Genomic DNA, 115,343 nt, shown 5'->3' with positions numbered 1-115,343 from the left:
AGGGCAGCCCGAAGGGGCAGCCCAAGATCGGCAAGATCGTCCAGCGCACCATCCCGGACGTGAACACCCAGATCGTCGAGCTGGCGTCGGGCAACCTCGACTGGATCTTCAAGGTTCCGGCCGACCAGGCCGAGAAGCTGGAGACCCTGCCGAACATCACCGTCAAGCCGGCCTCGACCATGCGGATCGGCTACCTGACCTTCGACGCCGCCGGCCGCTCGGGTGAGAACCCGTTCCAGAAGCTCGAGGTGCGGCAGGCGGTCGCCCACGCGATCGACCGCCAGGCGATCGCCGACAACATCGTGCGCGGCGGCTCGACGGTCGTGCATTCGGCCTGCTATCCGGAGCAGTTCGGCTGCACCCAGGACGTCGCCAAGTACGACTACGACCCGAAGAAAGCCAAGGAACTGCTGGCCAAGGCCGGCTATCCGGACGGGTTCAAGACCGACATCTACGCCTATCGCGATCGCAACTACCTGGAGCCGATGATCGGCTACCTGTCGGCGATCGGGATCCGCACCGACCTGCACTTCGGCAAGTACGCGGCCACCCGCGACGCGATCCGCAGCAGCAAGGTGCCGTTCGCCTTCATGACCTGGGGTTCCGGCTCGGTGCCCGACGTCGACGCCATCACCACCGTGTTCTTCGGCGGCGGCCCGGACGACACCTCGATGGACGCCGACGTGCAGAAGTGGCTGGCCGAAGGTGCGTCCACCATGGACGAGCAGGTCCGCAAGACCGCCTACGCCAAGGCCCTGAGCAAGATCGCTGACCAGGCCTACTGGCTGCCGCTGTTCACCTACCCGACCAACTACGCCATGACCAAGGACCTGGACTGGACGCCGACCGCGGACGAGATCCCGCGGTTCTTCACGGCCTCCTGGCAGTAAGCCAGCCCGACAGCAGCGGCCACCGTCCGACCGGGCGGTGGCCGCCCTACTTGCAAGGCGCCCCCGGATGCTCGTCTACACAGCCAAGCGGATCGTCCTCGCCATCCTGGTGGCGCTGACGATCTCGATGCTCGTCTTCAGCCTGCTGTACCTGAGCGGCGACCCGGCGACGGCGCTGGCCGGCGAGAGCGCCACCAGCGACGACATCGAGAAGATCCGCCAGGCCTACGGGTTCGATCGCCCGGTCTGGGTGCAGTACCTGTCCTGGCTCGGCAATGCCGCCCAGGGCGAGTTCGGCAACTCGCTGTACTTCCGCCTGCCGGTCTGGGAGCTGATCCTCGAGCGGCTGCCGACCACCATGACGCTCGGGGTCAGCGCGATGACCTTCGCCATCGTCCTGTCGATCCCGCTCGGCGTGCTGGCGGCGATGTTCCCGAACAGCCTGATCGACCGGACCGCCCTGTTCATGGCGGTGGTCGGCCAGGCCATGCCGAGCTTCTGGTTCGCCCTGATGCTGATCGTGCTGTTCGCCTTCACCTGGCCGGTTCTGCCGGCCTCGGGCTCGGACACCTGGCGGCACTTCGTGCTGCCCACCATCGTGCTCGGCTACTACGCCACGCCGGCCTTCATGCGGCTGACCCGCACCGGCATGCTCGACGTGCTGTCGTCGGACTACATCCGCACCGCCCGGGCCAAGGGGCTGAGACCCTGGACCGTGCTGTTCAAGCACGCGCTGCGCAACGCCATCATCCCGGTGGTCAGCCTGGCCGCCGTGCAGTTCGGCTTCATGCTCGGCGGCTCGGTGATCATCGAGACCGTGTTCGCCCTGCACGGCGCCGGCTTCCTGGCCTGGGAATCGATCTCGCGCTCGGACTTCCCGACGGTGCAGGCGATCCTGCTGCTGTTCTCGCTGCTGTACATCGTGCTGACCTTCCTCGCCGATCTGCTGAATGCGTGGCTCGACCCGCGCATCCGGGTGGGTTGAGATGAGCGTCGTCAGCAACGGCCTGCCGACGGCCCAGGAGATCGTCGGCCCGACCCCGGGGCAGCGGCTGCGGCGCCGGCTGTTCGGGCACCGCGGCATCGTGGTCGGCGGCTCGATCCTGGGCGTCATCATCCTGATGGCGGTCCTCGCCCCGCTGATCGCACCGCACGACCCGTACGAGCAGATCCTGAGCGCCCGCATCAAGCCGCCGGTCTGGTACGAGCGCGGGACCTGGGAGCACATCCTGGGCACCGACCAGGTCGGCCGCGACTACCTCAGCCGGCTGATCTACGGCTCGCAGATTTCGCTGATGATCGGGTTCTTCGCGGCGGCCCTGTCCGGGCTGATCGGCACCGCCATGGGCGTCGCCGCCGGGTATTTCGGCGGGCGCGTCGACCTGGTGGTCACCTTCCTGATCACCTGCCGGCTGTCGCTGCCGGTGATCCTGGTCAGCCTCGCCGTGGTCGCGGTGATCGGCGGCTCGCTGGAAGTGGTGATCCTGGTGCTCGGCCTGCTGCTGTGGGACCGCTACGCCGTGGTGATGCGGGCCGCGACCCTGCAGGTCCGGTCGCTCGACTTCGTGGCGGCGGCCCAGACCGTCGGCTGCTCGACCTGGCACATCCTGGTCAGCGAGATCCTGCCGAACGTGATGAACCAGCTGATCGTGGTGGCGACCCTGGAATTCGCGCACGCGGTGCTGCTGGAGGCGGCGCTCAGCTTCCTCGGCCTCGGCGTGCAGCCGCCGCTGCCGTCCTGGGGGCTGATGATCGCCGAGGGCCGCAACTACATCCTGTTCGACCCCTGGCTGATCGCGATTCCCGGCGTTGCGCTGTTCACCCTGCTGCTGGCGGTGAACCTCCTCGGTGACGGCGTCCGCGACGTCACCGCTCCCGAGAACCGTGGGTAGGACCGCATCATGACAGAACCCGCGGGGTTCTCGCTCGACGTCGAGAACCTGACCGTCTCGATCCCGCTCGCCGCCGGCACCCTGCGCGCGGTGCGCGGGATCTCGTTCCGGGTGAACCAGGGCGAGACCCTCTGCATCGTCGGCGAGTCCGGCTGCGGCAAGTCGCTGACCTCGCTGGCGCTCATGGGGCTGCTGCCGGCGAAGGCGGTGCGCGGCGCCGACCGCCTGACCCTGAACGGGGTCGACCTGACGGCGCTCAGCGAGCGGCAGATGTCGGACGTGCGCGGCGAGAGCATGGCGATGATCTTCCAGGAGCCGATGACCTCGCTGAACCCGGCCTACACCATCGGCAACCAGCTCGAGGAGGCGCTGCGCCGGCACCGCCCGGTCAGCCGGGCCGAGGCCCGGGAGCGCGCCATCCACCTGCTGGAGAAGGTCGGCATCACCGCCGCCGCCAGCCGCCTGCAGCAGTACCCGCACCAGCTTTCCGGCGGCCTGCGCCAGCGCGTGATGATCGCCATGGCGCTGATGTGCGGCCCGGACCTGCTGATCTGCGACGAACCGACCACCGCGCTCGACGTCACCATCCAGGCCCAGATCCTGCACCTGCTGCGCGACCTGCAGCGCGAGTTCCACATGGCCATCATCCTGATCACCCACGACCTCGGCGTGGTCGCCCGGATGGCCGACCGGGTGGCGGTGATGTATGCCGGCGAGATCGTCGAGACCGGGACCGCGGCCGAGGTGTTCGCCGCCCCGTCGCACCCCTACACCAAGGGACTGCTGCAGTGCATCCCGATCCCCGGGCGCACGAAGCGCGGCGAGCACCTGGGCTCGATCCCCGGCGTCGTGCCGTCGCTGATCGGCGAGATCGCCGGCTGCGCGTTCGCCAACCGCTGCCCGCACGCCGCCGACGCCTGCCGGTCCGAACCGCCGGCGCGCGACCTCGGCCCCGGCCGGATGGTCCGCTGTGTCCTCGAACCCGGCGCCGTGCCGCAGATGGAGCCGGCCTGATGCCCGCCACCACCCCCGCCCCCACCATCGCCACCGAGGACCTCGCCTGCACCTTCCAGGTCCGCCAGGGCATCTTCCAGCCGAAGCGTCCGCTGAAGGCGGTGAACGGCGTGTCGATCTCGGTCAACAAGGGGGAGGTGCTGGGGCTGGTCGGCGAGTCCGGCTGCGGCAAGTCGACCCTGGCGAAGATGCTGCTCGGCATCCAGAAGCCGACCGGCGGGCGCATCCTGATCGACGGCGAGCCGCTCGACGGGCTCGACCGCAAGGCGGTGGCGCGCCGCATCCAGCCGATCTTCCAGGACCCCTACTCGTCGCTCAACCCGCGCAAGTCGATCTCCTCGATCATCTCGCTGCCGCTGCGCGTGCACGGCGTCGGCGGCCCGGCCGACTGGGAGCGTCAGGTCAAGGAGATGATGGACCTGTGCGGCCTGCCGCAGCGCGCCTATGACGGCTACCCGAACCAGCTCTCGGGCGGCCAGCGCCAGCGCGTGGCGATCGCCCGCGCCCTGGTGATGCGCCCGGAGGTGGTGATCTGCGACGAGCCGACCTCGGCGCTCGACGTCTCGGTGCAGTCGCAGATACTCAACCTGCTGCTCGACCTGCAGAAGGAGCTCGGGCTGACCTACGTGCTGATCAGCCACAACCTGGCGGTGGTCCAGCACATCGCCACCCGGGTCGCGGTCATGTATCTTGGCCGGATCATCGAGCAGGCCGACAGCGAGACCCTGTTCGCCGCCCCGCGCCATCCCTACACGCGGGCGCTGCTGGACTCGGTGCTGACCCCGGAGCCCGGGCTCGGGGTGCCGGACGCCCAGCTCGGCGCCACCTTCCCGAACCCGATCGACCCGCCGTCCGGCTGCACCTTCCACCCGCGCTGCCCGCACGCCATGCCGGTCTGCCGGCAACTGGCGCCGCGGCCGCTGGCGGCCGGCGGCAGCATGGTCGAATGCCACCTGCACGACCCCGAGCAGGCCACGGCCGCATAGGCGCAAGCCGTCTCCTTGAAGGAAGTCCGATGACCGAACTGTGTGAACTGAGTGCGGTGACCCTGCGCCGGATGATCGGCGCGCGCGAGGTCTCGCCGGTCGAGCTGCTGGCATCCTGCCGGCAGCGGATCGAGCGGGTGAACCCGCGCCTGAACGCCTTCGTCACGTTCTGCTGGGAGCGCGCCGAGCAGGAGGCCCGGGAGGCCGAGCGCGCGGTGATGGCCGGCGAGCCGCTCGGCCCCCTGCACGGCCTGCCGATCGGCATCAAGGAGACCATGGTCTCGGGCGGCGTGCGCACTACGTTCGGCTCGCCGATCTACGCCGACAACGTGCCGGCCGAGGACGAGCGGATCGTCGCCGCCGTGCGCAGGGCCGGCGCCATCGCCGTCGGCAAGACCAACGTCCCGGAGTTCGGGGCCGGCGCCAACTCCAAGAACCCGGTGTTCGGCGCGACCGGCAACCCGTTCGACCCGGCGCGGATCTGCGGCGGCTCGTCCGGCGGCTCGGCGGTGGCGCTGGCGACCGACATGGTGCCGCTGGCGACCGGCTCCGACACCGGCGGCTCGCTGCGCACCCCGGCCGCGTACTGCGGCGTCGTCGGCATGCGCCCGAGCCCCGGCCTGGTGCCGATGTCGCGGCGCGGGGTCGGCTACACCTCGATCTCGGTGCAGGGGCCGATGGGCCGCAACGTCGCCGACACCGCGTTCATGCTCTCGACCATCGCCGGCCCCGACCCGGTCGACCCGCTGTCCCGGCCGGTCGACGCCGCGGCGTTCGCCAGCCTGCCGGAGGTCGACCTGAGCGGCCTGCGGGTCGCGGTGTCCGCCGACCTCGGCTTCGCGCCGGTCGACGACAGCATCCGCCGGACCTTCGCGGCGGCGATCGCCGAGATCGGCGGCTGCTTCGCCAGCGTCGAGGACAAGGCGCCGCCGCTGCAGGGCGCCGACGAGACCTTCGAGGTGCTGCGGGCGATGTCGTTCTTCATCGGCCACGAGGCGCACTACCGCGACCGGCGCGCCGACCTCGGCCCGAACCTGATCGCCAACATGGAGCAGGCGGCCGGCTACTCGTTCGCCGATGCGGCCCACGCCCAGGCGGCGCACACGAAGCTGTACCGGGCGTTCCTGGCGTACATGCAGGACTACGACATCCTGCTGGCGCCGACCGCGGCGGTCCCGCCGTTCCCGGTCGAGCAGCTCTACCCGACCCACATCAACGGCGAGGAGCTGCGCAGCTACTTCCACTGGCTCGGCCTGGCCTACGGCCTGACCCTGACCGACCACCCGGTGATCACCATCCCGTGCGGCCTCGACGAGACCGGCACGCCGTTCGGCCTGCAGGTCTGCGGCCGGCACTGGAGCGACCACCGGCTGCTGGCGGTCGCCGCCGCCCTGGAGCGCCACCTGCAGACCCTGCCGGCCCGCGCCCGCCCGTTGCCCGACATCGCGGCGCTGAGCGGGTAGCCGGCGACGCTCGACGGGCGACTTCCACCGGCGGGCGTCCCGGCCCTACACTCCTCCCAACCGACAATCGTCCGTGGGAGGACGCCGTGAAGCTGCCGTTCCAGCCCAAGGGGGTGATCCCCGCCTGCCTGCTGCCGTTCAACGCCGACATGTCGATCGACGAGCCCGGCTTCCGCGGCCATCTGCGCGACGTCGGCTCGGTCGAGGGCATCACCGCGGTCACCGTCAACGCCCATGCCAGCGAGGTCGCGACCTGCACCATCGCCGAGCAGGAACGGGTGATGGAGATCACCATGGACGAGGTCGGCGACCGCCTGCCGGTGGTGCACGGGGTGTATTCCGACGGCTCGCACCTGGCCGCCGACATCGCCCGCCGGGCCGAGCGTCAAGGTGCCGGCGCGCTGCTGGTGTTCCCGTCCGGCACCTTCGCCTCCGGCGGTGCGATGCGTCCGGAAATGGCGCTCGGCCATTTCCGCACGATCCGCGAGGCGACCGACCTGCCGATCATCGTGTTCCAGTATCCGCTGGCCTCCGGCCTCGGCTATCCGGTCGAGACCCTGCTGCGGATCTGCCAGGAGATCGACACCGTCGTCGCCATCAAGGACTGGTGCAACGACACCAAGCAGCACGAGCGCCAGGTCCGCGAGCTGCACGCCCTGCCGCGCCGGATCTCGGTGCTGTCGACCCACTCGTCCTGGCTGCTGTCGTCGCTGGTGCTCGGCTGCGACGGCCTGCTGTCGGGCGCCGGCAGCGTGATCGCCGCCCTGCAGGTCGCCCTGTTCCGGGCCGTGCAGGCCGGCGACCTGGAGGCCGCGCGCGCCGTCGCCGACCGCATCTACCCGACCACCGGGGCGTTCTACGACCCGCCGTTCCTCGACATGCACAACCGCATGAAGGAGGCGCTGGTGTATCTCGGGCGCATGAAGGCGGCCCATGTCCGGCCGCCGCTGATGAAGCTGTCGGAGGCCGAGATCGCCAAGATCGCCCGCGCCATGGACGCCGCCGGCCTCAGCCCGGAGACGGTGTACGCCAAGGTCGCCTAGCGACGCCAGCGGCGTAACCGCCCGTTAACCCGGGTCTGGCATGTTGCAACGCACAATCCGCTGCCACCTGCCGAGAGCCCGATGTCAGGCCCGCTTCGCCGGCCCCAGACCGCGTTCCGCCCCGAACGCCTCGTGGTCTTCGACCCCGCCGAGCCGCCTGCGGCGGTCACGGCGTGCCCGCGGGCCGGGCGACTGCTGGAACTGTGGCGCGGCTGGGCCGCCGGCCGGCCGGCGCCGGACTGGAGCGACGTCGAGCCGCTCGACATGCCGGACCTGCTGCCCAAGCTGGTCGTGCTGGACGTGCTCGGGGACGGCGTGCTCGCGGACGATTTCCGGTTCCGACTGGTCGGCGAGGGCGTGAACGAGTGCTACGGCCACGGCCTGAAAGGCCGCACGCTCCGCGAGCTGATGCGGGGACCGGCGCTCGACGAGACTCTGGACGAGCACCGGCGCTGTGCCGAAGGCCTCGCCGGCGTGTTCGTGCGCAACAGCCTCGAGGTCGCGACCCTGGACGACCGCAAGTTCTACGGCCGCCTGCTGCTGCCGGTCGGCGTCGAGCACGGCCGGGCGCAGAAGATCCTGGGCGTGATGGAGTTCTTCGGGCCGGACGCCGCGGAGGCAGCCTAAGCCCGGCCGGCCGAGACCCCGCCGTCGACCATGTAGACGCCGCCGGTACAGAACGAGGCGTCGTCGGACGCCAGGAACAGCATCAGCCGGGCCACCTCCTCGGGCTGGCCGTAGCGCCTGAGCGGCGTAGCCTCGGCCATCGGCTGGCGGTTGCCGCGGTTCGGGTTGTAGGCGTCCTCGAGCCGGTGGATCATGTCGGTCTCGATCGGCGACGGGTTCACGGAGTTGACCCGGACCTTGTCCTTCGCCCCCTCCATCGCCCCCGACCGCATCAGCCCGATTACCGCGTGCTTGCTGCAGATGTAGGGCGCGATGCCCGGCACCGCCCGGATGCCGGCGGTCGAGGCGGTGATCACGATCGAGCCGCCGCCGCGCTTCGCCATCGCCGGCAGGGTGTACTTCAGGCCGAGCCACACGCCGCGGACGTTGACCGCGATCACCTTGTCGAAGTCGTCGTCGCTCTGCTCGGTCAGGGGTGCCACCTTGCCCTCGATGCCGGCGTTCAGCAGCGACACGTCGACCCCGCCGAACCGCTCGACGGTCCGGGCGACGTAGGCCTTCACCTGCTCGGCGTCGGTCACGTCGGCGGCCGTCCAGTCGGCCCTGTCCTCGCCGACCGAGCGGGCCAGCGCGGCCAGCCGGTCGCCGTCCAGGTCGACCAGCATCAGCTTCGCGCCCTCGGCCGCGAACAGCCTCGCCGCCGCCATGCCGATCCCGCCGCCGGCCCCGGTGACGATCGCGACCTTGCCGTCGAGCTTGCCCATGTGCGTGTTCTCCCTGGTTCTTGATTGTGAGGCTGCGGGTGGGTCCCGGGTCGCCGCTGCGCGACGCCCGGGATGACGTCAGAAAGGAGAACGCTCTTCCCTACCTGACGTCATCCCGGACGGACACGCCGAAGGCGGGGCCGATCCGGGACCCACGGAGCGACGGGCGTCGCCCCGTCGAGCCTACGCCCCGTGGTGGCCGATGATCGAGATCGAGCAGACGTTCTGGTGCGGGAAGCCGCCGAGGTTGTGGGTCAGGCCGATGCGCGGCAGTTCCTTGCGCTGGCGCTCGCCGGCCTTGCCCTGCATCTGCAGGTACATCTCGTAGATCATGCGCAGGCCCGACGCCCCGATCGGGTGGCCGAAGCATTTCAGGCCGCCGTCGATCTGGCACGGCACGGTGCCGTCGGCGTCGAAGAAGCCGTCGAGCACGTCGTTGATCGCCCGGCCTTCCGGCGAGATGTGCAGGTCCTCCATGGTCACCAGCTCGGTCACCGAGAAGCAGTCGTGCACCTCCATCAGGTTCACCTGCTCGCGCGGCCTGTCGATGCCGGCCTCCTGGTAGGCCCGGGTCGAGGCGATCCGGGTGGTCGCGAAGTAGCTGCCGTCCCAGGCGTTGTGCTGGGCCTCCTGGCCGTTCGACACCGAGAGCTGCAGCGCCTTCACCGAGATCAGGTCGCGCTTGCCGAGGCCGCGGGCGATGTCCGGCGTGGTGACGATGGCGCAGGCCGCACCGTCGCTGACCCCGCAGCAGTCGTACAGGCCGAGCGGCTCGGCCACGGTCGGGGCGTTCAGCACGGTGTCGATGGTGATGCGGTTGCGCAGGTGCGCCTTCGGGTTGCGCGAGCCGTTGTCGTGGCTCTTCACCGAGATGTGCGCCATCGCCCGCTTCAAATCCTCCGGCGCCGAGCCGTGCTTGGCCCGGTAGGCGGCGGCGAGCTGGGCGAACGAGCCCGGGGCCGACAGGTTCGGCCAGGTCATGTTGTTGAGGGTGCCGCGGCCGCGCTGCGGCAGGCCGCCGTAGCCGGTGTCCTTGAGCTTCTCGACGCCGAGCGCCAGCGCGATGTCGGCGGCGCCCGAAGCGACCGCGTAGACCGCGCCGCGGAACGCCTCGGTGCCGCTGGCGCAGTAGTTCTCGACCCGGGTCACCGGGATGTACGGCAGGCGCAGCGCCACCGCCAGCGGCACGCCCGACTTGCCGACGTGCTGCTCCTCGATGGCGGTGCCGAGCCAGGCGGCGTCGATCTGCCTGGTCTCGATGCCGGCGTCGCCGAGCGCCTCGGTATAGGCCTCGACCATCAGGTCCTCGGCGTCCATGTCCCAGCGCTCGCCGAACTTGGAGCAGCCCATGCCGAGGATGGCGACCTTGTCGCGGATTCCCTGGGGCATATCCGATCCTCCCTCTGGCGCCTACGCGGCGCTTCCTGTTGCCGGGGCGGCCTTCCAGAAATACCGGCGGAAGCCGCGTTGGGCGTCGATGTCCTTGATCCGGAACATCATCCGCATCGGCTGGCCGACCGCCAGCTCGTCGGCGTCGATGTCGGTGAAGTCCATCATCCAGCGGCCGCCGTCGTCGAACTGGATCATGCCGTAGCAGGCCGGCGGGTCCGGCGAGTAGGTCAGCCGGTCTGCCGTGTACGAGTTGATCCTGGCCCGCTTCTCGGCGAACGGGTGCGGGTCCTGGCTGTCGACGGCGTTGCAGTTCGGGTTCACGCACACCCGGCTGCGCGGGAACTGCAGGGTGCCGCACTGCCGGCAGTGGCCGCCGACGAAGCCGGTCACCGCCTCGCGGTTGCGCCACATCGCCGACAGCGGGGTCAGCTTGTCGGCCTCGGCCCGCATGCCGCGCTCGATCTCGACGGTGTCGTTGAACGCCAGGAACTTGGCGTAGCCGGTCTCCTCGCGGCGGCGGGCCAGATGGCCCTTAACGCCGAGGTTGCCCGGGCGTTTCACGATTGCCGGCGTCACCTCGAACAGCAGCGCGTCGGCGCCCTGGCCGAAGCCGACCACCAGGATGCGGTCGCCCGGCGCGGCGTCCTCGAGCGCCGCCACCAGCATGACCAGCGGGTGCGCCGCCCCGGTGTCGCCGCACACCGCGGCGAGGTTGTCGCGCACCGCGCCCTCGGCGATGCCGGCCGCCTTGGCGACCATCCCGGCCACCCGCGGCAGGGTCGCCGGCATGCAGAAGTGGGTGACGTCGCCGGCGGCCACCCCGGCCTCGGCCAGGCAGCGGCCGATCAGCGGCGGCACCGTCGGCATGTAGCCGGCGTCGCGGATCCAGCGCTCCTCCCACTGGTAGTCGTAGACCGAATCGGCGGTCCGGTAGTGGTCGACGAAGTCGACGGTCCGGGTGGCGCTGCCCTTGAGCACCGCAAGCGGCTCACCATCACCGATCACCACCGCCGCGGCACCGTCGCCGGACGCCATCTCGAGCGGGCTGGCGGCCCGGGCCTCGCGCTTCTCGGCGGCCACCACCAGGGTCTCCGCCCCGCCCTTCAGGGCCGAGGCGAGCGCCGAGGTGGCGGCACGCTGGGTGGCGCCGACGTCGCTGGCGGCGATCTCCTCGGACAGCCGCAGCGCCTCGGCGACCACGCCGGCGTTCAGCCGGTCGAGGAACGGGAAGGTCGTCGAGGCGAAGCGCAGGTCGCGGACGCCGCCGCGGTCGCGGCCGACGAGGGCGTCGCGCGCCGCCTCGACCGCCATGGTGACCGGGTCCTCGTCCCAGTTGCAGATCGCCCGCTCGCCGCGCGCCAGCCCCTTCAGGGCCGGGTTCAGCCAGCCGTTGGCCTCGGCGATCGCCTTCCGCTGCAGCCTGAGACGCGGGATGTAGGCGCCGTAGGCGAGAATGCCGGTGGTCATGTCACACCCTCAGAAATCAAGTGCATGCCGAGTGAACGAGGTGCCCGTCGCTCCATGGGTTCCGGCTCCGTTTCGCCTCCGGCGGTCCGGTCCGGAATGACGAACAAGAGGGGGCTGGCAACACCTCGCTCCCCCTCCCTGACGTCATTCCGGACGGGTGCGCCGCCCTCGGCCCGGCCGAGCCGGAACCCACGGGGCGACGGGCGCAGGGCTGCCATCTCAGATCGGGTCCCAGGTGAAGATGTCGCCGGACCGGTCGAGCGGGTAGAACGACGACTTCAGCGCCGGGATCGCGTGCTCGCCGATGCTCTCGCAGGTCCAGCCGTCCGAGCGGTGCACCGAGCGGATCGGGCGCGACTGGCCCATCAGGTAGATCTCGTTCATCCGCACCGCGAAGATCTGGCCGGTCACGTCGCTGGCGGCGTCGCCCAGCAGGAACGCGCTGAGCGGGGCGATCTTCTCCGGCCCCATGGCCTGGATCCGGGCGACCCGCGCCTTCTCGGCCTCGGTCTGGGTCGGGATGGTGCCGATCAGCCGGCTCCAGGCGAACGGCGACACGCAGTTCGAGCGGACGTGGAAGCGCGCCATGTCGAGCGCGATCGACTTCGACAGCCCGACGATGCCCATCTTGGCGGCCGCGTAGTTGGCCTGCCCGAAATTGCCGACCAGTCCCGAGGTCGAGGTGAAGTGGACGAACGAGCCGCTCTCCTGCTCGCGGAAGATCCGGGCGGCAGCGTGGCTGACGTAGAAGCTGCCCATCAGGTGGACTTTGATGACGGTCTCGAAGTCGGCCACGCTCATCTTGTGGAAGATCGCGTCGCGCAGGATGCCGGCGTTGTTCACCACGCCGTCGAGCTGGCCGAAATTCGTCACCGCGGTCTCGACGATGTTGGCGGCGGCCAGCGGGTCGGCGACGCTGTCGAAGTTGGCGACGGCGGTGCCGCCGGCCTTGCGGATCTCCTCGACCACTTCCTCGGCCGGCGCGGCGCTGGAGCCGGAGCCGTCGGCGGCCCCGCCCAGGTCGTTCACCACCACCTTGGCGCCTTCGGCAGCCGCCAGCAGGGCGATCTCCCGGCCGATTCCGCGGCCGGCGCCTGTGACGATCACGACTTTTCCGTCGAGTGCCTTCATTGGTTTCTCTCCCGGATGCGTCTTGCTTGTCTTGCTTGCTTGTCAGGCGTGCTTCTGGCGGCAGCGCAGCTTTGCACCCGGGGCAGGCCCCGTCAATCAGCCGAAACGCCGTTTCATTCGACGAAATCGGACGGCAACTCAGTCGCCGGCGCGGTCTCCGGCCAGCGTCTGCGGGCGCAACACCACGAACGCCACCCGGCCGGCCAGCATGGCCACCGTCAGGTGCAGGAAGGCGAAGCCCCAGCCGAGCGTCGACATGCCGCCCGAGAGGTCGAGCACCACGCCCATCACCAGCGGCCCGACGAAGCCGCCGGCGTAGCCCAGCATCGAGTGCACCGCCAGGGTGGCGCCGCGCCGGCCGGGCTCGGCGCTGCCGGCGGCCCCGGCGGTCAGCGACGACGAGTCGAGCCAGATCACCACGCCGTAGAGCAGGATCAGCGCCACCGCCAGGGCATAGGAGAACGGCCCCAGGAAGCCGATCACCGCGGCCAGCAGCGCCGAGCCGAGCATCGCCAGGCGCACCAGGCGCTGGCGGCCGAGCCGGATCGACACCTCGTTGCCGGCGACGCTGGCCCAGGTCCCGGCGAGGCCGACCAGGGTAACGACCGCGGTCGCCGGCAGCCACGGCTCCTGGCCGGTGGAGGCGGCGACCCAGACCAGGAACGCCACGCCCCAGCCGCGCAGGGTGTTCATCTCCCAGGTGTGGACGCAGTAGGCCAGCGCGTAGGCCATGGCCGAGCGGTTGCGCAGCACCGGGCCGAAGTCGAACAGCCGGCCGCTCGCCGGCTCGCCGCGCGGCCCCTGCGCCGGGGCGGCGATCGCCACCGTCAGCCAGGCCGCCGTAGCGCACCCGGCCGCCACCCAGAACACGCTGCGCCAGCCCAGCAGGTCCTCGAAGATCCCGGCGACCGCGAACGAGGCCGCACCCGAGAGGCCGATGCTGAGCGCGTGCCCGGCGACCGCCCGCGACATCAGCCGGGCGTCGACCCGGTCGGCCAGCAGCTTCAGCCCGGTCATGTAGGTCCCGGCCCAGCCGATTCCGGCCAGCACCCGGGCGAAGGCGGCCGTCCAGAAGCCGTCGGCGACGGTCGCGAAGCAGACATGGCCGACGATCGTGACCGCCACGCCGAACAGGTAGATGCGCTTGGGGTCGATCCGGTCGGTCAGGGTCACCAGCACCGGCACCGCGACCGCATAGGCGAGGTAGAACAGTCCGGTGATCCAGCCGGCATCGGCGTTGTCGATGCCCCAGTCCGCGATCCGCCCCGGGACCAGCGCCGGCCAGGCGTAGGCGCCGATCTGCGCGAAGATCTGCGCCGCGCAGACGATGGCGACCAGCCTTGCGGGGGAGACAACTGCGGCGGCCATCGACGGGCGGGCTCCTGGAAACCGGGCCGGTCGGCTACGCGGCCTGTCTTGGCGCCAGCCCGAACTCCCGGGCCAGCAGGGTGTAGCTGGTGTGGCGGGCGCGCTCGTCGTGCGCCCAGGTCACGATCGCCACCTCGTCGATCGCCAGCCGGTCCGCCAGCTCGCGGATCCGGGCCGCCACGTCCGGCGCGGTGCCGACCAGGGCGGTGCGCCGCAGCTCCTCGATCCGGGCGGTCTCGGCCGGCCCGTACTCCTGGCCGAGCGCGTGCTCGGGCGGGTCGAGCGGCAGGTAGACGCCGCGGTCGCGATAAAGCTGCCAGTGGGCGCGCGAACTGAAGTGGTACTGCGCCTCCTCCTCGGTCTCGGCGGCCAGCGCCCATACGCAGATGCCGGCGTTCGGCTTGGGGTGCCGCGCGCTCGGCTTGTAGTGGGTGCGATAGAGGTCGAGCGCCTCCGGGCCGCCGCGGCCGTCGGTGAAGAACCAGGCGAAGCTGTAGGGCAGGCCGAAATGCGCCCCGACCTGGGCGCCGTAGCTCGAACTGCCGAGCATCCAGATCTCCGGCGCGGTGTCGCCCTTGGGCATCGCCTCGACGACGCGGAACGGATGACCCTCGGCCAGCGGCTCGCCGTGCACCCACGCCATCAGGTCGGCGACGTCGTTCGGGAACTGCGCCGGACGCTCGTTGGCCAGCGGGTTCAGGGCGAACGCCGTGCGGCCGTCCGAGCCGGGAGCGCGGCCGAGGCCGAGGTCGATCCGGCCCGGCGCCAGCGCGTCCAGCACCCGGAACTGCTCGGCCACCTTCAGCGGGGCGTAGTGCGGCAGCATGACCCCGGCGCTGCCGACCCGGATGCCGGTGGTGTGGGTGGCGATCGCGGCGATCAGGATCTCCGGCGCCGAGCCGACGATGGTCGGGTGGCTGTGGTGTTCGGACACCCAGAACCGGTGGTAGCCGAGCCGGTCGCACATCTGGGCCAGCGCCAGGGTGTCACGGATCGCCTGGCCCTGCGGCCGGCCGGCGGCGGCGACGGACTGGTCGAGGATCGAGATCTTCACGGGATCGGCTCCTGCAAGCGGGCGTGGTCGAACAGACCATATCGGGCACCGGGAGCCGCCGATAGAACGGCTGCGGCGAAAGAGTGTCGTGGCGATCCGAAAACACCAGCTGCGATTCGAAACGAGATTTCATTCGCCGAAACATCCCGCTAGGATTCCCGAAAGAAGGGCTGCCGACAGCCCCGCCCCACCTGGGAGGACCTGCGATGACCGAGCCGCTGTTCCGGGAGGAGCACGCGCTGTTCCGCGAGACCGCGCGGCGCTTCGTCGAGGCCGAGGTGGCGCCGCACCACGCCCGCTGGGAGCAGCAGGGGGTGGTCGACCGCGAGGTCTGGCACAAGGCCGGCGAGGCCGGGCTGCTGCTGACCAACATTCCCGAGGAGTACGGCGGCGGCGGCGCCGACTTCCTGACCTCGGTGGTGATGATCGAGGAGATGATGCGCCACGTGTACTCGGGGCCGGGCTTCCGCCTGCACTCCGACATCGTGGCGCCGTACATCCTGCACTACGGCTCCGAGGACCTGAAACGGGAGTGGCTGCCGCGCATGGCGTGCGGCGAGGTGGTGACCGCCATCGCCATGACCGAGCCCGGCACCGGCAGCGACCTGCAGGGCGTGCGCACCACCGCCGTGCGCGACGGCAACCACTACGTCATCAACGGCCAGAAGACCTTCATCACCAACGGCCAGCTCGCCGACCTGATCGTCGTGGTCTGCAAGACCGACCCGTCGGCCGGCGCCAAGGGCACCAGCCTGATCCTGGTCGAGGCCGACCGCGCCGGGTTCAGCCGCGGGCGCAACCTCGAGAAGATCGGCCTGAAGGCCCAGGACACCTCGGAGCTGTTCTTCGACGAGGTGCGGGTGCCGATCACCAACCTGCTGGGCGAAGAGAACCAGGGCTTCCGCTACCTGATGCAGGAACTGCCGCAGGAGCGGCTGCTGATCGCCATCAGCGCGGTCACGGTGATCGAGGCGGCGCTGCAGTGGACCCTCGACTACACCCGGCAGCGCCAGGCGTTCGGCCGGGCCATCGCCGACTTCCAGAACACCCGATTCAGGCTGGCCGAGGTCAAGACCGAGGCGACCGTCGCCCGGGTGTTCCTGAACGACTGCCTGGCCCGGCACCTGAAGGGCGAGCTCGACGTGCCGACGGCGGCGATGGCCAAGTGGTGGCTGAGCGAGCTGATGGGCAAGGTGGTCGACACCTGCCTGCAGCTGCACGGCGGTTACGGCTACATGACCGAGTTCCCGATCGCCCGCGCCTACGCCGACGCCCGGGTCCACCGGATCTACGGCGGCACCACCGAGATCATGAAGGAGATCATCGCGCGGAGCCTGTGAAGGACCTGACAACGCCCGTCGCTCCGTGGGTTCCGGCTCCGTTCGCCTTTCGGCGGCCCGGTCCGGAATGACGGCGAAGAGGGGGAGGGCCACCTTGTGGTTCCACTTCCCATGTCGTCATTCCGGACGGCTGCGCCGCCCTCGGCGCGGCCGAGCCGGAACCCACCCGCCGCTCCGACCCTCACAAGGGAGCCCACCGCATGCCGATCGACTACGACAAGCTCAGGAACTGGCCGTTCCCGGACCTCGAGCACAGCTACACCGAGCGCGACACCATGCTGTACGCCCTCGGGGTGGGCTGCGGCCACGACCCGCTGGACGAGCGCGACCTGCGCCACGTCTACGAGGACGGGCTGCAGGCCCTGCCGACCATGGCGGTGGTGCTCGGCCATCCCGGGTTCTGGCTGAAGGCCCCGGAGACCGGGGTCGACTGGCGCAAGGTGCTGCACGGCGAGCAGGGGCTGGTCCTGCACCGGCCGCTGCCGGCGGCCGGCACGGTGATCGGCCGCAGCCGGGTCACCGAGATCATCGACAAGGGCGCGGGCAAGGGCGCGCTGATGTACTCGGAGCGCGACGTCGTCGACAAGGCGAGCGGCGCGCTGCTGTGCACCGTCACCTCGACGACGTTCATGCGCGGCGAGGGCGGCTTCGGCGGGCCGACCGGCCCGGCCCCGGCGCCGCACGAGATGCCGAACGGCGACCCGGAGCTGGTGCTCGACCTGCCGACCCTGCCGCAGGCGGCGCTGATCTACCGGCTGTCCGGCGACTACAACCCGCTGCACGCCGACCCGAAGATCGCCCAGGCGGTCGGCTTCCCGCGGCCGATCCTGCACGGCCTCGCCACCTACGGGGTCGCCGGGCGGGCGATCCTGCGGGCCTGCTGCGGCGACGACCCGGCCCGGCTGAAGCGGCTCGACGTGCGGTTCTCGGCGCCGGTCTATCCGGGCGAGACCATCCGCACCGAGATGTGGCTCGACGGCGCGACGGTGTCGTTCCGCTGCCGCGTGCTCGAGCGCGACACCGTGGTGCTGAACAACGGGCTGGCGGTAATCGGGGAATGACCGGAGCGGCTAGGTCCCGGCTCGCCTCCGCCAACGCGGCGGCGTCCGGGATGAGGGTCCATGCGAAACTCCCCCACCCCCTCATCCCGGCCGTAGCGGCGCAGCCGCGGAGAGCCGGGACCTATCGGACACTGCGTGACGGGCGCGGCGGCCTAAGCCCTCCGGCGCTCCGTCCGCTCGGTCAGCTCGGCGGCGATGCGGTCGGCGGTGCGCTGCAGCGGCCCCAGGAACTGCCGCACCCCGTCGGCCTCGGAGACCGCGCTGTGCAGCAGCATGACGTTGATCGCCGCGAACACCCTGGCGCCGGTGCGCACCGGCACGCCGATCGCCCAGACCTTGTCGTCGAACATCTCGTGGCTGTAGCTCGGGTCGGTGATCGCGTAGCCGCGCTCGCGCACCTCGGCCAGCAGCCGCTCCAGCTTCGCCGGCTCGCGCGCCAGGTCGGTGGCCGGCCCCGGCATTTCGGCCAGTCGGGCGACGATCGCGGCGCGCTCCGCGTCGTCGCAGAACGCCAGGTAGGCGCGCCCGAGCGAGGTCGTCAGGACCGGGATCCGGAAGCCCGGGCGGCGGCGCACGAACAGCACCGAGCCGCGCTCCTGCGCGGTCTGCGAGATGATCATGGCGTCGCGGTCGAACAGCGCGATGTCGACCGGCCAGCCGACCTGGTCGCGGACCTCCTGCAGGATCGGGTCGGCCACGCTGCCGACCCAGAGATGCTGGTTGTAGCCCTGGCTGAGCAGCAGGGTCCGGCCGGTCGGCACGTAGGCGGTGCGCTCCGGGTCGCGCATGACGTAGCCCTCGTGCTCGAGGGTCTCGAGCATGCGCACGATGGTCGCCTTGTCGAGGCCGGTCGCCTTGTGGATGCTGCCGACCGTCGCCTGCCGCGCCTGGTTGACGACGCGCAGCACGTCGAGGCCACGGGACAGTGCGATGACCGGCTTGAATGACGGCATGGTTCCCTCCCGCCGAATCGAAGGGGGCACCATACCACACGCTGAAACGGCATTTCAACAGATGAAGCACTCGCCGCGGCGAGCGGAGTTTTCTTATAGCACCAAGCGGACCAGGATGTGAGGCGGGAATGGCGACGGCAGCCGCCGATGCGATCGACTTCAGCGGGCTGATCCGGCCCGGCGACACGGTGGTCGTCGGCCAGGGCTGCGGCGAGCCGACGGCGCTGGCCGAGGCGCTGGTCCGGCAGGCCACCACGGATCGGACTCCGGCGGTCGGCCCAATCACCGTGTTCCTGGGCGCGGTGTTCTCGCGCAGCTTCGAGCCCGAGGCGACCACCGGCATCGCGTTCGCCGGCTACGGTGCGCTCGGCGGCGCCGGCCGGCTGGCGCGGGCCGGGCGACTGGACGTGGTGCCGGCCCAGTACAGCCAGCTGCCGGGGCTGTTCGCCGACGGCACCCTGGCGGCCGACGTGGTGCTGCTGCAGCTCGCCCGCAACGGCGACCGCCTCGCGATCGCCGGCAACCGCGACTACTCGCTGGCCGCCGCCCGGCGGGCCCGGCTGGTGATCGGCGGGATCGACGACCGGGCGCCGTGGTGCCACGGCGGCGAGCTGCCGCCCGACCTGCGGATCGACCTGACGGTCGAGACCTCTCGTGCCCCGGCCGAGCTGCCGCCGGCCCGCATCGGCCCGGTCGAGGAACGGATCGGCCGGCTGGTGGCCGAGCGGATTCCCGACGGCGCGGTGATCCAGACCGGGATCGGCGCCATCCCGGACGCCATCCTGGGCGCCTTGTCCGGGCACCGCGGGCTCGGCGTGCATTCCGGGATGATCGGCGACCGCATGGCCGACCTGATCGAGGCCGGCGCCGTCACCAACGCCCGCAAGCCGTTCGACGCCGGCGTCTCGGTCGCCGGCTCGCTGTTCGGCACCGCGCGGCTACTCGCCTTCGCCGACCGCAACCCGGCGTTCCGGCTGGTGCCGACCGAGATCAGCCACGGGGTCGAGGTGATGGCCCGGCTGCCCGGCTTCACCGCCATCAACTCGGCGGTCGAGGTCGACCTGTCCGGCCAGGTCAACGCCGAGGTAGCCGGCTCGCACTATGTCGGGGCGGTCGGCGGCCAGGTCGACTTCGTGCGCGCCGGCAACCTCGCGCCCGGCGGCCGCTCGATCATCGCCCTGCCCGCGACCGCCCGCGACGGCACGGTCAGCCGGATCGTCGCCGGCCTGGACGGCCGGCCGGTCACCAGCCTGCGCAGCGACGCCGACCTGGTGGTGACCGAATGGGGTGTGGCCGAGTTGAAGGGCCAAACGCTCGCCGAGCGGGCGCGGCGGATGATCGCGATCGCCGACCCGGCATTCCGCGAGGAGCTGGAACGGGCGGCGCATCCGCTGCTGAAGTCCGACCGACGCTGAAAACCGACTGTCGAGGAGACGCACCATGGGACCGCTCGCCGGAATTCGCATCCTGGAGTTCGCCGGCATCGGCCCCGGGCCGATGGCTGCCATGCTGCTGGCCGACCTCGGCGCCACCGTGCTGCGGCTCGACCGGATCGAGGCGGCCGGCGACCTCGGGATCGGCATGCCCGACCGCTTCAAGGTGACCAACCGCGGGCGCCGCTCGGCGGCGGTCGACCTGAAGAACCCCGAGGGCATCGCCCTGGTGCTCGAGCTGGCGGGCCGGGCCGACGCGCTGATCGAGGGCTTCCGCCCCGGCACCATGGAGCGGCTCGGCCTCGGCCCCGAAATCTGCCTGGCGCGGAACCCGCGGCTGGTCTACGGGCGGATGACCGGCTGGGGCCAAGACGGGCCGCTCGCCAAGGCGGCCGGCCACGACCTCAACTACATCGCGCTGACCGGCGCCCTGCACGCGGTCGGCCGCGAGGGCGGGCCGCCGACCCCGCCGCTGAACCTGGTCGGCGACTACGGCGGCGGTGCCTTGTACCTAGCCTTCGGCGTGGTCTGCGCGCTGCTGGAGGCCAGGGGCTCCGGCCAGGGCCAGGTGGTGGACGCGGCGATGATCGACGGCGCCGCCTCGCTGATGGCGTCGTTCTACGGCATGGCGGCGGCCGGCATCTGGAGCGACCGGCGCGGCGCCAACATCCTGGATTCCGGGGCCGCCTACTACGAGGTCTACCGCTGCGCCGACGGCCGCTGGCTGTCGGTGGCGCCGATCGAAAAGCGGTTTCGGGCCGAGTTCTTCCGGCTGATCGGGCTCGGAGGTGACGCTCCCTCCGGCCCCCCACCATTCGGCGACGACCCGGCCGACTGGCCCGCCCTCAAGCAGCGCATCGCCGAGCGCATCGCCACCAAGGACTGCGACGCGTGGTGCGCGATCCTGGAGGGCACCGACGCCTGCGTCGCACCGGTGCTGACCATGGCCGAGGCCCCGGAGCATCCGCACAACCGGGCGCGCGGCACCTTCGTGGAGATCGACGGGGTCACCCAGCCGGCCCCGGCCCCGCGCTTCGGCCGCACCGTTCCCGACACGCCGACGCCGCCGGAACCGGCGGGTGCGGGCACGGATGCGGCGCTCGCCGACTGGGGCGTCGAGGCCAGTCGGGTCGCCGAGTTGAAGGCGGCCGGCGTCATCGGCGGACCGTAGCCCACGACAAACCGCTCGCGTTTGGGTAGGTAGTTCGGGCGAGCTGTTCGACCGAAGGACCCGCTGGTGAGCGACGAAGCGAAACGGCGTGCCGCGCTCCGGCTGGCGGCGCTGATCCGCGAGACGGTCGACGCGCATTTCTCGCTGCGGCTGTGGGACGGCACGCTGGAACCGCTCGGCACCGACCCGGTCGCCGGCCTGGCGCTGCGGATCGCGTCGCCCGGCGTCATCTCCTCGCTGCTGCACCGGCCAAGCCTCGACCGGCTGATCCGGCACTACGCCAAGGGCGACATCGCGGTCGAGGGCGGCTCGCTGATCGACTTCGCCGAGCCGCTGATGCTCGACCGCTCCTATCGCCGCAGGTTCCGCCGGATCGCCAAGGGCGCGCTGATCCGCGGGCTGCTGCCGTTCTTCTTCGGCCGCGGCGACGACCCCGACCGCACCCGCGACTTCGGCGCCGATTCCGAGGGCCGCGGCCGCAAGGGCGGCGACAACAGGCGGTTCATCCGGTTCCACTACGACGTCGGCAACGACTTCTACCGGCTCTTCCTGGATCCGGAAATGCAGTACTCCTGCGCCCACTTCCCGCACTGGGACGCGACGCTCGAGGAGGCGCAGCTCAACAAGCTCGACCTGATCTGCCGCAAGCTCCGGCTCAAGCCGGGCGAGACCCTGCTGGACATCGGCTGCGGCTGGGGCGGGCTGCTGTGCCACGCGGTCCGCAGTTACGGCGTGGTCGGCCACGGCGTCACCCTGTCCGCGGAGCAGCTGGCGTTCGCGCAGGCCAAGGTCGAGCGGCTCGGCATCGCCGACCGGGTGACCCTGCACCTCAAGGACTATCGGGAGCTGGCCAGTACCGCAGAGGGCGGGTTCGACAAGATCGCGTCGGTCGGCATGTACGAGCACATCGGCCTCGCCGCCATCCCCGAGTACTTCCGGACCGTGCAGCGCCTGCTGAAGCCGGGCGGGCTGTTCATGAACCACGCGATCTCGCGCGGCGCCAAGCGCCGGCGCCGGCGGTTCGCCGGCCGGCCCGAGCAGCGCGCGCTGCAGAAGTACATCTTCCCGGGCGGCGAGCTCGACGACATCGGCCACACGATCGCCGAGATGGAGATCGCCGGGTTCGAGGTGCAGGACGTCGAGGCGCTGCGCCAGCACTACCAGAAGACGACGCGCGAATGGCACCGCCGGCTGTACGAGAACCGGGAAGCGGCGGAAGCCCTGGTCGGCCCCGAGACCACCCGGATCTGGGCGGCCTACCTGGCCGGCTGCTCGTTCGCGTTCCAGCGCGGCTCGGCGCGGATCTACCAGACCCTGGCCAGCAAGTCGCCGAAGGGCTTCACCGCGGTGCCGCCGACCCGTCACGACATCTACCGCATCTGAACGGGCGTGCGGACGACGGAGCCGGTTCAACCGTCGCGCTTGTCGTTCACCCGCGCGAACATTGCCGCCCGGACTCTTTGAGTTTGCCGCCGGACCCGGCGCTGTCTAGGCTCGCAACCAATACCGGCATTCGGCCGGGACATCCCGGCCGATCAACCGCGGCGGCGCGACTCCACTACCGTCGCCGGCAAGAACGAAGCTGGGAGGAACCCGACAATGCGCACGATCGCACGAACCTGCCTGGCCGGTGCCGTCGGCACCGCCATGACCCTGGCCGCGATGACCCTGGCCACGATGACCATGGCCCCCGGGGCGGCCTTCGCCGCCTGCGACGCCGACGACTACAGCGGCTGCGAGGGCAAGCCGTGGGTGATCGGCAAGGCCGAGACCCCGATCGGCGAGAAGTGGTGGCCGAACAAGCTGTGGGGCGAAGGCGACGAGGCCGGCTCGACCAACTGGTACACCAAGCCGGACGTGGTGGCGCGCGCCGTCGCCGAGGCCGACAAGGGCAAGGTCTACTCGCTCGGCCGGCCGTACACCGCCGACATGCCGCTGTTCGGCACCCGCAAGTTCACGCTCCGCATCCCCGGCGCCCCGACCGGCGGGCCGTACGGCTCCAACCGGGTGATCTGGCACGACGAGTTCCTGGCGACCGAGGTCGGCCAGGTCGGCACCCAGTTCGACGGGCTCGGCCACATCGGGGTGGTGATCGGCGGCCCCGGCGACAAGGACAACATGCGCTACTACAACGGCTTCACCGAGTCCGAGGTGGCCTCGGCCAACGGCCTGATGAAGCTCGGCACCGAGAAGCTGCACCCGATCGTCGCCCGCGGCATCCTGGTCGACGTCGCCGGCTACAAGGGCGTCGAGGCCATGGAGGCCGGCCAGGAGATCACCATGGACGACGTGCGCGGCGCCCTGAAGAAGCAGGGCATGGAGGGCTTCAAGTTCATGCCCGGCGACGGCGTAATGTTCCGCACCGGCTGGGGCAAGTACTGGATCACCGACAACGAGAAGTACAACGGCGGCGAGCCCGGCATCGGCGCCGAGGTCGCGCGCTGGCTGTCGGACGAGGTGCAGGCCGGCGTGTTCGGCAGCGACACCTGGGCGACCGAGGTGGTGCCGAACCCGGATCCGGCCTGCGCGTTCTGCGTGCACCAGCACATGCTGGCCCGGCACGGCATCGTCAACCAGGAGAACATGAACCTGGACGGCCTGGCGGCCGACAAGGTCTACACCTTCCTGTACATGTACTCGCCGGCCCCGATCGCCGGTGCGACGGGCTCGATGGGCGCGCCGGTCGCGATCGACTGAGCTCGGGCTGAAGGAAATGCGAGGGGGCGGTTGCCGGGAGGCGGCCGCCCTTCTTGCTTGGCGCGGGCGGGCCGGTTGGTGTGAGCGGCTGCCGTGCGCCGTAGACCGCTATGGGTGGGGGAGCGGTCATTGGTACCTTCTCTCTTCCGTCATCCCGGTGCGGCCGCGTAGCGGGCGACCCCGGGATCCATCGGGCAGCATGGGCGTCCGCGGGTCGGTTTGACGGATGGATCCCGGAGTCCGCTCCGCGGCTCCGGAATGACGAGAGGGGGTCGGTTCCGGCCGGGGGTGCCGCCGGTCTCGCCCCCTACCCCCAATATACCGCCCGCAGCTCCCGCTTGAGGATCTTCCCGATCTCGCTCCTCGGCAGATCGTCGCGCAGCTCGACCGCCGACAGCCGCTGGGTCTTGCCGAGTTGCCCGTTCGCCCAGTCCCGGATCGCTTGCGCGTCGGCCGCCGCCCCCGGCTTCGGCACGACGAGGCCGAGCGGGGTCTCGCCCCACTCCCGGCTCGGGATCGCGATCACCGCCACGTCGGCGACGTCGGGGTGGCGGCGCAGCACCGCCTCGAGGTCGGCGGCGTAGATGTTGAAGCCGCCGGAGATGATCATGTCCTTCTTGCGGTCGAGCAGCTGCAGGAAGCCGTCCTCGTCGAACCGCCCCATGTCGCCGGAGCGGATGAAATCGTCGCCCTCCGGGCTGCGCCAGACCATCTCGGCGGTCTTGTCCGGCGCGTTGAAGTAGCCCTGCATCATCGCGCCCGAGCGCCCGACGATCTCGCCGAACGCGCCCGGCGGAAGCTGGTTGCCGTGCTCGTCGATGATCCGCACGTCCGCACCCGCCGAGGGCAGGCCGGCGGTGTCCCACTTGGTCGGGTGCGCCGCGCAGTCGAGCAGGGTCGAGATGCCGCCCTCGGTCATGCCGTAGACCTCGAGCAGGTTGCCCGGCCAGCGCGCCATCACCCGCTCGATCAGCGGGCCCGGCAGCGGTGCGGAGGTCGAGAACTTGCAGCGGTAGGACGACAGGTCGAAGCGGTCGAACTCGGGCTCGTCCATCAGCCGCATGTACTGCACCGGCACCAGCATCGCCTCGGTCACCCGGTGCCGCTGGCTGAGCGCCAGGAACTTCTTGGTGTCGAAGCGCCCCATCGTGACCACGGTGCCGCCCCAGGCGAGCGTCGGCAGCAGCACCACCAGGGTGGTGTTCGAGTACAGCGGGGTCGAGACCAGGATCGTGGAGTCCGGCCCGATGCCGAGGGTGGCGAACCGGCGGATCTGGCGCGAGCGGAAGAAGTGCTGGTGGACGATGCCCTTGGGCGTTCCGGTGGTGCCGCTGGAGTAGATGATGTTGAACGGGTCCTCGGGCCGCACCGCCGCCGGGGCCAGCGGGACGGCGTCCTTGCTCCACTCCTCGATCGCGGCGAGGTCGACCACCTGTTCCGCGCCGAGGCCGTTCGCGGTCTCCAGCCTTCCGGGCGAGGCGAACAGCAGCCGCGCCCCGCTGTCGTCGCGCATCCGGCGCAGCGCGTCGGGCGTGGCGCTGAACGGCAGCGGCACCATGCAGGCGCCGGCGCTCAGCACCGCGGCATAGAGGGCGACGTGAGCGGCCGAGTTCTCCGCCAGGCTGGCCACGTTGTCGCCGCGCCCGACCCCGGCCGCCGCCAGCCGGCCGGCGATCCGCGCCACCAGGGCGCCGAATTCGCGCCAGGTGAGCGTGCGGTCCTCGTCGACGACGGCGGGCTTGTCCGGGAAGGCGACGGCGTTGGCGGCGATCCGAGCGCCGAAGTCGACGAGCTCCTCGCCGGCGAACCCGGGCGCGCGGATCAGTGGGGCGGGTGCAGTCATGCGAGTCTCGGTGGTGGGAAGCGGCATCGGGCGGTCGCGGCGGCGGGTGGGTCCCGGATCGGTTCCGCCTGCGGCGCACCCGTCCGGGATGACGATAGTAGGGGAAGCGTCGCGCCGCCTATCCCCCAGTTGCCGTCATTCCTGACGGGGCTCGGGATGGGTCCCGGATCGGCCCCGCCTGCGGCGCGCCCGTCCGGGATGAGGGAAGCGGGATGTGCTTTCCGTTCCTGCCTCATCCCGGACGCAGCGGCATCGCCGCGGAGATCCGGGACCCAAACGCGCCGCTCAGCCGCCCTTGAAGGCCGGCTTGCGCTTGTCGCGGAAGGACTGCACGCCCTCGGCGAAGTCGGCGCTGCCGAACGCCGTGGTCTGGGCCATCGCCTCCAGCTCCAGGAAGCCTTCCAGCGGCAGCTCGTAGGCCCGCTGCAGCAGCTGCTTGGTCAGGCCGAACGCCAGGCTCGGCCCCTCGGCCAGCTTGGCCGCCAGCGACAGCGCGGTGTCCATCAGCGAGTCCGGGTCGGCGAGATGGGCGACCATTCCGATGTCGTGGGCCTGCATGGCCTGGACCTCGCGGTTGAACAGCAGGATGTCCTTGGCCCGCACCATCCCGACCGCGCGCGGCAGGGTCCAGGCGAGCGACAGGTCGGGCACCGCGCCGATGCCCGGGAAACCCGGCTTGAAGCGGGCCTCGGTCGAGGCGCAGACGATGTCGCCGGCCAGCGCCAGCGAGAACCCGGCGCCGGCGGCGACGCCGTTGACTGCGGTGACGATCGGCTTGTCGGCGGTCATCAGCGGGATCAGCCAGCGGTAGGTGCGCTGCATGCGCAGCCGCATCGCCGTGGTGTCGCGCTGGTCGAACGCCCGGATGTCGCCGCCGGCGCAGAACGCCCGGCCGGCGCCGGTCAGTACGATGGCCCGGACCTCGGGGTCGGCGACCAGTTCCGGCACGATCGTCTCGATGCCGGCCTTGATGCCGGCCGACAGCGCGTTCAGCGACGCCGGCTCGTTCAGGGTGACGACCGCCACCGCCCCTTCCCGGCGCAGCAGCACCGATTGCGCGTCGCTTCCATCCATGGATTGCCTCCCTCGAGTCACGTCGATTTTGGGTGAAGTGTCGTTTCGCTGGACGAAATTGACAATGACCGAGTTGGCCGCGCGTTGACGGGCGCCCGTCGCGTCGTGGGTCCCGGCTCTCCGCGGCTCCGCCGCTGCGGCCGGGATGAGGCCTGGTGATTGGCCCTCATCCCGGACGGCGCGCAGCGACGAGCCGGGACCCACGACGCGACGGGCGCCGAAGCAAAAGATCGGTCTCCCCTCCCCCGCAATCTCGGGCAGGATGGCGGTTCCCGTCCCCTGACCCCACGCGCCCCATGCTCGCACCGAAATCCGACTTCATCGGCCTGCAAGACGGCCGCACCCACCTCGCCACCGGCGGCCAGCCGCCGCTGCTGACGGCGCACCGCGCCGCCTTCGAGGCCTATGCCGCCGACAAGGCCGACGGCGCCGCCGGCTACCAGCGGCACTGGCAGGTCGGGATGCAGGCCAAGGAGCGGCTGGCGGCGCTGACCGGGCTGCCGGCCGCCGACCACGCCCTGATCGGCAGCGCCTCCGAGGGCATCGCCCGGGCGCTGTCGGCGATCGACTGGCGCCCCGGCGACAACGTGGTGGTGTCGGCGCTCGACTACGCCTCCGGCCGGCATTCGATGCTGCGGCTCGGCCAGCTCGGCGTCGAGCCGCGGATCGTGCCGGGGCGCGGCTGGCGGATCGAGCCGGCGGACCTGCTCGCGGCCTGTGACGCCCGCACCCGGGCGGTCTACGTCAGCCAGGTCACCTCGCTGACCGGCCAGCGGGTCGACGTCGCGGCGCTGGCGGCCGGGCTGCCCCAGGGCACCATGCTGATCGTCGACGCCAGCCACGCCCTCGGGGTGGTGCCGGTCGACGGACGCCTCGCCGACGTCACGGTGTCGAGCTGCTACAAGTACCTGTGCGCCACCCAGATGGGCGTGCTGGCCTGGAACCGGGCACGCCGGCCGGACTTCGAGCCGCTGGCGGTCGGCTGGTGCTCGGGCACCGACACCGCGGACCACTCGGCCTACCTGCCGCACCCGGACGCCCGGCGCGCCCAGGCCGGCAACTCCAACCACCTGGACGTCTACCTGCTGAAGGCCTCGCTCGACTACTTGGCCGGCTACGGCATCCCGGCGATCGCCGCCCATGTCGAAGGGCTGGCGACCCGGCTGCATGACGGCCTGGCGGCGCGCGGGCTGGAGATGATCACCCCGCAGCCGGCGGCGGAGCGCGCCGGCAACGTCGCCTTCGCCCACCCCGACAACGCCGCCATCGTCGCCCGCGCCGCCGCCGCCCGCATCCACCTGTGGGACGGCCAGGGCCGGGTGCGCTGCTCGCTGCACCTGTTCAACGACACCGCCGACGTGGACCGGCTGCTCGGCTGGCTGGAGGCCGAGGGGGTGCGCTAAGGCGGCCCGTCGCTTCATGGGTCCCGGAGCCGGCTGCTCGCGCAGCCCCTCCGGGATGACGATACGGGGGTAGCCTTCACAAATACTCGTCATCCCGGAGAGTCCGCGGCAGCGGGCGGCTCCGGGACCCACGAACCGACGGGCGGCAGAAATTTGGTGCCCGTCACCAGCGCCCGCCGTACTCTCCGCCGGTCGTTCCTCCAGCCGGTCTCCGCCATGAGCTATGCCGCCAATCCCGACGTCGTCTCCGTCGTCGAGCCGCCGATCGCCGAGGCCAAGGGCTGGGTCGCCGGGCGGACCTGGCCCGCGCACCGGCCGCTGCTCGACCTGTGCCAGGCGGTGCCGAGCTATCCGCCGGCCGAGGCGCTGCGCGAGCACCTGGCCGAGCGGGTGAAGCTGTTCGAGACCGCGCAGTACACCGCGATCACCGGCATCGCGCCGCTGCGCACCGCACTGGCCGGGCACATGGCGGGCGTCTACGGCGGAACGATCGGCGCCGAAAACGTGCTGGTCACCGCCGGCTGCAACCAGGCCTACAGCCTGGCGCTGATGGCGCTGGCCCGGCGCGGCGACGAGGTGATCCTGCCGCTGCCCTACTACTTCAATCATCAGATGTGGCTGGACGCGCTCGGCGTCACCGCCGTGCACCTGCCGTTCCGCCCGGACCGCGGCGGCGTGCCGGACCCGGCCGACGCCGCCAGGCTGATCGGGCCGAACACCAAGGCGCTGGTGCTGGTCACCCCGAACAACCCGACCGGCGCGGTGATCCCGCCGGCGGTGCTGGCGCAGTTCCGCGACCTGTGCGCCGAGTACTCCATCGCCCTGGTGCTGGACGAGACCTACAAGGACTTCCTGGATCCGGGCGAACCGCGCCACGACCTGTTCCGCGACCCGGCCTGGGGCGACACGGTGATCCAGCTCTACAGTTTCTCGAAGGCGTTCAGCCTGACCGGCTACCGGGTCGGCTCGATCGTCGCCGGCGCCAAGTTCGTCGAGCAGGTCGCCAAGCTGATGGACACGATCTCGATCTGCACCTCGCGGATCGCCCAGGACGGCGCCCTCTATGCCCTGCAGCACCTGCTGCCGTGGGCCGACGGCAAGCGCGCCATGATGGCCGGCCGGCGCGAGGCCCTGCTGGAGGTGTTCGCGAGCGGCAACCTCGGCTTCGAACTGGTGTCGACCGGCGCCTACTTCGCCTATCTGCGCCACCCGTTCGTCGGCGAGACCGCGGCGGCGGTGGCCAAACGACTGGCCCAGGAGCACGGGGTGCTGGCGCTGCCTGGCACGGTGTTCGGCCCCGGCCAGGACGACTACCTCAGGCTCGCCTTCGCCAACCTGGAGGCCGAGCGCATGGGTGAGGTCGGCGACCGACTGCGGGGCGCGGTGTGAGCGAGCCGGCGTTCCGGGTCGTCCGGCTGGACGGGCCGGAGCGGCTGCCGGAAGCGCTGGCGGTCATCCACGAGGTGTTCGGGCATTACGAGGGCAACCTGGTGCCGCCGTCTGCCGCCCTGAAGGAGACCGTCGACAGTATCGGGCGCCGGCTCGCGGACGGGGCGGTGTTCCTGGCCGAGGATTCCGACGGCCGGGCGATCGGGGCGGTCTGCGCCGACCGCAAGGGCGACGCCATGTATCTCGGCCGGCTGGCGGTCCGGCCCGAGTGCCAGGGACGCGGCGTCGGCGCCGCCCTGGTCGCGGCGGTCGAGCGGTTCGCGGCCGAGGCCGGCGCCGACCGGATCTCCATCGGGGTGCGCCTGGCGCTGACCGACAACATCCGGATGTTCCAGGGGCTCGGCTTCGTCGAGACCGGCCGCACGGCGCATCCCGGGTTCAGCGAGCCGACCTCGATGGACCTGGCCAAGCCGGTCGGGCGATGACCGGCGCCGGCCGTCCGGCACTGTGGGCCGCCGGCAGCCTGGCCGGCGCCGTCGCCGACCTGACGGCCAAGCTCGGTCACGACGTCGCGACCGTGTTCGGCCCGTCCGGCCTGCTGCGCCGCCGGATCGCCGCCGGCGAGCCCTGCGACCTGTTCCTGTCGGCCGATCTCGGCCACCCGGTGGCGCTGGCGAGGGCGGGCTGGGCCGGCGCGGTCGCCCGGTTCGCCAGCAACGCCCTGTGCGCCCTTGTCCGTCCCGGCCTGAACGTCGGCCCCACCGACCTGCTCGATCGCCTGCTCGATCCCGCTGTCACCGTCGGCACCTCGACACCGGGCGCCGACCCGTCCGGCGACTATGCCTGGAAGCTGTTTGCCGCCGCCGAGACGGTTCGCCCGGGCGCACGGGCCGCCCTGGTGGCGAAGGCCCGGGTGCTGACCGGCGGCAAAGTACCGCCGGCGCCGCCGCCGGGCCGCCATGTCTACGCCTGGCTGGTCGACAGCGGGCAGGCCGAGCTGTTCTTGACCTACCGCACCAACGCCCTGCAGGCGGTGGCGGACAATCCGGCGCTCGGGATCGTCGAGCCGCCGCCGACCCTGTCGGTGGCTGCATCCTATGCCCTTGCGGTCCGGCGCGACGCCCCGCGCTCGGTCCGGCCGCTGGCGCTCGCTATACTGGCGCCCGAGGGCCGGGCGGTGCTCGACGCCCACGGCTTCGTGACGGACGACTGACGGACGGAACCCATGGCTCGGCCGCTCCTGCTGTTCCTGGCGCTGCTGCTGGCGGCGCTGCCCGCCGCCGCCCGCACCGTCACCGACTCCGCCGGTCGCCGGGTCGAGGTGCCGGACACCGTGACCCGAGTGTTCGCCGCCGGCCCGCCCGCCTCGGTGCTGGTCTACGTGCTGAAGCCCGACGCGCTGCTCGGCTGGCCGCGGGCGCTTCGGAATGAGGAGCGGCCCTACGTCGCCGAGCCGTACCGCGACCTGCCGGAGACCGGACGCCTGACCGGGCGCGGCGGCGACGCCAACCTGGAGCTGGTGCTGCGCCTCAAGCCCGACCTGATCGTCGACTTCGGCTCGGTGCGCGACACCTACGTCTCCCTGGCCGACCGGGTGCAGGAACAGACGGGCATCCCCTACCTGCTGTTCGACGGCCGATTCGAAAACACCGCCGCGTCATTGCGGGCCATGGGCGCCGCGCTCGGCGTGGCGGACCGCGGCGAGACCCTGGCGCGCGACGTCGAGGCAACCTTCGTCGGTCTCGACAGGGCGCTCGCCGAAGTTCCGGAAGCGCAGCGGCCGAGGGTCTATCTGGCCCGCGGCCCCGACGGGCTGGAGACCGGGCTCAAGGGCTCGATCAACACCGAGATCATCGAGCGGGCCGGCGGCCGCAACGTCGCCGACCCGGGCGACGGGCGGCGCGGGCTGGTGCAGGCCTCGATCGAGCAGGTGATCGTCGCCGACCCCGACACCATCGTGACCTGGGACCGCAACTTCTACCGGGCCGTCCGGCGCGACCCGCTGTGGGCCGGCATTGCCGCGGTGAAGCGCGGCCGGGTCTACCTGTCGCCGACCGCGCCGTTCGGCTGGATCGACCGGCCGCCGTCGCTGAACCGGATGATGGGGCTGAAGTGGCTGGCCGGGCTGTTCTACCCGGACCGATTCCCGGCCGACCTCAGGGCCGAGACCCGCGACTTCTACCGCCTGTACTACCATGTCGACCTCGGCGGGCCGGAGCTGGACCGGCTGATCGAATGGGCCGACGGGCGGGCGCCCTGAGCCGGCCGGCCTTCGCCTCGCCCGGCGCGGTCGCCGTCCTGGCGGTGCTGCTGGCGGTCGCGATCCCGATCGCCGTGCTGATCGGGCCCTACCCGATGACCCTCGGCCAGGTGCTCGGCGTCGTCACCGACCGCGTCACCGGCGTGCCGGCGCGCGGAGACACCGTCGACACCGTGGTGTTCGCGATCCGGCTGCCGCGGATCGGCGCGGCGCTGCTGGTCGGCGGCGCGCTGGCGGCCGCCGGCACCTGCTACCAGACCCTGTTCCGCAACCCGCTGGTGTCGCCCGACATCCTCGGCGTGTCGGCCGGCGCCGGGCTGGGCGCGGTGCTCGGGATCTTCCTGTCGCTACCGGTGGCGGCGATCCAGGGCATGGCGTTCGCCGGCGGCCTCGCCTGCGTCGCCCTGGTCGCCGGCGTTGCCGCGGCGGTGCGCGGCCGCGACCCGGTGCTGGTGCTGGTGCTGGCCGGCGTCGTGGTCGGGGCGCTGGCGGGTGCTGCCACGTCGCTGCTGAAGGTGCTGGCGGATCCCTACGACCAGCTGCCGGCGATCACCTTCTGGCTGCTCGGCAGCCTGGCCTCGATCCGCACGGACGACCTCGCCCCGGCGCTGCCGGCGGTCGTGCTCGGGCTGCTGCCGCTGGTGCTGCTGCGCTGGCGGATCAACGTGCTGGCGCTCGGCGACGACGAGGCGCGGGCGCTCGGGGTCGAGGTCCGGCGGCTGCGCGCCGGGGTGATCCTGTGCGCCACCCTGATCACCGCCAGCGTGGTGGCGATCGCCGGGGTGGTCGGCTGGGTCGGGCTGGTGATCCCGCACGTCGCCCGCATGCTGGTCGGACCGGGCTTCGGCCGGCTGCTGCCGGTCGCCGTACTGCTGGGCGCGCTGTACATGCTGGTCGTGGACACCCTCGCGCGGACCATCGGCACCGCCGAGGTGCCGCTCGGCATCCTGACCGCGGCCATCGGCGCGCCGTTCTTCCTGTGGCTGCTGGCGCGCGGAAGGCGCAGCTGGTCGTGAGCGCCCTGGTCGAGGCGGAGGGGCTGGCGACCGGCTATCCGGGCTGCGAGGTCGGGCGCGACATCGACCTGGCGGTCGCCGCCGGCGAGGTGCTGTGCCTGCTCGGCCCGAACGGCTCCGGCAAGACCACCCTGTTCCGCACCCTGCTCGGCCTGCTGCCGGCCCATGGCGGCACCGTGCGCCTGGCTGGCGATCCGCTGGACCGGCTGCCGCGCGGCGAGATCGGCCGGCGCGCCGCCTACGTGCCGCAGGCCCATGCCCCGGTGTTCCCGTTCACCGCCCACGAGGTGGTGCTGATGGGCCGGACCGCCCGGCTCGGCCCGTTCGCCCAGCCGGGCAGGGCCGACCACGCGGCCGCGGCCGAGGCCCTGGCCTCGGTCGGGCTCGCCGACCGCGCCGCATCGCCCTACACCGACCTGTCCGGCGGCCAGCGGCAGCTGGTGCTGGTGGCCCGGGCCTTGGCCCAGGAAGCGCCGCTGCTGGTCATGGACGAGCCAACCGCCAGCCTGGACTTCGGCAACCAGGCCCTGGTGCTGTCGGAGATCCGCCGGCTCGCCGACCGCGGCCTCGGCATCGTGCTGTCGACCCACGATCCCGACCACGCCTTCGCGGTCGGCGACCGGGTGGCGCTGCTACAGGACGGCCGCATTCGCGAGATCGGCCCGCCGGACACCGTACTGACGGAAGCGGCGTTGAGCGCGGTGTACGGCGTCGAGGTACGGGTCGAGACCCTCGGCTCCGGCCGCCGGGTCTGCGTGCCGTCGCTGGCCCGACCCGCGGGCGCCGGCAGCGCCTAGCCCGGCGCGTCGGCCCGAAAGCCCGCCCGCCCGGCGACCCGGTCGCGCAGCCAGTCCGCCAGGGTCGCCAGGGCCGGGTCGCCGGCCAGCCGGGTCTCGTAATGCAGGACGAAATGCCGCCGGGTCCGCCGGACCGCCGGGTGCGCCACTGCGATCGTCCCGCGCGCCAGGTCGGGCGCCAGCAGCGCCTCGATCGCCATGGCGAAGCCGAGGCCGGCGGCGGCGGCGTCGATCGCGAGGCCGATGCTCTCGAACGAGCTGCCGCCCGGGATCCCGACGTGCTTGAGCCCGGCCTCGTCGAGCCAGCGCCGCCAGTCCTCGGGCCGCGGGCGGGCGTGCAGCAGCGGCACCGCGGCGAAGTCCGGCGGCCCGTTCTCCAGCCAGCCGGGCGCGCACACCGGCACCGTCGCGATCGGCAACAGCGGATGCTTCACCAGCCCGGTGCGCGGCGCGGTGTCCGACACGGCGACCACCGCGTCGTAGCGTCCCGGCAGCAGGTCGAGCGGGTCCAGGCTGGTGTGCAGGTCGACCGCCAGGTCGGGATGCGCCGCCACCAGGTCGGACCACAGCGGCAGCAGCACGCGCGAGGCGAAGAAGCCGTACACCCCGACCGTCAACCGCCGGAACCGGCGATGGCGGATGCCGCTGACGGCGTCGGCGATGCGGTCGAGCCCGTCGCGCGCCGCCTCGGCGAGTGCCTCGCCGGCGGCGGTCAGCGTCAACCCGGTCGCGTGCCGGACGAACAGCGTCCGCTCCAGCCGCTCCTCCAGCCCACGGATGTGACGGCTGACCGCGCCCGGCGTCACCGACAGCTCGTCGGCCGCATGGGTCATCGAGCGATGGCGGGCCGCCGCCTCGAAGGCGCGGATGGCATGCAGCGGAGGGAGACGTCGCCCGGACATGCTTTGAGTTTGACTCAATTCATTGAACGAACAAGTCGTTTGTCCGGCCCACACGGCAATCCTACCGTTGCGTCAACGAACACATCGCACGCAGACCGGGTGGCGCAGATCGCCGGACCGGATGACGTGCCCATCGACGGGAGTGAGACGACCATGAACCACGCCAGCGCGATCGCCCACGGGACCGAAGCGACGCAGGACAGCCGCCGGCCGGCCCTGGTCGGCCGCGCGGCGGCGGCGGCCCGGTCGGCCGCCGTGGCGCCGACCACCCGCGGGCTCAACTATTTCCGGGTCGACCGCGGCCTGCGCGGGCTGCTGTCGCTGTACATGGACGCGCCGCTGCTGGCGCATCTGGAACCGCATCTCGACGAGCTCGGCGGGCTCGCCGGCGGCCGGCTGGGCGAACTGGCGGACCTCGCGGAGCGCCACCAGCCGGTCCTGCACCAGCGCGACCGGTTCGGCCGCGATGAGGAGTGGATCGAGGTCCATCCGGCCTACCGGGCCATGGAGGAGATCGCCTACGGCCGGTTCGGGATGCACGCCATGTCGCACCGGGCCGGCGTGCTCGGCTGGCCGGCAGCGATGCCGCCGCTCGCCAAGTACGTCTTCCACTACCTGTTCGCGCAGGCCGAGTTCGGGCTGCTGTGCCCGGTCAACCTGACCGACAGCTCGTCGACCCTGGTCGACCTGTTCGGCAGCGAGGAACTGCGGGCCAAGTACCTCGACGCGATGTGGACCCAGGATCTCGACCGGCTGCAGCGCTGCGCGCAGTTCATGACCGAGAAGGCCGGCGGTTCCGACGTCGGCGCCAACGAGCTGGTCGCGGTGCGCGACGGCGACCACTGGCGGCTGTGGGGCGAGAAGTGGTTCTGCTCGAACGTCGATGCCGAGCTGGCGGTACTGCTGGCCAGGCCCGAGGGCGCACCGGCCGGCAGCCGGGGCCTCGGGCTGTTCCTGCTGCCCAAGACCCTCGACGACGGGTCGCGCAACGGCTACCGGATCGTCCGGCTCAAGGACAAGCTCGGCAGCCGCTCGATGGCCAGCGGCGAGATCGTCTTCGAGGGCGCGGTCGCCTACCAGCTCGGCGAGCTCGACCGCGGTCTCAAGCAGATGCTGGTGATGGTCAACTCGAGCCGGGTCTCGCACCTGACCCGCGCCGCCGGGATGATGCGGCGCTGCCTGAACGAGGCGCTGCAGGCCAGCCGCCACCGCAACGCGTTCGGCCGCGCCGTGATCGACCACCCGCTGATGCGCCGCCAGCTCATGAAGCTGATGGTCCCGACCGAGCAGGCGCTGTCGACCATGATGTATGCCGCCGCCATGAGCGCGTCGGACGACGAATCGGCCCAGGCCGTGCTGCGCATGGTGACGCCGATCGCCAAGTACCGGGCCTGCCGGGACAACGTCACGGTCGCGACCGGCGCGATGGAGGCGCGCGGCGGCAACGGCTACATCGAGGACTGGCCGAACGCCCGGCTGGTGCGCGACGCCCATCTCGGCCTGATCTGGGAGGGCACCAGCAACATCAACGCCCTCGACGCGGTCCAGCGGGCGGTCGCCAAGAACGGCGCGCACCGGGCCCTGCGCGACGACCTGGAGGAGCGGCTGGGCGATGCCGGCGGGCTGCCGGGGCAGTTCCGGACCCGCCTCCGGCACGGCATCGCGGACGCCGTCCGGTTCGCCGAGGAGGTGGCGTCGGCGCCGGAGAACGAGCGGTTCTGCCGGCTCGCGGCCGGCCAGCTCTACCACGCCATGACCGCGGCCCTGCTGGCCGCGGAAGGTGTCCGTCTCGGCGCCGACGGCGGCGACGCCAGCCGGCTGCTGCTGGCCCGCTTCGTCCTGGAGCATCGGCTGCAGGCCAGCCGGCCGGTCAGCCTGGATGCCTTGCGCTGGGAGGACGAGGCGACATCGGCCCTGCTCTCCGACGAGCCCGTGTCGCTGGAGACCGCGGCCGCCCTGGCGGTCGCGTAGCCCGCAATCGGCCCGGGAGCCCGGACTCAGCCGCCCCGCAGCGGGTAGAGCGTCCTCGGCGCCCGGCGGAACGGGAAGCGGGGAATCTCCAGCGCCGCCGGGCCGGGGGCGTCGATGTCGATCATCACCGGGCAGATCGCGGTGAAGGCCGCCCGGAAATGGTTCTTGGCCTTGACGCACAGCACCGCGACCTCGGCGGGATCGATGCCGTGCAGCGCGAAGAACGCCGGGTCGTTGGCCGAGCCGCAGACGCTGGTGACGACGATGCTCACGTTGCCGACGCCGATCACCGCCGTCGGCCCGAGCGAGTTCGGCAGCCCGTGCATCATCGGGCCGGAATTCACGAAGTTGCCGTCGGTCAGCCGCAGCACCGTCCCGGCGAACGGCACCGGATCGCCGAAGTCCGGGCTGATCCGGCCGCCGAGAACGCCGTCGACCGCGCCGCCGACGCCGGCCGCCCGGCAGCGTTCCACCACCCCCGGGTCGGCGATGAACGCGAACACCACCGGCACCTGCGGATCGGCGGCCAGCAGGGCGCGCAGCATCTCCGGCGTATCGGCGATCCCGCCGGACAGCGGGTTGTCGCCGGCATCGACGACGGCCACTGGGTGCCGGTCGCAGCGCAGCGCCTCGGCGATGCCCTCCTCGGCGGTCGGCAGCGCGATGTAGAACCGGTCGAGCCGGCGCCGCATCTCGGCGACCACGCTCTCGGCCGCCCGGCGCGCCAGGTCGGCGTCACCGTCGGCGAACACCATGGCGCCGGCCCCGGCCACGGCGGTGTCGCCGTACGAGAACCCGCCGAACGGCGTGGCGTCGAGGATCCGTGGGTCGAACTCCAGCCCGCGGGCGTACGCCTCCAGCTCGGCCATCGGTCCCTCGGCGGTGCGCATGTTGATGCTCGGCAGGATCGCGTCGAGCTTGGCGATGTGCCCGACCGGCCGGATCTCGCCCTTCACCGCGCGGTCGAGCATGGCGAGCACCCTTTCGGCGGTCTCCGCCATGTCGATGTGCGGGTGCTCCTTGAAGCCGGCGGCAGCGGTGACCAGGCCGGCGATCCGCGGGTCGAGGTTGGCGTGCAGGTCGAAGCTGACCCCGAACGGCATGTCCGGGCCGATCGCCTCGCGCACCCGCCGGATGGTCTCGTAGTCGGCGAAGTCCATGCCCTCGACCAGCATGGCGCCGTGCAGCGACAGGAACACCGCGTCCCAGCGCTCGCCGTTCGGGGCGCCGTCGCGCAAATCGGCGACGATCTCGCCGACGATCGCCTCGTAGGCCTCGCGGGTGACCGGCCCGGCCGGGGTCGCGCCGGTCATGCGCAGGTAGCTGCCCTGCCATTCCGGGTGCGCGTCGAGGAAGGCGACGGCGCCGCCGCCCTCGGTCGCGGTGCCGCGGTAGACTGCCTCGGCCTCCTGGCCGCGGTACCATTCGCGGGCGAATTCGTCCAGGCTGGTCAGGACCGGCGAGAACGAGTTGCCCTCGTGCGAGAAGCGGGCGACGGCGAGGCGCGGCATGGGATCTCCTCAGGGACGCCGCCGCGGCCGGATGCCAGGTCGATGGCGAGCATCGCCCGGGAGGCCTTGACGACCACGTAGACCTCCTCGCCGACCTCGGCGCCAATGTCGGCGGCGGCGTCGGAGAGGGGCGTCGATGTGACGACATTGCCGGCGCCGATGTCCACCCCGATCTGACTGTCGACCGCCCCTGCGCGCCCGTCGACCGCCGCAAGGCCCGGACCCGGCCGGGGCGCGGGAGGAACGCGCGAATCGGCGGATTCGCGGGCCTTCCGGGCGGATCGAGCCGCCCGCCCCGCCAGGGGGTTCCGCCGGGTCGCCTTGCCGAAGGGCGCCCGTCTTGGTATACGCCAGCCCCCGAGCCACATCCGAAACGGACCCCGACCAAATCCGTGCCGGATTCGGGTGGCCTCCGGCTGCCCGTCGACCCTACCCGCACAAGGAGCCGTTCATGGCCGAGTTCACCGACTACAAAGTCGCCGACATCAAGCTGGCCGACTGGGGCCGCCGCGAGATCGCGATCGCCGAGACCGAAATGCCCGGCCTGATGGCGATCCGCGAGGAGTACGGCCCGTCGCAGCCGCTGAAGGGCGCGCGGATCACCGGCTGCCTGCACATGACCATCCAGACCGCCGTGCTGATCGAGACACTGGTGAAGCTCGGGGCCGAGATCCGCTGGTCGTCCTGCAACATCTTCTCGACCCAGGACCACGCCGCCGCGGCGATCGCCGCCGCCGGCATCCCGGTGTTCGCCTGGAAGGGCGAGACCGAGGAGGAGTACGAGTGGTGCATCGAGCAGACCATCGTCGGCAAGGACGGCTGGCGCCCGAACATGCTGCTGGACGACGGCGGCGACCTGACGCTGATGATGCACGAGAAGTTCCCGGAGCTGATGAAGGACGTGCGCGGCGTCTCCGAGGAGACCACGACCGGCGTGCACCGGCTCTATGAGATGGCCAAGAAGGGCACCCTGGCGGTCCCGGCCATCAACGTGAACGACAGCGTCACCAAGTCGAAGTTCGACAACCTGTACGGTTGCCGCGAGAGCCTGGCCGACGGCATCCGCCGGGCGACCGACGTGATGTTCGCCGGCAAGGTCGCGGTCGTGGCCGGCTACGGCGACGTCGGCAAGGGCTCGGCCCAGGGCCTGCGCAACGCCGGCGCCCGGGTGATCGTGACCGAGGTCGACCCGATCTGCGCGCTGCAGGCGGCGATGGAGGGCTACCAGGTGGTCACGATGGAGGAGGCCGCCCCGGTCGCCGACATCTTCGTGACCGCCACCGGCAACCGCGACGTCATCACCATCGACCACATGCGCGCCATGAAGGACCGGGCGATCGTCTGCAACATCGGTCACTTCGACAACGAGATCCAGATCGGCGCCCTGCGGAACTTCAAGTGGGAGAACGTCAAGCCGCAGGTCGACGAGGTCGTGTTCCCGGACGGCAAGCGCCTGCTGGTGCTGGCCGAGGGCCGGCTGGTCAACCTCGGCTGCGCCACCGGCCACCCGAGCTTCGTGATGAGCGCGTCGTTCTCGAACCAGGTGCTGGCCCAGATCGAGCTCTGGAAGAACCACGCCAACTACGAGAAGAAGGTCTACGTGCTGCCGAAGAAGCTCGACGAGCGGGTCGCCGAGCTGCACCTGAAGAAGATCAACGCCAACCTCTCGAAGCTCTCGGAGGAGCAGGCGTCCTACATCGGCGTCACGCCGCAGGGCCCGTTCAAGTCCGAGGCCTATCGCTACTGACACCGCGACCCGCGCGGCCGCACCGCGGCCGGGTCGGAAGGGGGCGCCCGTCGGGCGCCCCTTTTGCATTGCCGAAAGGCGATTCGCGTTTCGCACATAGATTGTAAATCTACCAATTTCGATTTACCTTCCGGGGTACCGGCGCGGCCGTCGCGCAGACCGGCGCACCGAGGGGGGATCGTCATGAATTTCGTCCGGATGTCAGCCGTCGCCTGTACCGCCGTCCTGGCCCTGGCCGGGACCGACGCGGCGGCCCAGGCCAGGCTGATCGCCGCCGCCGGCCGGTATCCGCAGCCGGTGCGGGGCAAGGTCATGGACGAACTGGCCGACGGCCTCCGGCTCACCAGCTTCGAGCCGCACCGGACCCTGCTGGACGAGCCGGCGGGCGGGTTCGGCACCCAGGAGCTGATGTTCGACATCGGCGGCAACGGCTTCTCGGTCTCCAACAGGATCGGCGTGGTCGGCCAACCGTTCCAGCCGGGCGTCGTGAACCGCTATCTCGAGCTCGCCGGCAAAAACGAGTGGACCCTGACATCGAACGTCGCCGCCCACCCGTTCCACATCCACGTCAACCCGTTCCAGGTCGTGGCGGTCCTCGGGCCCGACGGCAGGGACCTGACCGACCCGGGCGCCGTCGACCCGGCCGACGGCGACACCCAGTTCGCCGGCATGCGGGGGCTGTGGAAGGACACCCTGTTCGTGAAGCAGGGTACCGACGCCGGCCCCGACGGGATCAAGACCAGGTTCTACCGGGCGATCGTGCGCACCCGCTACCAGCGCTACATCGGCAAGTTCGTCCTGCACTGTCACATTCTCGACCACGAGGACCAGGGCATGATGCAGGAGATCGAGATCGTGCTGCCGGACGGCCGGGACGGCCTGGCCAAGGGCGGTCACGGCCGCCACTAGCGAAGGTCGCGGTCGGGCCTTCGGATCGATCCCTCCCACCTCGGCCCCGGTCCGCCCGCGCGGACCGGGGCTCTTTCGTTCGGGCCCGTCCCCAGCCGAGTGGCGAACGGACCGCCACGTCCCGCCACTCGACTTCTCTCGACTGGACAGCGGGATACCGACCAGAACGATCGCCCCCTCCATTATTTGATAATACTGCAGAACGTGATCTCGATTCACAGTCAACCACGCCGCGGTGTTTCGCCCCGACCGACACGACGGTGTCGAAAACCCGATACACCAGGACGGATTTGAGATCTTTTTTGTCTTCGGATCGACCGGTCGCGTTGTTCCCGCTCGCGTCCGGGTTCGCCTGATAATCTTATTATTTTAATAATTTCAATTGCTTACTAAACACCACCCACAACCCACAGCAAAAAATGCCGAAACAGGGGTTGCATTTCCGATCTCAATCAGTTGAATCAGAGCTGCAATCAGACATCGACGGTCCGAGAACGGGAATCAAAAATTCTCGGGTCGTTCCTTACCGTGAATGTCGAAGCATTCGCGACCGCAACAGCTGTGCAATCGCCGACCCGCGGCTTCCGCGGCGCGGCGGCGCGTGACGCGAGACCATGGAGAAGCCGGCATGCAGAACGACATCTACAAGCGCGAGTACACCCGGGAATTCGTCTCCCGCTGGGACGACCTGATCGGCTGGGACAGCCGCGCCGAGGGCGAGAACGGGTTCTTCGAGCGGTTGCTGCGCCGCAACGGCTGCAAGACGGTCGCCGACATCGCCGCCGGCACCGGCTTCCACGCCATCCGGCTGGCGCATGACGGGTTCGAGGTGACCGCGTCCGACGGCGCCGAGACCATGATCCGCCAGACCGAGCAGAACGCCGACGACATGGACGTCGAGCTCGCCGACACCCGGGTCGTGGACTGGCGCGAACTGCACAAGGCGTTCGGCGCCAACCGGTTCGACGCCCTGGTCTGCCTCGGCAACGCCTTCTCGCACCTGTTCGAGGAGGACGCCCGCCGCCAGGCGCTGGAGTCGATGCGGACGGTGCTGCGCCCGGGCGGCCTGCTGATCCTGGATCATCGCAACTACGACAAGATCCTCGACCACGGCTACAGCTCGAAGCACCGCTACTACTACGTCGGCGACGGTGTCGACGCCCGGCCGGCCGAGATCCGCGACGACCTGGTGAAGTTCGAGTACTCCTACCCCGACGGCAAGAAGTACCACCTGTCGCTGTTCCCGCTGCGCCGGCACTACGTGCAGCGGCTGTTCGACGACGCCGGCTTCACCAACATCACGACCTACGGCGATTTCGAGACCAGCTTCGAGTCCGACGAGGTCGACTTCTTCCAGCAGATCGCCGTGAAGCCGCGTCACTGAACGCCAGCCCAACCATCCGGGAGGAGATCATGAATCTTCACGCCAAGGACCGGGCGGCGGTGACCGAAATCGTCGCCCAGACCAAGAGCTACTACGACGGCCCGGCCGACCAGATCTATCGCCACATCTGGGGCGAGAACATCCACATCGGCTATTTCGAGCACGATGACGAATCGCTGCGCGAGGCCATGAAGCGCTCGAACGAGCGCATGGCCGAGGGCGTCGAGCTCGGGCGCGACGACACCGTGCTCGACGTCGGCAGCGGCTACGGGGCGCTGGCCCGCTTCCTGGCGCGCCGCTACGGCTGCGAGGTCGTGGCCTCGAACATCTCCGAGCGCGAGCTTGAATGGGGCCGCGAGCTGACCGCCGAGCAGGGGCTCGACGACAAGGTCCGGTTCGAGTTCGCCGACTTCCACGACCTGCCGTTCGAGGCCGAAGCGTTCGACTACTACTGGAGCCAGGAGGCCTTCCTGCACGCCGCCGACAAGGCGACGGTGCTGACCGAGGCCAGCCGCGTGCTGAAGCCCGGCGGCGCCATCGTGTTCACCGACCTGCTGGTGCGCGACGGCACGCCCGACGCCGACCGCGAGCGCATCTACGAGCGCGTCAAGTCGCCGGACATGTGGGACACCGGCGCGTACCTGTCGGCCCTCGAGGCGGCCGGCTTCACCATCGACACCCACGAGAACTGGTCGGAGCACGTCGCCCCGACCTACGCCTGGGTGCGCGACCAGCTCGAGCTGCGCCGCGAGTGGTTCGAGGACCGCATCGGCAAGGAGGCGGTCGACCGGACCTCGGCAGCCCTGCAGTTCTGGGTCGACGCCGCCGACGCCGGCAAGATCGGCTGGGAATACTTCGTCGGCCGCGCGAACTGAGCAAGCCGACCGCTACCGGCCGGCCCGTCGCCACCGTCCGCTGGGTCCCGGCTCACCGCTTCGCGGCGGTCGGGATGAGGAGGAGGTGGACATGTTCTCACGGACCTCATCCCGGACCGGCGCGCCAAAGGCGAGACGGATCCGGGACCCACGCCACGGCCGCTCGCCCCTGCCCCCAAAAATCCTCCGAATGGAGCGCCCCATGAGCAACGCCTACATCCTCACCTCTGAATCGGTCGGCCCCGGCCACCCGGACAAGATCGCCGACCAGATCTCCGACGCCGTGCTCGATGCCCTGCTGGCACAGGACCGGAACAGCCGGGTCGCCTGCGAGACCCTGGTCAACACCGGCCTTATCATGCTGGCCGGCGAGATCACCACTTCGGCCCAGGTCGACTACACCCAGATCGCCCGCGACGTGGTCCTGGACATCGGCTACGACGACAGCCGGCTCGGCTTCGACGGCGCCAGCGCCGCCGTGCTGGTGGCGCTCGACAAGCAGTCCCCCGACATCGCCATGGGCGTGAACGAGGGCAGCGGCCTCGACCTCGACCAGGGCGCCGGCGACCAGGGCCTGATGTTCGGGTTCGCCTGCCGCGAGACCGAGGAACTGATGCCGATGCCGATCATGCTGGCGCACCGGCTGACCCGGCAGCAGAACGAGATCCGCCGGTCCGGGGTCCTGCCGTGGCTGCGTCCCGACGCCAAGGCCCAGGTCTCGGTGCGCTACGTCGACGACAAGCCGGCGGCGATCGATACGGTCGTGGTCTCGACCCAGCACGCCGAGGACGTCGACCACAAGACCCTCAAGGACGCGGTCATCGAGGAGATCGTCAAGCCGGTGATCCCGGCCGCGATGATCTCCAACGAGACCCGCTACCTGATCAACCCGACCGGCCGCTTCGTGGTCGGCGGCCCGCACGGCGACTGTGGCCTGACCGGGCGCAAGATCATCGTCGACACCTATGGCGGCATCGGCCGGCACGGCGGCGGCGCGTTCTCGGGCAAGGATCCGTCGAAGGTCGACCGCTCGGCCGCCTACGCCGCGCGCTACGTCGCCAAGAACGTGGTCGCCGCCGGGCTCGCCGACATCTGCGAGGTGCAGGTCAGCTACGCGATCGGCGTCGCCGAGCCGACCAGCGTGCACGTTAACACCCAGGGCACCGCCCGGGTGCCGGAGCGCCGCATCGAGCAGCTGATCCGCGAGCACTTCGACCTGCGGCCAAAGGGCATCGTCCAGATGCTCGACCTGCTGCGCCCGATCTACCGGCAGACCGCCAGCAACGGCCATTTCGGCCGGTCGGAGCCGGAGCTGACCTGGGAGAGCACCGACAAGGCGGCCGACCTGGCCGCCGCCCTCGACCGCGACGCGGCCGACTGAGCGGGCCGGCCGAACGGGCCGACAGAACGGAAAGACGCGCCGTCGGACGCCTCCGGCCCCGGAACCCGAGCCGGGCCCGGAGGCGCCGCGCCGGCCGCGTCGTTCCAGAACCTTGTCGCCCACCGTTCCGCCCGCGTAGGCTCGCCCGGTGGAACGGTCTTTCAGATACGCATCGATTCTCGCCGGGGCGACCGCTGTCGTCCCGTTTCCGTTACGTGCCCAAGGCAACCTCGATGCGGTGCCGGCCGGCAGCGACCTGATCACCGTGCTGGCGCTCGGCGGCTTCACCCTGGTCCTGGCGGCCCTGTACGCGCTGCAGATCAAACGCACCGCAACCGTGCAGCGCGACCTCGCCGCGGCCCGCGAGGCCGCCCGGGCCGCCGAGGCCGCCCTGCCCGAGCGGCTGGCCGCGCACGAGCGGGCGCTCATCGACGCGATCGCCGTGCCGGTCTGGCGCCGCGACCGCGACGGCACCCTGCGGCACGGTAACGCCGGCGCCGGGCCGCTGCTCCCGGAGCTCGAGAAGGCCACCTCCCTGGCCGAGCGGGCGGTCAAGCTGGGCCGGGCCCAGAGCGAGAGCCGCAACATGGTGGTCCACGGCGATCGCCGGCTGGTCGACCTCACCGAGGCCCCGACCGCCGGCGGCGAGGGCGGCCTGCCCGACGGCACCGTCGGCACCGCCCGCGACCTGACCACGCTTGAGCAGCTGCAGTCGGAGCTGGCGCGCCACGTCGACGCCCACGCCGAGGTGCTGGAGACCCTGCACACCGCCGTCGCGGTGTTCGGCCCGGACAAGCGGCTGATCTTCGCCAACACCGCCTTCGGCCGGCTGTGGGGGGTCGATGCCGAGCTGCTGGAGCGCGACCCGACCCTGACCGAAGTGCTCGAGCGCGCCCGCGAGAACCGCCGGCTGCCCGAGCAGTCCGACTTCCGGGCCTGGCGCGACGACTTCAACCGCCTGTTCACGACCCTGATCGGCAGCCACGAGGAGCTGCTGTTCCTGCCCGACGACACCACCGTGCGCATGGCGGTCACCCCGCACCCGTTCGGCGGCCTGCTGATGGTGTTCGAGGACGTCACCGACCGGCTGTCGCTGGAGCGCTCCTACAACACCCTGACGGCCGTGCAGCAGGAGACCCTGGACAACCTGTACGAAGGCATCGCCGCGTTCGGTGCCGACGGCCGGCTGAAGCTGATCAACCCGACCTTCCGCAACCAGTGGGGCCTGCCGGCCGGGTTCGGCGACGACGAGCCGCACGTGGCCCTGGTGCTGGAGGCGATGCGGCCTCGGTTCTCCGAGCAGGACCGCTGGGAGACCGTGAAGGCCGAATGGGTGGCGCGCCTGGCCGAGCGCGAGCCGCGGTCGGGCCGCATCGAGAAGAGCGACGGCCGGGTGCTCGACTACGGCCTGGTGCCGCTGCCGGACGGGGCGATGCTGCTGAACTTCCGCGACGTGACCGACACGCTCGCGGTCCAGCACGCCCTGCAGGAGCGCACCGAGGCCCTGGAGATGGCCGACCGGCTGAAGAGCGAGTTCCTGGCCAACGTGTCCTACGAGCTGCGCACGCCGCTGAACGCCATCATCGGGTTCTCCGAGATCCTCGAGCAGGAATACGCCGGGCCGATGAACGACCGGCAGAAGGAGTACGCCCGCGCCATCCTGCAGTCCTCGAACCGGCTGGTGCGACTGGTCAACGACATCCTCGACCTCGCCTCGATCGAGGCCGGCTATCTGGAGCTCGACCGGGCCGACGTCGACCCGGCCCGGCTGGCCGACGCGGTCGAGCACCTCGGCCGCGAGCGGGCGCGGGCGCGCCGCATCGACTTCACGGTCCGGACCGGCGACGGGATCGCGCCGATCGTCGTCGACGAGCGCCGGCTCACCCAGGCGCTCTACAACCTGGTGTCCAACGCCTTCGCCTTCACGCCGGACGGCGGCCGCGTGCAGGTTTCGGTCGAGGACGACGGCGACGCCGTGCTGTTCCGGGTGACCGACACCGGCGTCGGGATCGCCCACGAGGACCAGAGCCGGGTGTTCGACCGGTTCGAGCGCGCCGGCCGCGACGCCGGCGCCGGGCTCGGCCTGGCCCTGGTCAAGTCGCTGATCGAGCTGCACAACGGCACCGTGAACCTGGTGTCCGAGCCGGGTCACGGCACCGAAGTGGTCTGCCGGATCCCGCGCACCGCCCGCCGACCGGCCGCCGGCGCCTGAGCGGCCCCGACCGTGCCCGCCCGCATGCCGTCCGATCCCAAGCCGCCCGAACCCGGGCCGCCCGAACCCAGGCCGCCCGAACGCGCCGTCCTGGAGCTGCCCGACCTGGCCGCCACGGAGCGGCTGGCCGCGGCGGTCGCCGGGCTCGCCCGGCCGGGCGAGGCGGTGCTGCTGACCGGGCCGCTCGGGGCCGGCAAGTCGGCGTTCGCCCGGGCGTTCGTGCGCGCCTGGGTCGGCGACCCGGCGGCCGAAGTCCCGAGCCCGACCTTCACCCTGGTCCAGCCCTACGACGGACAGCGCGGCCCGGTCTGGCACTGCGACCTGTACCGCCTCGGCGATCCGGACGAGCTGCCGGAGCTGGGAATCGAGCAAGGCCTGGCCGAGGCCGTGCTGCTGGTCGAGTGGCCGGATCGGCTCGGGCCCTGGATTCCCGTCGACCGTCTCGAACTCGCGCTCGAAATGTGTCAACAAGCCCCGGACGCCCGTCGAGCCACCCTCGTCGGGTTCGGGACCTGGACCGACCGGCTGCGCAGCCTGGCGGCCGGTTGGACGAACGGAGTCGAGGAACGCACGTGACCATCGCAGCCGCGACCGGCGGACCCGATACCGGCAGCGACCGGCAGGACCGGCTGGTCGGTTTCCTTCGGGCGAACGGCTGGGGCGACGCCGAGCGCCGGCCGCTCGCCCGCGACGCCTCGTTCCGGTCCTACGACCGGCTGACCCGCGACGGCGAGCGCGCCGTGCTGATGGACGCGCCGCCCGACAAGGGCGAGGACGTGCGGCCGTTCCTGGCGGTGGCCGGGCAGCTTCACCGCTACGGCTACAGCGCGCCGCGGATCCTGGCGGCGGACGAGGAGCAGGGCTTCCTGCTGCTCGAGGATCTCGGCGACACCACCTACAGCCGGGCGCTGGCCGCCGGGGTCGACGAGACGGTGCTGTACGCCACCGCCACCGACCTGCTGGTCGACCTGCACCGGCGGTCGCCGACCATCGGCTACGACGTGCCGCCCTACGACGACGGCAAGCTGATCGCCGAGGCGGCGCTGCCGCTCGACTGGTACTTCCCGCTGGTGCTGGGGCGCGAGCTCGACGACGCCGAGCGCGCCGGCTACGTCGCGGCGTGGCGGGACGCCATGCCGGTGCTGCGCGGGGCCCGGGAGACGCTGGTGCTGCGCGACTTCCACGTCGACAACCTGATGGTGCTGCCGGCCCGCCCCGGCATCGCGGCGTGCGGCCTGCTCGACTTCCAGGACGCGGTCGCCGGCCCGGCCTCCTACGACCTGGTCTCGCTGCTCCAGGATTCCCGGCGCGACCTCGCCGACGGGCTCGAGGACGCCATGCTCGACCGCTACCGCGCCGCCCTGCGGCCGGCCGATCCGGTCGCCTTCGACCGCAGCTACTACGGACTCGGCGCCCAGCGCGGCCTCAAGGTGTTCGGAATCTTCGGACGCCAGTCGGCGCTGTACGACAACCCGCGCTACCTGCACCACATCCCGCGGATCTGGCGGCACGTCGAGCGCGACCTTATCCTGGCCGGCCTGGACGCGGTGCGGGCCTGGCTCGACGCCACCGTGCCGGCCGAAGCCCGCATCCAGCCGGGGCCGGAAGTCCGCCGCCCGAAGGCCGTCGACCGGTGACCCCGATCCGGCCGATCCTCGCCAACACTCCGAGAACGCCATGCTCCTTCCCGGCCTGAAGAAGCGATCCCCCTGGGTCCCGGAGACCGCGATGGTGCTGGCCGCCGGCCGCGGCACCCGGCTGGCGCCGCTGACCGACAGCTGCCCGAAGCCGCTGATCGAGGTCGGCGGCCGGCCGATCCTCGACCGAATCCTCGACCGGCTGGCCGTCGCCGGGGTGACCCACGCGGTGGTCAACGCCCACCACCTGGCCGAGCGGTTCGAGGCGCATCTGGCCGGCCGCGACTCCCCGGCGGTCACCCTGATCCGGGAGCCCGAGCCGCTGGAGACCGGCGGCAGCGTCGTCAACGCGCTGCCGCTGCTCGGCGAGGAGCCGTTCTTCGTGATCAACGGCGACAGCGTCTGGCTGGACGGGCTGCGCGACGCCCTGCACCGGTTCGCCGAAATCTGGAACGACGAGGCCATGGACGTGCTGCTGCTGCTGTACCCGTTCGCCCGGGTGCTCGGCTGGCACGGCCTGGGCGACTACGTCATGGACCCGGACGGCCGCCTGACCCGCCGGCCGGAGAGCCGGGTCGCGCCCTACGCCTACATGGGGGTGTCGATCATCCACCCGCGCGCCCTGGCAGCTGCGCCCGAGGGCGCGTTCTCGATGAACGTCGTCTACGACCGCGCCGAGGAGGCCGGGCGCCTGTTCGGCGCGGTGCACGACGGCCTCTGGTACCACATCTCCACGCCGGCCGACCTCGACGAGGCGAACCGCCGCTTCGCCCAGGGGCACGTGCCGGACACACCGTTCATCTGAGGAACCGATGGACGGCGGGCGCGTCTACACCATCCCGGTCGGCGTCCCGTTCCTCGACGCCCTGGCCGCCGGACTGTGGGAGGCCGCTGGCCGCGACCCGCTGGTGCTGTCGCGCGCCACCGTGCTGCTGCCGACCCAGCGCGCCGCCCGCTCGGCGGCCGAGGCGTTCCTGCGGCTCGGCGACGGCCGGCCGATGCTGCTGCCGACCCTGCAGGCGCTGGCCGACGTCGACGACCAGGAACTCGACCTCGCCCACGGCGACGACGCCGGGATCGCCGCCGCCCTCGACCTGCCGCCGGCGATCCCGGCGCTGCGCCGCCAGCTGCTGCTGGCCCGGCTGGTGCTGGCCTATGCCGACCGGCTGGAGGCCGACGGGGTCGCCGCGCCGCGCTCGCCCGAGCAGGCCGCCCGCTTGGCTGCCGCCCTCGCCCGGCTGATCGACCAGGTCCAGGCCGAGGGCCTCGACTTCGGGCGGCTGGCCGACATCGTGCCGGCCGACTACGCCGAGCACTGGGGCCTGACCCTGCGGTTCCTGGAGATCGTCACCGAGACCTGGCCGCAGTGGCTGGCCGAGCAGGACGCCGTCGACCCGGTGACCCGGCGCGACGCGCTGATGCGGGCCCGGGCCGCCGCCTGGGACGCCAACCCGCCGGCCGACCCGGTGGTGATCGCCGGCTCCACCGGCTCGGTGCCCGCGACCGCCGGGCTGATGCGGGCGGTCCTCGGCCTGCCGCGCGGCGCTTTGGTGCTGCCCGGCCTCGACCTCGCCGCCGACGACGACGCCTGGGCGGCGATCGGGGCCGACCCGGCGCACCCGCAGCACGGCATGCACCGGCTGCTGGGCGGCCTCGGCATCGGCCGGGCGGAGGTCGCCGACTGGCCCGGGGCCGGCGGATTCGCGCCTGCCTCGGCCGGGCGGGCGGCGATGGTGCGCGAGGCGATGCGGCCGGCCGCCACCACCGAGGCCTGGCGGACCCTGGCGACCGACCCGGCCCAGCTCGACGCCGGCTGCTTCGACGGCATCCGCCGGATCGACGCGCCCGGCCCGCGCGAGGAGGCCGGCGCCATCGCCGTGCTGATGCGCGAGGTGCTGGAGACCCCGGGCCGGACCGCCGCCCTGGTGACCCCGGACCGCGACCTGGCCCGCCGGGTCGCCAGCGAGCTCGAGCGCTGGGACGTCCCGGTCAACGATTCCGCCGGCCGGCCGCTGGCCGAGAGTGTCCCGGCGGCGTTCCTGCGGCTGGTCGCCGACCTCGCCGCCGAGCAGGCCGCCCCGGTGCCGCTGCTGGCCGCCCTGAAGCATCCGCTGGCCGCCGGCGGGCAGGGCCCCGACACGTTCCGCCGGCTGGTCCGGCGGCTGGAGCGCCGGGTGCTGCGCGGCCCGCGCCCGGGGCCCGGCATCGACGGGCTGCGCGCCGCGGTCGCCGGTCTCGACGACAAGCTCGCCGAGGAACGCGCCGGCCTGCTGGCCTGGCTCGACGACCTGGCGGCCCGGCTCGGCGACCTGCCGGCCCTGATGGCCGCCGCCGAGGTGCCGGCCGTGGAGATCGCCGCCGCCCACGCCCGGGCCGCCGAGGCGCTGGCCGCCACCGCCGACGAGAGCGGCGCCGACCGGCTGTGGCGCGGCGATTCCGGCGAGGCGCTGGCCCGGCTGTTCGACGAGATGCGCGACGCCCTGGCGGTGCTGGGCGGGATTCCCGGCCGGACCTGGCCCGGGCTGTTCGAGGCGCTGCTGGAAGGCCGGGCGGTGCGGCCGCGCTGGGGCGCCCACCCGCGGCTGCACATCCTCGGCGCCCTGGAGGCCCGGCTGCAGCGCTTCGACCGGGTCATCCTGGGCGGGCTGAACGAGGGCAGCTGGCCGGCCGACCCGCCGCCCGACCCGTGGATGAGCCGGCCGATGCGGCGCGATTTCGGGCTGCCGGCGCCGGAGCGGCGGATCGGCCTGGCCGCCCACGACGTGACCATGGCGCTCGGCGCGCCGGAGGCGGTGCTGACCCGCTCGATCCGGGTCGAGGGCACGCCGACGGTGCCGTCGCGCTGGCTGCTGCGGCTCGACACGGTGGCGCGCGCGCTCGGCGCCGCCGACCGGTTCGCCGCCGACCCGGTGCCGGCGGCTTGGCATGCCGAGCTCGACCGGCCGGACGCGGTCGTGCCCGGCGCCCCGCCGCTGCCCCGCCCGCCGGTCGCGGTGCGGCCGCGCCGGCTGTCGGTGACCCGGATCGAGACCTGGCTGCGCGACCCGTACTCGATCTACGCCTCGCAGATCCTGAAGCTGCGCGCGCTCGACGACCTGGACACCGACCCGAGCGCCGCCGAGCGCGGCGACACCATCCACCGGGCGCTCGACATCTTCGTGCGCGAGCACCCGCGCGACCTGCCGCCCGACCCGCTGCAACGCCTTCTCGAGATCGGCCGGCAGACCTTCGCCGGGCACATGGACCGGCCCGGGGTGCGGGCGTTCTGGTGGCCGCGCTTCGAGCGGGTCGCCGCCTGGTTCGTCGAGGTCGAGCGCGACCGCCGCCGCTCGCTGTCGGCGACCGCCACCGAGCAGCGCGGCGAGCTGACGGTCGACGGCCCGGCCGGGCCGTTCACGGTGACCGGCATCGCCGACCGCATCGACCGCCTGGCCGACGGCAGCTACGCCATCGTCGACTACAAGACCGGCGGCCGGCCGACCCGCACCGAGCTGAAGAACGGCGCCGCCCCGCAGCTGCCGCTGGAGGCGCTGATGCTGGCGCACGGCGGGTTCCCCGGGCTACCTGCCGGCGAGACCTCGTCGCTGGCCTACTGGCGGGTCGGCGGCGGCGACCCGCCCGGCACGATCGACGAGGTGGCCGACGGCATCGCCGAGCTGGTGGCCGAAGCCGAGGCCGGGCTGCGCGACCTGATCGCCACCTTCGACGACCCGGCGACCCCCTACCACTCGGTTCCCGACGCCGCCCGCAAGCCGCGCTTCAACGACTACGAGCACCTCGCCCGGATCGGCGAGTGGGCCGCCGGCGAGGAGGAGTGAGGCGATGACGGCGCACCTCCCACACCCCCGTCGATCCGTAGGTCCCGGTTCCGGTCCGCCTGCGGCACCCCGGACCGGGATGACGTCGGTTATTTCTTCTGACGTCATCCCGGCCGAAGCGGCGCAGCCGCGAAGAGCCGGGACCCACCCGCCGCTCCTTCGCCGGGAGCCGTCGTCATGACCGACGCCACCGTCATCGCGCTGGCCAGCGAGCGGCAGCGCGCCGCCGCCGACCCGGCCGCCTCGGCATGGGTGGCGGCGTCGGCCGGGTCCGGCAAGACCAAGGTGCTGACCGACCGGCTGCTGAACCTGCTGCTCGACGGCGCCTCGCCGGAGCGGCTGCTGTGCCTGACCTACACCAAGGCGGCGGCGGCCGAGATGGCGACCCGCCTGCAGGGCCGGCTGGCCGAGTGGACGGTGGTGCCCGAGCCGGAGCTGGTCGACGACCTCGCCGCCCTGTCCGGCACCACGCCCAGCCGCCGCCGGCTGGCCAAGGCCCGGCGGCTGTTCGCCGAGGTGCTGGACGCCCCGGGCGGGCTGAAGATCCAGACCATCCACGCCTTCGCCCAGTCGCTGCTCGGCCGGTTCCCGCTGGAGGCCGGGGTGCCGCCGCATTTCCGGCTGGCCGACGACCGGGCCAGCGCCGGGCTGCTGGCCGACGCCGAGGCGCATGTGCTGGCGCGCGCCCGCACGGCCGAGGAGTCCAAGCTGGCCGACGCTCTCGGCGTGATCACCGGAAAGGCCAACCAGGACCAGTTCCGCGAACTGATGCGCGCCGTGCTCGCCGCCCGCACCCGGCTGCGTGCCGCGCTCGGCGCGGCCGGCGGGCCCGACGGCCTGGCGGCGGCGATCCACCGCCGGCTCGGCATCGCACCCGGCACCGGCGATCGCGAATTGCTGCTCGCGGCCTGCGCGTCCCGGGCGTTCGACGCCCCGGCGTTGCGCCGCGCCGCCGAAGCGCTGACGCATGGTGCGAAGACCGACGTGCGGCGCGCTCCGGTGATTGCCGACTGGCTGTCGCTGCAGGACGCGGAGCAGCGGGCCAACCGCTGGGACGAGTACCGCGACCAGTTCCTCAAACAGGACGGTACGCCGCTGGCCCGACAAGCGACCAAGGGCACCCTGGATTTCGACGCGGCCGCCGCCGACACCCTGCTGGCTGAGGCCGAGCGGCTGGTCGCCGTCGAGGAAATGCGGAAGGCGTGCGCCACCGCCGAGCGGACGGTGGCGCTGCTGACCCTCGCGACCGCCGTGATCGAGGCCTACGAGGCCGCCAAGGCCCGGCGCGCCGAGCTCGACTACGAGGACCTGGTGGAACGCGCCCGCAGCCTGCTGCAGCGGCCGGGCGTGGCGGCCTGGGTGCTGTTCAAGCTCGACGGCGGTCTCGACCACATCCTGATCGACGAGGCCCAGGACACCAGCCCGGCGCAGTGGGACATCGTGCGCGCCCTGGCCGAGGAGTTCTTCGCCGGATCGGGGGCTCACGAGTCTCGCCACTCCGGGGGCCGGCACCCGCCGGTCGAGCGCACGATCTTCGCGGTCGGCGACGTCAAGCAGTCGATCTACAGCTTCCAGGGCGCCGACCCGGCCGGCTTCGGCGCCGCCCGCAGCCACTTCGCCACCCGGGTGGCCGACGCCGGCAAGCTGTTCCGCCGGGTGCCGCTGGAGCAGTCGTTCCGCTCGACCGACGCGGTGCTGCAGGCGGTCGACGCGGTGTTCGCCCTGCCCGAGGCGCAGGACGGGGTCGCCGAGATCGAGGCCGACGGCGGGTCGGTGCCGATCGTCCACAACGCGGTGCGCACCGGCCACGCCGGGCGGGTCGAGATCTGGCCGCTGGTCGACCCGGTCGAGCCGGAGGGCAGCGCGCCCTGGGCGCCGCCGGTCGAGAGGCGCTCCGCCGACGAGCCGCGGGCCCGGCTGGCCCAGGGCATCGCCGACCGGATCCGCGGCTGGCTGGACGACCGCACGCCGCTGCCGTCGAAGGGAAGGCCGGTCGGGGCCGGCGACGTCATGGTGCTGGTGCAGCGCCGCGGGCCGTTCGTGCACGAGCTGGTGGCCGCCCTGAAGCGGGCCCGGGTGCCGGTCGCCGGCGTCGACCGGCTGGTGCTGACCGACCAGATGGCGGTCAGGGACCTGGTGGCGCTCGGCCGCGCCGTGCTGCTGCCGGAGGACGACCTGACGCTGGCCGGGGTGCTGAAGGGGCCGCTGGTCGGACTGACCGAGGACCAGCTCTACGACCTCTGCCAGGGCCGCGAGCAGCCGCGGGTCTGGCGCGAGCTGCGCCGGCGCTCGGCCGAGGGCGGCGTCTTCCTGGAGGCCGACCGCCGGTTCGGCGAGTGGCTGGGCCTGGCCGACCGGGTGCCGCCGCACGACTTCTTCCAGCGCATCCTGGCGCGCGGCGGGCGCGAGCGGCTGGTGCGGCGCCTCGGCCACGAGGCCGAGGACGCGATCGACGAGTTCATGGCCCAGGCGCTGGCCTACGAGCGCGAGAGCACGCCGTCGCTGCAGGGTTTCCTGCACTGGCTGGCGGCCGGCGACTTCGAGGTGAAGCGCGAGCTGGAGGGCGCCGGCGGCAGCGTGCGGGTGATGACCGTGCACGGCGCCAAGGGCCTGCAGGCGCCGATCGTGATCCTGCCGGACACGCTGCGGGTGCCACAGCTGCAGGACCGGTGGCTCTGGCACGCCGACGCCGGCGGCGCCGAGATCCCGCTGTGGACCACGTCGGCGGAAGAAGCCGACCGGGTGTCCGCGGCCGCCCGCGCCGAGGCCCGCCGACGCCAGGACCAGGAATACCGGCGGCTGCTGTACGTCGCCATGACCCGGGCCGAGGACCGGCTGGTGGTGTGCGGCTGGAACGGCCGCCGGAAAGCCACCGCCGGCAACTGGTACGAGCTGATCCGGCGCGGGCTGGAGCCGATCGCCGTACCGGTGCCCGACCCCGTCGACCCGGAGGCCGCCCCGACCCTGGTGATCGAGACCGCCCAGGCCGCCGATGTCCGGCCGCCGGCCGCCGACACGGTGGCCGCGGTCCCGCCGCCGCCCGACTGGGCGTTCCGGCCGCCGTCGGTCCCCGAGCCGAGCCCGCCGCGGCCGCTCGCCCCGTCGCGGCCGGCCGGCGAGGAACCGCCGGTGCGCTCGCCGCTCGACGCCGACGACGGCCGTCGCTTCAAGCGTGGCCTGATCCTGCACCGGCTGCTGCAGACCCTGCCGGACCTCGCCCCGGGGCAGCGCGCCGAGGCCGGCCGCCGGTTCCTGGCGCGCCCGATGCACGGCCTCGAACCGGAGACCGCCGAGGCCTGGCTCGCCGAGGCGCTGGCGGTGCTCGACGACCCGGCGTTCGCGGCGGCGTTCGCCCCCGGCTCGCGCGCCGAGGTCCCTGTGGTCGGCGTGGTCCCCGGTCCGGACGGGCCGGAGGTGGTGTCCGGGCGAATCGACCGGCTGGTGATCACCGGCGACGCCGTCCTGGTGGTCGACTTCAAGACCAACCGGCCGGCACCGGCGAGCGTCGATGCCGTTCCGGAAGCATACCGGCGCCAGATGCGCACCTACCGGACCCTGCTCGCCGACCTTTATCCAGACCGACGGATACGGTGCGCACTGGTGTGGACCGACGGTCCCCGCCTGATGGAGCTGCCCTGACCCCCCGGTGCGATCGCCTGGGCAGCCGCCGACTTCCGCGCCGCCGTGCGGCGATGCTTGACCCCCCAACCGCGCGTTCCTAGATTCTGCCGGAACGCATTCTTGGAGAGGATGACTCGATGGCGACGGTCCCGGTATCCGACGGCTCCTTCGACGACGACGTGCTGAAGTCAGACAAGCCCGTGGTCGTGGACTTCTGGGCAGAATGGTGCGGGCCCTGCAAGATGATCGCCCCCGCGTTGGAGGAGATCTCGAGCGAGCTCGGCGACAAGGTCACGGTCGCCAAGGTCAACATCGACGACAACCCCAAGACCCCCGCCGCCTACGGGGTCCGGGGCATTCCGACCCTGATGCTGTTCAAGGACGGCCAAGTGGCCGCCATGAAGATCGGCGCACTCCCGAAGGGCGATCTCAAGGCCTGGATCGAGTCGTCGATCTGATACCCATAAGCGTGTGTGCGACGCTTACGGCCTCGCTTCGGCGAGGCCGTTTTGTTTTTGGGCGCCCGTCACGATAGGAATTCCAGGCCAGTCCTGCCCCTGGCGTGCCTGTCCGGAATGACGGCAGAGGGGCAGCAAGCGGCCGGCGCTCTCCCCTCCCTTCTCGCCGTTCCGGACGGATTGGCCCGGCGCAGCCGCGCCGGTCACCCGTGGTCGGCGAGCACCTTGCCGGCGAGGTACAGCGAGCCGGCGATCAGCACCCGGCCGCCGGGCCGCGGGTCCGCGCCGGCCCGGGCCACCGCCTCGGCCACGCTGGCCGCCGTGGTGGCGGGAACCCCGGCGTCGCGGGCCGCGGCCGCCGCGTCCTCGGCGCTGAGCGACGCCTGCTCGCCCGGGATCGTCACGGTGGCGACGCTGTCGACCAGCCCGGCGAAGTGCCGCAGGTAACCGCGCGGATCCTTGGTGTTCAGCATGCCGAGGATCAGGTGGACCGGCGCCTCGGGGTCGGCCCGCCGCCAGCCCGCGACATGCTCGCCGATCGCCCGGCCGGCGTCCTCGTTGTGGCCGCCGTCGAGCCACAGCGACCAGTCCGGCCGCACCCGGGCGAGCAGCGGCCCGCGGGTCAGCCGCTGCAGGCGCGCCGGCCAGGTCGCGCTCAGCAGGCCGCGGGCCCGGTCGACCGGCGCGTTGGCCAGCTCCGCGGCAACCGTCCGGCAGACGGCCAGCGCCAGTGCGGCGTTGCCGATCTGGTGCGCCCCCGGCAGCGCCGGCCGCGGCAGGGTCTCGCGCACCCCGTCCATCTCGAACACCAGGCGCTCGCCCTCCAGCCGGGCCGAGAACTCCCGGCCCCAGCGGGTCAGCGGGGCGCCGACCTCGGCGGCCCGCGCCTCGATCACCGCGAGCGCCCGCGGGTCCTGGATACCGATCACGCCCGGCACGCCAGGCTTCAGGATGCCCGCCTTCTCGAACGCGATCAGCTCCAGCGTGTCACCGAGATACTGCTGGTGGTCGATCGACACCGGCGCAATGGCGGCGGCGGCCGGCCGGCCGACCACGTTGGTGGCGTCGAACCGGCCGCCGAGGCCGACCTCCAGCACCAGCGCGTCGGCCGGGGTGCGGGCGAACGCCAGCAGGGCGGCCGCCGTGGTGATCTCGAACAGGGTGATCGGGGCGTCGGCGTTGACCGCCTCGCACTCCTCCAGGATCTCGGCGAACGACGGGTCGTCGATCTCGCGGCCGGCCAGCACGATACGCTCGTTGAACCGCACCAGATGCGGCGAGGTGTAGGCGTGCACCCGGTGGCCGGCGGCCTCGAGGATCGCCCTGGTATAGGCGCAGGTCGAGCCCTTGCCGTTGGTCCCGGCGACGTGGATCACCGGCGGCAGCGCGCGCTCCGGATTGCCGAGGGCGTCCAGCAGGCCCTGCATCCGGCCGAGCGACAGGTCGATCGCCTTCGGGTGCAGCCTCAGCAGGCGCTCGAGGATGGTCTCGGGGGCGACGGAAAGCGGTGCGACGATCGGAGGATCCTCCGGTCAGGGGCCGGCACGCCGCCGGCCCGGCATGTGAACCCTAGCGGGGGTCGTCGGGCGGCGCCTTCGTATCCGCGACGCGCTCCGTCGCTTTCCCGCCGTCCTTGCCGGACGCCCCGTCCTTCTCGGTCCCGGCCCTTTCACCCGCGGACTTGCCCGTCCCGGCTTGGGCGGCCTCCGGGTTGCCGGCCTCGGCGCGGGCTGGGATCTCCAGGTCCGGCTGCGGCATCGCCACGATCTGCGCTACCGGCCCGGGCCGCATCAGCAGCCGCAGGATGCGGGCCAGGGTGGCCTTCAGCTCCTTGCGCGACACCACGGCGTCGACCATGCCGTGCTCCAGCAGGTACTCGGCCTTCTGGAAGCCGTCGGGCAGCTGCTCGCGGATGGTCTCCTGGATCACCCGCTGGCCGGCGAAGCCGATGATCGAGCCCGGCTCGGCCAGGTGGATGTCGCCCAGCATCGCGAACGACGCGGTGACGCCGCCGGTGGTCGGGTCGGTCAGCACCACGACGAACGGCAGCCCCTTCTCCTTGAGGCGGTCGACCGCGGCGACCGTGCGCGGCATCTGCATGAGCGACAGGATGCCTTCCTGCATTCGCGCCCCGCCCGAGGACGGAAACACCACCAGGGCGGCGTCCTGGGTCTCGGCCAGCCGGGCGGCGCGGACCAGGGCGTCGCCGACGCCGGTGCCCATGGAGCCGCCCATGAAGCCGAAGTCGAACACCGCCGCGACCGTCACGATCCCGCCGACCGTGCCGTGCGCCACCACCATGGCGTCGCCGCGCCCGGTCTTGGCCTGGGCCTCGCGCAGCCGGTCGGAGTAGCGCTTGCTGTCGCGGAACTTCAGCGGGTCGACCGCCGGCCGCGGCAGCTCGATGGTGTCGTACTTGCCGTCGTCGAACAGGATCTTCATCCGCTCGACCGGCCCGATCCGCAGGTGGTGGCCGCATTCCGGGCAGACGTGCAGGTTCTGCTCCAGGTCGCGGTGGAAGATCATCTGCCCGCAGGCGACGCATTTGTGCCAGAGGTTGTCCGGCACCTCGCGGCGCACCAGCGCCTGGATCTTCGGCAGGACCGTGTTGGTGATCCAGTTCATGGGCGTGCCCCCGTCAAGCGTCCCAGGACCTCCGTCCCCGCATCGTGGGTCCCGGCTCCGCCGCGCCGGCCGCGCGTCGGTCCGGGATGAGGACGGAAGAGCGAAACATCCCCGAAGCCCTCATCCCGGCCGCAGCGGCAGAGCCGCGGAGAGCCGGGACCCACGGGGGCATTCGACGGTGTGTGCCTCCCGCCGATCATGCGTGCGGTGCCGGTCGCCGCGCGCCGCGCACGCCGTCGGCGAGGCCGCGCACGAAGCCGAGGGTATCGGACACCGTCGCCTCGGTCGCCCGGCCCTCGTGGTCGAGCGAGGCCTTGATGGTCTTGACCACCGCCGTTCCGACGATGGCGCCGTCGGCGCAGCGCGCGATGCCGGCCGCCTGCTCCGGGGTGGTGATGCCGAAGCCGACGCAGACCGGCAGGTCGGTGTGCCGCTTCAGCCGCTCGACCGCCTTGGTCACCAGGTCGGTCGGCACCTCGGCGGTGCCGGTGATGCCCATGATCGAGACGTAGTACACGAAGCCCGCGGTGTTCTTGAGTACCGCCGGCAGCCGCACGTCGTCGGTGGTCGGGGTCGCCAGCCGCACGAAGCCGAGGCCCCTGGCCAGCGCCGGCAGGCAGAGCTCGCGGTCCTCCTCCGGCGGCAGGTCGACCACGATCAGCCCGTCGACGCCGGAGGCCAGCGCATCCTCGATGAACCGGTCGACCCCGTAGCTGTAGATCGGGTTGTAGTACCCCATCAGGATCATCGGCGTGTCCTGGTCGCCGGCCCGGAACGCCCGCACCATCTCCAGCACGCCCGTCAGGGTCATGCCGGCCTTCAGGGCCCGCTGGCTCGACTCCTGGATCGCCGGGCCGTCGGCCATCGGGTCGGTGAACGGCATGCCGAACTCGATCATGTCGGCGCCGGCGCCCGGCAGGCCCTTCAGGATCGCCAGGCCGGTCTCGAAATCCGGGTCGCCGGCGCTGACGAATATCCCCAGCGCGCCGCGGCCCTCGGCCCTGAGCGCCGCGAACTTCGCATCGATGCGGGAGACCCCCGCCTTACCCCTGGCGTCGCTCACAGCAGCCCCATCTTCTCGAGCTTCGGCATGACCGCGTCCATGTCCTTGTCGCCGCGGCCGCACAGGTTCATCACCACGATCTGGTCCTTCGGGCGGTCGCCGATGAAGGTGCCGACATGGGCCAGGGCGTGGCTCGGCTCGAGCGCCGGGATGATGCCTTCCTTGCGGGTGCACAGGGCGAAGGCGCGCAGCGCGTCCTCGTCGTTGGCGGCCACGTACTTCACCCGGCCGATGTCGTTCAGCCAGGAATGCTCGGGGCCGATGCCGGGATAGTCGAGGCCGGCCGAGATCGAGTGCGCCTCGGTGATCTGGCCGTCGTCGTCCTGCAGCAGGTAGGTGCGGTTGCCGTGCAGCACGCCCGGCCGGCCGCCGTTCAGCGAGGCCGCGTGCTTGCCGCTGTTCAGCCCGAGGCCGCCGGCCTCGACGCCGATGATCTCGACGTCGGTGTCGTCCAGGAACGGGTGGAACAGCCCCATGGCGTTGGAGCCGCCGCCGATGCAGGCGACCAGGGTGTCCGGCAGCCGGCCCTCGGCCGCCATCATCTGCTGCTTCACCTCGATGCCGATGATCGACTGGAAGTCGCGGACCATCGCCGGGTACGGGTGCGGGCCGGCGACCGTGCCGATGATGTAGAAATGCGTCTCGGCCTTGGAGACCCAGTAGCGCAGGGCCTCGTTCATGGCGTCCTTCAGGGTGCCGGAGCCGGAGGTCACCGGGTGCACCTTGGCGCCGAGCAGGCGCATGCGGTCGACGTTCGGCTTCTGGCGCTCGACGTCCTCGGCGCCCATGAAGACCTCGCACTCCATGCCGAACAGCGCGCAGGCGGTGGCGGTCGCCACGCCGTGCTGGCCGGCGCCGGTCTCGGCGATGATCCGGGTCTTGCCCATGCGCTTGGCGAGCAGCGCCTGGCCCATGACGTTGTTGATCTTGTGGGCGCCGGTGTGGTTCAGCTCGTCGCGCTTGAAGTACAGTTTGGCGCCGCCGAAGTGCTCGGTCAGGCGCTCGGCGAAGTACAGCGGGCTCGGCCGGCCGATGTAGTGGGTGTGGTAGTAAGCGATCTGGCGCTGGAACTCCGGATCGGCCTTGGCCTCCTCGTACGCCTTCTCGACGCTGAGGATCAGCGGCATCAGCGTCTCGGCGACGTAGCGTCCGCCGAAGATCCCGAAATGCCCGTCGGCGTCCGGTCCGGCGCGCAGGCTGTTGGGTTGGGCCGTGGCGGCCATGGAACGCCCTCTCGTTTCGCGCGGTCTGTGTCCGTCCCCGGTCTTAAGGCCGCATGCCCGGCGGTGCAAGGGGGCGCACGGCGCGAGGGGCGGCGGTCCGGCGCTACCCCGCCTTCGCCGCCGCCACGAAGCCGCGGATCTTGTCCGGGCTCTTCACCCCCGGCCGGTCCTCGACCCCCGAGGAGGTGTCGACCGAGCGCACCCCGGTCAGGCGGATCGCCTCGGCGACGTTGCCGGCGTTCAGCCCGCCGGCCAGGGTCCAGGGCGTCGCCAGGACCAGCCCCTCCAGCAGGTGCCAGTCGAACGACAGCGCGTTGCCGCCCGGCAGGGCGCCGGCCATGTCCTTCGGCGGCCTGGCGTCGAACATGATGCGGTCGGCGACGCCGTCATAGGCCTGCGCCGCCTCGACGTCGGCCCGGTCGGCGACGCTGAGCACCTTCATCACCGGCAGGCCGGTGCGCGCCTTGATCTCGGCGACCCGCTCCGGGCTCTCCTTGCCGTGGAGTTGCAGCAGGTCGATCACCCCGGTCGCGGCCACCGCGTCGACCAGCGCGTCGTCGGCGTCGACCAGCAGCGCCACCCGGGTGATCCCGGCCGGCAGCTCGCGCGCCAGTTCGACGGCCCGCTCCGGCGTCACCGCGCGCGGGCTCCTCGGGAAGAACACGAAGCCGACCATGTCGGCCCCGGCCTCGCCCGCGGCACGGGCCGCGACCGGGTCGTTGATGCCGCAGATCTTGACCAGGACGCCGGTCATCCCATCGTTTCCGCGGCGATATCCAGGGCGATCACCCGGGCGGCCCCGGCCGGATCGTCGGCCCGGGTGATCGGCCGCCCGATCACCAGGTAGTCGGCGCCGGCGGCGACCGCCCGGCCGGGCGTCATCACCCGCTTCTGGTCGTCGTCGCCGCTGCCGGCCGGCCGGATGCCGGGCACCACCAGCAGGAAGTCCGGGCCGCAGGCCGCCCGGATCGCGGCGATCTCCAGTGGCGAGCACACGACGCCGTCGCAGCCGGAATCCTGCGCCAGCCGCGCCAGCCGCACCACCTGCTCGGCCGCCGGGCCGCGCTGCCCGACCGCCTCCAGGTCGCCGTCGTCCAGGCTGGTCAGCACCGTCACCGCGATCAGCTTGGGCCGGGCGATCCCGACCGACTCGGCGGTCTCGCGGTTGGCCTCCACCGCCGCCCGCATCATCGCGCCGCCGCCGGCGGCGTGGACGTTCAGGATCAGCGGCCGGCAGGCCGCGACCGCCGAGCGCACCGCACCGGCCACGGTGTTCGGGATGTCGTGGTACTTCAGGTCCAGGAACAGCGGCGTCGTGCCGGCGACCGCCCGGATGCCGTCGGGGCCCTGGGCGTTGAAGAACTCCATGCCGAGCTTGATGCCGCCGACCGAGTCGCCGAGCCGCTCGGCGAGGCCGATGGCGACGCCGCGGTCCGGGGTGTCGATGCCGACGAGGATGCGGTCCTTCGGCCGGATCGGCGCCTTGGACTGGATCGGAAAACGTGTCATGCGGCCTTCCCGGGGCGCCGGTCGACCAGGGCCGGGCGGCGCTCCGCCGGCACGGCGCGGGCCCGGATCTCCTCCTCGCGGATGCGCATGACGGCGATCTCGCGCTCCAGGTCCTCGGCGCGCCTCTCCGCCCGATCCGCGCGCCGCTTGTGCCCGAGTTCGCCGGCCCAGGCGATCACCTCGCCGATCAGCAGCCCCAGCCCGAGCGCCGGCAGCACCACCAGCGACAGCGACACCTCGATCTCGCCCGGAACCGGCCACAGCCTGATCGGCACGGCGTCCAGGTTGGAGACCGCGAACAGGATCACCAGCACGGTGATCGGGAACACGACCACGAACGACACCGCCCGGACCGCCCAGTTGCGTCGCGCCATGCTCTGTCTCCTCGCCTCGCTCGCTCGCCGCGCACCATATCGGCGGCCCCGTCCCCGGGCAATGCGGCGGCTTGGACAACGCCGCACCGGCCCGCTAGCCTTTCCGGAAAATGGGGCCTGCCGGGGGACATGCCAATGCCGCATCGTCCCGGGACCGGCCCCCCGAGACAGGGAGGTGGCCGGTGCACGGCCTGTTCGCGACGCCCGACATCGCGCGGGAGGACCGGCCCGACGGCAGCGTCCTGCTCCGTTCGCGCACCCCGCTCGGCGCCTTTCCGCCGACGCTCTGCCATCATCTCGAGGCACGCGCCGCCGAGCACCCGGACCGCGTCTTCCTGGCCGAGCGCGACGGCGACGGCTGGCGCGGCATCGGCTTCGGCGAGATGCGCCGCCGGGCCCGCGGCCTGGCCCAGGCGCTGATCGACCTGGGGCTCGCGGTCGGCGACCCGGTCCTGGTGATCTCCGACAACGCCATCGACCACGCGGTGGTGCAGTTCGCGGCGCTGTACGCCGGCCTGCCGGTGTGCCCGGTGTCGACCGCCTACGCCGTCGGCGCCGGCGAGTTCGCCCGGCTCAGGGCGGTGGCCGGCCGATTGCGGCCGCGGGCGGTCTATGCCGCCGATCCCGAGCGCTTCGGCCGGGCGATCGCCGCCCTCGGCCTCGACGGCGAGGTGCCGGTGCTCGACCCGGAAACCGTCGGTGCGCTCGCCGAGACGCCGGAGACCGCGGCGGTCGACGCCCGGCTGGCCGGACTCGGCCCGGAGACCGTCGCCAAGGTGCTGTTCACCTCGGGCTCGACCGGCGGGCCGAAGGGCGTGATCAACACCCACCGCATGCTGTGCGCCAACCAGCAGATGCTGGCGCAGATCTGGCCGTTCCTGACGCGCCGGCCGCCGGTGCTGGTCGACTGGATGCCGTGGAGCCACACCTTCGGCGGCAACCACAACCTCAACATGGCGCTGGCCCGCGGCGGCACCCTGCACATCGACACCGGCCGGCCGGTGCCGTCGGACATCGGCCGGACCGTCGAGAACCTGCGGTCGGTGTCGCCGACCCTGTACCTCAACGTGCCGCGCGGCTACGACGCGCTGCTGCCGTACCTGGAGGCCGACGCCGACCTGCGCGACCGGTTCTTCGCCGAGCTCGACCTGCTGTTCTACGGCGGCGCCAGCCTGCCGCAGAGCCTGCGCGAGCGGCTGGAGGCGCTCGGGCTGGCGGCGACCGGCCGGCGGCCGACGGTCACCACCGGCTACGGCTCGACCGAGACCGCGCCGCTGGCGATCGGCGCCCACCACCCGACCGAGCACACCGGGGTGATCGGGGTGCCGGTGCCCGGCTCCGAAGTGCTGCTGCGGCCGGAGACCGGCAAGCTGTCGGTCGCCATGCGCGGGCCGCACATAACCCCCGGCTACCTGAACGACCCGGAGCGCACCGCCGAGGCGTTCGACGAGGAGGGGTTCTGGAAGAGCGGCGACGCGGTCCGGATGACCGACCCGGACCGGCCGGAGGCCGGCCTGGTGTTCGACGGCCGGCTGGCCGAGGACTTCAAGCTGCTGACCGGCACCTGGGTCGCCGCCGGCACCCTCAGGCTGGCCGCCATCGCCGCCTGCGCGCCGGTCGCCCAGGACGTGGTGGTTGCCGGTCAGGACCGGAACAGCATCGCCATCCTGGTCTTCCCGAACCTCGGGGAGTGCGCCCGGATCGCCGGGCTGCCGAAGGAAACCGACCCGGCCACGGTGCTGGCCCACCCGGCGGTGCGCGAGACCGTCCGCAGGGGCCTGGCGGCGCACAATGCCGCCTATCCCTCGTCCAGCACCGCGATTACCCGGGCCCTGCTGCTGACCGAGCCGCCGGACGTCGAGTCCGGCGAGATCACCGACAAGGGCTACATCAACCAGCGCGGCGCCCTGGAGCGCCGGGCCGCCGACGTCGAGGCGCTGTACGCCGAGCCGCCGGGCGAGGCGGTGATCGTGGCCTGAGCGCCCCTGTTCTCGCAGCGCAGTCTTCCCGGAGCCCCGATGCCCCTGCACGAGACCGACTTCGGCACCGTCGAGACCCTGGAGTGGGGCGACGGCGAGGACCTGGTGGTGCTGCTGCACGCGCTGGCCGCCGGCCCCTGGGGCTTCGGGCCGCTGGCCGAGCGGCTGCTGCGCCCGGGCCGGCGGATCGTGGCCCCCGCCCTGCACGGCTACGGCGGCACCCGGGTGGCCGGCGCCGACCATCCGGTGCAGGCGCATCTGGCGGTGGCGCGCTGGGCGCTGCGGTCCGGCGGCCGGCCGGTCCTGCTGTTCGGCCATTCCATGGGCGGACTGACGGCGCTGCTGGCGGCCGCCGGCCGCGACGACCTGGCGGCGCTGGTGCTGTTCGAGCCGATCGTCCACGCCTCGCTCGACCGCGACGACCCCGAGGACCGGGCGCTCGGCGCCCTGGAGCGCGGGATGATCCGGCGGATCCGCGAGGGCGTCGACCGCGGCGACCCGGAGCCGGCGCTGGCCGCCTTCATCGAGGCCTGGAACGAGGCCCGCTGGGGCGCCCTGCCGCCGAAGCTGCGCGAGCGGCTGCTGGCCGACGCCGAGCGGCTGGCGGTCGAGACCGCGACGGTCGCCGACTACACGCTGCCGGCCGGCTTCTGGCCGACGGTCACGACCCCGACCACGGTGCTGTACGGCGACCGCTCGATGGCGCTGGCCGCCCGCTTCGCACAACGGCTGGCGCAGCGCCTGCCGACCGCGCGGGCGTGCTGCCTGCCCGGACTCGGCCACATGGCGCCGGCGCTGGCGGCCGACGCCGTGGCGACGGCGGTCGAGGAAGCGCTGGCCGCCCGGACCTGACCGGCTACCCGGCCAGCCGCCGCATCCAGGCCGCGGTCGCCGCCGCGTCCGGGCCGCCGAGCGCGTCGAGCGCCGCGACCACGCCGCCGCGGTCGGCCTCGCCCTTGTTCTGCGACAGCTTGGCCTTGGCCTCCAGGCGCTCGACCGGCAGCCGGAACGCGACGATGCCCTTCATCATCCGCTCGAGCAGGCCCGGCGCCATCTTGCCCAGGGTCCAGGGCTGCTTCGGCGCCAGCGCCGCCTCGTGCACCGCCGACAGATCGGCCAGCAGGCGCTCGACCTCGGCCGGCTCGGCGACGGGCTGCAGCGGGCCGGACGCGTGCACCGCGACGTAGTTCCAGGTCGGCACCTGGTTCTCCGCTTCGTACCAGTCCGGCGAGACGTAGGCGTTCGGACCGGAGAACACCAGCGTCGCCCTGACCGGGGCCTCGGCGGTCGATCCCGCGATCAGGCCGGCCGTCGGATTGGCCCTGGAGACGTGGCCGCGCAGGGTCAGGTCGTCTCCATCCGCGTCCAGCAGCACCGGCAGGTGGGTGATCTCGAGTTCGCCACGGGCGGTCGCCACCACCAGCAGGGCGAACGGGTTGGCGCGCATGGTCTCGAGGGTCGCATCGCGGTCTTCGAGCCGGAAGGCGGGCGGGATGTACATCGCTGTCACCGTTGGCGGCGGATGGAACGGCGGTTCGCTTACGCGCCATTTGGTCGTATCATGAGGGCCAAAGTCGACTCATACATGGGGCCAAGGAATGGCGGACGCCTTGCCGGTCTGGAGCGTGTTCCAGGTCGACCGCGCCGAGACCACGCCGATGCAGGAGCAGATCGCCGCGTTCTTCCGCCGGGCGATCGCCGACGGCCGCCTCGGGCCCGGCGCGCGGCTGCCCTCGACCCGCAGCCTGGCCGAGCAGATGGCGGTGGCGCGCAACACCGTCAGCCTGGCCTACGAGCGGCTGGCGGCGGAGGGCTATGTCGAGGGCCGGCGCGGCGGCGGCACCCGGGTGGCGCGCGACCTGCCGGACCTGACGCCGACGGTCCCGCCGGCCGCCCGCGCGATGCCGGTCGAGCGGCCGCCGGTGCGGCTGGCCCGGGCCGCCCGGATCATGCTGGACGAGCGGGTCGGCACCGCCGGCTCCGGTTCCGGCGCGATCCCGGAACCCCTGCAGCCCGGCCGGCCGGGCCTGGACGCGTTCCCGGGGCGGGTGTGGGCGCGGCTGGCCGGCCGGTTCTGGCGCGAGACCCCGGCCACCGACTTCGGCTACGGCGACCCGGCCGGGCATCCGGTGCTGCGCCAGGCGCTGGCGCGCTATCTCGGCGCGTTCCGTGGCCTGTCGCTCGACCCCGACGCGATCATCGTCACCTCCGGCGCCCAGCAGGCCATCGACCTGGTGGCGCGCGCCCTGCTCGACCCGGGCGACGCGGTGGTGCTGGAGGAGCCGTGCTATCCCGGCCTGCGCGGGCCGATGGCGGCGACCGGCGCCCGGCTGGTGCCGGTGCCGGTCGACGGCGAGGGGCTGGACGTGGCGGCGGCCCGGCGGGCGGCGGGCGACGCCCGGCTGGTGACGGTGACCCCGACCCATCACTTCCCGCTCGGCGTGACCCTGTCGCTGGCCCGGCGGCGCGCGCTGGTCGACTGGGCCGGCGCGGTCGGCAACGACGGGACCGGCGCCGGCGGGCCGTGGGTCCTGGAGGACGACTACGACGGCGAGTTCCGCTACGGCGGCAAGCCGGTGCCGCCTTTGAAGGCGCTCGACGGGGCCGGACGCGTGCTCTACGTCGGCACCGTCTCGAAGGCGCTGGCGCCGGCGCTGCGCATCGGCTTCGTCGCCGCGCCCTCGCCGCTGGCCGAGCCGCTGGTCCGGCTGCGCGGGCATTTCGACCGGCAGCCGGCGCTGGACGCCCAGGTGATCCTGGCGCGCTTCCTGGACGACGGCCACATGGCCGGGCACCTGCGCCGGATGCGCACCCTGTACCGCGACCGCCGCGACGCCCTCGCCGACGCGCTGGAGGCCGCCCTCGGCCCGCGGGCCCGGGTCGAGCGGCCGGAGACCGGCATCAACCTGACGGTCGACCTGGAGGGCGGGCCGGGCGATCGGGCGGTGGTCGAGGCGGCGCGGGCGCGCGGCGTGTCGCCGGCGCCGCTGTCGGGCTTCTACCGGGAGGCCGCCCGCCGCAACGGACTGCTGATCGGCTTCGCGTCGCTGCCGCGGGCGCGCGCCGGCTGGGCGGCGCGGATGGTGCGCGAGGCGATCGACGCGGCCGGGCGCGGGGCGGCGGGCCGGTAGTCCCGGAGCCATACCCCCTCGCCTCATCCCGGACCGGGCCGCGAACAGCGGTACGGATCCGGGACCGGTCTGGTCACGGGTGTCGCATGCCCCGTCGCGGGCAATCGACAGGTCCCGGTTCGGCTCACCCGCTCGCGCAGGCGCTCCGCCCGGGATGAGGACGGAAGGAACAGGTGACGCGACGCCTAGGTATTCAGCTTGTCGCGCAGCAGCTTGCCGGTCTTGAAGAACGGGACGTACTTCGACTCCACCTTCACGGCCTCCCCGGTGCGGGGGTTGCGGCCGACCCGGGCGTCGCGACGCTTGACGGAGAACGCGCCGAAGCCGCGCAGTTCCACGCGGTCGCCGCGAGCCAGGGCGTTGGAGATCTCGTCGAAAATCGTCGACACGATCCGCTCGACGTCCCGCTGAAACAGGTGCGGGTTGGCTTCCGCCAGCCGTGCGATCAATTCTGACTTCGTCATGATCGCGAACCTCCGCGATTCCCAGTCGCGAAGCGGCCGGCGCACTGTCGTCGGTGCACGAACCCGCCCCATAGCAGACATTGCCAGCGAAGCGAGGATGCGTCAAGCGTAAGTATCTCTAATAGAACCGTTTTTCGAACAACATGGCATGCAAGGAATCGGAAAGGGCCGCCCACCTCGCGGCAGACGGCCCCTCCGGACTCCCGGAACGACTGGAATCAGTCGCCCTGGCGGCCCTTCTCTTCCTTCTGGCGGAGTGCGGCACCCAGGATATCACCCAGGCTGGCCCCGCTGTCGGAGGAACCGTACTCGGCCATCGCCTGCTTCTCCTCGGCAACCTCGCGGGCCTTGATGGAGAGCGTGACCTTGCGGCTCTTGCTGTCGATGTTGGTGACCTTGGCGTCGACCTTCTCACCGACCGCGAAACGCTCCGGCCGCTGGTCCTGACGGTCGCGCGCCAGGTCCGACTTGCGGATGAAGCCGGTCATGCCGTCGCTCAGGCTGACCTCGATGCCGCCATCGGTGATCTGGGTGACCGTGCAGGTCACCACGCCGCCCTTCTTCAGGCCGGCGGCGCCGGCCGCGAACGGATCGCTGGTCAGCTGCTTGATGCCCAGCGAGATGCGCTCCTTCTCGGTGTCCACGTCCAAGACCTTGGTCTTGACCATGTCGCCCTTCTTGAAGGTCTGGATCGCCTCCTCGCCCGGGGTCTCCCAGTCGATGTCGGACAGGTGCACCATGCCGTCGATCTCGCCCGGCAGGCCGACGAACAGACCGAACTCGGTGATGTTCTTGACCTCGCCCTCGATCTCGGTGCCGGCCGGGAACTTCTCCGCGAACTCGTCCCACGGATTGCCCATGCACTGCTTGAGACCGAGCGAGATCCGGCGCTTGTTCGGGTCGACGTCCAGGATCATCACCTCGACCTCCTGGGAGGTGGAGACGATCTTGCCCGGATGGACGTTCTTCTTGGTCCAGCTCATCTCGGAGACGTGCACCAGGCCCTCGATCCCCGGCTCCAGCTCCACGAAGGCGCCGTAGTCGGTGATGTTGGTCACGCGGCCGGTGAACTTGGTGCCGACCGGGTACTTGAGCTCCACGCCCTCCCACGGATCGGCCTCGAGCTGCTTCATGCCGAGCGAGATGCGCTGGGTCTCCGGGTTGAAGCGGATGACCTGCACCTTCACGGTCTGGCCGATCTGCAGGGCCTCGGTCGGGTGGTTGATGCGGCGCCACGCGATGTCGGTGACGTGCAGCAGGCCGTCGACGCCGCCCAGGTCCACGAACGCACCGTAGTCGGTGATGTTCTTGACCACGCCGGAGAGGATCATGCCCTCCTTCAGCGAGGCGACCAGCTCCGAGCGGGCCTCGGCGCGGCTCTCCTCGAGGACGGCGCGGCGCGACACCACGATGTTGCCGCGGCGGCGGTCCATCTTGAGGATCTGGAACGGCTGCGGGGTGCCGAGCAGCGGGCCGATGTCGCGCACCGGCCGGATATCGACCTGGGAGCCCGGCAGGAACGCCACCGCGCCCGACAGGTCGACGGTGAAGCCGCCCTTGACCCGGCTGAAGATCACGCCGGTCACGCGCTCGTTGCCGTTGAAGGCGTTCTCGAGCTGCGCCCAGGCCTCCTCGCGGCGGGCCTTGTCTCGGCTCAGCATCGCCTCGCCGTTGCGGTCCTCGAGGCGCTCGACATAGACCTCGACGGTGTCGCCGGCCTTCAGCTCGGACTTCTGGCCTGGGGAGGTGAACTCCTTGAGCGCCACCCGGCCCTCGGACTTCAGGCCGACGTCGATCAGGGCAAAATCGTTCTCGATGCCGACGATGACACCCTTGACCACACTGCCCTCGATCGACGGCACCTGGCCGAAGGATTCCTCGAGCAGGGCCTCGAAGTCTTCGGAAACGGCTGCGTTAGCCATGAACTCTCCTCAAAGCGTAAGGACGGCCGCGCAGGGCGCGTCCGTCGTCTCGGCGGCTCGGATCTGGATCGATAAGGCCCGATCCTGTCTCGGGCGGCCCGGGTCTCCGTCCCGGGCGTCGGCCGAAGTCCGCGGCCGCCGGGTTGGTGGTTGATGGGCCGGCCGGGCCCCATGCCGCGGTCGGCTTTGCTTCAGGTCCGGGCGTCGATCACCGCGAGGGCACGTTCGAGGACCTGCTCGGGGGTCAGATCGGTGGTATCGATCTCGACCGCGTCGTCGGCCTTGCGCATCGGCGCCACGGCCCGTCCGGAGTCACGTGCATCCCGCGCCTCGATCTCGGCGCGAACGCGCTCGTATATACTGGCCTCGCCGCGCGCAAGCAACTCTTCGTGGCGACGCCGCGCCCGTTCGTCGGTCGAGGCCACGATATAGAGCTTCACCGGCGCGTCCGGCAGCACCACGGTGCCGACGTCGCGGCCGTCGAGCACCGCGCCCGGTGGCGTCGCCGCGAACGCGCGCTGGAAGTCCAGCAGGGCCTGCCGGACCGCCGGGATCGCCGCCACCACCGACGAGGCGTTGCCGACCTCGGCGCTGCGCAGGTCGGGCGAGTCGAGCAGGGCGGCGTCCAGGCCGCGGGCCGCCCGCTCGGCGGCCACCGGGTCGGCGGGATCCTCGCCGGCCCGCAGCACCTGCAGCGCGGTGGCGCGGTACAGCCCGCCGGTGTCCAGGTGGCGCAAGCCGAGCCGGGCGGCCAGCGCCCGCCCGAGGGTTCCCTTGCCGGCGCCCGCCGGCCCGTCGATGGCAATGATCAAACCGTCGCCTCCCCTCATGCCGCCCCCCTCATGCCGCCCCCTTCATGCCGCCTCCGGGCCCGGGGCGATCGCCGCCCCGGCGCCGTTCATCAGATCCGCGAAGCCCGGGAACGACGTCGCGATGGCCGCGGCATCGTCGATCGCCAGGCCCTCCTCCGACACCATGCCCAGGACCAGGAACGCCATGGCGATCCGGTGGTCCAGGTCGACCGGGATGGTGACCCCGCCGGCCACGCCGTTGCCGCCGCCGTGCACGATCAGGTCGTCGCCCGCCACCTCGACCCGCACGCCGCAGTCGGCGAGGCCGCGGGCCATGGCGCCGAGCCGGTCGCTCTCCTTGACCCGCAGTTCCTCGAGGCCGCGCATGACGGTGGTGCCTTCGGCCATCGCCGCGGCGACCGCCAGGATCGGGTATTCGTCGATCATCGACGGCGCCCGATCCGCCGGCACCTCGATGCCCTGCAGGCGGCCGGCCCGCACGATCAGGTCGGCGACCGGCTCGCCGGCCTCGGTGCGCGGGTTCGCCAACGTGATGTCGGCCCCCATCTCCTTGAGCGTCTCGAACAGCCCGAACCGCAGCGGGTTGGTGCCGACCCCCGGCAGGGTGACCTCGGAGCCCTCGACCAGCAGCGCCGCCACCGCCGGAAACGCCGCCGAGGACGGGTCGGCCGGCACCACCACCGGCCGGCCGGTCAGCTCCGGCTGCCCGACCAGGGTGACCCGGCGGCCGCCGCCGTCGAGGGCCTCGACCCGGACCTCGGCGCCGAAATGCCGGAGCATAGTCTCGGTGTGGTCGCGGGTCGGCTTCGGCTCGATCACCGTTGTCTCGCCGGCCGCCCCGAGGCCGGCCAGCAGCACCGCCGACTTCACCTGGGCCGACGCCATCGGCAGGGTGTACTCGATCGGAACCAGCACCTCGGGGCCGATCACGGCACCCGGCAGGCGCCCGCCGGCCCGGGTCACGAATTGGACGCCCATCTGCGACAGCGGGGTCATCACCCGGCCCATCGGCCGGCGCCGCAGCGAGCCGTCGCCGGTGAAGAAGGTGGTGATCGGCTGCTGCGCCGCGACCCCCATCAGCAGCCGGGCACCGGTGCCGGCGTTGCCGCAGTCGATCACGTCGGCCGGCTCGTCGAGCCCCGAGACCCCGCGCCCGTGCACCCGCCAGACCCCGTCGGCCCCGCGCTCGACCGCGCAGCCGAACGCCTGCATCGCGGCGGCGGTCGCCAGCACGTCCTCGCCCTCCAGGAGGCCGGCGATCGTGGTCTCGCCGACCGCGAGGCCGCCGAAGATCAGCGAGCGATGCGAGATCGACTTGTCGCCGGGCACCCGGAGCGTGCCGGTCAGCGGGCGGGCGCGGCGGGACAGCAACGGTGTCGGCATCGGTTCCTCCGGGGCCGGGGCAGCCGGCCGGTTCTGAAGTCGCGGCGTCTTAGCATGGTCGGGCCCGGTGGGCGAGCCGGCGCCCCCAGCCGGCATCTGTGGCATCCGGCCGCTCCCGGGGCCCGAGAGAAATTAGCCTTTGACATGGGTTACCGAACGTGGATATTCCCGCGCCACGCCGCCCGCCGGGCGATTTTGCGGGCGGATCTGCCGTCGGAAGAATTCGGAGCGACGACGTGGTAAAGCCGGAATGGGGCATCAAGCGTCTCTGCCAGTCGTGCGGAGCTCGCTATTACGACTTCCTGCGCACGCCGATCGTGTGCCCGAGTTGCGGCACGACCTTCGATTCCGAGGCGGTGCTGAAGAGCCGGCGCGCGCGTCCGCTGCCGGTCGACGACCCGAAGCCGAAGGCCCGCAAGGAGACCGCCGAGGTCGAGGATGCGGAGGACGTCGACGACGAGGAGGAAGAGGAACTCGACGAGGAGGAGGCCACCCTCGACGAGGATGACCTCGGCGACGACGAGGACGAGGCGGACGAGCCCGTCAAGCGGCTGCCGGATGTCGACGTGGACGACGATGACGACGATGTCGACCTGGCCGACGACGACGAAGACGACCTTGCGCCGATCGAGGACGAGGAAATCGAGGCCGAGGAGGAGGATCGCTGATCCTTCGCCGGTGGGGGAGCAAGCCCCTTCACAAACCCCTTGATCGCCCGGTTCTGACCCGCTACACAGCGGGCTCTCCGGGAGACCGGGGCACCCAGTTTCCGGGGCCATAGCTCAGCTGGGAGAGCGCTACAATGGCATTGTAGAGGTCGGGGGTTCGATTCCCCCTGGCTCCACCAAGTTCCCGCAGGGCCCGAAGCCGACGCTTCGGGCCCTGCGTCGTTTCGGCTCCCGCTATCACCGCCGTTCCACGTTCACCCCGCGACCGAAGGCTCCTCGCGACGACTGATCGACCTTAGTTACTTGCATAATGAAAGTGACTGATCCACCTTCACCGCATGCAGCGCACCTCGTTCGGATCCATGGCCTGCCCGATCGCCCGCTCGCTGGAGCGGGTCGGCGAGTGGTGGAGCATGCTGATCCTGCGCGACGCGCTGCGCGGCACGACCCGGTTCGACGACTTCCAGGCCGGCCTCGGGATCGCCCCGAACATGCTGTCGCGGCGGCTCAAGGCGCTGGTCGCGGCCGGGCTGCTGGAGAAACGCCGGTACTCCGATCGCCCGCCGCGCTACGAGTACGTCCCGACCGAATGCGGCCGCGACTTCCGCCCGGTGCTGCAGACCCTGCTGGCCTGGGGCAACCGGCACTTCGCGCCGGACGGCCCGCGCGTGCGTATCGTCGACACCGAGACCGGCGAGACCGCCGAACCGATCGTCGTCGACCGCCGGACCGGCCGGCCGTTGAGCGACCCGGTGTTCCGCACGGTCTACGGCCGACCGGCCGGGCAGCCGCAGGACGGCACCGCTTGAACGCCGGCCCCGATCCCGCAGTCGCCGCCGCGCCGCTGCAGTCGGCGATGAGCGAGCGCACCCGCCGCCTGCTGCACGACCCGATCCTGCCGCTGCTGCTGCGCATGGCCTGGCCGAACATCCTGATCATGCTGGCCCAGGCCGCCACCGGGCTGATCGAGACCTGGTGGGTGTCGCATCTCGGCACCGCCGCGCTGGCCGGCATGGCGCTGGTGTTCCCGCCGCTGATGCTGACCCAGATGATCTCGGCCGGCGCCATGGGCGGCGGCATCTCCTCGGCGATCGCCCGGGCGCTCGGCGGTGGCCGGCAGGACGAGGCCGACGCCCTGGTGCTGCACGCGGTGATCGTCAACCTCGCCATCGGGCTGGCGGTGTCGGCGACCTTCCTGCTGTGGGGCCGGGCGATCTTCGCGCTGCTGGGCGGCGAGGGCGCGGCGCTCGACGCCGCGGTGACCTACGCCAACGTGGTGTTCGCCGGCAACGCCCTGCTGTGGCTGCTGAACGGGCTGGCCAGCGTGATCCGCGGCACCGGCAACATGCTGGTGCCGGCGCTGGTGATCTGCGCCGGCGTGGTGCTGCTGGTGCCGCTGTCGCCGGTGCTGATCTTCGGGCTCGGCCCGCTGCCGGGGCTCGGCATCGCCGGCGGCGGGATGGCGCTGGTGCTGTTCTACGCCGGCGGCACCGCGGTGCTCGGCTGGTACATCCTGTCGGGCCGCAACCTCGCCCGGTTCCGCTGGGTGGCGCCGCGCTGGCCGCTGTTCCGGGCGATCCTGCGGGTCGGCGCGGTCGGGGCCGTCACCTCGCTGCAGACCAACGTCACCATCGCCCTGCTGACCGCCCTGGTAGCCGGGGCCGCCGGCACCGCCGCGGTCGCCGGCTTCGGCACCGCGGTCCGGCTGGAGTACCTGCTGGTGCCGCTGGTGTTCGGCCTGGGTGCGCCCGTAGTGGCGCTGGTCGGGACCAATGTCGGGGCCGGCCGGGACGCGCGGGCGCTGCGGATCGCGCTGACCGCCGGGGCGATCGCCTTCGTCATGACCGAGAGCATCGGCCTGGCGGCGGCGGTCTGGCCGGAGGCGTGGCTGTCGCTGTTCAGCGCCGAGCCGGACATGCTGGCGGCCGGCAGCGCCTATCTGCGCAGCGTCGGCCCGGTCTACGGCTTCTTCGGGCTGGGGCTGGTGCTGTACTTCGCGTCGCAGGGCGCCGGCCAGCTCGTGTGGCCGCTCGGCATCGGCTTCCTGCGGCTGGCGATCGCCACCGGCGGCGGCTGGCTGGCGCTGACCGCGACCGGTTCGCTCGACTGGCTGTTCGCGGCCGCCGCCGCCGCGCTCGTGGTGTACGGCGCGACCCTCGGCCTCGCGGTGCGCTCCGGCGTCTGGTTCCGCCGGTCACGGTAGTCCTGGCCGGTAGCCGGGGGCGGCACCCCGCCGCCCCCGAATCTCCGCGGTCAGTTGTGCTTCATGCCGCCCATGTGCTTCTTGCCGCCGGCGCCGATCGCCTCGACGGTGAAGGTCACCTCGACGGTCCCGGCGTTCTCGAAGGTCAGGGTGCCGGTGAAGCTGTCGCCCTGCTTCAGCATCTTCTTCAGGCCGATGAACATCAGGTGATAGCCGCCCGGTTCCAGCGCGACCTCGCCGCCGGCCGGCAGGATCAGCCCGTCCGGCAGCGGCCGCATGGTCATGACCCCGTTGTTCATGGCCATGCTGTGGATCTCGGTGGTGTCGGCGATCTCGGCGGTGGCCGACACCAGGCGGTCGTCGGCGGCGCCCTTGTTGGCGATGGCGACGAACCCGCCGGCGACCTTGGCGCCGTGCGGTGTGGCGCGGGCCCAGGGATGATCGAGGGTCAGGTCGCCGACCCTGAAGTCGTGCGCCCCGGCGGTGCCGGTGGCGACGACCAGCAGGGCGAGGGCGGCGGCGAAGGCGCGCGCGGCGCGCCGCAGAGTGGACAGGGAGGTCATGTCGGACTCCTTCCGAGGGACCGCGCGCCGCTCCGAAGGGCCGCGGTCCGAGTGCAACGATACGCGAGAGACGTGCCGGGCCCGGGGGGCGGGCACGGGAAACCTCACGCGGTTGCCGGAGGAGCCCGGGCGCTGCCCGGCGACCAGCGCTGCCCGGGGACCGTCGCGCCGGGCGGCGCGATCTCCAGCCGGGACGAGGCCGCGCTCGGGGCGGCCAACACGGCGTCGGTCGCCGGCGGCGGAGCGACGGTCGGGCCGGCCGCGCTGCAGCCGATCAGGCAGCAGCTCATGGGCTGCGAGCGAGCCGGAACGCCGCCGTCGCCGGGCGCCGCGCGGACTCCGTCGGGGGTGCAGATGACCGCGGCGAGCGCGCCGCCCGCTGCGGCATGGCCGGTGACCGACAGCCCGGCGACCATCGCCTGCACGACCAGCAGATAGCAGGTCGCCAGCGCCAACCAGGCTCGCCACCCGCTCCGCCATGCTCGTCGTCGAGCCGTCATCACGCTCCGCCCGTCGCCTTCGAGGCTTCGGTTAGCACGCAGCGGACCGGGGAACAACCGGCTCGCCGCTCGCCTCCGGCGCGGCCGCGGGGCGACGCGTCGACCCGGATCAGCCTCCCGCCCACCTGCCGGCCCTGATCCGAAATCAGGCGGCGTACGTAAACATCCCGGACATCGCACGAGAGGGGTCGCATGCGCATCGCCGTGATCGGTTCGGGGATCTCCGGCCTCAGCGCCGCCTGGCTGCTGAGCCGCCGCTACCAGGTGACGCTGTACGAGAAGCACGAGCGGCTCGGCGGTCACTCCAACACCGTGACCGTCGACTACGACGGCGTGCCGGTCGACGTCGACACCGGCTTCATCGTCTACAACGAGCGCACCTACCCCAACCTGGTCCGGCTGTTCCGGCATCTCGGGGTCGAGACCCAGGCCAGCGACATGAGCTTCGGGGTGTCGGTCGACGGCGGCCGGCTGGAATACGAGGGCTCGCTGCGCGGCCTGGTCGCCCAGCCGGCCAACCTGCTGAGCCCGCGCTACTGGCGGATGCTCGGCGACACCGTTCGGTTCTTCCGCAGTGCCGCCGCGCTTCTGGAGCAACCGGATGCCGGACCGACCCCCGGTGGCCCCACCCTCGGCGAGTGGCTGGCCCGCGAGGGCTACGGCGAAGGTTTCGTCGAGGACCACATCCTGCCGATGGGGGCAGCGATCTGGTCGTGCCCGGTCGCCACCATGCTCGACTTCCCGGCCCGCTCCTTCGTGCAGTTCTTCGAGAACCACCAGCTGCTCAACCTGATCGAGCGGCCGCAGTGGCGGACCGTGGCCGGCGGCTCCAGGCGCTACGTCGCCCGCATCGCCCACGACCTGCCGGGCCGGATCCGCTCGGCGACGCCGGTGGTCCGGGTGACGCCGGGGCCGGCCGGCGTGACGGTGACCGGGGCCGACGGCGAGAGCGCGACCTACGACCACGTCGTGCTGGCGACCCATGGCGACCAGGCGCTGCGGCTGATCGCCGAGCCGACCGCCGACGAGGTCGGCGTGCTGGGACGGTTCCGCTACCAGCCGAACGTCGCGGTCCTGCATCGCGACCCGGCGCAGATGCCGAAGCGCCGCGCCGCCTGGGCGGCCTGGAACTACCAGGCCGACCGGGACGAGCCGGGCGACCGTCGGGTGGCGCTGACCTACTGGATGAACCGGCTGCAGAACCTCGACCCCGACCGGCCGCTGTTCGTCACCATGAACCCGCTGCACGAGCCGGACCCGGCGGCGGTGTTCGCGCGGATCTCCTACGAGCACCCGGTGTTCGACACCGCGGCGATCGCCGCCCAGCGCGCCCTGCCGGCGATCCAGGGCCGGCGCCGGCTGTGGTTCTGCGGCAGCTACGCCGGCTGGGGCTTCCACGAGGACGGGCTGAAGGCCGGCATCGCCGTCGCCACCGCCCTCGGCGTCGCCCCGCCCTGGCCGTGCGACGTCGCCCCGGCCGACTTCAGCGAAGACCCGGCGGCCGGCGCGCCGATCCTGGCCGATGCGGCGGACTGAGCGGATGGCCGGCTTTCCGGACGGCAGGCCGCTGGACAATGGGCCGCTGCGCTCCGCCCTGTATGTCGGGCACGTGATGCACGCCCGCCCCGGCGCGCACCGCCACCGGTTCCGCTACCGGGTGGTGTCGCTGCTGCTCGACCTGGACGAGCTGGAGCTGCTGGACCGCCGGCTGGCGAGCTTCTCGGTCGAGCGCCCGAACCTGTTCTCGTTCCGCAACCGCGACCACGGCCCGCGCGACGGCTCGGACCTGCGGCCCTGGGTCGAAGCGGCGTTCGACCGGGCCGGCCGGCCGCTCGCCGGCGGCCGCATCCAGGCGCTGTGCTTCCCGCGGGTGCTCGGCTACGTGTTCAACCCGCTGACGATCTACTGGGGCTACGACCCGGCCGGCCGCTTGGCCGGGGTGCTGTACGAGGTCAAGAACACCTTCGGCGACCAGCACGGCTACGTGATCCCGGCCGCCCCCGACCACCGGCCCGGCACGCCGCTGATCCAGGGCGTCGACAAGCGCTTCCACGTCTCGCCGTTCCTGCCGCTCGAGGGCGGTTACCGGTTCCGCCTGGACGAGCCCGGCGAGCGTCTGCGGGTGCTGATCCGGCTGGTCGGGCCGGACGGCGCCGACCGGCTGGTCGCGACCCAGACCGGCGCGCGCCGCGAGCTGACCGACACGAGCCTGCTGGCCGGCCTGGCGACCCATCCCTGGGTCACCGCCAAGGTCATGGCCGGCATCCATTGGGAAGCCCTGAGGCTGTGGCTGAAGGGCGCCCCGTTCCACTCCCGCCCCGAGCCGCCGGCGAACCCGGTGTCGCTCGGCCGGGATCTCACCCCAGCCACCGTCCGACCGGAGATGCCATGAGACCGATCCTCGCGACATCCAGCGGCGAGTACCCGATACCGCAGGAGCCCCAGGCATCGACGCAGCGCTGGGACGGGCTGGACCGCTGGACCCGGGCCGCCTTCCGGCTGCTGTCGGGGATCGCGGTCGGCCGCCTGACGGTGGTGCTGGCGGACGGCCGGGCGGCGCGCTTCGAGGGCCCGCTCGAAGGTCCCGAGGCGACCCTGCGCCTGCGCGACCCGGGTGCGGTCCGGCGCTTCATGCTCGGCGGCGACCTGGCGTTCGCCGAGGCCTACATGGACGGCGCCGTCGACTGCCCGGATCCGGCGGCCCTGGTCGAGCTCTACGTCCGCAACCAGGACGCCCTCGGCCGGACCGCGCTCGGCGGGCTGGCGCAGACCCTGCTGCGCCGGGTCCGGCACTGGTTCAACGCCAACACCCGGCGCGGCAGCCGGCGCAACATCGCCTACCACTACGATCTCGGAAACGCGTTCTACCGGCGCTGGCTCGATCCCTCGATGACCTACTCGGCGGCCCGGTTCCGGGATCCAGGGCAGAGCCTGGAGGCCGCCCAGGAGGCCAAGTACCGCCAGCTCGCCGACATGCTCGACCTGCGGCCGGGCCAGCGGGTGCTGGAGATCGGCTGCGGCTGGGGCGGCTTCGCCGAGGTGGCGGCCCGCGACTACGGCGTCGAGGTGCTGGGGGTGACCCTGTCGCGCGAACAGCACGCCTACGCGGTCGAGCGGATCGCGAAGGCCGGCCTCGCCGACCGGGTAACGTTCGAGATCCGCGACTACCGCGACGTCGAGGGCAGCTTCGACCGGATCGCCTCGATCGAGATGTTCGAGGCGGTCGGCGAGCGCTACTGGAGCCGGTTCTTCGGGCTGCTGCGCGACCGCCTCGCCGGTGGCGGCCGGGCCGCCCTGCAGGTCATCACCATCGCCGAGGAGCGGTTCGCCGGCTACCGGGCGAGCCCGGACTTCATCCAGCGCTACATCTTCCCCGGCGGCATGCTGCCGACCCGCCGCCACCTGCACGACCTGGGCGCCGCGCACGGCCTCCGGGTCGCCGGCGAGGACCGGTTCGGCCTCGACTACGCCCGCACCCTGGCCGAATGGCGCGAGCGTTTCCTGGCCGAGTGGCCGGCGATCGAGCCGCTCGGCTTCGACGACCGGTTCCGGCGGATGTGGGAGTACTACCTGGCGTACTGCGAGGGCGGGTTCCGGGGCGGCCAGATCGACGTCTGCCAGATCGCCTATGCCCGGAACTGAGGCCGCGGCCGACCGCCTGCATCCGCTTCGGCTAATGGCGTACGGCCTGCCGGCGCTGCCGGCGGCGGCGCTCGGGCTGCCGCTCTACGTGTTCCTGCCGACGGTCTACGCCGAGCTCGGCCTGTCGCTGACGGCGGTCGGGACGGTGCTGCTGCTGGCCCGGCTGTGGGACGTGGCGACCGACCCGGTGATCGGCACGCTGTCGGACCGGACCCGTGGCCGGTTCGGCCGCCGCCGACCGTGGCTGGTGGCGGCACTGCCGCTGCTGGTGCCGGCGGCGTGGATGCTGCTGCGGCCGGCCGACGGCGCCGGGATCGGCTATCTCGCCGGCTGGAGCGTCGCTCTCTACCTCGGCTGGACCATGCTGGCGCTGCCGCATTCCGCCTGGGGCGCCGAGCTGTCGGACGACTACCACGAGCGGTCGCGGATCAGCGCGGCCCGCGAGGTGGCGCTGGTGCTCGGCACCCTGCTGGCGACCGGGCTGCCGGTCGCCCTCGGGATCGACGGCGAGACCGAACCGGCGGCGGCTCTCGCGGTGCTGGCGCCGCTGCTGGCGGTCGGCCTGCCGGTGGCGGTCGCGCTGGCCGTGCTGGCGGTGCCGGACCGGACCGGCCGAACCGCCACGGCCGTGCCCTGGCGGCAGGCCGGCGCCCTGCTGGCGGCGAACCGGCCGTTCCGCCGGCTGATCGTCGCCTACCTGGTCAACGGCGTCGCCAACGGCCTGCCGGCGACCCTGTTCCTGCTGTTCGTCGGGCACGTGCTGGCCGCTCCGTCGATGCAGGGCCCGCTGCTGTTCGCCTACTTCCTGTGCGGCGTCCTCGGGGTTCCGGCCTGGCTGGCGCTGGCCCGCCGGATCGGCAAGCACCGGGCCTGGTGCTGGGCGATGCTCGCGAACTGCGCGGCGTTCGCCTGGGCGCCGCTGCTCGGCCCCGGCGACGTCGCGGCATTCCTGGCGATCTGCGTCCTGTCCGGCCTGTGCCTCGGCGCCGACCTGGTGCTGCCGGGCGCGATCCAGGCCGACGTGGTCGACGTCGACACCGCCGCCGGCGGCGGCCGGCGCACCGGGCTGTACTTCGCGTTCTGGGGCATGGCCACCAAGCTGGCCCTGGCGCTGGCGGTCGGCGCCGCCTTCCCGCTGCTCGACCTGGCCGGCTTCCGGGCCGACGCCACCGCCAGCGGGACCGCCAACGGGCCGACCGCCCTGACGGTACTGGCCCTGCTGTACGGTGCGGCGCCGGTGGCGTTCAAGCTGGTCGCGGTCGCCCTGATGTGGCGGTTCCCGCTCGACGCGGCCGCCCAGGCCGGGCTGCGGGACCGGATCCGACAGATCGAAACCCCTGAGCCGACGGAGGGCTGATCCATGCCCCGACGCCTTGCGTATCTGCTGTTGTTGCTGCCGCTGCTGGGAGCGTGCCAGACCATGAAGATCGAGGATTTCGAGGGGACCACGCCGCGGCTCGTCCTGGAGGAGTACTTCGCCGGCGAGACCCGGGCCTGGGGCATCTTCGAGGACCGGTTCGGCAATCTGCGCCGCGAGTTCAAGGTCGACATCGAGGGTACCTGGGACGGCCGGGTGCTGACCATGGTCGAGGACTTCGTCTATGCCGACGGCGAGACCGACCGGCGGGTCTGGCGGATCGAGAAGCTGGCCGACGGCCGCTACCGGGGCCGGGCCGACGACGTGATCGGCACCGCCGAGGGCCGGGCGGTCGGCAAGGCGCTGACCTGGTCCTACGACGTGGTCCTGAAGATCGCCGGCGGCGACCTCAAGGTGCGGTTCAACGACTGGCTGTTCCTGCAGGACGACGAGGTGCTGATCAACCGCGCCTCGGTCACCAAGTTCGGCATCGAGATCGGCACGGTGACGCTGTTCTTCCGCAAGCCGGCCGCGCAGATCGGCAAAACCGAGTCAGACGCCGGCGGCAAACAGGCGGCGTAGGGCGCGGACCGCCGGGCCGGCCACCGGCAGCCGGGCATACACCTGGCCGGCCGCGTCCCAGTGATCGACATGCTCGCGAACCCGGTCGGTGTCGGGGTCGAAGCGGATTTCGCTCATCCCCTCGATCGCCACCGCCCGGCCCTTGAGGCGGCCGGTGAACCGCCAGCGCACGAACCCGGCCCCCGCGCCGAGCGCCCGGTCGAGCACCTCGAAGCGCGGCTCGGCCATCGCCCGGTACATGTGCGCGAAGATCGCCACGAACCGGTCGATCCCACCGACGTCGTTGAACGGGTCGACGAACCGGACGTCGTCGGTGCAGAGCGCCCGCAGGGTGTCCAGCCGGTCCGGCGCCAGGGTCTCGAACGCCCGGCAATAGGCGTCGAGCGTAGCGCGGCGGGGATCGTCAGCGGTGGTCATTTGCCGGTCGCACGGTGCATCAGGGCAAAGTACAGCGCATCCGGCAGCAGCCCCAGCAGCTTGAGGATCAGCGCGAACCGCCACGGGAAGGCGATCTCGAAGGCGTTGCCCTGCAGGCCCCGGTACAGCCGCTCGGCTGCGTCCTCGACCTCCATCAGGAACGGCATCGGGAACGGGTTGCGATCGGTCAGCGGCGTGCGCACGAAGCCCGGGCACACCACCTGGGTCACGATGCCGAGCCGGTCCAGGTCGAACTTCAGGGACTCAGCGAAGTTGATCAGCCCGGCCTTGGTGGCGCCGTAGCCGGCGGCGGTCGGCAGGCCGCGATAACCGGCGACGCTGGAGACGATCGCGAGCCGGCCGGCGCGGCGCTCGATCAGCGACGGCAGCACCGCGTCGACCGCGTTGACCACGCCCATCAGATTGACCTCGACCAGCTTGCGCACCGTGGCCGCGTCGAAGGCCGCCGCCGCGACCGGAATATGAGTGCCGGCCGCCAGCACCGCCGTCACGACCGGCCCGATCTCCTCCTCGACGCGCCCGACCGCCGCCCGGCAGGCGGCGAGGTCGGTGACGTCCAGCGGCACCGGGACGATCCGGCCGCCGACGGCCGCCGCCGCGACCCGGTCGAGCGCCTTGGCGTCGCGCGCGCTGGCGGCGACCGTCCAGCCGTCGCGCGCCATGCGGAGCGCCAGGGCGGCGCCGATGCCGCTGCTGGCGCCGGTAATCCAGGCGATGCGGCCGTGCATCGTCGCCTCCGTGCTCTCAGTCCAGGGTTTCGAGGAACCGCTCGGCCTGCTCGAGCAGCGCGTCCCGGCGCGCCGCGGCGAACCGGTCGAGGGTCCGGTAGGGCATTGCCAGCCGCGGGTTGCCGGCCAGCCGGTCGCGGTTGCGGGCCAGGAACCGCCAGTACAGCGCGTTGAACGGGCAGGCCTTCGGCCCGACCGCCTCGTCCGGCCGGTAGCGGCAGCGCTCGCAGTAGTCGGACATCCGCTGGATGTACCTGCCGCTGGCGGCATAGGGCTTGGAGCCGAGCAGCCCGCCGTCGGCGTGCAGCGCCATGCCGTGGGTGTTCGGCAGCTGCACCCACTCGACGGCGTCGGCATAGACCTCCAGGTACCAGCGGTTCACCGCGTCCGGGTCGGCGCCGATCAGCAGCGCGAAGTTGCCGATCACCATCAGCCGCTGGATGTGGTGGGCGTAGGCGTGCCGGCGGGTGTCGCCGATGCATTCGGCGAGGCAGGCCATGTCGGTGTCGCCGGACCAGAAGAACCCCGGCAGCGCGCGGTCGGCGCCGAAGGCGTTGCGGCGGGCATAGCCCGGGCCCTGGTGCCAGTAGATCCCGCGCACGTACTCCCGCCAGCCCAGGATCTGCCGCACGAACCCCTCGGCGGCGTTCAGCGGCACCGCACCGTCGCGCCACGCCCGCTCGACCCGCGCCAGCATGGTCCGGGCGTCCAGCAGTCCGAGGTTCAGGTAGGGCGCGACCACGGCGTGAAACAGGAACGGCCGGCCGCGCGCCATGGCGTCCTGGTAGTCGCCGAAACGCGGCAGCCGCTCGACCACGAAGCGCTCCCACAGGGCCTCGGCGTCGGCCCGGGTAACCGCATAGCCGAAGCCGTCGAGATCGCCGAAGTGGCCGGGGAATCGCTCCCGTACCAGGGCGATCACCTCGCCCGTGACAGCATCGGGCTCGACCGCCGGAACCGCCGGCGGCTCGACGTCGTCGGGCAGCCGGCGGCGGTTCTCGGCGTCGAAATTCCAGCGCCCGCCGGCCGGCCGGTCGCCGTCCATCAGGATGCCGGTGCGGGTCCGCATGACCCGGTAGAAATGCTCCATCCGGAACGCCTTCCGGCCCTCGGCCCAGGCGGCGAAGGCGGCGTGCGGGCACAGGAACCGGTCGTCCTCGCGGATCTCGACCGGGACGCCGGCCGCCCGTTCCCAGCCGCGCATGTCCGCCGCCAGCCGCCACTCGCCGGCCTCGGTCGTGACCACAGAACCGGCACCGTGGCGGGCGACCGCCCGCGCCACCTCGCCGCCCAGGGTCCCGGTGTTGCCGGGGTCGTCCAGGCGGACGTAGTCGACCCGGAGGCCGGACCGCTCGAGCTCGGCCGCGAAGTGCCGCATCGCGCTCAGGAACAGCACGATCTTCTGCGGGTGATGGCGGACATGGGTCGCCTCTTCCGCCACCTCGGCCATCAGCACCACGTCGCGCCCCGGGTCGACGTCGCGGAGCGCGGCGATCCCCGGACTCAACTGGTCGCCGAGGACGACGCGGAGGACGGGTGCGGCGGTCACGCGACGGGAACGCGGCGGCCGTCGCGCAGCGGTGCGCCGAACCGGGCGTGGTCGGCCGGCCCCGGCGCCACCCGCGTGTACTCGATGAAGCTGCCCTTGATCGTGAAGCTCATCTTCTGCCAGACCCGGCGGGCGTCGTACCAGAAGTCCAGGTCGATATCGCCGCGCATGGCGTAACGGGTGCAGTCGACCGGCCGGCCGAGCGCGGTCACGGTCTCCGGCCCGACCTCGGCGATCTCGAAGTCGAGGATACGGCCGCGCTGGCTGTCGAGCATGCGGTTCTGCTCGACGAACCGCGGATGCCAGTAGCTCGAAGGCAGGACGTCGGCCGGCGCCACCAGCCGGCCGTCGGTCCCCTCCACGTGCAGGCCGTCGCGCCGGGCCCGGGCGCTGACCGCCTGGCCCGTGCCGTTGTCGTTGGTCACCGAGTCGAGGGCGAACAGCCGGCCGTCGCGCCAGCGTTCGTGGGACCGGTGCTCGTAGCGGTACAGCGCGAGGCCCGCGAACGTCACCTTGAAGTCGATGAAGACCTCGGCGGTGGCGCCGACGCCGTCATGGCCGAAGCGCTCCATCACGACGCCGAGCGGCGCCCCGTCGCGGGTGACCGCGAACTTCAGGATCTCGGGATAGGCGGCCACCAGCTCGATGCCGGCAGCGGCCGGACGCACACCGCCAAGCGAAAGGCCGCCGAAGCAGGCCAACCCGCCCACGAAACTGCGTCTGCTCGTCACGCTCATGTCGGTTCATCCGTCCCAAAGCGCCCAGCAAAGGCTTCGGTCGGAATACGGTGGCGGCCGGCGGGCGGATCACCCGGCGGGGGGGTCACAGGCGGGGGGTCACAGTCGGGGGGTCACAGGCGGCGGGTCAAAGGCGCAGGCCGCCGGTCGCGGTGAGCTCCAGGACGAACCGGGCCAGCTGGCCGCTCCGGCGGATGCCCAGCTTTTCCTGCAGGCGCCGCAGCGTGGTCCGCACGGTCGTGACCTTGACGCCGCGGCGCCGGGCGATCTCCTCGTGCGACAGCCCCTCGGCGAGCCCGACGGCGACCTGGGCTTCCGGCGGGGTCAGGTCGAGCAGCAGGCGCAGGACCCGCTCCCGGTCCGCGGCGACCGGCTCCGGCTCCAGCACCCGGATCATCATTCCCGCGGGGCCGTCGCCGCCCTGGCCGGCGACCGCGGTGACCACCAGCGCCGGTGCCCGGACGCCGGGTCGTCCGGCCCCCAGCCTGACGACCCGCACGTCGCCGGGTTCCGCCGCGATCCGGCGCAGGGCCTCGCCCAGTTGGCGGTCGGCTTCCGGGTCGCGCGCCCGCAGCCGTCCGTCCCGGCGGAGGATCGGCCCGGACGAGGCCAGCAGCTCGCGGGCCGACCGGTTGACGAACTCGATGCGCCGCTCGCCGTCGACCAGCAGGATCGGCATCCGCAGGAGATCGACCGTCGCCTGGTGCAGCATCACCGCCTGCGACACCGACTCGTGCGTCCGGGCCAGCGTGACGTACGACCTGGCGGTCCGCGTGAGCAGCGCCAGCCGGCCGGCCTCGTCGGCCGAGAACGCCGGCTCGGAGGGTCCGCGGATCACGGTGAGCCGGATACGGGGCAGCAGGTTGCCGAGGCCGTCGTCGACGACCCCGACCAGGCAGCGGGCGATGTCGTAGGGCTGCAGGTAGTCTCCGTGGAACGCGGTTTGCCGCAGTTCGCCGGCCTCGACCAGGCGATCGGTGTCGAACAGCGCACCGGTCGGCGGAGTCCCCGTGCGCGACGCCGCCTGGGCCCAGACGTCGCGGTCCCGGAAATGCTCCATGTAGTCGCGCAGGGCTTCCTCCGGAACGCCCGTCGACTGCCAGAAGCCGCCCGGAGTCCCGAGTGCCAGGTCAGGCGTGTAGAACGCCGCCGCCCGGCCCGGAACGGCCCCCAGGACGTCCGTCAGGTATCCAAGCAGCCCGCCGCCCGGGACGCTGTCGCGCGCATGACCCGCCACCGTACTCCACCACACTCCCCCACGAAGCCGACCACGCTCGGGGGGCTCATCCGACAGGTCCTTGATCTAGATCAATGCGGATCGCGGCGACTTCGGTCTTCGACCGCCCCTACCGGCTTGCCGGCGGACGGCTCCGATAGACCGACACGGCCAGCACGATGTCCACCCGCCGGCCGTCGCCGGTGAGCGGCAGGAACGCGCGTTCCAGGACCCGGATGTCGTGATTCGGGAACACCAGGTTGGGGTCGCCCGACCGCCACGACCCTTCGGCGGTGTCCCGCACGCGCGCCAGGGCGGCGAAGGTCTCGGTGGCGGCGAAGTCGGGAAACACCTCGTCGTAATACCGGCCGGTGGGGTCGAAGCCGAGCGCCCGCACCAGGTGCGATCCGCACAGCCGGAACCGGAACCGGTCGGGCTCACGGTCCAGGTCGACCATCCAGATATGCGGCAGCACCCGCGGCGGCAGACTCACCGGATCGAAATCGGATCGCCGGGGAATTCCAAGCGGGGTCGGTGGCAGATCGGCCCAGTACTCGGCGACCGTCCGCACCATCGGATCGCAATCGTCGGGCAGAAAACCGGCACGACCCCCAGTCATGGCGTCCGCCCCGATCGCCGCCGCCGGGCCGCCCCGACCACCGCTCCGGCCATCGCCCCGGCGTTCCGGCCCGAGCGGAACCAGCTCGCTACCGGAGGCTCTCCGGCGGCGCTATGCCGCGTCATCCAGGTCATCGGGCTTCCGAATTTCCTTCCTCACTTCTAATGAACGCCAAGAAAACCCCGGCGTAAAGCCCGGCATGGCGACCGTTGTACGATCGGTGCCTTTCACACTTCACAACGTCGACCACTCTCAATTCCACTTCACGCTCATTCACTTTACTGTTTCCTCAATACGGCAGAGAAGAAGCGGACTTCTGAGAAGCAGAATCGACTTTACGATGTAAAGATAAAACGAAAATCGAACGCGTCATGGTAAAAATTGGATTTTATATATCGTTGATTTCAAAAATACCTGATTTTAACCAATAGTTAACAATTTACCACAACAATTCCAAGAATAAATAGCGCCTGGGGAAGGTGGAAACCACGCGAACCCGCGCACGCGGCCACGGTATCCCCGGGCACGCCGGCTCGGACGCGGACCTGACTGAGCTTGGGGGGGGTTGACGATGAGCACGACAATCGATCCGGATTCCGCGGACGTCGCCGAACGGCTCCGCTTCCTGCGCATCGACGAAACCGTGGCCGGCGCCCTCCGGGAGGCGTGGCTCCTGGTCGAGCCCGCCCTGCCGCGGATCCTCGACGGCTTCTACGACCACGTCTCGCGGACCCCCGCGGTCGCCGGCATGGTCGGAGGCAAGACGGCCCGGCTCAAGACCGCCCAGGCCGACCACTGGCGGCGGCTGTTCACCAGCGGCTTCGACCAGGGCTACGTCGACAGCGTGCGGGCCATCGGCCTGACCCACAGCCGGGTCGGGCTGGAGCCGCGCTGGTACATCGGCGGCTACGGCTTCGTCCTCCAGGAGATCGTCGACCTGATCATGGGCCGGAGCCGCTGGTCCTCGGAACGGAACCGCACGATGGTCCGCGCGGTCAACACCGCGGTGCTGCTCGACGTCGACTTCGCGATCTCGGTCTACCAGGAAGCCCTGATGGCCGAGCGGCAGCGGCGGCACGACCGGATCGCCGCCGCGATCACGGCGCTCGACGCCAGCAGCCAGACCCTGCTCAGCCAGGTTTCCGCGGCCTCGACCACCATGCGGGACACCGCCACGACGATGAAGGAGATCTGTCGGCGCACGTCGGACGACTCGTCGACGGCGGCGTCGGCCGCGGACCAGGCGTCGAACAACGTGCAGGGCGTCGCCTCGGCGGCGGAGCAGCTGTCCGCGTCGATCACCGAGATCTCCCGGCAGGTCAGCGAGTCGAGCAGCATCACCGCCAACGCGGTCCGCAGCGCCGAACACACCAACGCCCAGATCGAAGGCCTGGCCGGATCCGCGCAGAGCATCGGCGACGTCGTCAACCTGATCAACACCATCGCCGGCCAGACCAACCTGCTGGCCCTGAACGCGACGATCGAGGCGGCGCGCGCCGGCGAGGCCGGCCGCGGCTTCGCGGTCGTCGCGTCGGAGGTCAAGTCGCTGGCGACCGAGACCGCCCGCGCCACCGAGGAGATCGCCGGCAAGGTCGGCGAGATGCAGACCGCGACCGGCCTCGCGGTCGACGCCATCCGGGAGATCACCGGAACGATCCGGCAGATCAACGACATCGCCACCGCGATCGCCGCCTCGGTCGAGCAGCAGGGTGCTGCGACATCGGAGATCACCCGCAACGTCCAGCAGGCGGCGACCGGGACGAAGGAGGTCTCGACCCGGATCGCCGGGATCAACGAGGCCGCCCGCGAGGTCAGCCTCGGCGCCGACGCGGTGCTCGGCAGCGCCGGCGACGTCAGCGGCCGGGCCGACGACCTGATGCGCGACCTGGAGCGGTTCTTCGGACAGATCAACGACGCCTGACCGCGGCGAGCCGCGCGTGACCGCGCCCCCTCGCCGCCGCCAGGCCTCGCCACACGAGCCGTCCATGCAGTTCGGAGCCGACCTGACCCTGTTCAATGGCCTCGAGGAGGCGGCCGTCGCGGTCGACGCCGAAGGCTGCATCGTGTTCGTCAACGCCGCCGCGGAACGCATGTTCGGATACCCGCCAGCGGAGATCCTCGGTCACGACCTCGACATCCTGGTTCCCGAACGCCGGCGCATGGACCATCGCCGGCACGTCGACGCGTTCCGGGCGTCGCCGGCCCGCAGCCGGATGATGAGCGAACGCCGCGGCATCGAGGGACGACGCCGGGACGGCAGCGTGTTCGACGCCGAGGCGTCGATCAGCCGGATCACCACGGCCGAGGGCGACATCCTGCTGGCGCTGGTCCGCGACGTCACCGAGCGGCGGGCCCGCGAGGCACGGCTGCTGTCGTCCGAGCAGAAGCACCGCGCGATCCTCGAGACCTGCACCGACGCCATCCTGCTGGCCGACGCCGAGAGCGGGCGGATCGTCGAGGTGAACGCCCAGGCGGCCGTGCTGTTCGGCTGCGACCCCGCCGACCTGCTCGGCCGGCACCAGAGCGAGCTGCACCCGGCGGCCGACCGCAAGCGGCTGACCCGGACCTTCCGGGAGCACATAGAACGGCAGCGCATCATGGTTCCCGACGCCACCATTCAGCGCGACGACGGCAAGGTCGTACCGGTGGAAATCGCCGCGAAGCCGACGCGGATCGCCGGCGTCCTGACGGTGGTCGGGTTCTTCCGCGACGTCACGCACCGCGAGGAGCGCGAGCGCGCGCTGATCGAGGCGCGCGAGGCGGCACTGGCCGCGACCCACAGCAAGTCGACCTTCCTCGCCAATGTCAGCCACGAGCTGCGCACGCCGCTGAACGCCATCATCGGCCTGTCCGAGATGATCGGCGGCGAGTACCTCGGCCCGGCCGGCCACCCGAAATACGTCGAGTACGCGCGCGACATCCGGGACAGCGGCAACCACCTGCGCGACATCATCGACGACATCCTCGACGTCTCGCGCCTGGAGATGGGCAAGGTGGTCCTGCACGAGACCGAGATCGACCTCGAGGAGACGGTCGCCCAGGGCTGCCGCACGCTGCACCGGATCATGGAGGAGAACCGGCTGGTCTGCCGGTGCCGGCTCGGTCCCGGGGCCCGCCGCCTGTACGCCGACCAGCGATCGGTCAGGCAGATGCTGCTGAACCTGCTGTCGAACGCCATCAAGCACACCCCGCCGGGCGGCAGTGTCGAGATCGCGGCCGAGCGGCTGCCGGGCGGGGAGATCGCCCTGCGCGTCACCGACACCGGACGCGGCATCGATCCGGAGCGGCTCGCGGACGTCGCCACACCGTTCAACGGCGGCGCCGACCGGACCGTCTCGGCGGCCGGCGGCACCGGCCTCGGCCTGGCGATCACCAAAGGGCTGGTCGAGCGGCACGGCGGCCGTTTCGAGATCGCCAGCCGCCCGGGCACCGGCACCACCGTCCGCCTGATCTTTCCGGCCGAACGCGGGCGGCCGGACGCCACCTGAGCCCGACCCGTCCTACTCCGCCGGATGCGGGGCCGGGCCGCCGGCCGGGACCGCGGCGCGCCGGCGCGAGAACAGGGTGTAGGCGGTCGGCACCACGAACAGCGTCAGCACGGTGCCGAAGGTCATGCCGCCGACGATCACCCAGCCGATCGCCTGCCGGCTCTCGCCGCCGGCACCGTGGGCGATCGCCAGCGGCACCGCGCCGCACACCATGGCGCCGGTGGTCATCAGGATCGGCCGCAGCCGCAGGGTCGCCGCCTCGACCACGGCCGCGCGCATCGCCATGCCGTCGTCCTGCAGCTTGTTGGCGAACTGCACGATCAGGATGCCGTGCTTGGTGATCAGGCCGATCAGGGTGATCAGGCCGATCTGGCTGTAGATGTTCAGGGTGCCGCCCGTGAGGTGCATGGCGCCGAGCGCGCCGGCCATCGACAGCGGCACCGTCAGCATGATGATGAACGGGTCGACGAAGCTCTCGAACTGCGCCGACAGCACCAGGTAGATGAATCCGAGCGCCAGCACGAAGATGAAGGCGAGGCTGGCGCCGGTCTGCCTGAACTCGCGGCTGATGCCGCCGTAGTCGGTCCGCGTGCTCTGCGGCAGTACCCGCTCGGCGGTCACCTCCAGGTAGTCGAGCGCCTCGCCGAGGGTGTAGCCGGGCGCCAGGTTGCCGGTGATCCTGGCGGCGCGCAGCTGGTTGAAGCGGTTCAGCGCCTTCGGCGACACCGTCTCCTCGACCCGCATCAGGTTGGAGAGCTGGATCATCTCGCCGCCGGCGCCGCGCACGTAGATGTCCTGCAGGTCGGCCGGGGTCCGCCGTTCGGTCGGGGCGACCTGGACGATGACGTCGTACTGCTCGCCGTTCATGTTGAAGCGGGTGACCTTGCGGCCGCCCAGCAGGGTCTCCAGGGTGCGCCCGACGGTCAGCACCCCGGCGCCGGCGTCGGCGATCCGGTCGCGGTCGAGCGCCACCTCGATCTGCGGGGTGTTGAGCTTCAGGTTGCTTTCCAGGTTCAGCAGGTTCTCGTTCCCGGACACCGCCTCCAGGAACGTGTTCACATAGGCGTCGAGCTGCTCGTAGGGCTCGGCGGTCAGGATCAGGAACTCGATCGGCCGGGCCCGCGCGCTCTGCCCGAACGAGCCCGGGTTGTTGACCGAGGCGCGCAGGCCGGCGACCCGCTGCACCTTCGGCTGCAGCTCGGCGCCGATGGCCATCTGCGTGCGGCCGCGGGTCTCCCACGGCTCGAGCTGCGAGAACGAGATGAAGTCGGTGACCTCGGGCGAGCCGGAGATCACGAAGTAGTGCCGCACCTCGGGGACCTTGGTCAGCAGCTGCTCGACCTGCAGTGCGTAGCGGCTGGTGAAGTCGATGGTCGAGCCCTCCGGCGCCGAGCCCTGGACGAACAGCACGCCGCGGTCCTCGATCGGCGCCAGCTCCGACTTCAGGGTGGCCAGCAGGTACCAGGAGCCGCCGGCCACGGCGAGCACCAGGGCGACGATCAGCCAGCGCACCCGCAGGGTGCCGAGCAAGGCCACCCGGTAGCCGCGGTTCAGCCCCTCGACGCCGCGTTCCAGGAAGCGGGCGACCGGGCCCTGGTTCTCGTGCGCCCGCATCAGCTTGCCGCACATCATCGGGCTGAGCGTCAGCGCCACCAGGCCCGACACCAGCACCGCCCCGGCCAGGGTCAGGGCGAACTCGGTGAACAGCTTGCCGGTGCGGCCCGGCGAGAACGCCACCGGCGCATAGACCGCCGCCAGGGTGAGGGTCATGGCGACCACCGCGCCCGAGATCTCGTTGATCCCGGTGATCGCCGCGCGCACCGGTTTCAGGCCGTTCTCGATGTGCCGGTGGATGTTCTCCAGCACCACGATGGCGTCGTCGACCACCAGGCCGATCGCCAGCACCATCGCCAGCAGGGTCAGGGTGTTGATCGAGAATCCCAGCGCGTACATGAAGGCGCAGGCGCCGATCAGCGACACCGGGATGGTGACCAGCGGGATCAGGGTGGCGCGGACGGTGTGCAGGAAGAAGTAGATCACCAGCACCACCAGCACCACGGCCTCGGCGATGGTGGCGAACACCGCCTCGATCGAGCGGTCGATGAAGATCGACTTGTCGTAGGCGACCTCGGCGTTCATGCCGGCCGGCAGGTCCCGGCGGATGTCCGGCATCACCTGGCGCAGGGCCACCGACACGTCGAGCGGGTTGGCGACCGCCTGCTTGACGATGCCCATGATCACCGCGGTCTCGCCCTTGTAGCGGGTGGTGCGGCGCTCGTCCTCGGGACCGAGTTCGACCCTCGCGAGGTCGCCGAGCCGCACGGCGAAGCCGCCGGCGTCCTTGACCACGATGCGCCGGAACTCCGCCGGCGTGACCAGCCCGGTGCGCGACAGCACCGTGAACTCGCGGTCGACGCTCTCGATCCGGCCGGACGGCAGCTCGACGTTCTGCTGGCGCAGCGCCGCCTCCAGGTCCTGCACCGTCAGGTCGTAGGCGGCCAGCCGGGTGCGGTCGACCCAGACCCGCATCGCATAGCGCCGTTCGCCGAAGATCCGCACCTCGGCGACGCCGGACAGGTTCTGCAGCCGGTCGCGGATGTAGCGGTCGGCGTAGTCGGAGATCTCGATCGGGCTGTGCCGGTCGCTGGTGAAGGCGATGAAGATGATCGACTGGGCGTCGGCCTCGACCTTGGCGATCACCGGTTCGTCGACCTCGGCCGGCAGCCGGCCGCGCACCCGGCTGACCCGGTCGCGCACGTCGCTGGCCGCCACGTCGGCGTCGGCGCTCAGCAGGAACCGCACGGTGATCCGGCTGGTCTCCGGGCGGCTGATCGATTCCAGGATCTCGATGCCCTCGATGCCGGCGATCGAGGCCTCCAGGATCTGGGTCACCTGGGTCTCGATGATCTGCGCGCTGGCGCCCGGGTAGTCGGTGGTGACCGACACCACCGGCACGTCGATGTTCGGGTACTCGCGCACGGTCAGGCGCAGCAGCGACACCAGGCCGATCAGCAGCACCAGCAGGCTGACCACCGTCGAGAACACCGGACGCCGGACGAAGAACTCGAGCAGCCCCATGCCACGGCCCGCCTATCTCACGAGTCGCCTGCCCCGGCAGCCCCGGGACCCGACACCACCACCACCTTGCTGCCGTCGCGCAGCCGCTGGTGGCCGGCGGTCACCACCACCGTATCGCGGTCGATCCCGTCCAGCACCTCGACCCGTCCCGGCAGGCGCCTGCCGATGGCGACCGCGGTGCGCACCGCCTTGCCGCCGTCGACCCGGTACACGAACAGCCCCCCATCGGCGCGGAACACCGCCGCCTCGGGCACCAGCACGGCCTGCGGCCGCTCTTCGACGACGATCCGGATGCGCGCGAACATGCCGGGCAGCAGCCGGCCCTCGGGGTTGCGGACATGGGCGCGCAGCCGCACCGCCCGGCCGTTCACGTCGACGATCGGGTCGACCGCGACGATCTCGCCGTCGATGCTCTCGCCCGGCCGGGCGTCGACGGTCATGCGGACCGGCAAGCCGACCTTCAGGTGCGGCAGGAACACCTCCGAGACCCGGAACTCGACCTTCAGGGGATCGATGCTGGCCAGCTCGACGATCCGGTCGCCGGGGCTGACATAGGCGCCGACGCTGATCGCCCGGAACCCGACGACACCGGCGAACGGCGCGGTGATCACCGACTTCGACAGCCGGGCCTCGGCCAGCACCAGGTTGGCCTGCGCCGCCTGGTAGGCGGCCGACGCCTCGTCGCGGGCCCGCAGGGTCCCGGTGCCCTGCCTGGCCAGCGTCGAGGCGCGCTCGGAGTTGGCCCTGGCGAGCGCCAGGTCGGACTGCGCCCGGGCCAGCTCGGCCTTCAGGATCTCGGCGTCGAGTTCGACCAGGACCTGCCCGGCCTCGACCCGCTCGGCCTCCTGGAAGTTGATCCGCGCGACCCGCCCGGGGATCTCCGGCGACACCACCACGGATTCGTTGGCCACCAGGGTGCCGAAGGCGCGGATGTCCTCGACCACGGTATCGACCGCGGCGGCTGCGGTCTCGACCGCGACGCCGGCACGTTTCGGGCCGGTGGCGGCCTTGGCCTCGCCGACCGGATGACTGGAATGCCGCAGCCAGAAGGTTCCGCCGACCAACGCCACGACGGCCACCAGGCCCACGACCGCAGGCCACCTCGACTTTGCCATGGACGGTTCTTTCCCGGCACCAACATCGGCCGAGTGGCGCGAACCGCCCCCGCGTTCCTCAGACACTGCAGCCGGCCTCGATGATAGCCGAACCCGCGGGGCCGCGGAACGCGGAACGTGAGCCGGTCGACGGCCGACCTTCAATGCACGAAATGCAGGCGGAGCACGGCGTCTCCGCCCTGCTGCTCGGAGCGGGCGCGATCGGCGAGGCGGGCCAGCAGCAGGACCTGCAGGCGGGTGGCGGCCTCGTCCGGTTCGAGGTCGAACAGCTGCTCGGGGCGCGGCTCGGGGTCGTCCGGAAGGGCCGGCGCGACACCGGGATAGCGGAACTCCACGTCGATCGCGAACTCGTCGTAGCGCACCTCGACGCTGGCCGCGGTGCCCGGCGCCATCAGCTCGTCGGCATGCTCGCGGAACTCCACGAGCGCGCCGGTGACCTTGGCCACCACATCGCGGCGGGCCCCCCATTCGCTGCCGTGCTCCTCCATGAACGTGTAAGGCAGGTCGGGGTCGCCGCGGCTCGACAGCGTCAGGCTGGCGCGCCGCGCGATGCCGATCCGGAACACCAGGTTCAGCAGGATCGCGGTCACCAGCGCGACCACCAGGTTGGAGCCGAAGATGCCGCGCATGGTCGCCGGCATGGCGGCATACAGCTCGGGGAACAGGTCGTAGGTCAGCCCAAGCACCAGCGACAGCCCGATCAGGATGGTCTTCCGGGCGTCCAGCATGCGGGTCATGATCACCTGGATGCCGCTGACGATGATGAAGCAGGCGGAGAACATCAGCACCCCGCCCGCCACCTCCAGCGGCACCGCGGCCAGCAGGCGCCAGACCGGCGGCAGCAGCGACAGCAGCAGGAAGAACCCGCCGATCGCCCAGGCCACCCGCCGCGCCGTGATGCCGGTCGCGAGCGAGATGCCGATGCTGCCGGAGAAGGTGTTGAGCCCGACGGTTCCCAGCAGTCCGGCGATCACGGTTCCGAGGCCGTCGGACAGCAGCCCGCGCTGCACCGACGGCATGTCCTGGCGCTTCCACGCCGGGTCGTTGATCTTCTGGCAGGTCGTGATGTCGCCCATCGCCCTGAGCGCACAGGCCAGGGCCGCCACCAGGAAGTCGGGGACCAGGGCCGGGTCGAAGGTCGGAACCAGGCCGAGCGGACGCGGCAGCGCGACGATGTCGGCGGCGGCGGCGCCTGCCTGGATCACCAGGGTGCCGATCGCGGCCGCCGTCAGGCAGCCGGCGACGAACCCCAGCAGGGCGGCGAACTGGCGCAGCCAGCCGCTGCCCCACAGCGTCAGTCCGGCCGTGATGGCGAGCACCACCAGTCCGACCGTCGCCCGCGGCAGCGGCGGGTCGTTGGACGGTAGCGCCGGGTCGCTGCCGAACACCAGCCGGAAGCCGAGAGTGCCGAGGATGATGCCGATCACCAGCACCGCCAGGCCGGCGATCTCGGCCGGCAGGTACGGCCGGAGCCGGTGCACGACGCGCGACAGCAGCACGCCGCACAGGCCGGCGAAGATCGTCATGCCGAACACCAGCGGCAGGCCGCCCTGCTCCGCCGCCTTCAGCGACGCCGGCAGATAGGCCGCGGTGAACACCGCCGGGGCCAGGAAGCCCGAGCCCAACGGCCCCCAACGCAGGCACTGCAGCAGGGTGGCGATGCCGAGCGCCAGCATGGACACCCCGAGGATCGCCTGGCGGGCCTCGATCCCCACGCCGGCCCGGTCGGCAACCAGCAGGGGAAACACCATGCCGATGACCGTGATCACCGCCACGTGCTGCAGACCGCTGAGCACCAGCACCTGCAGGGGCGGGCGGTCGTCCAATCCGTAGGTCAGCTGGCTCGGCCGCAAGACGCTTCTCCCCTCACCGACTTAGGCCGGGCACGGTACGAGATGCGGACACGGAGCGCAGCTATGGATTGCGGTGGCCGCCGGACGGCAGCCGCCGAACAGACCGGGCGGCGATCATGACCGCCCGATCACCTCGTCCCAGGCGCACGGCAGCGGCGAACGGCCGAGGACCAGGGCCTCGGCCTTGCGGCGCTCGTCGGCGCCCAGCGCGGCCCACAGCTCGCTGCCGGAATCGCGGGCGCCGTCGACCCCCAGCACCTCGGCCCGCCGGAACCAGCCGTAGGCGACCGCCCGATCGGTGCTGTTGCCGGCGACCTTCTGCGCGACCCGGCGCAGCACCCGGACCCCGGACACCACGTCTCCGGCGTAGATCTCGCCGAGCTTGTAGGCGGCCGGCCCGTGGCCCTGGCCGGCCGCCCGGCACAGCCAGGCGACCGCCTCCGGCGTGTCGTAGAAGCCCTGACCCTCGTCGATCGAGCAGCACAGCGCGTCGCCGACCCGGTACTGGGCCTCGGCGTCGCCCGACCGGGCGGCCTCGATGTTGTTGGACACGATGAGCTTGTCCCGGCCGATATTGGCCCCTTCGGCGACCACGCCGGCGCAACCGGCCGACAGGAACAGGCCCAGCATGCCGGCGTATTTCAGCATCCGGTTCATGCGACGTCCCCTTGCAGACCGCCGTCGATCATAGGCCGAACCGCCCGCCGGCGTCACCGCCGGAGTTCAGCGACACCGGAGTTCCGGGGCACTGGCGCGCCGCCGGCGATCGCGCCATTCTGCCGCCCGATGAGCGCCGCCGAGCCCCAGCACCAGCCCCAGCACGAGGCCCCGGACGAGCCCCCGGACCGCGCACCCCCGGACCGCGCGGCCCCGAGCACGGTCACCGCCCGCACCCTGGCGGCCATCCGCTGGGTGGCGCTCGGCGGCCAGCTCGCCACCCTGCTGGTGGTGCACTTCGGGTTCGGCTTCCCGCTGCCGCTGGCCCTGGCGCTGGCCATCGTCGCGGTGTCGGCGGCGCTCAACCTCACGCTGCTGCGCCGCCGCCCGGGACGCGACCGCCTGGACGAACGCGAGGCCGCGTTCTATCTGGGGTTCGACATCCTGCAGCTGGCCGCCCTGCTGTTCGTCACCGGCGGGCTCGGCAATCCGTTCGCGCTGCTGCTGCTGGCCCCGGTCACGGTGTCGGCGACGATCCTGACCCGGCGCTCGACCATTCATCTCTGCACGCTGGCCCTGGCCTGCGCCACCGCCCTGGCGTTCGCCCACCTGCCGTTGCCGTGGCTGGACGAGCAGGGCTTCAAGCTGCCGGCGATCTACACCGGCGGCCTGTGGGTCGCGCTGGTCGTCGCCCTGGTGTTCAACGCCGCCTATGCCTGGTGGGTGGCCGAGGAGGCGCGCCGGATCTCGGCGGCGCTGGCCGCCACCCAGGAGGCGCTGGCCCGCCAGCAGCGGCTGGCCGCCGTCGGCGCCCTCGCCGCCGCCGCCGCCCACGAGTTGGGCAGCCCGCTCGGCACCATCGCGGTGGTCGCCCGCGAGCTGGCGCGCGAGCTCCCCCCCGGCAGCGACCTCGCCGAGGATGCCCAGCTGCTGCTGTCGGAGAGCCAGCGCTGCCGCGACATCCTGGCCAGCCTGGCCCGGCGCTCCGACCCGGAGCCGCACGACTCGTTCGCGGAGCTGCCGTTCGACGCCCTGGTGGAGCAGGCGGCCGAGCCGCACCAGCGCGACGGCGTCGCGGTGATCGTCGAGGCGCACGCCCCCGACGGCGCGCCGGTCGCGACGCGCGCACCGGTGGTGCGGCCGACGCCCGAGCTCCTGCACGGGCTCGGCTCGATCATCCAGAACGCCGTGCAGTTCGCCTCCGCCACGGTCGAGATCACGGTCGGCTGGAGCGACGACGGCACGCTGTCGGTGGAAGTCGAGGACGACGGCCCGGGCTTCGCGCCGTCGGTGCTGTCCCGGCTCGGCGAGCCGTACGTGTCGACCCGGGCTGGTCGCGACGGACACATGGGGCTGGGGCTGTTCATCGCCCGCACCCTGCTGGAGCGCACCGGGGCGGAGGTCGGGTTCGCCAACCGCGCCGACGGCGGCGCCCGGGTCGACGTGCGCTGGCCGGACGGGCTGCGCCTCGATCCGCCACGCTGATGCCCATATTGTCGCCCGTTTGTCAGGTTCCACCCTGGAATCGGTCAAAACACTTGATCCCGACCCGCAATCACGACATTTGATGAGGGCAATGCCGACCGCCGACCACATTCCCGCCCCACTGCCCGCCGCCCTGCCGGCGGGTGCCGACGCCACCCTCCTGATCGTCGACGACGACGGTCCGTTGCGGAACCGCCTGTCGCGCGCCATGGAGCGCCGCGGCTTCGCGGTCACCGCCGTGGAAAGCGTGCGCGAGGGCCTGGCCGCCGCGCGCGGGACGCCGCCGGCCTATGCCATCATCGACCTGCGGCTCGCCGACGGCAGCGGCCTCGACGTGGTCGGCGCGTTGCGCGACGCCCGGCCGGACGCCCGGATCGTCATGCTGACCGGCTACGGCAACATCGCGACCGCGGTCGCCGCCGTGAAGGCCGGCGCCATCGACTACCTGCCGAAGCCGGCCGACGCCGACGCCATCACCGCCGCCCTGCTGGACCACGCCGACGCCCTGCCGCCGCCGCCGGAAAACCCGATGTCGGCCGACCGGGTCCGCTGGGAGCACATCCAGCGGGTCTACGAGCAGTGCGACCGCAACGTGTCGGAGACCGCGCGCCGGCTGCGCATGCACCGCCGCACCCTGCAGCGGATCCTCGCCAAGCACGCCCCGCGCGGCTGACGTTCCGACCCCGTCGCATCGTAGGTTCCGGATGCGTCCCGCCTTCGGCGCGCCGCTCCGGAATGACGATGGGGTTTGATCTCCCCGCAGCGGCCGACCTCACCTGCCGTCATTCCGGACGGGCACGCGCTCGCGTGATCGGTCCGGAACCCACGAAGCGACGGGCGATTGCGCTGTACGCGAAGCCCCGCCGACCGATCAGCCGACCCGGCCCTCGCTGGTCAGCAGCTTGTCGATGTAGCGGCCCTGGTACATCGTGATGCCGAGCGACTGGCCGAACCGCACCGCCTCGTCGGAGTCGCAGCGCGCCAGGATGATGCGCGCCCGCCCGCAGCGGTCGATGTGCTCCTTCAGCTCGGAGGTCCGCGACCCCGACAGGTCGTCGGCCATGTCCGGCGTCCAGATCAGCTTCAGCAGGTCGAGGCCGAGCCGTTCGCGGTCGATGAACTGCAGGGTCAGGTGGTTCAGCCCGTCCAGGCAGATCCGGTAGCCGCGCTCGCGCATGAAGTCGCGGGCGAACATGTAGGCGCCCATGTCGCCGAAGATGTCGATCTTCTGCAGCTCGATGACCACGGTGCCGCGGGCGATCGCCTTCAGCGACGAGTCGAAGTTCAGGAACGGCGGCGACAGGATGGTGCCGACGTTCAGGTTGATGCTGAACGAGCTGGCGATCGAGCTGTCGTCGTTGCGCACCAGCATCGACAGCATGCGGCTGTCGAGGGTCTGGGTCAGGTGCTGGAACAGCCACAGGTTCGAGGCCAGGTCGAATTCCGGCAGCACCGACTGCTGAAGGTCGGCGATCGAGATGTACAGCTCGCGGAACACCGGCTGCGGGGCCTGGCTGCCCGGGGTGATGGCGCAGACCGCCTGGCGGCGCATCAGGTTCGACAGGTCGGCGCGGCGCAGGAAGTTTTCGAGCTTGCCGAGCTGCTCGGGATCGAGCGCCTTGCGCGAGCCCTTGTTGAGCTGCGCGCCCTTCTCGCTGGCGACCGCCAGCCGGGCCTTGCGCTCGCGCTCGCGGTGCATGGACTTGACGATGTCCAGCAGCTCGTCGAACTGGCTCTCGACGTTGTACCAGGTGCAGAACCGCGCGAGGTCCTCCTCCTCGTCGCCCTGGCTCAGCGGGTCCTCGCTGAACAGGTAGCGGACCTTCATGATCGCCGCGTCGATGTCCTCGATCGCCGCGTCCTTGCAGATGAAGAACAGGTCGGAGTTCGAGAGCACGAAGATCTGGCCCTCGTAGTTGTTGACCATGCCCTCGAAGGTGGCGGCCGCGATCCGGATGTGGTGATCCTGGCGGTTCTGCGGGCGCAGCCGCGACAGATGGATGTGCACCGCCATCCGGCCTTCGAGGTTGCGGCCGAGCCGCTGCAGGTAGTCGAGCAGGAGATACTCCTGGCTCGGACCCCGCGACCGGTTCTGCACTTGACTGATCGCCATGGATCTCCCGTCCGTCAAAGCGACGATGTCGGCGTGACGGCGCTCCCCTCTCGCGCCCTGATCTACGCTAGCACCGCGCCGTGCACGCGTAAACGAGCCCCACAGGCGCTAGCAATTAGCTTCAAATCGAGGCAAAATCCAGGAAATTCAAAGGCTCAGCGCTTCCGGATTGCCCCACCATCTCATTGAACATTCAATAATGGCTTTTAGTCAAACTCTTAGTCGTCTAGATTAATGTCGCAACTCAGCTAGTGGGCGGGCGGTCTCCGGTATGACGGTTCCAGATCAGGCGAAAGGGTGCCGGCGCACGGGCGTGCGGGCCCGGGTAGCGCCCCGCCTCGCCGCGGTCCTGGTCGGGGCCGCCGCCGTGCTGGCGGCCGTCGCGCCCGCGTCCGCGCAGATTTCCGACGCCGAGCGCGACTCGGTCGGGCAGCGCCCGCGCCTGGACTACGAGAGCTACGGGCTGTCGCTCGACCCGGTCGACCGCGGTGCCCGGACCACCGGCAGCTCGCCGGTCTACGCGTTCACCCGGATGGAGGTCGAGACCGGCCACGACAGCAACGTGCGCCGGGTGTCGTCGGGCGAGACCGCCAGCGTGTTCACCGTCGCCCGTCCGGGACTGTCGCTGCACCTCGACGGCGAGAAGCAGCAGACCAGCCTGACCGGGCAGGCCGCGATCGGCCGCTACGGCTCGTCCAGCGGCGACGCCTACGAGGACCTCCAGCTCAACCTGCGCAGCCGGATCGAGATCGACGAGGACGCCGACCTGGCCCTGAACGCGGGGGCCGGGCGCTTCCACATCGAGCGCGGGTCCGACCTCGACCTCGGGCCGGCGTTCGGTACCCAGACCTACCGGGCCTACGAGTTCGGGGCCCAGCTCCAGACCCTGGCGCTGGCGGACAAGCCGATCGTCGGCACCGTGCAGTCGACCTGGTACCGGTTCGACGACGTCGACGGGGTCGACCGCAGCGGGCTCGACCGCTGGATCGGCGTCGGCAACGCCCGGATCGGCTTCGCCCAGGCCGGCGAGGTGTCGTTCTTCGTGCAGCCCGGCGTGCAGCGCGTCGACTACAGCCAGAACGATGCCGGCAACCCGGACTCGACCCGTCTCGACCTGTCGGTCGGGGCCACCTACTCGGGCGGCGCGGTCTCCCAGGTCTCCGGTTTCGCCGGCGTATCCCGGCGCAGCTACAGCCAGTCCGGCACCGCCGCCGAGTTCGCCGCCCTGGTCGGCGCCAAGGCGCTGTGGAACGCCACCGACCTGATGACGGTCACCGGCGACCTGTCGATCTCCAACGAGGACTCCACCCTGTCCAACGCCAGCAGCGTGGCCACCACCGAGATCGGCCTCGGCCTCGACTACGAGCCGCGCGACAACGTGATCCTCGGCACCAGGCTGCGCTGGACCGACTACCGGTACTCCGGCGACGTCGAGGACGAGCGCCTGTTCAAGGCCGGGCTGGACGTTCGCTATTTGTTAAACGAGTACGCCTACGTTGGCGCCGGCCTCCGGTGGGAGGACCAGGCCTCGAACGACCCGGCCAACGAGTTCCAGGCGACCGTCGCCTCGCTCCGCTTCGGGGCGAAGCTGTGTTGCCTGCGCGACTTCGTCACCGACGACCGGGAGGGCCGGACCGTCAGGCAGGGAGTGGTGAATGGCGTGTTCCGCTGACCCGATGCACCGGACGGAGCCGCCGCGCCGCCGCGCCGGCGGACTGCTGTCGCCGGTCCTAGCCCTGGCCGCGGCGCTCGTCCTGACGGCCTGCGGCAGCACGCCGGCGCCCGAGGAGCCGACACCGCCGCTGGCCGCCTACGTCATCGGCGCCGGCGACCGGGTCAAGGTGACGGTGCTCGAGATCAAGGACATGACCGTCGAGGCCGACGTCGCCGACGACGGCACCATCGAGCTGCCGCTGGTCGGCTCGGTGCGGATCGCCGGGCGCACGGCGCCGGAGGTGCGCACGGCGCTTTCGGAACGGCTGGCGCGCGACTTCATCAAGGACCCCAAGGTCAACGTGGAGGTCTCCAAGTACCGGCCGTTCTATGTCCTCGGCCAGGTCAACCGGCCCGGCAGCTACCCGTTCGAGCCCGAGATCGACATCCGCCGGGCGGTGGCGATCGCCGGCGGCTTCAACCGGCGCGCCGACACGTCCTCGGCCTACCTCGTGCGCGAACTCGGCGACCGGGACGACCGCCGCCGCGTCGATCTCCGGACCCGGGTGTTCCCGGGCGACGTGATCGAGGTCGACCGGCGGCTGTTCTAGGAACCCGGCATGTCGAACGTCACCGCCTTCCCGCGACGCCAGCAGGACACCGCCGAGACCGGCGGCGCGCGCGGCCCGGCACCGGTGTTCATGACCACCGAGACCTACGACGTCTGGTGGCTGATCAGCATCCTGCGGCGCCGCACCAAGCTGCTGCTGGCGGTGCTGACCGTCATCCCGATCCTGACGGCCCTGTACGTCAGCGCGCTGCCGAAGCAGTACTCGGCCAGCTCGCGCCTGCTGATCGAGGCGCAGCGCGAGCGTGTCCTCGGCATCGAGGCGGTGCTGCCGGCGATCGCCGGCGACAACAACACGGTACAGACCGAGGCCGAGTACATCGCCTCGCGCGAGATCGCGATCCGGACCGTCAAGGCGCTCGGCCTGATGGACGACCCGGAGTTCAACAGGGAGCTCGATGCCGAGGCCCGTCTGCACTGGGCCGAACGCTGGCTGCGGACACTGCCCGAGGAGTTCGCCGTCTACCTCGAACCGGCCGTCCGCTGGCTCGTCGAAAGCGGCGACGCCGCGTCCGGGGGGCAGGGCGAGATCCAGCCCGGCCCGATCCCCGACACCCTGGCCCTGGTCACCGACGAGTTCCTGGACAGGCTGACGGTCGAGGCCTCGCGGTTCGCCCGCGTCATCACCATCCGGTTCCGCTCGACCAGCCCGGAGACCGCCCGCCAGGTCGCCAACGGCGTCGCCGACAATTACCTGCGCGACATCCGCGAACGCCGCGAACAGGCGTTGCGGCGCGCCTCGCTGTTCCTGACCGACCGGGTCAGCGGCCTGCGGCAGAGCGTGATCGACGCCGAGCGCAAGCTCGAGCAGTTCCGGCGCGACCAGGGGCTGGTCGAGACCGGCGGGGCGACCCTGCTGCTGCAGCAGATCACGCACCTCAACGAGCAGCTGATCGCCGCCGAGACGGCGCGGGCCGAGACCGAGGCGCGCTACAGCCAGGTCCGGGCGCTGGCCAGCGACGACGGCGGGCTGGAGAGCCTCGACGCCGCGCTCCGCTCGCAGGTCGTCACCCAGCTGCGGACCCAGGAAGCGCTGCTGGGCCGCCGGATCGCCGAGCTGCAGTCGCAGTTCCAGCCCCGCTATCCCGAACTGGTCAAGGCCCGCCAGGAGCTGGAGGACCTGCGCCGGCTGATCCGCGCGGAAGTCGAGCGGATCGCCCAGAGCCTCCGCAACGAGGTGCAGATCGCCCGGGTCCGCGAGATCAACCTGAACGCCGCGATCCGCCGCCTGCAGGAGAAGCTGGAGGACCAGACCGACGCCGAGGTCACCCTGCGCTCGCTCGAGAGCGAGGTGGAGGCGAGCCGCGACCTCTACGAGCTGGTGCTCGGCCGGCTGAAGGCGACCGACGTGCAGGACGAGTCGGCCAATGCCCCGGAGGCGCGGATCATCTCGCGTGCCGTCACGCCGCAGAACGCGGTCTCGCCGCGCCGCGGCGTCGCGGTCCTGGCCTCGGTGCTCGGCGCCATGGTGATCGGCTGCTTCCTGGTGCTGGTCATCGAGTTCGCGATCCGCGGCTTCAAGACGCCGCAGCAGCTCGAGCTCGCCACCGGCCTGCCGGTGCTGGCCCAGATCCCGCTCAACGCCGACGTCAAGCACACCCTGCCGATGCACCGGCTCGTGGTCGAGCGGCCGGGATCGTCGATCACCCAGGCGATCCGGCGGCTGCGCACCACCATCACCCTCAGCCTCGGGGAGACCGAGGCCAGCCAGGTGGTGCTGGTCACCTCGACGATCTCCGGCGAGGGCAAGAGCTCGGTGGTCGAGGGCCTGGCGACCCTGTCGGCCCAGGCCGGCCGGCGGGTGCTGGTGATCGACGCCGACATGCAGAACCCGACCCTGCATACCCGGTTCGGCCTGTCCAACGTGGTCGGCCTGTCCGAGGTCCTGTCCGGCACGGTCGCCTCGGACGACGGCATCGAGTTCGACCCGGGCACCGGAATCTACTTCATGTCGCGCGGCCACTCGGTGCCGAACCCCGACGACCTGCTGGGCTCGGACGCCATGGAGGCGCTGATGCGCACCGCCCGCCGGCAGTTCGATCTGGTGATCGTCGACACCGCGCCGGTATCCAGCGTCGGCGACGCGCTGATCGTCACGCCGCGGGTCGACGGCGTGCTGTTCGTGGTCGAATGGGAGCGCACCCACCGCGAGATGGTGATCCAGAGCCTGCGCGACATCTACGAGATCGGAGAGAACGTGCTCGGCCTCGTGCTGTCGAAGGTCGACGTGCGGATCCAGTCCTTCGACAGCGGGACCGAGTACTACTACTACGCCCAGGAAGACAGGCGCCAGGAATCGACCTGAACCGGACCCGGGCAGGCGTTGGGGGACGCGGACTGTGAGGGAGACCCTCTCGATCGCAATGGGCGTGCTCTCGATCGTCGAGGCGGCGCTGCTGGCGGCCTGCGGCCTGCTCGCCCACTTCCTGCTCAACCCGGCCTGGGGCCCGGTCGGCTGGTACCCGGCCGGCTCGCTGGCGCTCGGGGTCGCGGCGATCCCCCTGCTGCGGCTGTTCGGCGCCTACCGGGTGAGCCAGACCCACCCGCTGGATCCGCGGGTCTTCCAGGCCCTGGTCGGCTGGATGGCGGTGTTCGCGGTGTTCCTCGCCTTCCTGAACCTCACGCAGACCACCGAGGTGTTCTCGCGCTCCTGGATCGTCGCCACCTTCACGCTCGGGGTGCTGGCGCTGCTGCTGGCGCGGGCGGTGGCGCTGCGCTATCTGCGGCAGCTCGCCAATGCCGGCCGGCTGGGGCCCCGGGTCGCCGTGATCGGCCGCGGCCAGGCCCTGCACGACGTCGCCCAGGCGGTGTTGCGCGACCCGTTCGGCCTGGCCCGGCTGATCGAGGCCCACGACCTCGGGCGCGATCCGGAGGCGGCGATGCAGCGGCTGATCGCGACCATCCGGGCCGGCAAGGTCTCCGAGGTCCTGATCGCCCTGGAGGAACCGAACGGCACCCTCGAGGCCCTGATCCACCCGCTGAAGTCGGAGGCGGTCGCCGTGCACCTGGCGCTGCCGTCTTCACTGCGCGGGGTGCCGGTTCTCGGGTTCGACCGGCCGGCCGGGATCCCCGCCCTGGCGCTTTCCGAAGTGCCGCTGTCCGGCTGGAGCTCGGTGGTGAAGCGGGTCGAGGACCTCGTCCTCGGCGCGCTGCTGCTGATCCTCGCCGCCCCGATGATGGGGCTGATCGCGCTGGCGATCCTGCTGGCGATGGGCCGACCGATCCTGTTCCGCCAGCACCGGCTCGGTTTCAACAACAACACCTTCGCGGTGTACAAGTTCCGCACCATGACCACCGCCGAGGACGGGGCGGTGGTGCCGCAGGCCCGTCGCGACGATCCCCGGATCACGCCGCTCGGCCGGATCCTGCGGCGCACCAGCCTGGACGAGCTGCCGCAGCTCATGAACGTCCTGCGCGGCGACATGTCGCTGGTCGGGCCTCGCCCGCACGCGGTCTCCCACAACACCCACTACGCCGCACTGATCGACGGCTATCTGGGGCGCCACCGGGTCAAACCCGGCATCACCGGCTGGGCCCAGGTCAACGGCCTGCGCGGCGAGACCGACACGCCGGACAAGATGCGCCGGCGCCTGGAGTACGACCTACACTACATCGAGAACTGGTCGCTGCTGTTCGACCTGCGGATCATCGCCCAGACCATCACCATCCTGCTCGGCGACCGCAACGCCTACTGAGCCGCCGGGCCATCCTGGGCCACGGCACCCGGTCCCCGCTCCGACCGGGTCTCCGCCAGCCAGCCGTCCAGCAGTGCCCGCATCTCCCGCACGAACCGCTCGCGCCCGAAGCCCTCGGCGTGGCGCCGGATGGCGGCCGGGTCGAACCTCGCCTCGATCGCCTCGAAGCGGTCCAGCGCCGCCCGCAGCGAATCCGGGGTCTGGGCATCGAAGAACAGGCCGGTGACGCCGTCGACGACGGTCTCGCAGGCACCGCCGCGGCCGAACGCGACGACCGGGCGGCCGCTGGCCATCGCCTCCAGCGGCACGATCCCGAAATCCTCCTCGGCGCAGAACACCAGCGCCCGGCACCGGGCGTACAGGCGGGCCAGCTCCTCGTCCGAGACCCGGCCGAGGAACCGCACGTTCGGCGTGGCCTCGCGGCGCAGCGCCGCCAGCTCGGGGCCCTCGCCGACCACCAGCAGCTGGCGCCCGCTGCCGGCGAACGCCCGGACCGCGACGTCGGCCCGCTTGTAGCCGACCAGCTGGCTCGCGAACAGATAGGCCTCGCCCGGGCCGTCCGGGTCGACGGCGAACCGCTCGAGCTCGACCGGCGGGTGCACGACCACCGAGTCGCGCCGCCAGAACCGGCGGATCCGGCGGGCGACGGTCGCCGAGTTGGCGACGAACCGGTCGACCCGCGGCACCGTGCTCACGTCCCAGATCCGCAGCCGGTGCAGCAGCCAGGCGGCCAGCGGCCGGGCCGGGGCCGGCAGCTCGCGGAGATAACCTTCCGGCATCACCCAGGCATAGCGCATCGGGCTGTGGCAGTAGCAGACGTGCAGCGCCTCGGCCGGCGGCAACACCCCCTTGGTCGGGCCGCCCTCGCTGCTGATCACGAGGTCGTAGCCCGAGAGGTCGAGACGCTCCAGCGCCAGCGGCATCAGCGGCAGCAGCTTCTGGTACAGCCGACGGGCACCGGGGATCCGGCCGATGAAGGTGGTTCCCTTGAGGCGGGCGGCGATGCGCGGCGAGATCCCGGCCGGATCGGCGACATGGGTGAAGACGTCGGCGTCCGGGTAGAGGTCGAGCAGGGCCTCGAGTACGCGCTCGCCGCCGCGCATGGTCACCAGCCAGTAGTGGATGATCGCGACCCGCATCGCCCCCCCGTCGTCCAGTCGTCGTCCGGTCGTCGTCCGGTCGTCGCCCGACCGTAGCACCACCGGCCGGAAGGCCGCCATTCCGGGCGGTTTGCGCCAGATCAATTCGGCCGCAGGCGCCCCGAATCACGTTGAAAACCGGCGGCTCCAGCTTATATGCAATAAAGATAAAATTGAATGCATGAACGCCGATCGGGGTGTCGGTCCTGAGGGGGACGCCGACGACGCCCCGAGCCAGTCGAGTGCGCTCCGAAACATCGTCGTGCGCCGGCGGTCCCGGATGGGGCCGGTAGCGCGGCCCGATGCAACGTTCGGCACATGCCGAGAGGTGATGCTGTGGCGAAGACCAAGGGAACTCCGGCCAACGACACCCTGCTGGGCACGGACGGCAACGACGTCCTGCGCAGCGGTCCGGCTGACGACCTGCTGCAGGGCGGCGGCGGCGACGACTCGCTGTATGGAAACCCCGGGAACGACACCTTGTCCGGCGGTGCCGGCGACGACTTCCTGCGCGGCGACCCCGGCGACGACGTGCTGTATGGCGGCGACGGCAGCGACACGCTGCTGGGCGGTGTCGGCGACGACGTTCTCTATGGCGGCGCGGGCGACCGGCTGATCGACGGCGGCGTCGGCAACGATACCCTCTACATCGCCTCCGAGGCCGACCTCACGGGCATCGAGATCCGCAACGTCGAGCATATCGTGTTCACCGGTCCGGTCCACCTCACCCTGACCGGCACCGCCGGCGACGACACGCTGGTGGGCGGTGCCGGCAACGACGTCCTGTCGGGCGGCGACGGCAGCGACGTGCTGTTCGGTGAGAGCGGCAACGATCTGCTGGTCGGCGGCAACGGGGCCGACGTCCTGTATGGCGGGGCCGGGACCGACACGCTGTCAGGCGGCACCGGCGACGACACCGTGTGGGCGGAGGCCGGCGACGGGCCGCTGGACGGCGGCGACGGCAACGACGTGCTGGTGGTCGCACAGGGCACCGACCTGGACGGTCTGGCGCAGTCCGGCTTCGAGACCGCCTGGTTCGTGGACGGCACCGGTACGGTCGTCGAAACCCGGGACCTGACCCCGCCGGTCGACTTGAACGGCCCGACCTTCCTGTTCCGCTCCGGCGGCCTGGTCCAGGCCATGCAGGTCGACGGCACCGAGACCGCTCGGTTCGGCGACTCCGAGGGGCTGACCTCCGATTGGCAGCTGGCCGGCAAGGGCGACGTCAACGGCGACGGCCAGGACGACTTCGTCTGGCGCAACCAGAACGACGGCTCGTTCGCGGTGTGGTCGCTGGACGAGACCCGGCCGATCGAGCTCGGCGACGTGTTCGGCCTCGAGCCGAGATACGGCCTGGCGGCGTTCGCCGACTTCAACGGCGACGGCACCGACGACTACCTGTGGCGCGACGCCGACACCGGCAACATCGCGGTGTGGACCACAAGCGGCCTCAACAGCGTCACCAAGGGCGATCTGCTGGGCATCGACAACACCTGGCAGATCGCCGCGGTCGACCAGTTCGGTAACGGCGGCCAGGACATCCTGTGGCGCAACGCCGGCACCGGCGAGATCGCGATCTGGGAGATGAACGGCACCGGCGAGCCGACCCGCGGCGCCGTCCACGGCATCGCCAACGACTGGCAGCTCGCCGAAACCGCGGACTTCGACGCCGACGGCCGGGCCGACATGCTGTGGCGCAACCAGAACGACGGCTCGCTGGCGGTCTGGACGTCCGAGGGCGGCGGCGCGGTCGCCCGCGGCAACGTGCTGGGCCTCGGCACCGACTGGCAGGTCGCCGGCACGGCGGATTTCGGCGGCGACGGCAAGGCCGACCTGCTGCTGCGCAACGACAGCCTGGGCCAGGTCGCGGTCTGGCAGATGGACGGCACCGGCGAGCCGGTCCGCGGCAGCACCTTCGAGGTGCCGGCGGGATGGCAGGTCCAGGCGATCGACGACTTCAACGGCGACGGCAAGGCCGATATCCTGTGGCGGAACCAGCAGGCCGGCGTCATGTCGGTTTGGGAGATGGACGGCGACGCCGCCGCCCAGCGCTACGACTTCGGCTTCGACGGCGACCTGACCGTCCTGGCGGTCCGGGACCTGTCGGCGGACGGTCAGCAGGGCATCCTGGCCCGGGCGTCGAACGGCGATCTCGCGGCGTTCATGTTCAACGACGGCGCGGCGCCGACGGTTGCCGCGATCGGCCAGCTGCCGACCGACTGGGACCTGCTGTAGCGCGATTGCGACCGGCCGCCGCCCGGCGGAGATCTGCCCGCGACGACCGGCCGCAACCGATATAGGTAAAATTTTATGGAAATTTTGGGCGAGTAACTCTAGCTTAACCTCAGCAGTCCAAAGTGCGTTTGTGGGGAGCGCCTGGAAGCTGCTGGCAGGCCGACCGGCCGAGCCGCTCTTCTTTGGTTCCCAGCGTCTGAAATGAGCCCCGGCGTGCCCAACCACGGGACCGGACGCGACGGGGACGCCGGCCGGAGAATCCGGCTGACGGTACAAGGGGGTCGCCGTGGGCAAGAAGAAGAAAGACGCGATCGTGGGGACCGATCAGAACGATACGCTCGTCGGAACGGCGGGCAAGGACACCCTGTCGGGTCGCGACGGCGATGACGTGCTCGCCGCGGGCGGTCACGACGACCGTCTCTACGGCGGCGACGGCGACGACACCCTCTCCGGCGGCGACGGCAAGGACCTGCTGTACGGCGGCGACGACGACGACCGGCTGCACGGCGGCGCCGATCGCGACACCCTGTTCGGCAACGACGGCGACGACGTGCTGTCGGGCGGCGACGGCAACGACCTGCTGCGCGGCGGCGACGGCGACGACACGGCGTACGGCGGCGCCGCCAACGACGTGCTGTCCGGCCGCGACGGCGACGACGTGCTGTCCGGCGGTGACGGCGCCGACACCGTCAAGGGCGGCGACGGTGACGACACGATCCACGGCGGCGAAGGCGCCGACCGGCTGTCGGGCGGCGAAGGCGACGACGCCATCCATGCCGACGCCGACGACAGCTACATCGACGGCGGCGACGGCAACGACACGCTGTACGTCGGGTCCGAGGACGACCTCGCGAACATCACGGTCCGCAACGTCGAGCACATCGTCTACACCGACCAGCCGGCGGCCCGCGAGGGCGGCGACCAGACCGTCTCGGGCAACTGGCAGAACGAGACCCTGTCCGGCGGCGCCGGCAACGACCTGATCCAGGGCAGCGGCGGCAGCGACGCCCTGCTCGGCGGCGGCGGCAACGACACCCTGTCGGGCGGCTGGGCCGACGACACCCTGTCCGGCGGCGACGGCGACGACCGGCTGGTCGGCCGCGGCGGCCAGGACCAGTTCTACGGCGGAGCCGGCGACGACACCCTGTCGGGCAACTGGGCCGGCGAGACCCTGTCCGGCGGCGCCGGCAACGACCTGATCGAGGGCCTCGGCGGATCCGACTCCATGGTCGGCGGGGCCGGCGACGACACCCTGTCGGGCGGTGGGGCCGGCGATACCCTGTCCGGTGGCGACGGCAACGACCTGCTGTCCGGCGGCGACGGCAACGATCGGCTGTCCGGCGGCGACGGCGCCGACAGCCTGTCGGGCGGCGCCGAGGACGACACCCTGGTCGGCGCCGACGGCGACGACCTCCTGCAGGGCGGGGACGGCAACGACGCGCTCTCCGGCGGGGACGGCAACGATGCATTGAGCGGCGGCGGCGCCAACGACGCGCTGATCGGCGGCGACGGCAACGACACGCTGGTCGGCGGGGCCGCGAACGACACGCTGTCGGGCGGCGACGGAACCGACCAGCTGTACGGCGGCGACGGCAACGACAGCCTGCGTGGCGACGACGAAGCCGACATGCTCGACGCCGGCGCCGGGCACGACACGCTGGTCGGCGGCGACGGCGACGACACCCTCTCCGGTGGCGAAGGCAACGACTACCTCTATGGTGGCGACGGCAACGACCTGCTGTACGGCGGGGCCGGCGACCGCGTGATCGACGGCGGCGACGGCGACGACACGCTGTACGTGGCGCGCCGCGCGGACCTCGACGGCGTCGACGTGCGCAACGTCGAGACCATCGTGTACGGCGATGCCCCGGCCCCGGGAGAGGGCCAGACCCTGGTCGGCAACTGGCGCGACGACAGCCTTTCGGGCGGCGACGGCGACGACCTGATCCGCGGCCGCGGCGGCTACGACACGCTGGTCGGCGCCGACGGCAACGACACCCTGTCGGGCGGCTGGGCCGACGACACGCTGTCCGGCGGCGCTGGTGACGACCTGGCGTCCGGTTTCGGCGGCGCCGACCTGTTCGACGGCGGCGCCGGCAACGACACCCTGGTCGGCGACTGGGCGTCCGACACCATGTCCGGCGGCGACGGCGACGACTCGCTGCTCGCGGCCGGCGGCAACGACGTGCTGTACGGCGGCGACGGATCCGACACCCTGTCGGCCGGCGGCGGCGACGACATGGTCCAGGGCGGGGCCGGCGCGGATATCGGCATCGGCGGCGGCGGCAACGACACCCTGGCCGGCGGCGAAGGCAACGACGCGCTCAGCGGTGGCGAGGGCGACGACCAGATTTCCGGCGGGATCGGGGACGACCTGGTCCTGGGCGGTGCCGGCAACGACACGCTCTCCGGCGGCGAAGGCGCGGATACGCTGTCCGGCGGGGCCGGCAACGATGCGCTCTATGGCGGGGCCGGCGAGGCCATTGTCGAAGGCGGCGCCGGCAACGACACGCTGGTCGGCGGCGCCGGCAACGACGCGCTCAGCGGCGGCGAGGGCAACGACCAGATCTCCGGCGGCGCCGGGGCTGACCTGCTGAGCGGCGGGGCCGGCAACGACACCCTGTCGGGTGGCGAGGGTGCGGACAGCCTGTCGGCCGGTGCGGGCGACGACGTGATCTACGGCGGTGCCGGCGACGCGGTGATCGAGGGTGGGGCCGGCAACGACACGCTCTACGCCGAGAACCGGGCGGCGCTGGACGGAGTCGACGTGCGCAACGTCGAGACCATCGTGTACGCCGACAACGACGACGCGCTGCAGGGCACTGCCGGCGACGACACCCTGTCCGGCGGGATCGGCAACGACACGCTGGTCGGCGGTGCCGGCAACGACGCGCTCAGCGGCGGCGAAGGCGACGACCAGATCTCGGCCGGTGCGGGCGACGACCTGGTCAGCGCGGGCGCCGGCAACGACACGCTGTCAGGCGGCGAAGGTGCGGACAGCCTGTCCGCGGGTGCGGGCGACGACGTGATCTACGGCGGGGCCGGCGACGCGGTGATCGAGGGCGGTGCCGGCAACGACACGCTCTATGCCGAGAACCGCGCGGCCCTCGACGGCGTCGACGTGCGCAACGTCGAGACCATCGTCTACGCCGACAACGACGACGCGCTGCAGGGCACTGGCGGCGACGACACCCTGTCCGGCGGGATCGGCAACGACACGCTGGTCGGTGGGGCCGGCAACGACGCGCTCAGCGGCGGCGAGGGCGACGACCAGATCTCGGCCGGTGCGGGCGACGACCTGGTCAGCGCGGGCGCCGGCAACGACACCCTGTCGGGCGGCGAGGGTGCGGACAGCCTGTCGGCCGGTGCGGGCGACGACGTGATCTACGGCGGTGCCGGCGACGCGGTGATCGAGGGCGGCGCCGGCAACGACACGCTCTATGCCGAGAACCGGGCGGCGCTGGACGGAGTCGACGTGCGCAACGTCGAGACCATCGTGTACGCCGACAACGACGACGCGCTGCAGGGCACTGCCGGCGACGACACCCTGTCCGGCGGGATCGGCAACGACACGCTGGTCGGCGGCGCCGGCAACGACGCGCTCAGCGGCGGCGAGGGCAACGACCAGATCTCCGGCGGCGCCGGGGCCGACCTGCTGAGCGGCGGTGCCGGCAACGACACCCTGTCGGGCGGCGAAGGTGCGGACAGCCTGTCGGCCGGTGCGGGCGACGACGTGATCTACGGCGGGGCCGGCGACGCGGTGATCGAGGGCGGGGCCGGCAACGACACGCTCTATGCCGAGAACCGCGCGGCGCTGGACGGAGTCGACGTGCGCAACGTCGAGACCATCGTCTACGCCGACAACGACGACCAGCTGGTCGGGACCTCGGGTGCGGACACCCTGTCCGGCGGGATCGGCAACGACACGCTGGTCGGTGGGGCCGGCAACGACGCGCTCAGCGGCGGCGAGGGCGACGACCAGATCTCGGCCGGTGCGGGGGCCGATCTGCTGAGCGGCGGCGCCGGCAACGACACACTCTCCGGTGGCGAGGGTGCCGACTCCCTGTCCGCCGGTGCGGGCGACGACGTGATCTACGGCGGTGCCGGCGATGCGGTGATCGAGGGCGGTGCCGGCAACGACACGCTCTATACCGAGAACCGGGCGGCGCTGGACGGCGTCGACGTGCGCAACGTCGAGACCATCGTGTACGCCGACAACGACGACCAGCTGGTCGGAACGTCCGGTGCGGACACCCTGTCCGGCGGGATCGGCAACGACACCCTGGTCGGCGGTGCCGGCAACGACGCCCTGTCGGGCGGCGAAGGCGACGATGCGATCTCCGGCGGCGCCGGGGCCGATCTGCTGAGCGGCGGCGCCGGCAACGACACACTCTCCGGTGGCGAGGGCGCGGACAGCCTGTCCGCCGGTGCGGGCGACGACGTGATCTATGGCGGTGCCGGCGATACGGTGATCGAGGGCGGTGCCGGCAACGACACGCTGTACGTCAACAGCCGGGCCGATCTCGAGGGCGTCGACGTGCGCAATGTCGAGACCATCGTCTACGCCACACCGGACGACACGCTGCAAGGCACTGCCGGCGACGACACCCTGACGGGTGGCGAAGGCAACGACATCCTCTCGGGTGCCGGCGGCAACGACGTTCTGTCGGGCGGGGCGGGCACCGACACCCTGGTCGGCGGCGAGGGCAACGACGCGCTGTCCGGCGGGGCCGAGGCGGACACCCTGTCCGGCGGGGCCGGCGACGACGCCATGGTCGGCGGCGAAGGCAACGACTCGGTCGACGGCGGGGCCGGCGACGACACCGGCCTCGGCGGCGGCGGCGACGACACCGTGGCCGGCGGCGACGGCAGCGACGCGCTCTCGGGCGGCGAGGGCAACGACGCGCTGTCCGGCGGGGCCGAGGCGGACACCCTGTCCGGCGGGGCCGGCGACGACGCCATG

Annotated in this window: 92 protein-coding genes and 1 tRNA gene (1 of these 93 running past the window's edge); 56 read left to right on the top strand and 37 right to left on the bottom strand. The window is 71.9% G+C overall.

From position 1 onward, the window contains the following. The 8 genes from IE246_RS02210 to IE246_RS02175 all read left to right on the top strand — a co-directional run. On the top strand, positions 1-890 hold the 3' portion of the coding sequence (locus IE246_RS02210; protein ID WP_189987269.1) for an ABC transporter substrate-binding protein. The gene continues 628 nt to the left of window position 1, outside the view; only the last 890 of its 1,518 coding nucleotides appear in the window; the start codon falls outside the window, past its left edge; its stop codon occupies positions 888-890. A 67-nt stretch (positions 891-957) separates the two neighbouring features. After that, complete coding sequence (locus tag IE246_RS02205; RefSeq protein WP_189987268.1) at positions 958-1,875, top strand: ABC transporter permease; 918 nt, start codon at positions 958-960, stop codon at positions 1,873-1,875. A gap of 1 nt (position 1,876) precedes the next feature. Continuing rightward, positions 1,877-2,782 (top strand): ABC transporter permease, encoded by a 906-nt coding sequence (locus IE246_RS02200; protein ID WP_189987267.1) that lies wholly within the window; start codon positions 1,877-1,879, stop codon positions 2,780-2,782. Positions 2,783-2,791: 9 nt separating this feature from the next. Beyond that, on the top strand, positions 2,792-3,796 hold the full coding sequence (locus IE246_RS02195) for an ABC transporter ATP-binding protein (RefSeq protein ID WP_189987266.1): 1,005 nt from the start codon (positions 2,792-2,794) through the stop codon (positions 3,794-3,796). Further along, positions 3,796-4,782 (top strand): ABC transporter ATP-binding protein, encoded by a 987-nt coding sequence (locus tag IE246_RS02190; protein ID WP_189987265.1) that lies wholly within the window; start codon positions 3,796-3,798, stop codon positions 4,780-4,782. The genes IE246_RS02195 and IE246_RS02190 overlap by 1 nt, the downstream gene beginning before the upstream one ends. A gap of 29 nt (positions 4,783-4,811) precedes the next feature. Next, positions 4,812-6,245, top strand: coding sequence for an amidase (locus tag IE246_RS02185; protein WP_189987264.1), 1,434 nt, complete (start codon positions 4,812-4,814; stop codon positions 6,243-6,245). 86 nt (positions 6,246-6,331) lie between these two features. Further along, complete coding sequence (locus tag IE246_RS02180; RefSeq protein WP_189987263.1) at positions 6,332-7,288, top strand: dihydrodipicolinate synthase family protein; 957 nt, start codon at positions 6,332-6,334, stop codon at positions 7,286-7,288. Positions 7,289-7,369: 81 nt separating this feature from the next. Continuing rightward, a complete protein-coding gene (locus IE246_RS02175) occupies positions 7,370-7,915 on the top strand; it encodes a PAS domain-containing protein (protein ID WP_189987262.1) in 546 nt (181 codons plus the stop codon). Here the strand turns inward: IE246_RS02175 and IE246_RS02170 are convergent. The 6 genes from IE246_RS02170 to IE246_RS02145 all read right to left on the bottom strand — a co-directional run bounded on the left by IE246_RS02170 (position 7,912) and on the right by IE246_RS02145 (position 15,091). Beyond that, positions 7,912-8,679: an SDR family NAD(P)-dependent oxidoreductase gene (locus tag IE246_RS02170; protein ID WP_189987261.1), complete on the bottom strand. Its 768-nt coding sequence runs from the start codon at positions 8,677-8,679 to the stop codon at positions 7,912-7,914. The genes IE246_RS02175 and IE246_RS02170 overlap by 4 nt on opposite strands. Before the next feature lie 183 nt (positions 8,680-8,862). After that, positions 8,863-10,068: an acetyl-CoA acetyltransferase gene (locus tag IE246_RS02165; protein ID WP_189987260.1), complete on the bottom strand. Its 1,206-nt coding sequence runs from the start codon at positions 10,066-10,068 to the stop codon at positions 8,863-8,865. Between the two features lie 21 nt (positions 10,069-10,089). After that, the gene (locus IE246_RS02160) at positions 10,090-11,538 is read right to left on the bottom strand and encodes a 3-oxoacyl-[acyl-carrier-protein] synthase III C-terminal domain-containing protein (protein WP_189987259.1); all 1,449 of its coding nucleotides are present in this window, start codon (positions 11,536-11,538) and stop codon (positions 10,090-10,092) included. A 219-nt stretch (positions 11,539-11,757) separates the two neighbouring features. Then, on the bottom strand, positions 11,758-12,669 hold the full coding sequence (locus IE246_RS02155) for an SDR family NAD(P)-dependent oxidoreductase (protein WP_189987258.1): 912 nt from the start codon (positions 12,667-12,669) through the stop codon (positions 11,758-11,760). Between the two features lie 138 nt (positions 12,670-12,807). Next, entirely contained in the window at positions 12,808-14,037 is a 1,230-nt protein-coding gene (locus tag IE246_RS02150) for an MFS transporter (RefSeq protein ID WP_189987257.1), read from the bottom strand. Between the two features lie 34 nt (positions 14,038-14,071). Beyond that, positions 14,072-15,091, bottom strand: coding sequence for an LLM class flavin-dependent oxidoreductase (locus IE246_RS02145; protein ID WP_189987256.1), 1,020 nt, complete (start codon positions 15,089-15,091; stop codon positions 14,072-14,074). A 206-nt stretch (positions 15,092-15,297) separates the two neighbouring features. On the opposite strand from IE246_RS02145, the gene IE246_RS02140 reads away from it, so the two are divergent. After that, positions 15,298-16,431 (top strand): acyl-CoA dehydrogenase family protein, encoded by a 1,134-nt coding sequence (locus tag IE246_RS02140; RefSeq protein ID WP_189987255.1) that lies wholly within the window; start codon positions 15,298-15,300, stop codon positions 16,429-16,431. A gap of 200 nt (positions 16,432-16,631) precedes the next feature. Beyond that, positions 16,632-17,492 (top strand): MaoC/PaaZ C-terminal domain-containing protein, encoded by an 861-nt coding sequence (locus tag IE246_RS02135; RefSeq protein ID WP_189987254.1) that lies wholly within the window; start codon positions 16,632-16,634, stop codon positions 17,490-17,492. A gap of 152 nt (positions 17,493-17,644) precedes the next feature. Here the strand turns inward: IE246_RS02135 and IE246_RS02130 are convergent, their stop codons facing one another. Then, the gene (locus tag IE246_RS02130) at positions 17,645-18,445 is read right to left on the bottom strand and encodes an IclR family transcriptional regulator domain-containing protein (protein ID WP_189987253.1); all 801 of its coding nucleotides are present in this window, start codon (positions 18,443-18,445) and stop codon (positions 17,645-17,647) included. A gap of 128 nt (positions 18,446-18,573) precedes the next feature. Here IE246_RS02130 and IE246_RS02125 point away from each other — a divergent pair, with 128 nt between their 5' ends. The 4 genes from IE246_RS02125 (at position 18,574) to IE246_RS02110 (ending at position 23,746) form a co-directional block, all read left to right on the top strand. Then, entirely contained in the window at positions 18,574-19,860 is a 1,287-nt protein-coding gene (locus IE246_RS02125; protein ID WP_189987252.1) for an acetyl-CoA hydrolase/transferase family protein, read from the top strand. Between the two features lie 25 nt (positions 19,861-19,885). After that, positions 19,886-21,049, top strand: coding sequence for a CaiB/BaiF CoA transferase family protein (locus IE246_RS02120; protein ID WP_189987251.1), 1,164 nt, complete (start codon positions 19,886-19,888; stop codon positions 21,047-21,049). Positions 21,050-21,115: 66 nt separating this feature from the next. After that, positions 21,116-22,432, top strand: coding sequence for a class I SAM-dependent methyltransferase (locus tag IE246_RS02115; protein ID WP_229836244.1), 1,317 nt, complete (start codon positions 21,116-21,118; stop codon positions 22,430-22,432). Between the two features lie 216 nt (positions 22,433-22,648). Then, positions 22,649-23,746, top strand: coding sequence for a cyclase family protein (locus IE246_RS02110; protein WP_189987250.1), 1,098 nt, complete (start codon positions 22,649-22,651; stop codon positions 23,744-23,746). Between the two features lie 307 nt (positions 23,747-24,053). Here the strand turns inward: IE246_RS02110 and IE246_RS02105 are convergent, their stop codons facing one another. After that, the gene (locus IE246_RS02105) at positions 24,054-25,589 is read right to left on the bottom strand and encodes a class I adenylate-forming enzyme family protein (RefSeq protein WP_229836242.1); all 1,536 of its coding nucleotides are present in this window, start codon (positions 25,587-25,589) and stop codon (positions 24,054-24,056) included. Between the two features lie 285 nt (positions 25,590-25,874). After that, positions 25,875-26,663 (bottom strand): enoyl-CoA hydratase/isomerase family protein, encoded by a 789-nt coding sequence (locus IE246_RS02100; protein ID WP_189987248.1) that lies wholly within the window; start codon positions 26,661-26,663, stop codon positions 25,875-25,877. Positions 26,664-26,959: 296 nt separating this feature from the next. Here IE246_RS02100 and IE246_RS02095 point away from each other — a divergent pair, with 296 nt between their 5' ends. The 7 genes from IE246_RS02095 to IE246_RS02065 all read left to right on the top strand — a co-directional run bounded on the left by IE246_RS02095 (position 26,960) and on the right by IE246_RS02065 (position 33,528). Continuing rightward, a complete protein-coding gene (locus tag IE246_RS02095) occupies positions 26,960-28,066 on the top strand; it encodes an aminotransferase class V-fold PLP-dependent enzyme (protein ID WP_189987247.1) in 1,107 nt (368 codons plus the stop codon). A gap of 156 nt (positions 28,067-28,222) precedes the next feature. Further along, positions 28,223-29,455: an aminotransferase gene (locus tag IE246_RS02090; protein WP_229836240.1), complete on the top strand. Its 1,233-nt coding sequence runs from the start codon at positions 28,223-28,225 to the stop codon at positions 29,453-29,455. Continuing rightward, the gene (locus IE246_RS02085; protein ID WP_189987246.1) at positions 29,452-29,940 is read left to right on the top strand and encodes a GNAT family N-acetyltransferase; all 489 of its coding nucleotides are present in this window, start codon (positions 29,452-29,454) and stop codon (positions 29,938-29,940) included. The genes IE246_RS02090 and IE246_RS02085 overlap by 4 nt, the downstream gene beginning before the upstream one ends. Further along, a complete protein-coding gene (locus IE246_RS02080) occupies positions 29,937-30,668 on the top strand; it encodes a substrate-binding domain-containing protein (protein ID WP_189987245.1) in 732 nt (243 codons plus the stop codon). Before IE246_RS02085 ends, IE246_RS02080 begins: the two co-directional genes overlap by 4 nt. Positions 30,669-30,680: 12 nt before the next feature. After that, positions 30,681-31,715, top strand: a complete 1,035-nt coding sequence (locus tag IE246_RS02075) for an iron ABC transporter substrate-binding protein (RefSeq protein WP_189987244.1) — start codon at positions 30,681-30,683, stop codon at positions 31,713-31,715. Beyond that, positions 31,691-32,731, top strand: a complete 1,041-nt coding sequence (locus tag IE246_RS02070; RefSeq protein WP_189987243.1) for a FecCD family ABC transporter permease — start codon at positions 31,691-31,693, stop codon at positions 32,729-32,731. Before IE246_RS02075 ends, IE246_RS02070 begins: the two co-directional genes overlap by 25 nt. Further along, positions 32,728-33,528: an ABC transporter ATP-binding protein gene (locus tag IE246_RS02065; protein WP_229836238.1), complete on the top strand. Its 801-nt coding sequence runs from the start codon at positions 32,728-32,730 to the stop codon at positions 33,526-33,528. Before IE246_RS02070 ends, IE246_RS02065 begins: the two co-directional genes overlap by 4 nt. On the opposite strand, the gene IE246_RS02060 is transcribed toward IE246_RS02065, so the two are convergent. Continuing rightward, a complete protein-coding gene (locus tag IE246_RS02060; RefSeq protein WP_189987242.1) occupies positions 33,525-34,430 on the bottom strand; it encodes a LysR substrate-binding domain-containing protein in 906 nt (301 codons plus the stop codon). The genes IE246_RS02065 and IE246_RS02060 overlap by 4 nt on opposite strands. Before the next feature lie 153 nt (positions 34,431-34,583). On the opposite strand from IE246_RS02060, the gene IE246_RS02055 reads away from it, so the two are divergent. Then, positions 34,584-36,401: an acyl-CoA dehydrogenase family protein gene (locus tag IE246_RS02055; protein ID WP_189987241.1), complete on the top strand. Its 1,818-nt coding sequence runs from the start codon at positions 34,584-34,586 to the stop codon at positions 36,399-36,401. 26 nt (positions 36,402-36,427) lie between these two features. On the opposite strand, the gene IE246_RS02050 is transcribed toward IE246_RS02055, so the two are convergent. After that, positions 36,428-37,912: a M81 family metallopeptidase gene (locus tag IE246_RS02050; protein WP_189987240.1), complete on the bottom strand. Its 1,485-nt coding sequence runs from the start codon at positions 37,910-37,912 to the stop codon at positions 36,428-36,430. A 451-nt stretch (positions 37,913-38,363) separates the two neighbouring features. On the opposite strand from IE246_RS02050, the gene ahcY reads away from it, so the two are divergent. From ahcY to trxA, 12 genes are all read left to right on the top strand, one after another. Then, on the top strand, positions 38,364-39,659 hold the full coding sequence (ahcY, locus tag IE246_RS02045) for an adenosylhomocysteinase (protein ID WP_189987239.1): 1,296 nt from the start codon (positions 38,364-38,366) through the stop codon (positions 39,657-39,659). Positions 39,660-39,842: 183 nt separating this feature from the next. After that, positions 39,843-40,568 carry a multicopper oxidase domain-containing protein gene (locus IE246_RS02040; protein ID WP_189987238.1) on the top strand — a complete coding sequence of 242 codons (726 nt, stop codon included), beginning with the start codon at positions 39,843-39,845 and terminating at the stop codon, positions 40,566-40,568. A gap of 628 nt (positions 40,569-41,196) precedes the next feature. Continuing rightward, positions 41,197-41,952 carry a class I SAM-dependent methyltransferase gene (locus IE246_RS02035; protein WP_189987237.1) on the top strand — a complete coding sequence of 252 codons (756 nt, stop codon included), beginning with the start codon at positions 41,197-41,199 and terminating at the stop codon, positions 41,950-41,952. 29 nt (positions 41,953-41,981) lie between these two features. Beyond that, on the top strand, positions 41,982-42,827 hold the full coding sequence (locus tag IE246_RS02030; protein ID WP_189987236.1) for an SAM-dependent methyltransferase: 846 nt from the start codon (positions 41,982-41,984) through the stop codon (positions 42,825-42,827). A gap of 202 nt (positions 42,828-43,029) precedes the next feature. Next, on the top strand, positions 43,030-44,208 hold the full coding sequence (gene metK, locus IE246_RS02025; RefSeq protein WP_189987235.1) for a methionine adenosyltransferase: 1,179 nt from the start codon (positions 43,030-43,032) through the stop codon (positions 44,206-44,208). A 238-nt stretch (positions 44,209-44,446) separates the two neighbouring features. Beyond that, positions 44,447-46,420 carry a sensor histidine kinase gene (locus IE246_RS02020; RefSeq protein ID WP_189987234.1) on the top strand — a complete coding sequence of 658 codons (1,974 nt, stop codon included), beginning with the start codon at positions 44,447-44,449 and terminating at the stop codon, positions 46,418-46,420. A 24-nt stretch (positions 46,421-46,444) separates the two neighbouring features. Beyond that, on the top strand, positions 46,445-46,996 hold the full coding sequence (gene tsaE / locus IE246_RS02015; RefSeq protein ID WP_189987233.1) for a tRNA (adenosine(37)-N6)-threonylcarbamoyltransferase complex ATPase subunit type 1 TsaE: 552 nt from the start codon (positions 46,445-46,447) through the stop codon (positions 46,994-46,996). Next, positions 46,993-48,057, top strand: coding sequence for an aminoglycoside phosphotransferase family protein (locus IE246_RS02010; protein WP_229836237.1), 1,065 nt, complete (start codon positions 46,993-46,995; stop codon positions 48,055-48,057). The genes tsaE and IE246_RS02010 overlap by 4 nt, the downstream gene beginning before the upstream one ends. Positions 48,058-48,097: 40 nt before the next feature. After that, positions 48,098-48,862 (top strand): nucleotidyltransferase family protein, encoded by a 765-nt coding sequence (locus IE246_RS02005; RefSeq protein ID WP_189987232.1) that lies wholly within the window; start codon positions 48,098-48,100, stop codon positions 48,860-48,862. A 7-nt stretch (positions 48,863-48,869) separates the two neighbouring features. Continuing rightward, positions 48,870-51,875 (top strand): double-strand break repair protein AddB, encoded by a 3,006-nt coding sequence (gene addB / locus IE246_RS02000; protein ID WP_189987231.1) that lies wholly within the window; start codon positions 48,870-48,872, stop codon positions 51,873-51,875. A gap of 177 nt (positions 51,876-52,052) precedes the next feature. Next, the gene (addA, locus tag IE246_RS01995) at positions 52,053-55,514 is read left to right on the top strand and encodes a double-strand break repair helicase AddA (protein WP_189987230.1); all 3,462 of its coding nucleotides are present in this window, start codon (positions 52,053-52,055) and stop codon (positions 55,512-55,514) included. Between the two features lie 119 nt (positions 55,515-55,633). Continuing rightward, on the top strand, positions 55,634-55,954 hold the full coding sequence (gene trxA / locus IE246_RS01990) for a thioredoxin TrxA (protein WP_189987229.1): 321 nt from the start codon (positions 55,634-55,636) through the stop codon (positions 55,952-55,954). A gap of 203 nt (positions 55,955-56,157) precedes the next feature. On the opposite strand, the gene IE246_RS01985 is transcribed toward trxA, so the two are convergent. The 7 genes from IE246_RS01985 to IE246_RS01955 all read right to left on the bottom strand — a co-directional run bounded on the left by IE246_RS01985 (position 56,158) and on the right by IE246_RS01955 (position 62,748). Continuing rightward, the gene (locus IE246_RS01985) at positions 56,158-57,381 is read right to left on the bottom strand and encodes a bifunctional folylpolyglutamate synthase/dihydrofolate synthase (RefSeq protein WP_229836235.1); all 1,224 of its coding nucleotides are present in this window, start codon (positions 57,379-57,381) and stop codon (positions 56,158-56,160) included. A gap of 142 nt (positions 57,382-57,523) precedes the next feature. Further along, positions 57,524-58,579, bottom strand: a complete 1,056-nt coding sequence (gene accD / locus IE246_RS01980) for an acetyl-CoA carboxylase, carboxyltransferase subunit beta (RefSeq protein WP_189987228.1) — start codon at positions 58,577-58,579, stop codon at positions 57,524-57,526. A gap of 196 nt (positions 58,580-58,775) precedes the next feature. Further along, positions 58,776-59,642 (bottom strand): tryptophan synthase subunit alpha, encoded by an 867-nt coding sequence (gene trpA, locus IE246_RS01975; RefSeq protein ID WP_229836232.1) that lies wholly within the window; start codon positions 59,640-59,642, stop codon positions 58,776-58,778. Continuing rightward, a complete protein-coding gene (gene trpB, locus IE246_RS01970; RefSeq protein WP_189987227.1) occupies positions 59,639-60,865 on the bottom strand; it encodes a tryptophan synthase subunit beta in 1,227 nt (408 codons plus the stop codon). Before trpB ends, trpA begins: the two co-directional genes overlap by 4 nt. Before the next feature lie 103 nt (positions 60,866-60,968). Then, positions 60,969-61,619: a phosphoribosylanthranilate isomerase gene (locus tag IE246_RS01965; protein ID WP_189987226.1), complete on the bottom strand. Its 651-nt coding sequence runs from the start codon at positions 61,617-61,619 to the stop codon at positions 60,969-60,971. Then, positions 61,616-62,374 carry an orotidine-5'-phosphate decarboxylase gene (pyrF, locus tag IE246_RS01960; protein ID WP_189987225.1) on the bottom strand — a complete coding sequence of 253 codons (759 nt, stop codon included), beginning with the start codon at positions 62,372-62,374 and terminating at the stop codon, positions 61,616-61,618. The genes IE246_RS01965 and pyrF overlap by 4 nt, the downstream gene beginning before the upstream one ends. Further along, positions 62,371-62,748 (bottom strand): LapA family protein, encoded by a 378-nt coding sequence (locus IE246_RS01955; RefSeq protein ID WP_189987224.1) that lies wholly within the window; start codon positions 62,746-62,748, stop codon positions 62,371-62,373. Before IE246_RS01955 ends, pyrF begins: the two co-directional genes overlap by 4 nt. A gap of 182 nt (positions 62,749-62,930) precedes the next feature. Between IE246_RS01955 and IE246_RS01950 the strand changes: the two genes are divergently transcribed. Beyond that, complete coding sequence (locus tag IE246_RS01950) at positions 62,931-64,727, top strand: feruloyl-CoA synthase (RefSeq protein WP_229836220.1); 1,797 nt, start codon at positions 62,931-62,933, stop codon at positions 64,725-64,727. Between the two features lie 39 nt (positions 64,728-64,766). Continuing rightward, positions 64,767-65,579, top strand: a complete 813-nt coding sequence (locus IE246_RS01945) for an alpha/beta hydrolase (RefSeq protein ID WP_189987222.1) — start codon at positions 64,767-64,769, stop codon at positions 65,577-65,579. A gap of 4 nt (positions 65,580-65,583) precedes the next feature. On the opposite strand, the gene IE246_RS01940 is transcribed toward IE246_RS01945, so the two are convergent. Further along, positions 65,584-66,228, bottom strand: a complete 645-nt coding sequence (locus tag IE246_RS01940; RefSeq protein WP_189987221.1) for an FMN-binding negative transcriptional regulator — start codon at positions 66,226-66,228, stop codon at positions 65,584-65,586. Between the two features lie 97 nt (positions 66,229-66,325). On the opposite strand from IE246_RS01940, the gene pdxR reads away from it, so the two are divergent. After that, positions 66,326-67,858, top strand: a complete 1,533-nt coding sequence (gene pdxR / locus IE246_RS01935; protein ID WP_189987220.1) for a MocR-like pyridoxine biosynthesis transcription factor PdxR — start codon at positions 66,326-66,328, stop codon at positions 67,856-67,858. A 185-nt stretch (positions 67,859-68,043) separates the two neighbouring features. Here pdxR and ihfB read toward each other — a convergent pair whose 3' ends face one another. From ihfB to aroA, 4 genes are all read right to left on the bottom strand, one after another. Further along, on the bottom strand, positions 68,044-68,322 hold the full coding sequence (gene ihfB / locus IE246_RS01930; protein ID WP_189987219.1) for an integration host factor subunit beta: 279 nt from the start codon (positions 68,320-68,322) through the stop codon (positions 68,044-68,046). A gap of 218 nt (positions 68,323-68,540) precedes the next feature. Further along, positions 68,541-70,244, bottom strand: a complete 1,704-nt coding sequence (gene rpsA, locus IE246_RS01925; protein ID WP_189987218.1) for a 30S ribosomal protein S1 — start codon at positions 70,242-70,244, stop codon at positions 68,541-68,543. A gap of 191 nt (positions 70,245-70,435) precedes the next feature. After that, positions 70,436-71,056, bottom strand: coding sequence for a (d)CMP kinase (cmk, locus tag IE246_RS01920; protein WP_189987217.1), 621 nt, complete (start codon positions 71,054-71,056; stop codon positions 70,436-70,438). A 42-nt stretch (positions 71,057-71,098) separates the two neighbouring features. Continuing rightward, positions 71,099-72,439, bottom strand: a complete 1,341-nt coding sequence (gene aroA / locus IE246_RS01915) for a 3-phosphoshikimate 1-carboxyvinyltransferase (RefSeq protein ID WP_189987216.1) — start codon at positions 72,437-72,439, stop codon at positions 71,099-71,101. Positions 72,440-72,597: 158 nt separating this feature from the next. On the opposite strand from aroA, the gene IE246_RS01910 reads away from it, so the two are divergent. The 4 genes from IE246_RS01910 to IE246_RS01895 all read left to right on the top strand — a co-directional run bounded on the left by IE246_RS01910 (position 72,598) and on the right by IE246_RS01895 (position 75,310). Beyond that, positions 72,598-73,107, top strand: coding sequence for a TIGR02300 family protein (locus IE246_RS01910; protein ID WP_229836219.1), 510 nt, complete (start codon positions 72,598-72,600; stop codon positions 73,105-73,107). Positions 73,108-73,210: 103 nt separating this feature from the next. Then, positions 73,211-73,286 (top strand) — tRNA-Ala (locus IE246_RS01905). Between the two features lie 159 nt (positions 73,287-73,445). After that, positions 73,446-73,916 carry a winged helix-turn-helix transcriptional regulator gene (locus tag IE246_RS01900; RefSeq protein WP_189987215.1) on the top strand — a complete coding sequence of 157 codons (471 nt, stop codon included), beginning with the start codon at positions 73,446-73,448 and terminating at the stop codon, positions 73,914-73,916. Next, positions 73,913-75,310, top strand: a complete 1,398-nt coding sequence (locus tag IE246_RS01895; protein ID WP_229836217.1) for an MATE family efflux transporter — start codon at positions 73,913-73,915, stop codon at positions 75,308-75,310. The genes IE246_RS01900 and IE246_RS01895 overlap by 4 nt, the downstream gene beginning before the upstream one ends. A gap of 50 nt (positions 75,311-75,360) precedes the next feature. On the opposite strand, the gene IE246_RS01890 is transcribed toward IE246_RS01895, so the two are convergent. Both IE246_RS01890 and IE246_RS01885 read right to left on the bottom strand, forming a co-directional pair. Further along, entirely contained in the window at positions 75,361-75,873 is a 513-nt protein-coding gene (locus IE246_RS01890; protein ID WP_189987214.1) for a copper chaperone PCu(A)C, read from the bottom strand. Between the two features lie 104 nt (positions 75,874-75,977). Beyond that, the gene (locus tag IE246_RS01885) at positions 75,978-76,328 is read right to left on the bottom strand and encodes a DUF2946 family protein (protein WP_189987213.1); all 351 of its coding nucleotides are present in this window, start codon (positions 76,326-76,328) and stop codon (positions 75,978-75,980) included. Positions 76,329-76,565: 237 nt separating this feature from the next. Between IE246_RS01885 and IE246_RS01880 the strand changes: the two genes are divergently transcribed. From IE246_RS01880 to IE246_RS01860, 5 genes are read left to right on the top strand one after another with little or no spacing between them, the layout of a single operon-like run. Next, complete coding sequence (locus IE246_RS01880; protein WP_189987212.1) at positions 76,566-77,909, top strand: NAD(P)/FAD-dependent oxidoreductase; 1,344 nt, start codon at positions 76,566-76,568, stop codon at positions 77,907-77,909. A 4-nt stretch (positions 77,910-77,913) separates the two neighbouring features. Beyond that, positions 77,914-78,765 (top strand): DUF1365 domain-containing protein, encoded by an 852-nt coding sequence (locus tag IE246_RS01875; protein ID WP_189987211.1) that lies wholly within the window; start codon positions 77,914-77,916, stop codon positions 78,763-78,765. Continuing rightward, complete coding sequence (locus IE246_RS01870; RefSeq protein ID WP_189987210.1) at positions 78,762-80,015, top strand: SAM-dependent methyltransferase; 1,254 nt, start codon at positions 78,762-78,764, stop codon at positions 80,013-80,015. The genes IE246_RS01875 and IE246_RS01870 overlap by 4 nt, the downstream gene beginning before the upstream one ends. Continuing rightward, positions 80,002-81,372 carry an MFS transporter gene (locus IE246_RS01865; RefSeq protein WP_189987209.1) on the top strand — a complete coding sequence of 457 codons (1,371 nt, stop codon included), beginning with the start codon at positions 80,002-80,004 and terminating at the stop codon, positions 81,370-81,372. The genes IE246_RS01870 and IE246_RS01865 overlap by 14 nt, the downstream gene beginning before the upstream one ends. Before the next feature lie 3 nt (positions 81,373-81,375). After that, complete coding sequence (locus tag IE246_RS01860; RefSeq protein WP_189987208.1) at positions 81,376-81,954, top strand: DUF3833 domain-containing protein; 579 nt, start codon at positions 81,376-81,378, stop codon at positions 81,952-81,954. Here the strand turns inward: IE246_RS01860 and IE246_RS01855 are convergent. From IE246_RS01855 to IE246_RS01830, 6 genes are all read right to left on the bottom strand, one after another. Further along, complete coding sequence (locus IE246_RS01855; RefSeq protein WP_189987207.1) at positions 81,925-82,371, bottom strand: nuclear transport factor 2 family protein; 447 nt, start codon at positions 82,369-82,371, stop codon at positions 81,925-81,927. The genes IE246_RS01860 and IE246_RS01855 overlap by 30 nt on opposite strands. Further along, on the bottom strand, positions 82,368-83,120 hold the full coding sequence (locus tag IE246_RS01850; RefSeq protein WP_189987206.1) for an SDR family NAD(P)-dependent oxidoreductase: 753 nt from the start codon (positions 83,118-83,120) through the stop codon (positions 82,368-82,370). The genes IE246_RS01855 and IE246_RS01850 overlap by 4 nt, the downstream gene beginning before the upstream one ends. Before the next feature lie 16 nt (positions 83,121-83,136). Continuing rightward, positions 83,137-84,669, bottom strand: a complete 1,533-nt coding sequence (locus tag IE246_RS01845) for a cryptochrome/photolyase family protein (protein ID WP_189987205.1) — start codon at positions 84,667-84,669, stop codon at positions 83,137-83,139. Then, complete coding sequence (locus IE246_RS01840) at positions 84,666-85,406, bottom strand: DUF6134 family protein (protein ID WP_189987204.1); 741 nt, start codon at positions 85,404-85,406, stop codon at positions 84,666-84,668. Before IE246_RS01840 ends, IE246_RS01845 begins: the two co-directional genes overlap by 4 nt. A gap of 127 nt (positions 85,407-85,533) precedes the next feature. Then, positions 85,534-86,643 carry a helix-turn-helix transcriptional regulator gene (locus tag IE246_RS01835; RefSeq protein WP_189987203.1) on the bottom strand — a complete coding sequence of 370 codons (1,110 nt, stop codon included), beginning with the start codon at positions 86,641-86,643 and terminating at the stop codon, positions 85,534-85,536. Positions 86,644-86,752: 109 nt separating this feature from the next. Beyond that, the gene (locus IE246_RS01830; protein ID WP_189987202.1) at positions 86,753-87,196 is read right to left on the bottom strand and encodes a PAS domain-containing protein; all 444 of its coding nucleotides are present in this window, start codon (positions 87,194-87,196) and stop codon (positions 86,753-86,755) included. A gap of 616 nt (positions 87,197-87,812) precedes the next feature. Between IE246_RS01830 and IE246_RS01825 the strand changes: the two genes are divergently transcribed. Together IE246_RS01825 and IE246_RS01820 are read left to right on the top strand one after the other, a co-directional pair. After that, positions 87,813-89,162 (top strand): globin-coupled sensor protein, encoded by a 1,350-nt coding sequence (locus IE246_RS01825; protein WP_189987201.1) that lies wholly within the window; start codon positions 87,813-87,815, stop codon positions 89,160-89,162. Between the two features lie 64 nt (positions 89,163-89,226). Next, positions 89,227-90,729, top strand: a complete 1,503-nt coding sequence (locus IE246_RS01820) for a sensor histidine kinase (protein WP_189987200.1) — start codon at positions 89,227-89,229, stop codon at positions 90,727-90,729. 12 nt (positions 90,730-90,741) lie between these two features. Here the strand turns inward: IE246_RS01820 and IE246_RS01815 are convergent, their stop codons facing one another. From IE246_RS01815 to IE246_RS01800, 4 genes are all read right to left on the bottom strand, one after another. Continuing rightward, entirely contained in the window at positions 90,742-93,807 is a 3,066-nt protein-coding gene (locus IE246_RS01815; protein WP_189987199.1) for an efflux RND transporter permease subunit, read from the bottom strand. Positions 93,808-93,824: 17 nt separating this feature from the next. Then, positions 93,825-94,922 (bottom strand): efflux RND transporter periplasmic adaptor subunit, encoded by a 1,098-nt coding sequence (locus IE246_RS01810; protein ID WP_189987198.1) that lies wholly within the window; start codon positions 94,920-94,922, stop codon positions 93,825-93,827. A 140-nt stretch (positions 94,923-95,062) separates the two neighbouring features. After that, positions 95,063-96,775 carry a uracil-xanthine permease family protein gene (locus IE246_RS01805; protein ID WP_189987197.1) on the bottom strand — a complete coding sequence of 571 codons (1,713 nt, stop codon included), beginning with the start codon at positions 96,773-96,775 and terminating at the stop codon, positions 95,063-95,065. 114 nt (positions 96,776-96,889) lie between these two features. Further along, positions 96,890-97,432 (bottom strand): SEL1-like repeat protein, encoded by a 543-nt coding sequence (locus IE246_RS01800; RefSeq protein ID WP_189987196.1) that lies wholly within the window; start codon positions 97,430-97,432, stop codon positions 96,890-96,892. A gap of 129 nt (positions 97,433-97,561) precedes the next feature. Between IE246_RS01800 and IE246_RS01795 the strand changes: the two genes are divergently transcribed. After that, positions 97,562-98,917 (top strand): ActS/PrrB/RegB family redox-sensitive histidine kinase, encoded by a 1,356-nt coding sequence (locus tag IE246_RS01795; protein ID WP_189987195.1) that lies wholly within the window; start codon positions 97,562-97,564, stop codon positions 98,915-98,917. Positions 98,918-99,008: 91 nt separating this feature from the next. Next, entirely contained in the window at positions 99,009-99,590 is a 582-nt protein-coding gene (locus IE246_RS01790; RefSeq protein WP_189987194.1) for an ActR/PrrA/RegA family redox response regulator transcription factor, read from the top strand. A gap of 198 nt (positions 99,591-99,788) precedes the next feature. Here IE246_RS01790 and IE246_RS01785 read toward each other — a convergent pair whose 3' ends face one another. Further along, positions 99,789-101,030, bottom strand: coding sequence for a hypothetical protein (locus tag IE246_RS01785; protein ID WP_189987193.1), 1,242 nt, complete (start codon positions 101,028-101,030; stop codon positions 99,789-99,791). A 313-nt stretch (positions 101,031-101,343) separates the two neighbouring features. Between IE246_RS01785 and IE246_RS01780 the strand changes: the two genes are divergently transcribed. The 4 genes from IE246_RS01780 to IE246_RS27835 are packed head-to-tail and all read left to right on the top strand — an operon-like array spanning position 101,344 to position 107,006. Then, positions 101,344-102,702 (top strand): outer membrane beta-barrel protein, encoded by a 1,359-nt coding sequence (locus tag IE246_RS01780; protein WP_189987192.1) that lies wholly within the window; start codon positions 101,344-101,346, stop codon positions 102,700-102,702. Beyond that, a complete protein-coding gene (locus IE246_RS01775) occupies positions 102,686-103,294 on the top strand; it encodes a polysaccharide biosynthesis/export family protein (protein WP_189987191.1) in 609 nt (202 codons plus the stop codon). The genes IE246_RS01780 and IE246_RS01775 overlap by 17 nt, the downstream gene beginning before the upstream one ends. A gap of 9 nt (positions 103,295-103,303) precedes the next feature. After that, complete coding sequence (locus tag IE246_RS01770) at positions 103,304-105,616, top strand: GumC family protein (RefSeq protein WP_189987190.1); 2,313 nt, start codon at positions 103,304-103,306, stop codon at positions 105,614-105,616. Between the two features lie 34 nt (positions 105,617-105,650). Then, entirely contained in the window at positions 105,651-107,006 is a 1,356-nt protein-coding gene (locus IE246_RS27835; protein WP_229836215.1) for an undecaprenyl-phosphate glucose phosphotransferase, read from the top strand. Here the strand turns inward: IE246_RS27835 and IE246_RS01760 are convergent. Continuing rightward, positions 107,000-108,145: a glycosyltransferase gene (locus IE246_RS01760; RefSeq protein WP_189987189.1), complete on the bottom strand. Its 1,146-nt coding sequence runs from the start codon at positions 108,143-108,145 to the stop codon at positions 107,000-107,002. The two genes, IE246_RS27835 and IE246_RS01760, sit on opposite strands and share 7 nt — an antisense overlap. 336 nt (positions 108,146-108,481) lie before the next feature. Between IE246_RS01760 and IE246_RS01755 the strand changes: the two genes are divergently transcribed. Continuing rightward, positions 108,482-110,380, top strand: coding sequence for an FG-GAP-like repeat-containing protein (locus IE246_RS01755; RefSeq protein ID WP_189987188.1), 1,899 nt, complete (start codon positions 108,482-108,484; stop codon positions 110,378-110,380). Between the two features lie 286 nt (positions 110,381-110,666). After that, a partial coding sequence (locus IE246_RS01750; protein ID WP_189987187.1) for a beta strand repeat-containing protein occupies positions 110,667-115,343 on the top strand: 4,677 nt, incomplete at its 3' end.

This window comes from Thalassobaculum fulvum (assembly GCF_014652915.1).
GTDB lineage: Bacteria > Pseudomonadota > Alphaproteobacteria > Thalassobaculales > Thalassobaculaceae > Thalassobaculum_A > Thalassobaculum_A fulvum.
Note: the sequence above shows the minus strand (reverse complement) of the source record. Positions and strands in the feature narration are given on the sequence as shown.

Coding starts and splice junctions, on each gene's coding strand:
- IE246_RS02205 (WP_189987268.1), top strand. CDS start 958: ATGCTCGTCTACACAGCCAAGCGGATCGTCCTCGCCATCCTGGTGGCG.
- IE246_RS02200 (WP_189987267.1), top strand. CDS start 1,877: ATGAGCGTCGTCAGCAACGGCCTGCCGACGGCCCAGGAGATCGTCGGC.
- IE246_RS02195 (WP_189987266.1), top strand. CDS start 2,792: ATGACAGAACCCGCGGGGTTCTCGCTCGACGTCGAGAACCTGACCGTC.
- IE246_RS02190 (WP_189987265.1), top strand. CDS start 3,796: ATGCCCGCCACCACCCCCGCCCCCACCATCGCCACCGAGGACCTCGCC.
- IE246_RS02185 (WP_189987264.1), top strand. CDS start 4,812: ATGACCGAACTGTGTGAACTGAGTGCGGTGACCCTGCGCCGGATGATC.
- IE246_RS02175 (WP_189987262.1), top strand. CDS start 7,370: ATGTCAGGCCCGCTTCGCCGGCCCCAGACCGCGTTCCGCCCCGAACGC.
- IE246_RS02170 (WP_189987261.1), bottom strand. CDS start 8,679: ATGGGCAAGCTCGACGGCAAGGTCGCGATCGTCACCGGGGCCGGCGGC.
- IE246_RS02165 (WP_189987260.1), bottom strand. CDS start 10,068: ATGCCCCAGGGAATCCGCGACAAGGTCGCCATCCTCGGCATGGGCTGC.
- IE246_RS02160 (WP_189987259.1), bottom strand. CDS start 11,538: ATGACCACCGGCATTCTCGCCTACGGCGCCTACATCCCGCGTCTCAGG.
- IE246_RS02155 (WP_189987258.1), bottom strand. CDS start 12,669: ATGAAGGCACTCGACGGAAAAGTCGTGATCGTCACAGGCGCCGGCCGC.
- IE246_RS02150 (WP_189987257.1), bottom strand. CDS start 14,037: ATGGCCGCCGCAGTTGTCTCCCCCGCAAGGCTGGTCGCCATCGTCTGC.
- IE246_RS02140 (WP_189987255.1), top strand. CDS start 15,298: ATGACCGAGCCGCTGTTCCGGGAGGAGCACGCGCTGTTCCGCGAGACC.
- IE246_RS02135 (WP_189987254.1), top strand. CDS start 16,632: ATGCCGATCGACTACGACAAGCTCAGGAACTGGCCGTTCCCGGACCTC.
- IE246_RS02130 (WP_189987253.1), bottom strand. CDS start 18,445: ATGCCGTCATTCAAGCCGGTCATCGCACTGTCCCGTGGCCTCGACGTG.
- IE246_RS02125 (WP_189987252.1), top strand. CDS start 18,574: ATGGCGACGGCAGCCGCCGATGCGATCGACTTCAGCGGGCTGATCCGG.
- IE246_RS02120 (WP_189987251.1), top strand. CDS start 19,886: ATGGGACCGCTCGCCGGAATTCGCATCCTGGAGTTCGCCGGCATCGGC.
- IE246_RS02110 (WP_189987250.1), top strand. CDS start 22,649: ATGCGCACGATCGCACGAACCTGCCTGGCCGGTGCCGTCGGCACCGCC.
- IE246_RS02105 (WP_229836242.1), bottom strand. CDS start 25,589: ATGACTGCACCCGCCCCACTGATCCGCGCGCCCGGGTTCGCCGGCGAG.
- IE246_RS02100 (WP_189987248.1), bottom strand. CDS start 26,663: ATGGATGGAAGCGACGCGCAATCGGTGCTGCTGCGCCGGGAAGGGGCG.
- IE246_RS02095 (WP_189987247.1), top strand. CDS start 26,960: ATGCTCGCACCGAAATCCGACTTCATCGGCCTGCAAGACGGCCGCACC.
- IE246_RS02080 (WP_189987245.1), top strand. CDS start 29,937: ATGACCGGCGCCGGCCGTCCGGCACTGTGGGCCGCCGGCAGCCTGGCC.
- IE246_RS02075 (WP_189987244.1), top strand. CDS start 30,681: ATGGCTCGGCCGCTCCTGCTGTTCCTGGCGCTGCTGCTGGCGGCGCTG.
- IE246_RS02070 (WP_189987243.1), top strand. CDS start 31,691: ATGGGCCGACGGGCGGGCGCCCTGAGCCGGCCGGCCTTCGCCTCGCCC.
- IE246_RS02060 (WP_189987242.1), bottom strand. CDS start 34,430: ATGTCCGGGCGACGTCTCCCTCCGCTGCATGCCATCCGCGCCTTCGAG.
- IE246_RS02055 (WP_189987241.1), top strand. CDS start 34,584: ATGAACCACGCCAGCGCGATCGCCCACGGGACCGAAGCGACGCAGGAC.
- IE246_RS02050 (WP_189987240.1), bottom strand. CDS start 37,912: ATGCCGCGCCTCGCCGTCGCCCGCTTCTCGCACGAGGGCAACTCGTTC.
- ahcY (WP_189987239.1), top strand. CDS start 38,364: ATGGCCGAGTTCACCGACTACAAAGTCGCCGACATCAAGCTGGCCGAC.
- IE246_RS02040 (WP_189987238.1), top strand. CDS start 39,843: ATGAATTTCGTCCGGATGTCAGCCGTCGCCTGTACCGCCGTCCTGGCC.
- IE246_RS02035 (WP_189987237.1), top strand. CDS start 41,197: ATGCAGAACGACATCTACAAGCGCGAGTACACCCGGGAATTCGTCTCC.
- IE246_RS02030 (WP_189987236.1), top strand. CDS start 41,982: ATGAATCTTCACGCCAAGGACCGGGCGGCGGTGACCGAAATCGTCGCC.
- metK (WP_189987235.1), top strand. CDS start 43,030: ATGAGCAACGCCTACATCCTCACCTCTGAATCGGTCGGCCCCGGCCAC.
- tsaE (WP_189987233.1), top strand. CDS start 46,445: ATGCCGTCCGATCCCAAGCCGCCCGAACCCGGGCCGCCCGAACCCAGG.
- IE246_RS02005 (WP_189987232.1), top strand. CDS start 48,098: ATGCTCCTTCCCGGCCTGAAGAAGCGATCCCCCTGGGTCCCGGAGACC.
- addB (WP_189987231.1), top strand. CDS start 48,870: ATGGACGGCGGGCGCGTCTACACCATCCCGGTCGGCGTCCCGTTCCTC.
- addA (WP_189987230.1), top strand. CDS start 52,053: ATGACCGACGCCACCGTCATCGCGCTGGCCAGCGAGCGGCAGCGCGCC.
- trxA (WP_189987229.1), top strand. CDS start 55,634: ATGGCGACGGTCCCGGTATCCGACGGCTCCTTCGACGACGACGTGCTG.
- IE246_RS01985 (WP_229836235.1), bottom strand. CDS start 57,381: ATGCAGGGCCTGCTGGACGCCCTCGGCAATCCGGAGCGCGCGCTGCCG.
- accD (WP_189987228.1), bottom strand. CDS start 58,579: ATGAACTGGATCACCAACACGGTCCTGCCGAAGATCCAGGCGCTGGTG.
- trpB (WP_189987227.1), bottom strand. CDS start 60,865: ATGGCCGCCACGGCCCAACCCAACAGCCTGCGCGCCGGACCGGACGCC.
- IE246_RS01965 (WP_189987226.1), bottom strand. CDS start 61,619: ATGACCGGCGTCCTGGTCAAGATCTGCGGCATCAACGACCCGGTCGCG.
- pyrF (WP_189987225.1), bottom strand. CDS start 62,374: ATGACACGTTTTCCGATCCAGTCCAAGGCGCCGATCCGGCCGAAGGAC.
- IE246_RS01955 (WP_189987224.1), bottom strand. CDS start 62,748: ATGGCGCGACGCAACTGGGCGGTCCGGGCGGTGTCGTTCGTGGTCGTG.
- IE246_RS01945 (WP_189987222.1), top strand. CDS start 64,767: ATGCCCCTGCACGAGACCGACTTCGGCACCGTCGAGACCCTGGAGTGG.
- IE246_RS01940 (WP_189987221.1), bottom strand. CDS start 66,228: ATGTACATCCCGCCCGCCTTCCGGCTCGAAGACCGCGATGCGACCCTC.
- pdxR (WP_189987220.1), top strand. CDS start 66,326: ATGGCGGACGCCTTGCCGGTCTGGAGCGTGTTCCAGGTCGACCGCGCC.
- ihfB (WP_189987219.1), bottom strand. CDS start 68,322: ATGACGAAGTCAGAATTGATCGCACGGCTGGCGGAAGCCAACCCGCAC.
- rpsA (WP_189987218.1), bottom strand. CDS start 70,244: ATGGCTAACGCAGCCGTTTCCGAAGACTTCGAGGCCCTGCTCGAGGAA.
- aroA (WP_189987216.1), bottom strand. CDS start 72,439: ATGCCGACACCGTTGCTGTCCCGCCGCGCCCGCCCGCTGACCGGCACG.
- IE246_RS01900 (WP_189987215.1), top strand. CDS start 73,446: ATGCAGCGCACCTCGTTCGGATCCATGGCCTGCCCGATCGCCCGCTCG.
- IE246_RS01890 (WP_189987214.1), bottom strand. CDS start 75,873: ATGACCTCCCTGTCCACTCTGCGGCGCGCCGCGCGCGCCTTCGCCGCC.
- IE246_RS01880 (WP_189987212.1), top strand. CDS start 76,566: ATGCGCATCGCCGTGATCGGTTCGGGGATCTCCGGCCTCAGCGCCGCC.
- IE246_RS01875 (WP_189987211.1), top strand. CDS start 77,914: ATGGCCGGCTTTCCGGACGGCAGGCCGCTGGACAATGGGCCGCTGCGC.
- IE246_RS01870 (WP_189987210.1), top strand. CDS start 78,762: ATGAGACCGATCCTCGCGACATCCAGCGGCGAGTACCCGATACCGCAG.
- IE246_RS01865 (WP_189987209.1), top strand. CDS start 80,002: ATGCCCGGAACTGAGGCCGCGGCCGACCGCCTGCATCCGCTTCGGCTA.
- IE246_RS01860 (WP_189987208.1), top strand. CDS start 81,376: ATGCCCCGACGCCTTGCGTATCTGCTGTTGTTGCTGCCGCTGCTGGGA.
- IE246_RS01855 (WP_189987207.1), bottom strand. CDS start 82,371: ATGACCACCGCTGACGATCCCCGCCGCGCTACGCTCGACGCCTATTGC.
- IE246_RS01850 (WP_189987206.1), bottom strand. CDS start 83,120: ATGCACGGCCGCATCGCCTGGATTACCGGCGCCAGCAGCGGCATCGGC.
- IE246_RS01840 (WP_189987204.1), bottom strand. CDS start 85,406: ATGAGCGTGACGAGCAGACGCAGTTTCGTGGGCGGGTTGGCCTGCTTC.
- IE246_RS01830 (WP_189987202.1), bottom strand. CDS start 87,196: ATGGTGCGGACGGTCGCCGAGTACTGGGCCGATCTGCCACCGACCCCG.
- IE246_RS01825 (WP_189987201.1), top strand. CDS start 87,813: ATGAGCACGACAATCGATCCGGATTCCGCGGACGTCGCCGAACGGCTC.
- IE246_RS01820 (WP_189987200.1), top strand. CDS start 89,227: ATGCAGTTCGGAGCCGACCTGACCCTGTTCAATGGCCTCGAGGAGGCG.
- IE246_RS01815 (WP_189987199.1), bottom strand. CDS start 93,807: ATGGGGCTGCTCGAGTTCTTCGTCCGGCGTCCGGTGTTCTCGACGGTG.
- IE246_RS01810 (WP_189987198.1), bottom strand. CDS start 94,922: ATGGCAAAGTCGAGGTGGCCTGCGGTCGTGGGCCTGGTGGCCGTCGTG.
- IE246_RS01800 (WP_189987196.1), bottom strand. CDS start 97,432: ATGAACCGGATGCTGAAATACGCCGGCATGCTGGGCCTGTTCCTGTCG.
- IE246_RS01795 (WP_189987195.1), top strand. CDS start 97,562: ATGAGCGCCGCCGAGCCCCAGCACCAGCCCCAGCACGAGGCCCCGGAC.
- IE246_RS01790 (WP_189987194.1), top strand. CDS start 99,009: ATGCCGACCGCCGACCACATTCCCGCCCCACTGCCCGCCGCCCTGCCG.
- IE246_RS01785 (WP_189987193.1), bottom strand. CDS start 101,030: ATGGCGATCAGTCAAGTGCAGAACCGGTCGCGGGGTCCGAGCCAGGAG.
- IE246_RS01775 (WP_189987191.1), top strand. CDS start 102,686: ATGGCGTGTTCCGCTGACCCGATGCACCGGACGGAGCCGCCGCGCCGC.
- IE246_RS01770 (WP_189987190.1), top strand. CDS start 103,304: ATGTCGAACGTCACCGCCTTCCCGCGACGCCAGCAGGACACCGCCGAG.
- IE246_RS01760 (WP_189987189.1), bottom strand. CDS start 108,145: ATGCGGGTCGCGATCATCCACTACTGGCTGGTGACCATGCGCGGCGGC.